General features: G+C 35.0%; 79 protein-coding genes and 1 pseudogene (1 of these 80 only partly in view). 43 read left to right on the top strand and 37 right to left on the bottom strand.

Going from position 1 to position 93,414, the window contains the following annotated elements; genetic code table 11:
* The first annotated feature begins 550 nt into the window (after positions 1-550).
* The 4 genes from AACL20_RS06825 (at position 551) to AACL20_RS06810 (ending at position 4,118) form a co-directional block, all read left to right on the top strand.
* A protein-coding gene (locus AACL20_RS06825) for an IS5 family transposase (protein WP_339051669.1) occupies positions 551-1,371 on the top strand; the annotation gives its coding sequence in 2 pieces (ribosomal slippage) (positions 551-938 and positions 938-1,371; 822 coding nt in all).
* Positions 1,372-2,272: 901 nt separating this feature from the next.
* Positions 2,273-2,980 (top strand): response regulator, encoded by a 708-nt coding sequence (locus AACL20_RS06820; protein WP_339041321.1) that lies wholly within the window; start codon positions 2,273-2,275, stop codon positions 2,978-2,980.
* A gap of 324 nt (positions 2,981-3,304) precedes the next feature.
* Positions 3,305-3,865 carry an elongation factor P gene (efp, locus tag AACL20_RS06815; protein ID WP_339041319.1) on the top strand — a complete coding sequence of 187 codons (561 nt, stop codon included), beginning with the start codon at positions 3,305-3,307 and terminating at the stop codon, positions 3,863-3,865.
* 19 nt (positions 3,866-3,884) lie between these two features.
* The gene (locus AACL20_RS06810; RefSeq protein WP_339041317.1) at positions 3,885-4,118 is read left to right on the top strand and encodes a BolA/IbaG family iron-sulfur metabolism protein; all 234 of its coding nucleotides are present in this window, start codon (positions 3,885-3,887) and stop codon (positions 4,116-4,118) included.
* A 544-nt stretch (positions 4,119-4,662) separates the two neighbouring features.
* Here the strand turns inward: AACL20_RS06810 and AACL20_RS06805 are convergent.
* Positions 4,663-5,334 carry a queuosine precursor transporter gene (locus AACL20_RS06805; protein WP_339052145.1) on the bottom strand — a complete coding sequence of 224 codons (672 nt, stop codon included), beginning with the start codon at positions 5,332-5,334 and terminating at the stop codon, positions 4,663-4,665.
* A 1,176-nt stretch (positions 5,335-6,510) separates the two neighbouring features.
* Here AACL20_RS06805 and thiE point away from each other — a divergent pair.
* From thiE to lgt, 5 genes are all read left to right on the top strand, one after another.
* Entirely contained in the window at positions 6,511-7,152 is a 642-nt protein-coding gene (thiE, locus tag AACL20_RS06800) for a thiamine phosphate synthase (RefSeq protein ID WP_339052144.1), read from the top strand.
* A complete protein-coding gene (thiM, locus tag AACL20_RS06795; protein WP_339052143.1) occupies positions 7,146-7,967 on the top strand; it encodes a hydroxyethylthiazole kinase in 822 nt (273 codons plus the stop codon). Before thiE ends, thiM begins: the two co-directional genes overlap by 7 nt.
* A complete protein-coding gene (gene thiL / locus AACL20_RS06790; protein WP_339052142.1) occupies positions 7,951-8,913 on the top strand; it encodes a thiamine-phosphate kinase in 963 nt (320 codons plus the stop codon). The genes thiM and thiL overlap by 17 nt, the downstream gene beginning before the upstream one ends.
* Positions 8,910-9,794: a bifunctional hydroxymethylpyrimidine kinase/phosphomethylpyrimidine kinase gene (thiD, locus tag AACL20_RS06785; protein ID WP_339052141.1), complete on the top strand. Its 885-nt coding sequence runs from the start codon at positions 8,910-8,912 to the stop codon at positions 9,792-9,794. The genes thiL and thiD overlap by 4 nt, the downstream gene beginning before the upstream one ends.
* Before the next feature lie 628 nt (positions 9,795-10,422).
* Positions 10,423-11,220 (top strand): prolipoprotein diacylglyceryl transferase, encoded by a 798-nt coding sequence (lgt, locus tag AACL20_RS06780; RefSeq protein ID WP_339052702.1) that lies wholly within the window; start codon positions 10,423-10,425, stop codon positions 11,218-11,220.
* Positions 11,221-11,293: 73 nt separating this feature from the next.
* On the opposite strand, the pseudogene AACL20_RS07075 reads toward lgt, so the two are convergent.
* Positions 11,294-11,413: pseudogene (locus AACL20_RS07075) on the bottom strand (hypothetical protein); the annotation flags it as partial.
* A gap of 402 nt (positions 11,414-11,815) precedes the next feature.
* Here AACL20_RS07075 and AACL20_RS06775 point away from each other — a divergent pair.
* Positions 11,816-13,366 (top strand): ankyrin repeat domain-containing protein, encoded by a 1,551-nt coding sequence (locus tag AACL20_RS06775; protein WP_339052140.1) that lies wholly within the window; start codon positions 11,816-11,818, stop codon positions 13,364-13,366.
* A 281-nt stretch (positions 13,367-13,647) separates the two neighbouring features.
* Here the strand turns inward: AACL20_RS06775 and AACL20_RS06770 are convergent, their stop codons facing one another.
* The gene (locus tag AACL20_RS06770; protein ID WP_339052139.1) at positions 13,648-14,172 is read right to left on the bottom strand and encodes a hypothetical protein; all 525 of its coding nucleotides are present in this window, start codon (positions 14,170-14,172) and stop codon (positions 13,648-13,650) included.
* Positions 14,139-14,291, bottom strand: a complete 153-nt coding sequence (locus AACL20_RS06765) for a hypothetical protein (RefSeq protein ID WP_339052138.1) — start codon at positions 14,289-14,291, stop codon at positions 14,139-14,141. The genes AACL20_RS06770 and AACL20_RS06765 overlap by 34 nt, the downstream gene beginning before the upstream one ends.
* On the opposite strand from AACL20_RS06765, the gene AACL20_RS06760 reads away from it, so the two are divergent.
* From AACL20_RS06760 to AACL20_RS07070, 5 genes are all read left to right on the top strand, one after another.
* A protein-coding gene (locus AACL20_RS06760; RefSeq protein ID WP_339051669.1) for an IS5 family transposase occupies positions 14,290-15,110 on the top strand; the annotation gives its coding sequence in 2 pieces (ribosomal slippage) (positions 14,290-14,677 and positions 14,677-15,110; 822 coding nt in all). The two genes, AACL20_RS06765 and AACL20_RS06760, sit on opposite strands and share 2 nt — an antisense overlap.
* A gap of 1,745 nt (positions 15,111-16,855) precedes the next feature.
* Positions 16,856-18,889: an Rne/Rng family ribonuclease gene (locus AACL20_RS06755; protein ID WP_339052137.1), complete on the top strand. Its 2,034-nt coding sequence runs from the start codon at positions 16,856-16,858 to the stop codon at positions 18,887-18,889.
* Between the two features lie 18 nt (positions 18,890-18,907).
* Complete coding sequence (locus AACL20_RS06750) at positions 18,908-20,677, top strand: ABC transporter ATP-binding protein (RefSeq protein ID WP_339052136.1); 1,770 nt, start codon at positions 18,908-18,910, stop codon at positions 20,675-20,677.
* Positions 20,678-21,515: 838 nt separating this feature from the next.
* A complete protein-coding gene (locus tag AACL20_RS06745; RefSeq protein WP_339052701.1) occupies positions 21,516-21,794 on the top strand; it encodes a succinate dehydrogenase assembly factor 2 in 279 nt (92 codons plus the stop codon).
* 193 nt (positions 21,795-21,987) lie between these two features.
* Entirely contained in the window at positions 21,988-22,206 is a 219-nt protein-coding gene (locus AACL20_RS07070; protein WP_410519942.1) for a hypothetical protein, read from the top strand.
* 132 nt (positions 22,207-22,338) lie between these two features.
* Here AACL20_RS07070 and pdxT read toward each other — a convergent pair whose 3' ends face one another.
* The 7 genes from pdxT to AACL20_RS06710 form a co-directional block, all read right to left on the bottom strand.
* On the bottom strand, positions 22,339-22,911 hold the full coding sequence (gene pdxT, locus AACL20_RS06740; RefSeq protein WP_339052135.1) for a pyridoxal 5'-phosphate synthase glutaminase subunit PdxT: 573 nt from the start codon (positions 22,909-22,911) through the stop codon (positions 22,339-22,341).
* 185 nt (positions 22,912-23,096) lie between these two features.
* A complete protein-coding gene (gene tolB / locus AACL20_RS06735) occupies positions 23,097-24,443 on the bottom strand; it encodes a Tol-Pal system beta propeller repeat protein TolB (RefSeq protein WP_339052134.1) in 1,347 nt (448 codons plus the stop codon).
* Between the two features lie 105 nt (positions 24,444-24,548).
* Positions 24,549-25,349, bottom strand: a complete 801-nt coding sequence (locus tag AACL20_RS06730) for a sulfite exporter TauE/SafE family protein (RefSeq protein ID WP_339052700.1) — start codon at positions 25,347-25,349, stop codon at positions 24,549-24,551.
* Positions 25,350-26,350: 1,001 nt separating this feature from the next.
* Entirely contained in the window at positions 26,351-29,332 is a 2,982-nt protein-coding gene (locus AACL20_RS06725; RefSeq protein ID WP_339052133.1) for an AsmA-like C-terminal domain-containing protein, read from the bottom strand.
* Positions 29,333-29,473: 141 nt separating this feature from the next.
* Entirely contained in the window at positions 29,474-30,208 is a 735-nt protein-coding gene (pssA, locus tag AACL20_RS06720; protein WP_339052132.1) for a CDP-diacylglycerol--serine O-phosphatidyltransferase, read from the bottom strand.
* 517 nt (positions 30,209-30,725) lie between these two features.
* On the bottom strand, positions 30,726-31,958 hold the full coding sequence (gene ftsA, locus AACL20_RS06715; RefSeq protein WP_339052131.1) for a cell division protein FtsA: 1,233 nt from the start codon (positions 31,956-31,958) through the stop codon (positions 30,726-30,728).
* A gap of 639 nt (positions 31,959-32,597) precedes the next feature.
* Complete coding sequence (locus tag AACL20_RS06710; protein WP_339052130.1) at positions 32,598-33,683, bottom strand: D-alanyl-D-alanine carboxypeptidase family protein; 1,086 nt, start codon at positions 33,681-33,683, stop codon at positions 32,598-32,600.
* Positions 33,684-34,222: 539 nt separating this feature from the next.
* Between AACL20_RS06710 and AACL20_RS06705 the strand changes: the two genes are divergently transcribed.
* The 7 genes from AACL20_RS06705 (at position 34,223) to obgE (ending at position 40,705) form a co-directional block, all read left to right on the top strand.
* Positions 34,223-34,771, top strand: a complete 549-nt coding sequence (locus tag AACL20_RS06705; RefSeq protein ID WP_339041412.1) for a hypothetical protein — start codon at positions 34,223-34,225, stop codon at positions 34,769-34,771.
* Positions 34,772-34,865: 94 nt separating this feature from the next.
* The gene (metK, locus tag AACL20_RS06700; protein ID WP_339052129.1) at positions 34,866-36,005 is read left to right on the top strand and encodes a methionine adenosyltransferase; all 1,140 of its coding nucleotides are present in this window, start codon (positions 34,866-34,868) and stop codon (positions 36,003-36,005) included.
* Positions 36,006-36,452: 447 nt separating this feature from the next.
* The gene (locus AACL20_RS06695; protein WP_339052128.1) at positions 36,453-37,100 is read left to right on the top strand and encodes an O-methyltransferase; all 648 of its coding nucleotides are present in this window, start codon (positions 36,453-36,455) and stop codon (positions 37,098-37,100) included.
* Between the two features lie 156 nt (positions 37,101-37,256).
* Positions 37,257-37,685 (top strand): cytochrome c-type biogenesis protein CcmH, encoded by a 429-nt coding sequence (locus tag AACL20_RS06690; RefSeq protein ID WP_339052127.1) that lies wholly within the window; start codon positions 37,257-37,259, stop codon positions 37,683-37,685.
* 527 nt (positions 37,686-38,212) lie between these two features.
* Positions 38,213-38,578: an NADH-quinone oxidoreductase subunit A gene (gene ndhC / locus AACL20_RS06685; RefSeq protein WP_339041361.1), complete on the top strand. Its 366-nt coding sequence runs from the start codon at positions 38,213-38,215 to the stop codon at positions 38,576-38,578.
* A gap of 587 nt (positions 38,579-39,165) precedes the next feature.
* Positions 39,166-39,702, top strand: coding sequence for an NADH-quinone oxidoreductase subunit B family protein (locus AACL20_RS06680; protein ID WP_339052126.1), 537 nt, complete (start codon positions 39,166-39,168; stop codon positions 39,700-39,702).
* Positions 39,703-39,715: 13 nt separating this feature from the next.
* Complete coding sequence (gene obgE, locus AACL20_RS06675) at positions 39,716-40,705, top strand: GTPase ObgE (RefSeq protein ID WP_339052125.1); 990 nt, start codon at positions 39,716-39,718, stop codon at positions 40,703-40,705.
* A 486-nt stretch (positions 40,706-41,191) separates the two neighbouring features.
* On the opposite strand, the gene AACL20_RS06670 is transcribed toward obgE, so the two are convergent.
* The 3 genes from AACL20_RS06670 to groES form a co-directional block, all read right to left on the bottom strand.
* Positions 41,192-42,484: a folylpolyglutamate synthase/dihydrofolate synthase family protein gene (locus tag AACL20_RS06670; RefSeq protein ID WP_339052124.1), complete on the bottom strand. Its 1,293-nt coding sequence runs from the start codon at positions 42,482-42,484 to the stop codon at positions 41,192-41,194.
* 775 nt (positions 42,485-43,259) lie between these two features.
* Positions 43,260-44,900, bottom strand: coding sequence for a chaperonin GroEL (gene groL / locus AACL20_RS06665; protein ID WP_339052123.1), 1,641 nt, complete (start codon positions 44,898-44,900; stop codon positions 43,260-43,262).
* 87 nt (positions 44,901-44,987) lie between these two features.
* The gene (groES, locus tag AACL20_RS06660) at positions 44,988-45,284 is read right to left on the bottom strand and encodes a co-chaperone GroES (RefSeq protein WP_410519910.1); all 297 of its coding nucleotides are present in this window, start codon (positions 45,282-45,284) and stop codon (positions 44,988-44,990) included.
* 1,199 nt (positions 45,285-46,483) lie between these two features.
* Here groES and AACL20_RS06655 point away from each other — a divergent pair.
* The 5 genes from AACL20_RS06655 to AACL20_RS06635 all read left to right on the top strand — a co-directional run bounded on the left by AACL20_RS06655 (position 46,484) and on the right by AACL20_RS06635 (position 51,468).
* Positions 46,484-48,145, top strand: a complete 1,662-nt coding sequence (locus AACL20_RS06655) for a cation:proton antiporter (protein ID WP_410519909.1) — start codon at positions 46,484-46,486, stop codon at positions 48,143-48,145.
* Between the two features lie 399 nt (positions 48,146-48,544).
* Positions 48,545-49,006, top strand: coding sequence for a DUF1013 domain-containing protein (locus AACL20_RS06650; protein ID WP_339052122.1), 462 nt, complete (start codon positions 48,545-48,547; stop codon positions 49,004-49,006).
* Positions 49,003-49,827 carry an inositol monophosphatase gene (locus AACL20_RS06645; RefSeq protein ID WP_339052121.1) on the top strand — a complete coding sequence of 275 codons (825 nt, stop codon included), beginning with the start codon at positions 49,003-49,005 and terminating at the stop codon, positions 49,825-49,827. The genes AACL20_RS06650 and AACL20_RS06645 overlap by 4 nt, the downstream gene beginning before the upstream one ends.
* Positions 49,828-49,920: 93 nt before the next feature.
* Positions 49,921-50,355, top strand: a complete 435-nt coding sequence (locus tag AACL20_RS06640) for a transcriptional repressor (RefSeq protein WP_339052120.1) — start codon at positions 49,921-49,923, stop codon at positions 50,353-50,355.
* 120 nt (positions 50,356-50,475) lie between these two features.
* Positions 50,476-51,468: a DMT family transporter gene (locus AACL20_RS06635; protein ID WP_339052119.1), complete on the top strand. Its 993-nt coding sequence runs from the start codon at positions 50,476-50,478 to the stop codon at positions 51,466-51,468.
* 677 nt (positions 51,469-52,145) lie between these two features.
* On the opposite strand, the gene AACL20_RS06630 is transcribed toward AACL20_RS06635, so the two are convergent.
* A protein-coding gene (locus AACL20_RS06630; RefSeq protein WP_339051669.1) for an IS5 family transposase occupies positions 52,146-52,966 on the bottom strand; the annotation gives its coding sequence in 2 pieces (ribosomal slippage) (positions 52,146-52,579 and positions 52,579-52,966; 822 coding nt in all).
* Between the two features lie 610 nt (positions 52,967-53,576).
* Here AACL20_RS06630 and AACL20_RS06625 point away from each other — a divergent pair.
* Positions 53,577-54,809, top strand: coding sequence for an MFS transporter (locus AACL20_RS06625; protein ID WP_339052118.1), 1,233 nt, complete (start codon positions 53,577-53,579; stop codon positions 54,807-54,809).
* Between the two features lie 137 nt (positions 54,810-54,946).
* On the opposite strand, the gene mtaB is transcribed toward AACL20_RS06625, so the two are convergent.
* The 7 genes from mtaB to infA all read right to left on the bottom strand — a co-directional run bounded on the left by mtaB (position 54,947) and on the right by infA (position 59,618).
* Positions 54,947-56,236 carry a tRNA (N(6)-L-threonylcarbamoyladenosine(37)-C(2))-methylthiotransferase MtaB gene (gene mtaB, locus AACL20_RS06620; RefSeq protein WP_410519941.1) on the bottom strand — a complete coding sequence of 430 codons (1,290 nt, stop codon included), beginning with the start codon at positions 56,234-56,236 and terminating at the stop codon, positions 54,947-54,949.
* 16 nt (positions 56,237-56,252) lie between these two features.
* A complete protein-coding gene (locus tag AACL20_RS06615; protein ID WP_339052116.1) occupies positions 56,253-56,681 on the bottom strand; it encodes a DUF2335 domain-containing protein in 429 nt (142 codons plus the stop codon).
* Positions 56,668-56,889, bottom strand: coding sequence for a hypothetical protein (locus AACL20_RS06610; protein WP_339052115.1), 222 nt, complete (start codon positions 56,887-56,889; stop codon positions 56,668-56,670). The genes AACL20_RS06615 and AACL20_RS06610 overlap by 14 nt, the downstream gene beginning before the upstream one ends.
* A 226-nt stretch (positions 56,890-57,115) precedes the next feature.
* Positions 57,116-57,805 (bottom strand): DNA polymerase III subunit epsilon, encoded by a 690-nt coding sequence (gene dnaQ / locus AACL20_RS06605; RefSeq protein WP_339052699.1) that lies wholly within the window; start codon positions 57,803-57,805, stop codon positions 57,116-57,118.
* Entirely contained in the window at positions 57,799-58,485 is a 687-nt protein-coding gene (coaE, locus tag AACL20_RS06600; RefSeq protein WP_339052114.1) for a dephospho-CoA kinase, read from the bottom strand. Before coaE ends, dnaQ begins: the two co-directional genes overlap by 7 nt.
* 303 nt (positions 58,486-58,788) lie before the next feature.
* Positions 58,789-59,103, bottom strand: a complete 315-nt coding sequence (locus AACL20_RS06595; protein ID WP_339052113.1) for a multidrug efflux SMR transporter — start codon at positions 59,101-59,103, stop codon at positions 58,789-58,791.
* 224 nt (positions 59,104-59,327) lie between these two features.
* On the bottom strand, positions 59,328-59,618 hold the full coding sequence (gene infA / locus AACL20_RS06590; protein WP_339042714.1) for a translation initiation factor IF-1: 291 nt from the start codon (positions 59,616-59,618) through the stop codon (positions 59,328-59,330).
* Between the two features lie 280 nt (positions 59,619-59,898).
* On the opposite strand from infA, the gene AACL20_RS06585 reads away from it, so the two are divergent.
* Positions 59,899-61,113: an MFS transporter gene (locus tag AACL20_RS06585; protein WP_339052112.1), complete on the top strand. Its 1,215-nt coding sequence runs from the start codon at positions 59,899-59,901 to the stop codon at positions 61,111-61,113.
* Between the two features lie 474 nt (positions 61,114-61,587).
* Entirely contained in the window at positions 61,588-62,733 is a 1,146-nt protein-coding gene (locus AACL20_RS06580; RefSeq protein WP_339052111.1) for a putative peptidoglycan glycosyltransferase FtsW, read from the top strand.
* Positions 62,734-62,989: 256 nt separating this feature from the next.
* Here the strand turns inward: AACL20_RS06580 and queF are convergent, their stop codons facing one another.
* Positions 62,990-63,805, bottom strand: coding sequence for an NADPH-dependent 7-cyano-7-deazaguanine reductase QueF (queF, locus tag AACL20_RS06575; RefSeq protein ID WP_339052110.1), 816 nt, complete (start codon positions 63,803-63,805; stop codon positions 62,990-62,992).
* A 440-nt stretch (positions 63,806-64,245) separates the two neighbouring features.
* Between queF and dksA the strand changes: the two genes are divergently transcribed.
* From dksA to AACL20_RS06550, 5 genes are all read left to right on the top strand, one after another.
* On the top strand, positions 64,246-64,668 hold the full coding sequence (gene dksA, locus AACL20_RS06570; protein WP_339042718.1) for an RNA polymerase-binding protein DksA: 423 nt from the start codon (positions 64,246-64,248) through the stop codon (positions 64,666-64,668).
* Between the two features lie 238 nt (positions 64,669-64,906).
* The gene (locus AACL20_RS06565) at positions 64,907-66,343 is read left to right on the top strand and encodes an NADP-dependent isocitrate dehydrogenase (protein WP_339052109.1); all 1,437 of its coding nucleotides are present in this window, start codon (positions 64,907-64,909) and stop codon (positions 66,341-66,343) included.
* A gap of 28 nt (positions 66,344-66,371) precedes the next feature.
* Positions 66,372-66,944: an SspB family protein gene (locus AACL20_RS06560; protein ID WP_339052108.1), complete on the top strand. Its 573-nt coding sequence runs from the start codon at positions 66,372-66,374 to the stop codon at positions 66,942-66,944.
* Between the two features lie 32 nt (positions 66,945-66,976).
* Positions 66,977-67,705: an LPS export ABC transporter ATP-binding protein gene (gene lptB, locus AACL20_RS06555; protein WP_339052107.1), complete on the top strand. Its 729-nt coding sequence runs from the start codon at positions 66,977-66,979 to the stop codon at positions 67,703-67,705.
* A gap of 187 nt (positions 67,706-67,892) precedes the next feature.
* Positions 67,893-68,351 (top strand): transposase, encoded by a 459-nt coding sequence (locus AACL20_RS06550; RefSeq protein WP_339052106.1) that lies wholly within the window; start codon positions 67,893-67,895, stop codon positions 68,349-68,351.
* 22 nt (positions 68,352-68,373) lie between these two features.
* Here the strand turns inward: AACL20_RS06550 and AACL20_RS06545 are convergent, their stop codons facing one another.
* The 8 genes from AACL20_RS06545 to rimP all read right to left on the bottom strand — a co-directional run bounded on the left by AACL20_RS06545 (position 68,374) and on the right by rimP (position 75,450).
* A complete protein-coding gene (locus AACL20_RS06545) occupies positions 68,374-68,715 on the bottom strand; it encodes a transposase (RefSeq protein WP_339052105.1) in 342 nt (113 codons plus the stop codon).
* Positions 68,716-68,780: 65 nt separating this feature from the next.
* Positions 68,781-69,892 (bottom strand): IS3 family transposase gene (locus tag AACL20_RS06540; protein WP_339051932.1). Its coding sequence is split into 2 segments (ribosomal slippage): positions 68,781-69,613 and positions 69,613-69,892, totalling 1,113 coding nucleotides; the frame shifts between segments, so codons are not numbered across the junction.
* A gap of 37 nt (positions 69,893-69,929) precedes the next feature.
* Positions 69,930-70,055, bottom strand: coding sequence for a hypothetical protein (locus tag AACL20_RS06535; protein WP_339052104.1), 126 nt, complete (start codon positions 70,053-70,055; stop codon positions 69,930-69,932).
* A 210-nt stretch (positions 70,056-70,265) separates the two neighbouring features.
* Complete coding sequence (locus AACL20_RS06530) at positions 70,266-71,066, bottom strand: transposase (RefSeq protein WP_339051716.1); 801 nt, start codon at positions 71,064-71,066, stop codon at positions 70,266-70,268.
* Between the two features lie 56 nt (positions 71,067-71,122).
* A complete protein-coding gene (locus tag AACL20_RS06525) occupies positions 71,123-71,569 on the bottom strand; it encodes a transposase (protein ID WP_339051717.1) in 447 nt (148 codons plus the stop codon).
* Between the two features lie 321 nt (positions 71,570-71,890).
* The gene (gene der / locus AACL20_RS06520) at positions 71,891-73,390 is read right to left on the bottom strand and encodes a ribosome biogenesis GTPase Der (protein WP_339052103.1); all 1,500 of its coding nucleotides are present in this window, start codon (positions 73,388-73,390) and stop codon (positions 71,891-71,893) included.
* The gene (gene nusA / locus AACL20_RS06515; RefSeq protein ID WP_339052102.1) at positions 73,374-74,933 is read right to left on the bottom strand and encodes a transcription termination factor NusA; all 1,560 of its coding nucleotides are present in this window, start codon (positions 74,931-74,933) and stop codon (positions 73,374-73,376) included. The genes der and nusA overlap by 17 nt, the downstream gene beginning before the upstream one ends.
* Positions 74,920-75,450 carry a ribosome maturation factor RimP gene (gene rimP, locus AACL20_RS06510; RefSeq protein ID WP_339052101.1) on the bottom strand — a complete coding sequence of 177 codons (531 nt, stop codon included), beginning with the start codon at positions 75,448-75,450 and terminating at the stop codon, positions 74,920-74,922. Before rimP ends, nusA begins: the two co-directional genes overlap by 14 nt.
* Positions 75,451-75,868: 418 nt before the next feature.
* Here rimP and AACL20_RS06505 point away from each other — a divergent pair, with 418 nt between their 5' ends.
* From AACL20_RS06505 to AACL20_RS06470, 8 genes are all read left to right on the top strand, one after another.
* Positions 75,869-76,498: a ribonuclease HII gene (locus tag AACL20_RS06505; RefSeq protein ID WP_339041311.1), complete on the top strand. Its 630-nt coding sequence runs from the start codon at positions 75,869-75,871 to the stop codon at positions 76,496-76,498.
* Positions 76,499-76,528: 30 nt separating this feature from the next.
* Complete coding sequence (gene priA / locus AACL20_RS06500) at positions 76,529-78,553, top strand: primosomal protein N' (protein WP_339052100.1); 2,025 nt, start codon at positions 76,529-76,531, stop codon at positions 78,551-78,553.
* A 1,130-nt stretch (positions 78,554-79,683) separates the two neighbouring features.
* A complete protein-coding gene (locus AACL20_RS06495; protein WP_339052099.1) occupies positions 79,684-80,295 on the top strand; it encodes a hypothetical protein in 612 nt (203 codons plus the stop codon).
* A 706-nt stretch (positions 80,296-81,001) separates the two neighbouring features.
* Positions 81,002-81,721 (top strand): VirB8/TrbF family protein, encoded by a 720-nt coding sequence (locus AACL20_RS06490; protein ID WP_339052098.1) that lies wholly within the window; start codon positions 81,002-81,004, stop codon positions 81,719-81,721.
* Between the two features lie 16 nt (positions 81,722-81,737).
* Positions 81,738-82,403, top strand: coding sequence for an amino acid ABC transporter permease (locus tag AACL20_RS06485; RefSeq protein WP_339052097.1), 666 nt, complete (start codon positions 81,738-81,740; stop codon positions 82,401-82,403).
* Positions 82,404-82,497: 94 nt separating this feature from the next.
* Complete coding sequence (locus AACL20_RS06480) at positions 82,498-82,641, top strand: hypothetical protein (RefSeq protein ID WP_339052096.1); 144 nt, start codon at positions 82,498-82,500, stop codon at positions 82,639-82,641.
* Positions 82,642-82,787: 146 nt separating this feature from the next.
* Positions 82,788-83,555 carry a hypothetical protein gene (locus AACL20_RS06475; protein ID WP_339052095.1) on the top strand — a complete coding sequence of 256 codons (768 nt, stop codon included), beginning with the start codon at positions 82,788-82,790 and terminating at the stop codon, positions 83,553-83,555.
* A 308-nt stretch (positions 83,556-83,863) separates the two neighbouring features.
* Positions 83,864-84,730 carry an IS982 family transposase gene (locus tag AACL20_RS06470; RefSeq protein ID WP_339051891.1) on the top strand — a complete coding sequence of 289 codons (867 nt, stop codon included), beginning with the start codon at positions 83,864-83,866 and terminating at the stop codon, positions 84,728-84,730.
* Between the two features lie 191 nt (positions 84,731-84,921).
* Here AACL20_RS06470 and AACL20_RS06465 read toward each other — a convergent pair whose 3' ends face one another.
* From AACL20_RS06465 to rpoD, 6 genes are all read right to left on the bottom strand, one after another.
* Positions 84,922-86,565 (bottom strand): PhoPQ-activated protein PqaA family protein, encoded by a 1,644-nt coding sequence (locus tag AACL20_RS06465; protein WP_339052094.1) that lies wholly within the window; start codon positions 86,563-86,565, stop codon positions 84,922-84,924.
* The gene (gene htpG / locus AACL20_RS06460; protein WP_339042691.1) at positions 86,562-88,433 is read right to left on the bottom strand and encodes a molecular chaperone HtpG; all 1,872 of its coding nucleotides are present in this window, start codon (positions 88,431-88,433) and stop codon (positions 86,562-86,564) included. The genes AACL20_RS06465 and htpG overlap by 4 nt, the downstream gene beginning before the upstream one ends.
* Positions 88,434-89,101: 668 nt before the next feature.
* Positions 89,102-90,199, bottom strand: coding sequence for a tRNA 2-thiouridine(34) synthase MnmA (gene mnmA / locus AACL20_RS06455; RefSeq protein ID WP_339052093.1), 1,098 nt, complete (start codon positions 90,197-90,199; stop codon positions 89,102-89,104).
* 14 nt (positions 90,200-90,213) lie between these two features.
* On the bottom strand, positions 90,214-90,783 hold the full coding sequence (locus AACL20_RS06450; protein ID WP_339052092.1) for a NifU family protein: 570 nt from the start codon (positions 90,781-90,783) through the stop codon (positions 90,214-90,216).
* 755 nt (positions 90,784-91,538) lie between these two features.
* Entirely contained in the window at positions 91,539-92,054 is a 516-nt protein-coding gene (locus AACL20_RS06445; protein WP_339052091.1) for a hypothetical protein, read from the bottom strand.
* A 375-nt stretch (positions 92,055-92,429) separates the two neighbouring features.
* Positions 92,430-93,414, bottom strand: partial view of an RNA polymerase sigma factor RpoD gene (gene rpoD / locus AACL20_RS06440; protein ID WP_339052090.1) — the 3' portion only. Its footprint extends 944 nt past the window's final position; only the last 985 of its 1,929 coding nucleotides appear in the window; the start codon falls outside the window, past its right edge; the stop codon is at positions 92,430-92,432.

Raw genomic sequence — 93,414 nt, 5'->3', positions numbered from 1 at the left:
TATGTTAATTTGTTGATTACTAGTTATTCAGTTTTTATCAACAATAACAATGTATATGTTAATAACTTTTTATATTGAGTTGATAGTTATACTTGAAATAGCAATAAATATATAACATGTGACAGAATGATACGATGTTAATGATATGTTGATAAGCTATTTTTATGAACATTGCTAACATATGTTTATATCTTTTATTAGCAACTAGTAACTATCTGATATAGTTGTTTATAATGGATACAATTTGTGGAAAATTAAAGACGTATTTTGTCCTATTAATATTATAGGTTATTTATTGAACAATTAATTGATAAGTTATCAACATAGTTTCTAACATCTATAGTAAGGCAGAATTTCATGTAGTTACGTTTTGGTGTTGTAATGCTATATCTCTCAATAATTCCAACTGTACAAGTTTGCCATTCATATTATCACAAATAAAAATATGGTTTTATATAGTATACACAACTGTTTTATATAAAATTCTTATATTAGACCTCTTGCATAACCATATAAATTGATTAAAATCCTTGATTTTATCAAGGATAACATGAAGTTTGAAAACATCAAAGATGAATACGCAGAAGAGTTTCGCAGGCTTACTGGCATTAAACGAGGAACGTTTGAAGTTATACTAAGTATATTAAAAGAAGCTGAAGCTATTTTAAAGTCTCAAGGTGGAAAACCCAATAAATTGGCTTTAGAAGATCGATTACTCATGACGCTTGAGTACTTGCGTGAATACAGGACATATTTTCATATTTCCCGCAGTTATGGAATAAGTGAAAGTGCCTGTTATCGTAATATACGTTGGATTGAAGATACTCTAATTAAAGATAAACGATTTTCACTACCTGGACGTAAAGCATTACTAAAAAGCGATTCTGAATACGAACTTGTGTTAATTGATGCTACTGAAACACCGATAGAACGACCTAAAAAAAACAGAAGCACTTTTATTCGGGAAAAAAGAGGCGACATACTCTAAAAACTCAGCTTATTGTGGATAAAAGGAAAAAAGAAATCATTTGCACTAATTTTTCTAATGGCAAGCGTCATGATTTCAGGTTATTTAAAGAATCCGGAGTTCACATCCACCCTGAGATTAAAGTTCTTACAGATACTGGTTATCAAGGCATTGATAAGTTGCATTATAATTCAGAGTTACCAAAGAAAAAGACAAAAAAGCGACCACTAAGCAGGAAAGATAAAAAGAAAAATCGTCAATTGTCTAGTGAACGTGTTTTAAATGAAAACGTCATAGGCATGATCAAACGATTTAAAATTATCGCTGATCGTTATAGGAACAGAAGAAAACGATTCGGTTTAAGGTTTAATTTACTTGCTGGTATCTATAACTTTGAGCTTTAAATAGGTTATGCAAGAGGTCTATTGATAAATTATTTCAATTTCACATTAACCTCTCATTATTGTAGCAACTGATGTTATTAATTAATATTTTATAGAGTAAGAATTTAATATTATATATTGGTTAAATTTTAATATCTATAATAAAATTGTAATATATAAATAACACTATACTTTTTACTATTATAAAATCTTACTATTCTTTTATTTTTTAAATTATTATTTGCATAATATAAAATTGTATGCGAACACATTTAGAAATGCTTATAGCTTGCTTTAGAGATGTATACCTATGATAAATGAAAAATTGGTATTTATTATGTGCACATGAAGTTAGACTTTAAAAGAGCTAGGAAGAATGATGCATTTGTATACAAAATAATATCTATAGTATTTTGACAACGCAAATTTTGAAAAGTGTGATGAGTACACTCAGCATTAGATATGTAAATCTAAACTCTTATGCAGTGTTTATAAAACTAGGAAATCTTTTCTTTATTTATACATAGAGTTTCTGTGTATGAGAAATTTGTAACTTAGTACTTTTAGTTATTTGAATGAAATTGTGTTATAAAATATATAACGGCATGAGGATTCACTATTTTATAAATTGGCATATTTGCAAGTGTTTCGGTATATTTTTGATATACTTGTATATAAGCGCTGAAAAATTTTAATATTTCCGTTATAGCATTGCAAATATATATATAGCGATTATATTTGCAATTGATATAGAGCATGATTATTGATCAGTTACTAAATTTTGGTATGTAATGCTGATATTAATGTGCACAATGCGTCTCATTATAAATTGAGTTTTAATTTGCAATCTAAGTTAGTGATTGTTATTTTAGAAAAATCAATGTGAAGTCGTCGGCAACAACTTAATTAAGAATAAATTGCGATGAATAAAAATTTAAGGCTTTCAATACTGATAGTAGAAGATGAAAAATCATTTGCTACAGTAATAGCGTATAATCTACAGAAGGAGGGATATAACGTAAATATCATAAACGATGGAGAGGAAGCCTTGCAGTGGGTATACTCTTCAAAACCTGATCTAATTTTGTTAGACTGGGTGCTACCTTCTAAGCATGGAATAGAAGTTTGTAGGGCTCTTAGGGCAAATCCGGACACTGCAAATATTCCAATTATCATGATATCTGCAAGGGATCAAGATCTAGATAAAGTGGCAGGACTTGATAGAGGTGCTGATGATTATCTAACAAAACCTTTTTCTCCTATAGAACTAATAGCGAGGATTAAAGCTGTACTAAGAAGGATAAGACCAGCGATTGCAGAAAAAACTTTACAGTTCAACGGCATAGTTATGGATTTGAATACATATGCTGTGACTTGCAATAGTATTGAAGTAAAACTTGCACCAATAGAATTTCAAATATTGCAAATTCTTATGGAAAATCCAGGAAATGTATTCTCTAGAAATGAACTAATAGAAAAAATCTGGGGTATAGAAGTAGTAGTAGATCCAAGAACTGTTGATGTACATATGACAAGATTACGTAAAGCTTTATTTAAAGCGTGCGGGAAAGAATGTATTAAGACTGTAAGACTTGTTGGTTATAAATTGCAACCTCCAGATAAAAAATAACAACTATAAAGTATCTTTTTAAATTAAGAAAATATGTGATCTTGCTTCGCTGCTGAGATTGACATACGCATTTATGTTCAGTTTTGCTTTGCTAAGATTATATTTAGTTGTTATAATCTTCTTAAAATGTAGTGCGGTTTATTAGATTTATAGGTGCTGTGTGCTATATGAGTTTTTCATGTGCTACTTTGTTGTAATTATGTTATGTGAATCGGAGAGATAAGCACAGCCGTTTGCTTTTTCCTAATTTGAACCTAATTGTAGTCATCTTGTATTTTTATACTGCAAATTTTTTATTTAATTGGAGTTGTTAGATTTTATAAAATGAAGATAGATTCAAATAGTATAAGAGTAGGAAATATAATTGAATATAATGGAAAACTTTGGGTTGTAGCAAAGACTATGCATACTCAGCCTGGTAAGGGTGGTGCTTATGTACAAGTTGAGATGAAAGATATAGATGGAAAAATTAAAAACAACGTACGCTTTAGAAGTAGCGAGTTTGTTGAAAAAGTACATCTTGAAACGTATGACTTTCAATATCTCTATATAGATGGTGATTCAATATGGATTATGAGTATTGAAAGCTATGAGCAAATAAATATTCCAATTTCGATGGTTGGTGAACAACTTCCGTTTCTTATAGATGGGTTAATTTTGGCTGTTGATTTTTATCAAGGAAAACCTGTAGTAGTTAGGTTACCAGATACAATAATTGCAGAGATTAGAGAATGTGAGCCTGTTGTTAAAGGACAGACTGCTACATCTTCATATAAACCAGCAGTGCTAGATAACGGGGTAAGAGTTATGGTGCCACAATTTTTGAATCAAGGTGATAAAGTGGTGATAAAAACTGAGAGTAGAGAATATGTTGAAAGAGCATAAATTGGAGGAATAAAATATTATGGCATTTTCTAGAGACTATCTTATAAGATTATTAGTAAAAAACTTTCCTGATGCAGAAATTGAACTTGAAGATGTGGTTGGAGATCAAAATCATTTCGAACTTCGTATAAGATCTGCTCAATTTAATGGAATGCCGAGAGTAGCTCAGCATAAAGCAGTTTATAAAGCTCTGCAAGAACCATTTTCTGAAGGCTTGCATGCTCTAGTATTAAAAACTGAGCCTAAGCTTTAAAAGCTTAAAGCGGGATAATAAAAAAAAATATGTAGCTTGTGTTATAAATTAACTGGTTTATAGATAGTCAGTCCGCCAAAAATTGATTTTGCGCAAGCAAATCAATTTTTATGGAGAAGTGAAATGCGCAAAAATTAGCCCAGGATTAGGCCATGTGCTAATTTTTGGATATATTAATTGGTTCTGTGCCGCGCAAACACTATTTTCACAAAATCCGTAAGGTTTTTGCGTTTATTATAACATTTTTTTACGGATTTAAAGTGCTATTTTGACGCTCGTGGCACCATTTCATACTTGTTTCGAGACTTTTGGGCGTGCGGTGCCTGCTATATAAGCACGTTGCTGGCAGCGCAATAGTAAAGACAATTGAAAGTGTTTTCCATTCTTTCTAGCTCTTTTTGAAATATAGCTTCATATCAAAATCAGAAATGTCAACTCTTCATTTGCAAGCGTAAAGCTCATAAGCATTTTGCAAAGTTTAGCGCGCCTGTTTTATACTGTTTTAGCTATATTTATCCTACTTCCTAAATTAAACAGAATTGTATTATGCAACTATTTCAGATAACTTATCTTTATCATTTCTAATAATCCACTTAATCCAGTAAACTGCTCCACAGAAAGCAGGCATGCTTAGTACTACAAATAATAATTTAAACATATAGCTATGCATTATGACTTTTAGCACTTGTTCTCTTGGCATTACACCAAATAGCATAAAAAATACCATTACAATCATAGTATCTATGAACAATGAAATTCCTGTACTCAAGCAACTTCTCAACCAAACATATTTTCCATCCGTAGTTTTTCGGATCTTTATGTATATCATGACATCCAATATCTGAGATATGTAACATGCCAAAGTTGATCCTATAAATGTCCAGGTATATGCAGCAAATATACTATGAAAAGTAGTAGTATCGATCATGGACCAACTAGTTGCTGGAAGAAGATCTACACCTAGTATGATAAAAGCAACCATAATATTAATACAAATGCCTAGCGTGACACAGAATTTTGCTTTCTGTTTATCAAAAAACTCAGTTATCAAATCAGTTATTAAAAAAGCTGTTGGATACAATATTGCACCAGCAGACAACTCAAATGTGTGATAAGTCCATAAGTTCAATACTACAAATTTTTGATACACTAAATTGCTTAGTACAACAAGTATCGAAAATATTGTACAAAGCGATACATATATTTTATCAATCATGTAATTATCCAGTCTATGCTATATACTCGTCATACTTTGCAAATTAGCGTATTTAAAATGTTTCTTATGACAATGCGTTTCCATTTTTTGAAGTCTAACTTCGTATATGGCACTGTTAACTTAAGTCATTGTGAAACAAATATGTAAAAGTATTAAGCTAAGAAATTAACTTGTACTCTAAAAGATCATGTCCTAAAAATCATCATACAAACACTTTGTTATCAGCACCATACATAATAAAGACCAGCTTTTCATATTTAGTCCTTCAATACTATCTTAATGCATATTGATCAAGTTTTTCATTATAAAAGCTCTAATTATGAATTTGGATAAAAAATCAAAAGCTCAGTATTTATTTAACATTCTTCTTTTATTTGATGTGTAATATTAAGCCATTATTTAGCGATATATAAAATCTTATTCTTTTGCTTGACATATCATCACATTCGAATAAAATCTGATTTAATCAAGCACACTTAAAGCGTGCATTGCGCTATTAATTCATTATAAATAATAATTACAATTTTTGGCTTAGTGTTATAAAACTTCTATAGACTATTTGTTATAACATTTCGTATTAGGCTTAAGCTTGAAGATTTGACATAAGCGTTGAGTTCTATAATCAAATGAGATAGTAGGTGAACAAGAAAACTTAGAGCCTATTTAATTAAATATTCTCAAACTCTTTGCTTCCAAAAATTGCCTCTTCTCTCATAAAAAAGAAATGAAGAGAGATAAGGTAGGGGCATCTTATAAAAATTATTGTGTCGGAATGAATATTGATCAATCCAAGTTATTAAATTTGTAATTTAATCATTATATTCTTAAGTAATTTGAGCATAAATTATATATGCTATTAATTTTAAGACTATTATTAATAAATAGCCAAAGGGTATTGCGTATTAATCATGTTGTAGAGTGAATTGTCAGATGCAAGTGGTTGTGAAGATACCAATGCTGGATGTAGTAAAAACACATAAGCTTTATTAACTAAACTACCATGGTTACATTTGTGAGCTTAAGTATGATGCCCTTGAATTCTAAACAAGTTTATAAAACTCTCATTAAGACTACAGGCAATTTTCACTGCTTACCAAATGTTGCTACCTACCTCATGCACATCATTGGTCAAAAATCATTTAGAGATCACTAAAATCATAACAATGTATAAGAATTATGAAAGACAATTTCCTGAGGTTGGTTCTGGTAACTAATAAAACTGTACAAGGTATAAACGAATACTTACGCTTCATAGAACTATGCATAGAATCAGGAGTATCTTCTATACAATTGAGAGAAAAGAGTTGGGATGATGAGTCATTTAGATTCGCAGAATCAGTACAGGAGATTTTAGAAAGATATAAGATACCGCTTATTATAAATGATAGAGTTGATATAACACAAAGAATAGGAGCATCAGGTGTACACTTAGGACAAACTGATTGCGAACCTAAACTTGCTCGAAACATTTTGGGAGAGGATAAAATCATAGGATTATCTGTAGGTTCAGTAGCAGAGCTAGAAGTTGCGAATAACATGCCTATAGATTATATAGGAGTCGGCGCAATTTTTGAGACAAAAACTAAGCCAGATGTAGCTCATGTCATAGGGATTGAGCAATTGAAAAAATTGAAAGTTGCTTCCAAGCACAAGATAGTTGCAATAGGCGGAATTGCAGAGCATAACGCAGGAGATGTCATCGCAACTGGTGTTGATGGAATTGCTGTGATTAGTGCTATACACTCGTCAGGTAATCCTAAAAAAACTATTGAAAGCTTATTAAATTTAATCAATATGAATCAGCAAAATATATGTTAGAAAAAGTTAAGAATGCAGTAGAGCAAATTAAGAAAAGAAAACCATTGATTTTATGTCTTACAAATTATGTATCAGTAGATTTTGTCGCAAATTCACTGCTAGCACTTGGAGCATCGCCAATAATGTCGTGTGATAGTGGCGAGATTGTGGAATTAGTAAAAATCAGCAGCGCAATTAACATTAACATTGGAACTTTAAATCAAGATTTCATAAAGATGGCAGATGTTGCTGCAGAAGCAAGTAAAGATTATAATAAGCCACTAGTGCTGGATCCAGTAGGAGCGGGAGCAAGTTTAGTTAGAACTAAAAACGCAGTAAAGTTTGCGAAATACTCTGATATAATTCGTGGGAACGCCAGTGAGATAATAGCATTATTTCATGGTATAAAAGACAACTCTAATCAGGACGATCAACAAAATAAAAAAATACTTGGAGTAGATTCAGTCCATCAGGTTTCCGATGCGACTGATATAGCAAAGCATCTTGTAACTTCTCTTAAGTGCTGTGTTGCTATCAGTGGAAAAGAAGATTTTATTATAGATGAAACAAGGTCTGAACTTATAGTATCAGGAGAAGATATAATGCAACTCATAACAGGCATGGGTTGTGCAGTGACAGCTGTCATAGCCGCATTTAAGACAGTTATAGAAGATCGATTCGAAGCAACTAAGATTGCAATGTTATACTTTGGGCTTTGCGCAAATTTAGCGTATGTCAAGTCACAAAAGCCAGGAATTTTTAAAACACATTTTATAGATGAAATATACGGCGGAGATTTTGAAGATATGAGGCGATTTTATGTTGAGCGAAGCTAGTATAATAAAATTTTTCAAAAATGAGTTTCCAGATTATATTGGAGACGATGCGGCAGTAATACAATTTTCAGAAAATGAAAGTTATGTCATTACTAAAGATTTATTCATAGAAGATGTTCATTTCAGGATTAGATATCACGATGCAGCAAACGTAGGTCATAAAGCATTGCACGTTAATTTAAGCGACATAGCAGCAATGGGAGCATCTCCAATGTATGCTATGCTTGGAATAGCTCTTCCTGTACACTATGCACTATACGCAGATACATTCATAATAGGATTTGCAAAAGCATGCAAAGCTTCAAACGTTATTTTAATCGGTGGAGATACGACAAGATCTGCTGAGAGAATGTCTATTAGTGTTACGTTAATTGGTAAAGCTCCAGAATCTAATATTAAACTTCGCAGCACAGCAAAAATAGGTGATGTTATATGCGTTATTGGAAATTTAGGATATGCACATATAGGATTACATTATCTTGAAAAACATGAGCCAGGTTTTGACAATTTTAAAGAGGCATTCTTAAGACCAATTGCTCGTGTTGCAGAAGGAAAGTTTTTAGGACAGATGCAACACATAACAAGTATGATGGATATATCAGATGGTTTATACCTTGATTTAAACAAGCTATGCAAAAGTTCAGGTGTTGGAGCACAAATAGATTTGGATAAATTGCATTATGAAAAGGAGTTTAAGGCTGCTTGTAAGAGCTTAGGAATGGAATGTACTAAAACTCAACTAATAGGTGGAGAAGATTATGGTCTATTATTTACCGTATCTGCCTCTGAATATAAAGAAATGGCGCAAAAATTTTGTTTAAGTTTTGGCTATACTCCTATAATCATAGGGGAAATTATAAAAGATAATTGTGTAAAATTTATACACAAAAATGTTAGTAGATCACTTCAATTACAGCCTTTTTACCACTTTGGGGAAATAGTATGAAGTACAAATGTTTATCAATTGCCGGATTTGATTGTTCTGGAGGAGCGGGGATTCAAGCAGATCTCAAAACCTTTGCTGCATTTGGTTGTTACGGAATGAGTATTCTCACAGCTATGCCTATACAAAATACATGTGGTGTGAATACTTGCTTTAGTATTCCACCACAAAGTATATCTGCACAGCTTGAAGTACTATTTGAAGATATCATCCCAGACAGCATTAAGATAGGTATGTTATTCTCATCGGAAGTAATTGAAATAGTGACTGAGTTTTTAAAACAATTTGCAAAAAATATTCCTATAGTCCTCGACCCTGTAATGGTTGCAAGAAGTGGAGATACCTTGCTTAGAGACACAGCTATAGATATAATGAAGCGTAAGTTAATACCGCTTGTAACAGTAGTTACTCCAAATCTTCAGGAAGCATACGTGCTTGCAGAAAGAGTTGATGATATGGAATCTATTGCAAGAGATGTTTTGATGCTTGGACCACAGGCGGTGCTTCTGAAAGGAGGGCGTTTAGATAGTGATGATTCTAGTGATCTACTATTGGAAAGAAGTGGAAATAAAACTTGGTTAACAGGAGTAAGAGTAAAATCTAACAATATACACGGAGCAGGATGTACGCTCTCATCTGCAATTTGTGCTTGTTTATCTTTGGGGTTTCCAGTACAAGAAGCATGTAGAGTAGCCAAGAAATATCTCTCGGAAGCTATAGAAGCTTCTGCAGAATATAAAATTGGCAAGGGAAACGGTCCAGTTCATCATTTTTATCATATTTGGCCTACTATACACAAAATATATAGCGATAATAAAAGCCAAATAGATAATAATGTAAGTTCAATATATACAAAGAATATAGAAAAATTTAGAAGAGGATGAGTGTTTTTAAATAAAATAGCATTGAGTATGATATCTTTACTATGCTCTTATCATATTAAAATAAATACTATACGTATACTCGTCACACTTTTCAAAATTGACGCGTGAAAGATCGCTCATTATATATTGATGATTATACACGTGCTTCCTTAGTTCTTCTTAGCTCTTTTTGAGATCTAACTTCATATGTGCACAAGTTCAATATCAACTCTTCATGTATTAGAGAGAGATATACTTCTGATCAATGAATAGCTTATATTTATTATGTATTGCACTATTAACTAAGTACTTATGTAAAGGTTTTTGAGCCTGATTTTTTAGAGTACAAGTTAATTCCTGCGTGTAATATACTTTTACAATTTGTAAAGAAATTAACGAAGTAATATGGAAAGTGAAGCAAAAAAGGCTTACGCAATGATTTTGTTAACGGTGCTATATATGAAGTGGGGCTTCAAAAAGAGCTTTATGAATGAAGAATTGGTGTGATATATACAGAATAGATAAGAAGCGTGTTAACGACGCAGTTTTGTGAAATATAACTAAGTATAGTAACCTATAAATATACTTATTTAGGATGCATCTATCGACCAGTAGAATATTGCGTTATAATAAACAGATTTTGTTATATATGCTTCTCTTTCCAAATATAGATCCTATAATGTTTACAGTTGGTCCGCTGGAGATAAGGTGGTACGGCTTTGCATACATGATTAGTTTTATAATCGGATATTATTTTGTAAAAATGCTAAGCCGCAAATATAATTACGAAGATTTAACTACGAGTGTTCTTGATAGCTTAGCTACGTATTGTGTACTGGGTGTTATAATAGGAGGCAGGGTTGGTTATGTTATAATATATATGCCAACTATTATAGTGGAAAATCCAATTAATATATTAAAAACGTGGGATGGCGGTATGTCATTTCATGGTGGTCTTATCGGAATCATTATTGCACTTTATATAATTTCCAAAATACATAAACTAAATTTTTTTCATATAACGGATTTGATAGCTTGCACTGCACCAATTGGTCTTTTTTTTGGTCGTATAGCAAATTTTATCAACGCGGAGTTATATGGCCGAATCTCGGATGTTCCATGGGCGGTAGTTTTTCCAGGAACTAGCGGAGCTCCAAGACACCCTAGCCAGATATACGAAGCGCTTTTGGAAGGAGTGGTATTGTTTTTCCTGTTAAACCTTTGCTTTTCTTATAAAGCTATCAGAGATAGGAGTGGTTTAACATCTGGAATTTTTTTAATATTATATGCTTTAGCGAGAAGTATAGTGGAAAATTATAGAGAGCCAGACTCTCACATAGGATTCATACTAGAAAACTTTACTATGGGGCAGCTAGTTACATTTCCAATGTTTATTATAGGTGGATATATAATTTGGAAGAATCTACTTTTGAAACACAAAATGTAGAACTCGCAAACTAAAGTACTTTTATATGATGAGACTGTTACGTTCTTTCAAGATTAGCTGGTACGCCGAAAGTCTAGCAGAAAAAATTGCAAAAAACAGATATGCTAAATTTTGTATCAAGCCTATCTAAATCGTCAATAATGATTTTTGAGTTTAGATGCAAACAGTGGTCTATGCAATTAAATATATCTGCTAAAAATTCTACTTCTAGTAGATGGTACTGTTAACGGTGCCATAATACTGCCCTCCCATTTTTTCTTGCCATCTTAATATGAACGGCTGGCTCAATTAATTCTTTAAATTTACATTCGCTAATAGAACATTTTCTTATATTAAACATAAGTTCAGCCAAATTTCTTATATCACATGATAACATGCTAGAATACTAAAATTACTTTGCAAATAGCTGAATAGATAAGATATTTTCTCATTGCACGCTTAAGATACGAATGTTAAACTGCACGTTACTCGATATATTTGCTGCCTTATCGCGCACAACTAATAATGCGTTACATATGTTGAATTTATGTAACGTATATGCAACTTAAAAGCATATCTTAAAGTACGTCTTTCAATTCTTGATGGAGTTACATATATGTCTAAGACAAAAATAAGCGTCGGTAATTTAAGTCACGATGACCTGCATCATGCAATTCACGAAGGTAATATTTCGCTAGTAGAAGAAATATTGCAACAGGATAATAAGCTAAACTTATTGTATGCAAAGAAATTAGGTCAAACATCACTTCATATCGCTACTTCGCAAGACAACGCTAATATTGTTAAAATAATACTTGCCGCAGCTGAGGATAAAGCTCAAGAGCTTTTATCAATTAGAGATGAGCATGGATTGACCGCGCTTGAACTTGCAATTTATGATAACATGCAGGAGATTATTAAGGTGATGCTTTCAGCAGAAGGCGTAGATTCAATGAAATTATTACAAACACAACAGACATCGTCATTACAGTCTGGTGTTGCCATACTTTATACGCCACTTCATTTGGCTGCTTCGCAAGGCAGCGCTGATATTGTAAAAGAAATGCTTGCTGTAGCTGGCGATAAAGCTATAGAACTTTTAAAAACACAAGATAAATATGGTTATATGCCGCTTAATATTGCTGTAGCAAAAGGGGATGCTGATGTTGTTAAGGCAATGCTTTCTGTAGCTGGCGATAAAGCTATAGAACTTTTAAAAACACAAGATAAATATGGTTATACGCCGCTTCATATTGCTGCAGCAAAAGGGGATACTGATGTTGTTAAGGCAATGCTTTCTGTAGCTGGCGATATTTTAAAAACACAAGGTAAATATGGTTATACGCCGCTTCATACTGCTGTAGCAAAAGGGGATGCTGATGTTGTTAAGGCAATGCTTTCTGCAGCTGGCGATAAAGCTATAGAACTTTTAAAAACACAAAATAAATATGATGATACGCCGCTTCATACTGCTGTAGCTGGTGATCAAGCTATAGAACTTTTAAAAACACAAAATAAATATGGTTATACGCCGCTTCGTACTGCTGTAGCGAAAGGGAATGCTGAGATTGTTAAGGCAATGCTTTCTACAGCTGGTGATCAAGCTATAGAACTTTTAAAAACACAAAATAAATATGATGATACGCCGCTTCGTACTGCTGTAGCAAAAGGGGATGCTGAGATTGTTAAGGCAATGCTTTCTGCAGCTGGCGATAAAGCTATAGAACTTTTAAAAACACAAAATAAATATGATGATACGCCGCTTCATACTGCTGTAGCTGGTGATCAAGCTATAGAACTTTTAAAAACACAAAATAAATATGGTGATACGCCGCTTCGTACTGCTGTAGCAAAAGAGGATGCTGATGTTGTTAAAGCAATAGTTTCTGCGACTGATGATAAAGCTGCGGCGCTTTTAGAAATAAAGGATAAAGACGGCAAGGCACCGCTTCGTATGGCCATAGAAAAAGGTTACACTAACATTGTTGAAACAACACAGGAGCAAACAGACACTATTAATCTGTTCTACACATCTGATCACAGTGCGCAAATTGAACAAGCAATTTTGTATAACACACAACCACAATCGCAAGATAATGCGCGTTCAATTCTTGATGAACAAGAGCATTATGATGATAGCAACGTGTTGCTTCATTATGATCTGTAACGATGTGCAGATAGTCCCTCTGCCAAACATTGATTTGCGCAGCAAATCAATGTTTGTGGAGAAGTTAAATATACAAAAGTTAGCACGGAACTCGGCTCTACGCTAATTTTTGGATATATTAATTGCTCATGCGCCTAAGCAAACACTACTTTCACAAAATCTGTAAGGTTTTTTGGTCTTTTATAACATTTTCTTACGGATTTAAAGCACCATTTTGATACTATAAACATCATTTTGTGCCCCTTCTGAGACTTTTAGCGCACATACTAACTACTCATTTATCAGGGATATACATCTAACACCATATCTTCATGCTCTACTTTTTCATGTATAAAGTATGACATTACGTTTGACAAAAAACTATCAAAAGCCTCTATTAATGCTCCTGATATACGTGGCCACTTCTCACCAAAATCATATACCTCATAAGCTGCAACATTAATACATCCTTGAGATGCCTTGTATGCTAAGCGCATAGTATCAAAAGCTGTATTGTTGTACACATCGTGTGCTGCATATGCCGCAGCACCACCCAAACAAAAAGTCATTAGATGTCCAGGAGATATTAGGTAACTTGCAATATCTACTGCCTTATATTTTATCACATGTTTTGCCGTGATTATCGCATATATATACAACGCAGCAGAGATAGTTGTCGTTGCATTATCACTTGAATTGTTACTTAAAACTTGAGGAAGTCCCGCTCCCGCTATACCGATTGCAAGACTTTTTTCAACTACGCTGGTAGGGGCGAAAGTCAAGAATGCTTCAGCTAATACAATGCCAGATACCGCGCCGTCTGCCACGGAAGATAGCAGATCGTTCTGCTCTCTGTGCTCTTTTTGATCTCTATGGGCGAAGTCATTAGACCTCTTGCATAACCATATAAATTGATTAAAATCCTTGATTTTATCAAGGATAACATGAAGTTTGAAAACATCAAAGATGAATACGCAGAAGAGTTTCGCAGGCTTACTGGCATTAAACGAGGAACGTTTGAAGTTATACTAAGTATATTAAAAGAAGCTGAAGCTATTTTAAAGTCTCAAGGTGGAAAACCCAATAAATTGGCTTTAGAAGATCGATTACTCATGACGCTTGAGTACTTGCGTGAATACAGGACATATTTTCATATTTCCCGCAGTTATGGAATAAGTGAAAGTGCCTGTTATCGTAATATACGTTGGATTGAAGATACTCTAATTAAAGATAAACGATTTTCACTACCTGGACGTAAAGCATTACTAAAAAGCGATTCTGAATACGAACTTGTGTTAATTGATGCTACTGAAACACCGATAGAACGACCTAAAAAAAACAGAAGCACTTTTATTCGGGAAAAAAGAGGCGACATACTCTAAAAACTCAGCTTATTGTGGATAAAAGGAAAAAAGAAATCATTTGCACTAATTTTTCTAATGGCAAGCGTCATGATTTCAGGTTATTTAAAGAATCCGGAGTTCACATCCACCCTGAGATTAAAGTTCTTACAGATACTGGTTATCAAGGCATTGATAAGTTGCATTATAATTCAGAGTTACCAAAGAAAAAGACAAAAAAGCGACCACTAAGCAGGAAAGATAAAAAGAAAAATCGTCAATTGTCTAGTGAACGTGTTTTAAATGAAAACGTCATAGGCATGATCAAACGATTTAAAATTATCGCTGATCGTTATAGGAACAGAAGAAAACGATTCGGTTTAAGGTTTAATTTACTTGCTGGTATCTATAACTTTGAGCTTTAAATAGGTTATGCAAGAGGTCTATTATTCCCCAACATGTAATCAGCTATATTCTTTAACACAAGATTCAGTAATAACAAATGTGTAGCACGCTGTAAGTATAACAATAACATATAAAGATCTCAAATAATAATATATTCCTGATAGTATAATGAAATTCTAGCGATTGTATAGGAATTGTTAGAAGATATTTTATATTGCTCTCCAGGAAAGCAGGATTAATATTATAAAATATCGAATTTGTAGCGCACATAATGCCTTTTCCTAGAGTAATATATAAACATGCTGCCATTCCTGCGGCGCCATACGCCATATTGTATCAAAAATGATGTAGTTATATGCATGTCAAAAATTTATGTAGCTGCAGGATATTTAGGATGACAGTGTCGTGCAATGTGTACTTGTATGAAATATTTCGTAAAACTATACTGTAATGCGGAATTTCCCGGCTATTCTGCAGTGTGTTCGAAGTTACATTTAATGTCATACTTTGAGTACAAAGGCTATGGAGCAAGAAAGTCGAAAATGCTATCTGTCACATGATCTAGCACATACGGTTAGACTCCAATCAGCTCTAACATTTAGCAATATTTTTTCTATATTTTAGCAAATCATTTTATTTTCACTTGGCTGGAGTGTGAGGCATTTTAGTACTAATTTATTTATTTAGAAAAATTCTTATATATCATTTCGTTAGAACATGTTAAATATGGTCCTATGAGGGTGCTAGGCTGGATGAAATAAATAGTGGCGTTACGGCTGATTGGAACAGGCAAATTGTTGTGATTCTTCGGTGTGTTGCTTTGCTTACATTTTAATATCGATTTATGTGTTGGTATATTTAAGCACTTTTACGTGTTCTGATTCTAGTAGTTTCAGTTAAAAAAATGCTTGAATGAGATATAGGCAAAATTGGTTTTATAAAGAGCTTTATAGCATAAACAATATATATTTTGCTTTTGGTTGTGTATGTGTTGAGCTAGGTCTTATGGTACTCAATATATAAAGCATTTAGCGGATTGGTTGAAATTAACAAGGGGTAAGTGTAATTTGAAAGACTAAGTATGTGCAAAAAAGCATAGCTGATTTTTGTTTACAGCGTTGTGAGTAAGCTAAAACTTGTTTTTGACAATTGCCTTAGTGGTATACTGATATGTTGTCAAGGTGTAATAAAATATTTCTGTTAAATCGATTTGATTTGCATGTAATAATTGGCGCAAATTAGCCTGTGGTCGTTTGTAGAATAATTATAAATCTGGGAATGGCATCGAAAATACCGCAAGAGCAGAATATATGACACTGCTAGTAAAAAGTGGGCGCGCAAAGGCCATAATAAAGGAGATTATAGAGAACATGCTTCTTGGCATATAATATTGTTACTATGGTTGCTTTTTAAAGATCTTATCTTAAAGCCAGTGATTTTAGTTGTTGTTCTGAAATACTTGAGAAGTATGACACTAGCTTTTTATGGTTAAAATCATTTATGAAGTATAAAATATCCAGTTTACAATGTTGTGATGTGAATTATTTAAAGCTTTTCTTACTTTATATTGTCCACTGATATGGCTCTACTGCCGCTTTTATAAAGAGCTGTTTATGTACATATTCGTCTCGCAGAGATTTTGATATCCTTATTCGATATGGTGCAGAAAACGAGCATAATGAGTAGTGTAAAAGCACATCCTTAACTACTCATAAACTGATAGTTCATTTATGAACAAACAAATTATGTAATAATGAAATAAATAATGTCGAGAAAAATACTAATAGATGCATCTTATAAAGATGAAATTAGGCTAGTTGTTGTAGATAATGGTTTGGTGATAGCTTTTGAATACCAAGGCAGAGAAAAGAGATCTATAAAGGGAAATATCTATCTAGCTAAGGTAACCAGAATAGAACCATCTTTACAGGCAGCCTTTGTTGAATACGGAGCAGAGAAGCAAGGGTTTTTACCATTTGAAGATATACATTGTGAGTATTACCAGTTACCGGCTGCAGAAAAAAAAGAGCTTATAGAGTCTACAAATAAAGTTAAAAGTCAACAGGAAGATGCAGCAGGTAGCAAAACAGATATTTTGCTGAAACCAGTTGTGCATCACAAGTATAAGATACAAGATGTAATAAAGAAAGACCAAGTGCTCCTGGTACAGGCATTAAAGGAAGAAAGAGGCAATAAAGGAGCTAGTATGACAACATACATAACGCTATCAGGGCGTTATTGTATTGTAATGCCTAATGCCGCTCAGTCTATTGGTGTCTCTAGGAAAATCTCTGATACGGACGAAAGAGAACGCCTTAAAAGCCTTGCTTATGAATTGCATGAGCAAAACAACAACTTAAGTGTGATTATCAGAACTGCTGGTGAATATAGAGCAAAGATCGATATAAAGAGAGATTTTGGTTACTTAAAAAAACTGTGGAATAGCATCAAAAGCCATGCATCATCTGCTAGTACACCTGCTTTTATTTATGAAGAAAGTAATGTCGTACGTAAGGCAATAAGAGATTTTTACAGCGTTGAGGTAGATGAAATAGTTGTTTCAGGCAATGAAGTATATGAAAATGCGCTTGAATTCATGAGTGGTATACTGCCAAAATACATTGGAAAATTGAAGCAATATCAAGATAATGTGCCGATCTTTACCAAGTATAAAGTTGAAGAGCAACTAGCAAGTCTCTATGATAATAGAGTTTCTCTTCACTCTGGTGGCTATATAGTTATCAACCAAGCTGAAGCTTTAGTTGCAATAGACGTAAATTCAGGCAAATCAACTGCTGAAAGAAGTGTAGAGAATACAGCTTTAAAAACAAATCTTGAGGCTGCCACTGAAATTGCAAGACAGCTAAGACTTAGAGATCTATCAGGCCTGATTGTGATCGACTTCATAGATATGAATGAATTTGATCATAGAAAAGCCGTTGAAAGAGCTATTAAGGATGCGACTGCACACGATAGAGCTAGAGTGCAAATAGGGAAGATAAGCGAATTTGGACTGCTTGAGATGTCAAGACAACATCTAAAACAAAGCTTTACTGAAGCACATCTCCTAGAATGTTCATACTGTAGTGGCAGGGGAAGAATTAGACCGCTGAATGCAACTGCTATTGCGATATTAAGGGCGATAGAGGGAGAAATTACAGAAGAACAATGTCAGACAATTGAAGTAATGACCTCTAGAGATCTTGCTATGCATCTATTAAATACAAAGCGCCGTGAGATATTATCTATTGAGCAAAAATACAATATTAATGTTCACGTTCAGATAGATGAGTCAGCTGGTGCTGATGGCTTTTTCATAGAAAGAAAAGTGAATAACATAAAACAGGCTGGGCCTATGTCTTTCCTTGATTACAGCACTCCACAAATAGAGGCAATAAATGTAGAGGAAACCGAAAGCAAACAAAACTTAGGCGAAAAATCCAAAAAGAAAGGGCCTAAAAGGAGAAAGATCAATCCCAATCAATATGGCAATAATCCACAAAATTCTGATAGTACTGCACGTGCCATAGAAAAAGCACAAGACAAAGTAAACACTGTTGCAGAAATAGAAAACTCTTCAGATAGCTCTAATAATACAGCAGTAGTTGGCAAAATTGTTGATAAACGCAATAGGGATAGAAGACGCAAATTTTTACCTAGACCGCAATATCAAGCCGGCAACAGATATAAGCCGCATGGTATAGTTGAAGCTGATGTTTCGAAAAGATCAACAGGAAACGTTATCACTACGGATGATAGCTCAATACTTAAAAAAATATGGAAGAAAATAACAGAATAAAATGCGGCATTTTAAGCAATGTTACAAAATACAGAGAAAAATTATGAGAGCACTGCCTATCTTCTTAGTAGACTATTTCATGGTTACATAAAACCATACTCATCACAACTTTTGATGGCGATCTTCTGTATGATAGTAGTAGCTTGTACTACAGCTGTACAAGCATGGTTGATACAGCCTATATTAGACAGTATCTTTGTACAAAAAGAAATCAAGATGCTTTATATTATACCAGCTATAGTTTTTCTAAATAGCGTAGTTAAAGGCATTGCCTCTTTTTATGAAGACGTATTTATCAAAAGAACTGAACAGAAGATATTAGCTGATATACAGCTACATCTTTATTCGCACTTGATGTATGCTGATACAAAATTCTTGATAGAATATTCTTCAGGTCATCTAGTTTCTCATATGACTAGTGATATAAATGCAATGAAGCGTAGTGTTGCTGAAGTTTTAACGGGGATATCAAAAGAATTTCTTACTATTATAGGCTTAATATGCATTATGTTTTATCAAAGTGTGAACCTGGCATTAATAGCTTTCTTTATATTTCCAATGGCTTTTTATCCAATAATACAACTTGGAAAAAAAATGCATCAAATTGCATATAGTATGCAAGAAGAAATTGGTCGCTTTATAATAAGGCTTGATGAAACTTTTCAAAATACATCAATTATTAAATCATACTGTAGAGAGGAGTATGAAATTGCAAGAGCAAAGAAGGCAATGCAGAGGTTTTTGGATCTCTATAATAAGGGTGTTTATATAGAGTCAGCATCTTCTCCTATCATGGATACACTTGGTGGCATAGCAATTGTTGTTGTTATATGTTATGGTGGTTCTCAAGTGATAGGTGGCTCTACAACGCCAGGAGCTTTCTTCTCATTTATAGCGGCACTTTTGATGTCATATAGACCTCTGAAAATAGTTTCAAAACTAAATTCAGTATTTCAAAGTGGTCTTGCAGCTTCTAGAAGATTGTTTGTGATTTTGGATGCTAAACAAGAGATAGTAAGTGATCCAAACAAGCAAAATGCGAACTTTAAAAGTTTCAACATCAAATTTCATGATGTACATTTTTCATATAAATCAGAGCAAAAAATTCTTGATGGTTTTTATATGGATATACCAGAAGGGAAAACTGTTGCGCTCGTTGGAGAATCTGGCGTTGGAAAATCTACGGTTCTTAGTCTTCTTCAGAGACTTTATGATGCAGAATCCGGTTTGATCACAATAGATGGAATCGATATACAAAATATAAAAATCTCTTCTTTGCGCAATTCAATCGCGCTTGTTAGCCAAGATGTAGCGTTGTTTGATGATACCATATTAGAAAATATTAGATATGGAAGGCTGAATGCTAGTTACAATGAAATTATTGAAGCTGCGACAGCTGCTGCTGCACATGATTTCATAATAAACACGCAGCTTGGGTATAATACACAGATCGGGCAAAGTGGTATAAAATTATCCGGGGGGCAACGTCAAAGAATTGCTATAGCAAGAGCTATATTGAAGAATGCACCCATCTTAATGTTAGATGAAGCAACTAGTGCTCTGGATGCAATCTCAGAAAAACAGATTAGGTCAGCATTGGATTATCTAAAAAAAGGACGCACCACAATTGTTATAGCTCATAGGTTGTCTACTATAGAAACTGCCGATATAATATATGTGTTTGCAGATGGAAGAGTCGTAGAGCATGGAACTCATAAAGTACTGCTAGAAAAATCTGGAGCATATGCAAGATTGTATAAGCAATATAGAGAAGTACAGGTTATATAGCTAAGCTTTAACCTTTATTTCTTTTTATTTGAAACACAAATTATGGGTTAGCAATATGGTATGTATTAGGCACTGCCGGTAAAGTCACCTGCGCTAACCTTTTTGACTTGATTTTCAAGGTATTACGCGTTAATTTATTTGCAAATATATATAATTATTTGACTCAGAAATTAACTTGCGCTCTAAAAAATCATGCCATTCAAATTCATGCGCCTGCACTTACTTAAGGCAGGCTAGCAATAGAGTGATTTTTAGCCTTTAATTGATAAAGCAATTACAGTAGAAATGATATGAATAAAAGCATTGACTGGTGACTTATGCTTTGAATGTTTGAGCTGAAAAATAAATTTATGATATCTTTTTTCATTAGATCTCTTTCGAAGCTCTACTTCCTTTGTGAGAACTGGTGCGTTGATTTCGTGGCTCGGATCCTCAATGTTATCAAATACACTCTGGTCCTTTCTTACGGCCTAAATCTCCTGCCATTTCTCTGCTAGAAGCTAGTTTCGAAAGAGGTCTATTGGTAGGTTCGATTGTTGTTACAAACTTATCTATATTCTGGCAACCTTGCTTAATCCATAATGCGGGTTTATAGGATTTATAGTCTCATGCTTATTGATTTAGAGCGATAAAGTTTTAAAATATGTTTTTTAACACGCATAAGCAAAGTAGTATAGGAACGTCGTTATTTTGGAAATTATATACTAGTCATACTTTGCAAATTAGCGCATTGTAATACTAAATTACCACACAAATTCTTCCTAGCGCTTTTTGAAGTCTAATTTCGTATGTGTGCAAGTTAAATACCAACTCTTCATTTACAGAGGTATATATACCAATGCATCTTAGTATAGAGCAAAAGGATCTAAGAAAGTTATGCATTTATAGAAGCTTGCATAGAGGATGTAAGGAACTTGACATAATTATGGAAGGCTATATCAAATCTAGATTAAATAACTTTTCAGAAGGAGATCTATTGCTATATTCCAAATTATTGGAAATGGAAGATAGTGTAATATATGACTATATACTTGGGACGACTCAAGTTCCATTTGAACATAATAATGAAGTGATGCAAGATTTCATAGAATTTGCAAGATTTTTTAAATGTGTTTAATTGGCTTGTTTTTTGATACTTGGGTTAGCTAGTCCAGTGTTTAAAAGCATTCAGCAAGTGCTAAAATGATAAAATATCACTACAAATTAAAGCGGATGCAGAAGCTCAAGGTCTTACTCGTACGCTTGCATTCTAAAACGAAGTGCAACAATCCTATTTTCCGATTGCCATGCTATTATAAAGTAGCTACGAGATAGAGATATCATGCAGTGACCATTACGACGTTTATGAAAAATTTAGGATTGCTAAAAAGCACTATTCTACTAAGGCAGAAACGTCTTTAGTGGAATCATTCAACTCATTAATACGGCACTATTTCGCCAGGTTTCATCGTAAAACCAAACGTTACAGCAAGGCCATAGATATGATCTTCAATTCCATCTTAAAAAGACTTGCTGACATCTATCTTTAGTTAGCAATGCCACAATGCCGCCGAATCCTAGGCTAATTTTTGCACATTTCACTTCTCCACAAAAATTGATTTGTTTGCGTATATAAATTTTTGGCGGACTAGCTGTTTGGTCCCTTGAAGTAATGGTTTGGATTAATGATAAAATAGTTCGGTATAATAATTGCTGATTTTTGAATCTATAGGTATTTCTGGATGAAATGTTGCGCCATATATGGTATGTTTTGCGGATCCAGGAATCGCTTGTGAGACGAAAATTGGACTGCCATTATATGTATCTATAACCCTTACTTTCTTTCCTAGAGAAGTTATGCCAGGTGCTCTGATGAATGACACTTGCTGTCCACTGTCAGATAACATCACACCACTTGCGTTTTGTCTGCCATAACAGTTGCGCTCAACTTCAAGATCTAGAAGACCAATTCCATTCACAAGCTGTGACTTATATGATGATAGTAATATTAGGCCTGCACATGTACCAAAAATGATTTTTCCAGCCTTAGCAAAATTCTTTATTTCGTCGAAAATATCATGTTCAATGCAGTATTTATACTGCGCTGAGCTTTCTCCACCTGGCATTATTAAAGCATCAAGATCTTGCCTGAAATCATCTTTGCTTCTGACATAGCAACATTTAAGCCCAAGCGTTTTAAGGGTGGTTATATGCAGATGCCCTGCACCTTGATAACCCATTACTCCTATGTACATCTTTTAATTACTAAAAAATTATGTCAGGTTTCATATGAAAATTGATATACTAGTCATGCTTGTCAAAATTAGCGCCTCTTAAAGACTGCTTGTGATATATTGATAACATGCACTTTCGGGGCAGCGCCTACTAATGCAACACCAACTTATCATTTATCAGAAGTATATAAGCAACTTATGAAAGATTAATGCAGCAAGGAGGACCATGATGGATCCGATGCATACATCGGTGTCGACATCAATCTTTCATTATATCCTGTTAGATCTATTGCATATAGATTAGAAGCTCCATTTGGCTTTTGTCTTGTAAACATTATCACTCTTCCATTTGGTGACCAAGTTGGGCCTTCGTCCATCCAGCTTGTTGTAAGAAGTCTTTCACCACTTCCATCCATTCTCATAACACCTATATAGAAAGTTCCTTCTTCCTTTTTAGTGAAAGCTATAAAATCACCTCTAGGAGACCACACAGGAGTATTATAAGAACCTGCGCCTTGACTGATCTTCATGACATTGCTTCCATCTCTATTCATGACATATATCTGAGGCTTACCGTTCATGTCAGAGCTAAATGTTATATGCTTTCCATCTGGTGAATAGCAAGGGGATGTACTAATTGTTCCTATGTCACCAGTCAATCTGCGTACATAACCTGTATAAAGGTTCATTTCATATATACTAGTTGAACCATTCATTGCAATAGAAAATATAACATGAGAATCATCAGGTGAGAATCTGGGAGCAAATGCAATCCCTGGTAAATGTCCAACTAGCCTCTGTACTCCAGTTGCCAAATTTAGCATGTATATATGTGTTCTTTTTCCGTAATATCCGACGTAAATAGCATGTCTACTCTTAGAATCAAATCTTGGGGTGATAACAATTGACTTTCCATCAGTCAAAACTCTATAATTTGCACCATCTTGGTCCATAATAGATAATTTTTTGACTTTTTTATAAGCGGGGCCAGATTCAGATACGAATAATATCTTGGTGTCAAAATATCCAGATTCTCCTGTTAGTTTGTTATAAACAACATCAGCAATTCTATGAGCATATTTTCTCCACATAGAACGGCCAAACTTATATTCTATTCCTTCAATTTGTTTTTCTGCATATGGATCCCAAACTTTGAACTGCACTTTCGCGTAATCGCCTGTAATACTTACAGAGCCCACTACTAAAACAGTAGCATTTATCTTACGCCAATTTGATAGATTTGGGCGCTGTGACATTGATGGTCTTTCTAGGAAGGCCGCTCTATCTATTGCTCTGAATAGTCCAGATCCTTGCAAGTCATTTACTATCACGTCATGTATTTCTCTGCCAATATCTTTTTCTTCCCAAGTTTGTCCATCAAAGGAATCTATTGCTATTGGCATAGGTTCAGCATTTCCTTCATTGACCCCAACTTTTAGCAGAGCAACTGCTGTAGAATAGTGCAAAACAATGATAAAGAACGCAACAGCTAAGAGTTGCGATTGAATCAGTTTAGCAGCTAAATTGAGCTTCTTCTGTCCACTTATAAGCATATCAAATTATGTTCAAGAATGTTTTATAAAAGCAACTTATGGATTGTACTAAATTTATAATCGTCGATCAAGAGCACTATATGCTCGCATCATAGAGAAATTTTTCTAATTTAATATCCTCATGATGTAAACTACTAGTAAATATGTGTTAAAAAACATAGCGCACATATGCAATAAAGAAAATGCTTTCTTGTATTTTTCGAACATGCTGCTGCCTATATATGAAACAATAAACAGTCCTGGAATTGTTGCCATACCAAAAATGAACATAGCCCATGCTGCAAGTAAAGAATTATCTGTTGCAGATAGAGCAAGGCTTATATTTGCATAAACCAGTCCACAAGGGATGAGGCCAAGTATCATACCAAGAATAAGACCTTTGATATTATAAGGGCTTATGTGTTTTACAGAGATTTTATTAACAAGACTAGCTTCTAGAAATTTTATTGCTCTGCGCATGCTGGAAATTTCCGTACGTCCTATATATTGACTAAGGCCTTTAGAATATACACTTTCTGATATCACAGATAGCGCTGCACTAATTCCAGATTTTATGAAAAAAAACATAGCCAGACAAAGTACTAAAGCTCCAAAGTACTGGAAAAATGGATAAGATCTAAAATGTATAGATATTATTGAAGCGAAAAGTGTGAGGATCGAATAAGTTATGGCTTTACCAATGTAGTAAGGTGCCGCTGCTGCGCTTTTGATTTTATTCAATTCTGACATCTGAGAATTTGGTATAAGCATCATGCGCATACTCATTTGGCTGATTGCTATAGGGCCACACATCCATATACAGTGTGAGAAACTACCTGCTAGCCCGGAGAAAAATAATGTTGTGCAGAGCTGTAGATAAGTGGGATCTAAAGTATTTAAGACTAGCTGACTATCGTGACAGTGCATGGCAAAATCTCCAAACATGAAATGTATAGTAGAAAAACAAAAGTGTGACAGTACAACTAAAATTATTTAGATTGTAGGTATCACTTGGCTTTTGTGACATTATTAATAGTATTTTCATCGTTACTCCTATATTTAAGCAACATACTATGTCGATTTTGCGAATTCAGACATGTAATTCATGTTTCACATTCTGTTGTTATTAAGAAAGCACTAGTTTTCTGATGATATTGACTGAAGGTATCATATATAAGCTTTTTCATTATGATACTTGCTTATTCGAATGGAGTTCCAAGTACACATTACTTCCAGACTTATCACTTTACAGTGCATTAGCACATCTTAAAATTGAGATGTAACACTGAAAGATTGAAAATCCAAGATATTTCAAGTAACTTTTTATTGTTAATACCAATGCTTCATTGACCTGCGATATACTCTAAAAATCATGCCATCAAAGTCTTAACACAACACACAAGCACTTTGTGAGGCTTCTGCTATGCAAAATCGTTGCATTTTATATTTCGAAAATTTTAAGAAAGCTGCTCATGACTTAGTTTTCCAAACAGTTCATGCGAGCTGCCAAGTATTTTATAATTGGTAGCTCGTGCGTGAAATACAAGTAGTGAAACAGTAGTTTCAATATAAGTCTTTCAAAGACTTATCACTAGTACAGCTAAACTCAAATCTCATCTTAAATTTTCTAAAAAATACACAGTATATGCTGTCAAGAAGATATAATATTAGATTTCTTCTTCAAACGTTGTTCCAGTCAAGCAATTGCTTTGTCACTGCCTTTGCTAAAGATGCTCATGTACTTCTTATACACTGCGCTTCCTCGCGCTTTCCTATGTTCTTTGCACTTGTTTGACTAGAAGCAAGTTTTAAGAAGAAGTCTATTATTAACTATACAACTAGTGTGTTTTTTCGATGTGCGGATTATATATGAAATAAAAATATTTTCAAGCAATCAAAATTTATATTTTTTTTAGTGAGTTCGCAAATCATTTGCGCAATATCGAGCTTTCCTGATTAAAAATTTCGCCTAAAAATCCAGGAGTCAACAATGACAATGGGTTAATTGTAATTTGCACTTCTTTATCTAAATTTCCAGAAACGTAAAAATTTGTGGATATTACTCCATTGTCCTTTCCACCAGAAACTAAATTTCCTATTATTGGTATGCTTTGTATTACTGTGTTTACTATGTTAGTTGGAACCAAGACTCCCGCAGCTTTTATGAGTTTTGTTTTGTGATTTATAACGCTTGATCCTTTAACACGTAATATTGGACCGCTCACTCTACATTCTTTGAAGTATATAGCTGGAAATTCATATTCTAAATCACATGATAGTTTATCAAATCCCATACCTTTGCCACTTACAAAGTCACCAAGGCCCTTAAAAGATGCAGAAGTGACCGCTACCATGCTTAAGAATTTAGCGAGCAAAGGGGTGTTGCTAACGTGGAACTTTTCTATAAGAAATTTACCTTGTAGTGACTGATTATTGAGTAATTCAGCTTTAAATTCCAAGCTGCCGTTTGATATACGGTCATATATACCAAAGGCTTTCAGTATACTTCCTGCATCATTAGATATCACCGCAATGGTTGGATATCTATAAAATATATTTACATATCCGGTTTTTGCAAAGCTTCCTCTTACATGGAAATCATTGCACATTTCAAGCGTACAACTCATAGATATTGTAGGTGCAATCAATTCTACTCCAGATTTCAGTATTGCTTTTTTAAAATCAGTTGTTAACTCAAATATTTTCGTTCTGGAATTTTTAGTAACGTTATCTACTTTAGTAAAATTAGCTGTGCTGAGATCTAGTACATTTCCTTTTAGATGTAGCTTTTCAGCTTTTGTCGATGCATCATAATTAAATGACATGCTATGACCATGTAAGAGTGAATTCTGAGATTTTATTAAAATGGAGCTAGTCAGGTCTTCAGAAATAATCCCATCTCCTTCGCTTTGAAGGTCTGGTAAAGTGAGCTGATACTTTATATCAAATAGACTTTTTGTTGTCGGCTGATTTTTGACAGTCACATTCATTTGTCCATAAACACCTATACTTTTGTGCACACCTATAATTCCTAGGTCTATATGTGAATTCTGTAAATCGATACCTATATTATATAATGCATCATTTGCTTTAATAGTGCCTGAAGCGTTAATTTTGACAGTGCCACTTATAAAATCTGGAACGTAAATGTTTGCTTGTCTGAAGGTATGAACGTTTGCACTAGAGGTGCACTGTATTGATATATCTAGATCATCTGTGACTAGATACTTAACATTTACCGCTGCTGGAAGTGCGTTATTGATTATTGCGCTTGGAGAATTTATATCCAAAGCTCCACCGATGAATGATAGATTTACTTCTTTAGCGCTCAAATGATAATTCCCAGCGACTTTCGGTGTGCTGGTATTAAATGATTTGCCCACTATTTGCATATGCATTGTATCAAGACTTACTTCATCATCAAATGGAACAAAGAATTTTAGATTTACTTCAGAATTTCCCTTATATCCGATTAACTTTTCATTCTGCTTCCCCGCGTGTAAAAAGCCTATATTAATTAGATTTTGCAGAGGGCCAGATACTTTTGCTGCAATAGTAAGACCAACCCCATTATATTGTTGATTGGTATCTTTAGTTGGTTGTAAATTCTCTGCTAGTACTTGTTTTGGAAAGTAGTTTATTGTTGCTATTAAATCTTTAACTTTGCTACCAAGGAATGATACTTCTTCTGATTTGACTTCAACATCATTTGCTGAAATTATAACTCTACTATTAGCAAGACTCAGTTCTGGAATTTGCTCCATATACTTAAGCTTAGCATCATTTAAATCAAACGTAGCGATTACAGTATCTTTTGATATGACACCTGATAAAAGCTGAGGCAAATCAAAAAAGCATTCCACTCTAGCATTTTTCACGAGGCCATTTTTTAAGTGTTGTTGTAACCAATCTCGAACTATTCCTGCTGCTGGTTTAGGCCAATATTGATATAACTTGGAAACTTCCAAATCATTGATTTGTATAGATCCAACTATTACGTCATTTGAGCTCTTATTAAAAGTACCATTTAGATTTAAATCTCCAGCTTTAATCATGAATTGATCTATGAGAATATTAGTATAATTGCCTGAGCACCTTGCTGACATTGCAAAATCTTCAACTTTTATGTCTTGCTCGAATATTAGTCCTTTTTTTAGAAACCTTGGGAAATTTACTATGGAAAATTGGATTGTGTCCAATCCATAGTTATCATCTATAATGAAATTAAATATGCCATCGAAATAGTATTTCATCTCCTCCGCTATTTCTTTTGGAAAGATCACATGAGCTATCATATGTGGGGAAATGTTTTTAAATTCGCCGCGTACGTAAAGTGCATTCAATCTACTGGTATCTAAATATGCTGACAATATTACGTGGTCATTTGCTATATGCCCATCTAGATAAAGTTGTAGAGAAGTGAGTCCATTATATGTAATTGGTTCTATAACTATTTTATTTAGTACCAGAGATAATGGTTGTGCGCCTTGTTTTAATGTAAATTTTATTTCAATGCCATTCAAAGCATTAGACACTTCTTCTGAAATGTTGCCAATTTTTTGAAATGCAGCAGATGCATTATGTCCTATCAGATGTTGAAAATTCGTTATGTGCTTAGGGTGTGTGTGAAGCACGTCTTCAAATTTGAATCCGATCTCGCCGCTAATATCTATAGATTTTACAAAATTGTTGGCTGTACCGAAACTGCCTAGAAACCCCAATATATCTAATGAAAGACCAATACTTGGGACAAAGACTTCGCTTTTTTCTCCGAAAGCGCAATGTACCTGCTGAAATTCAGCATATAATTCAGATTCTTGCTTATTCCAAGAAATATTTACACTATTTATGTTAAGCTGTACAAACTCCAGTTGCTTACTGATGTAACTGCTAATATACCTTGAGAGCATAGGTATATTTCTTATTCCTGTATAAATATACAGGAATAATGCAAATGAGAACAATGTACACAGTAAAGGAATATATAATAAAGACTTTAGTATTTTCCTATACGTGTATTGCATAATAATAGTGAGGTCAAATGAGCTGATTTAATTTACTCTAATTTTTTTGTATGAAATGATGCTAAACGGTATGGATATCAAATACGCAGCAGACAATATAGGAAATACTATCCACGGCATTATTAATAGCAAGATTATTAAGATAGTTAACATTAACATTATAGGCAAAATCTTATTGCGTTGTATATGCATATGTTTTAGCACAAACGTTGGAACACGGCTTGCCATTAAGATACCAACAGATATCATATAAATTGCAATAAGCCAGTAATTCTCATGTAAATCTAATATCTGGAATGAAAGAATCATTGGGGTTATACAAAGGCAGGCTGCTGCAGGCATTGGCACTCCTATAGAGAAGTTCTTGGGATCTGAACGAGATATATTAAAGCGTGCTAACCGAAACGCTGCACATGTGATGAAAAGTAGTATTACAGCCCAACCGACGCCTTTATATGGAATTTGGTATAAAGACCAGAGGTAAGTTACAATCGCAGGAGCAACACCAAAACTCACGAGGTCAGCTAGCGAATCTAACTGTGCACCAAATGCTGTGGTCGCATTCAATAATCTGGCGAGCCTGCCGTCAAGGCCATCCATGACAGACGCAACTATTATTAAGATTGCTGCAGTATCAAATTTGTCATCAAGAGCATATCTAACTGCTGTGATACCTAAACAAAGAGCAAGCATCGTTACGATGCTTGGGAAAAGCTGTGATAGCGGAACTGTAGGTATCTTATATTTTTTATTTTTTAGCATTTTAAAATTGTGAATCGATATAAAATAATATAACCGAGTGTTAAAAACTTATGAACAACATGCAGTAAAAATATACTATTTGTTACAAAAAGCAATTATCTATTAAAGAAAATCTGTTACGAGAAAAGAATCCTGATAGCAAGATGATATTACATTACAATACTATAAGGCATATTTCTCTAGTTTGTACGAACATTATTTACTGCAGGTAAATGAAGGGTTGGTATTATGCGCGTACGATGGTTGCAGGCAATTATAGTGTACTGAAAGTTCAGCAAGAAAAGTGGTAAAATTGTCAAAAGCCTTATGGATTTTGTTAAATAGTATTTGCTAGGTACAGGACAAATTATATATCCGAAAATTAGCGCATCAAATAGATTTTTGACAGACAGACAAGTTAGGCTTTAAAAAGAGCTAGGAAGAATGGTGCGCCAAGTGTTAACAAGATACGTAAGGATCGTTCTAAAAGTACCAATTATGAAAAGTGTGACGGAATATACAGAGTTAGCAACGGTGGTTAAGCGTTCTGTCCCCAAAGCTCTTTTAGCCACCGAAGCAGACCAAAGCTGGACTCACTTTTATTAAATGTATTCTTGCTATTTGCCCATTGCTGGGCGCCATAGAGCGCCATTCCTATTGCAGTTGAAAATTCTGTCCCTGTGTTTTGTTCAGGAAGCCCTTCTATAAACTGCGGTTGTCCTAGCCTCACCTTTGTAACGAACATATAGCTAAGCAGTTCTTTTATTCCATTGAGTTTTGCTCCTCCACCAGTTATTACTATCTTATTATTATGTACATCAAACTTATTTTCTGCCAGCTTTGATTTTAGTAACTCAACTATTTCTTCAACTCTGGAGCGAATAATTTCAACCAGTAGAGCTTTATTAATTAGTATGCTTTCTGTCTCGCCGTCTTCTTCGTCAGTGATTTCCATGATGTCTTTATTGTTATCTGTAGTAAGTATAACTGTTCCATACAGATTTTTCACTCTTTCTGCTGTTGTCATGTTTATACAGAGTCCTTTGGCGATGTCGTTTGTTATATGACCCCCACCTATCGGGACGCCATCGGTAAAAACCATTTGTGAATTATAGAATATCGATATAGAGGTGCATCCAGCTCCAAATTCTATTAAAGTAACTCCAAGCCTCATTTCATCTTGAGTTAAGCAAGCGATTCCAGAAGCATATGAAGAAGATACATATCCTTGAGGTTCTAACTGACATTTAGCAAGACAGTTCGTTACATTCATTATTGTAACAGATGGTGCGGCCACAATGTGAAGCTCGGCCCCAAGTTTATTGCCGTACATGCCAAGAGGAGTTGTAATACCACGATTCCCGTCTAGTATGTAATCATATACGAAAGAATGTAAAATCTCTAAATCCTGATTTGAGTAACGTTCTACTGCGTTAATTAGTAATTTATGAATGTCTTTAGAGTTAATTTCATGTCCCATCACTGACAAATCTGAGCTGTTTCTACGGGAAATTAGATTGCTTGGAGATATAGCAACATATACTCTAGTTATACGTTCACCAGCTGCATATTCAGCAGTTTCAATTGCTTGCACTATTCCACTTATTGCAGTCTTAAGGTCTGTGATAACGCCTGCCTTAATTCCACTAGATTTGTTATGCCCAATTCCTATGACTTGCAAATCGTCTTTCAGAACTTTGCATACTAAACATACGATTTTTGAACTCCCTATTTCGAGAACTACTAATGTATTGCTACGTTGTTTTAGCATTATCTATAATTTAATTTATCAATTTAAGTGCTTACTTTTTATTTACAATAATATTACAGAAAAACAAGAGTTTAGAGTTGTTACCGAAATTAAAATTTTGTAAGAACATAATTTATAAGTATTGGTATGTGTATATTAGTCATACTTTTCAAAATTAGCTTAATCACAATGCTCCTTATGTATTTTTTTAACACTTGCGTACCATTCTTTCTAACTCTTTGTGCTGCCCCACTTCGTATCTAGGCACTGCTGGCAAAGCCACTTGCACAGGCCTTTTTTGCCTAATTTTCCATATCATATCAAAGCCCACAAATCTGAGCTTCGTCTTTTTAGAAAATTCAAGCACGCGCATGGTAGTATATGCTGTTATTTGGAGGATTTGGTATTACTTTGTGAATTTCTTTGTAAATATATATTAGACGTAGAAATTCGCTTGCGCTCCAAAAAATCATGCCCTCAAAATCCGCGCGTGCTTATGAAGGCATTGCATACTAGTTAAACGCTAACTATTCATTTATTAGTGGTATATCGGCAGCTAATTTGCATAATCTTCTGCAAAGTGATGGATCTGATGCATCGCGGAAGAAAAATGTAATGATATCTACTTATATTGATGCGTAATAATAGATTACCAGGAGCTTATAGACTACGCCATAATGCGCCAATATTCTGAATAATTATTGTAAAGATTCCTCCAGGTTTCACATCACTTGTAACAACCAGCGGCACTTCACGATCAAGCTTATCATTTAAATAAACCTTAATGACGCCAACTTTCTGGCCACTATGCAATGGAGCCATGAGTGGATCATTATACTGGGCGACTGCTCTGATTTCATCTTTGCTTAACATCTTCGGTATAACAATCTCTAAATCTTTTTCAATAGTAAGAGAAACTTCAGAAAGAGTTCCATGCCATACTGGAGCAGATACAACAGAACTTCCAGCTTTAAATAAGATCAAATTTTCAAAGCTATTAAGTGCGCATAATATCACTTTTGTCGCTTCAGTAGCTCTTTCTTTTTCAGAAGCTAGACCATTGATCACTCCTATAATTCTTCTTTGCCCCTGCTTAGCGCTGAATATCAATCCATAGCCTGCAGCATCTGCATGCCCAGTTTTGAGACCATCAACCCCATGTTTCCCTAATAATAAATTGCGATTCTTTTGTGTTATTTTGTTATGCGTAAACTCAGTTTCTGAGAAGTAATGATAGTATTCAGGAAAGTCTTCTATGATTTTAGAAGCGAGGTGTACAACGTCTGCGGAAGTCATAAAATGCCCATCTGTAGGTAATCCAGTTGCATTTTTGAAATGCGAATTTTTCAGTCCTATCTTTTTAGCCATTTCATTTATCTGATTTGTGAACATAGATTCGCTTCCAGCAATCCACTCGGCAAGTGCTACGCTGGCGTCATTTCCAGACTGCACTATTATTCCACGCAACAAATCCTCAACCGAAACAGAAGAGCCTAGGTTCAAAAACATTTTTGAGCCCTGCATACGCCAAGCTTTTTCACTCACAAGCACTTTATCATCTAGCTTTATCTTTCCATTTTTTAAAAAATGGAAAGCCATGTATAATGTCATCAACTTGCTCATTGAAGAAGGAGCCATACGTTTATAAGCATTGCGCTGCATTAAGACAGACGATGTATTATAATCAACAAGTAAGACATATGGTGCATGCGTTAAGTTTGTGACAGTATCTCTAGCTAAGGACATAGCGCAAGGTATATATGCGCATATAATAAGCCATGCTGTTATGGTAATTGAAAGTATATTCTTCATCTATCTACTTATCTAATGGTCTATTTTTTTTGTTATAGTAATAAAAGACTTGGCTCCAGAATTTATCAATGAGCAACAGTTTACCATATATTAAATAACATTTACAGCAAACCTATAAGAAAAGCGCATGTCAATTCGATATGCTCATAAATGGCGTGCGTATACAGAGATTTTATGCTAGCATAATGTATCAGTTACGCTATTTTGACTATCAAAATGCTTAGAGTATTGGCATTCGTTATACAGCGTGATGCGGTAGTGATTAGGTTCAAAATCATAAGTGCAGTATCCCTCCTGTAAATGAAGAGCTGGTATATACATGATAATATGTTTATCTGCCAAGTAATTCAAATACTGAAGGTGAGGTTGCAAACCGCTCTTCTACTTAAGTCTGATGTGACTTGCAGAGGATAATGCGCAATTTTGTATTTGATAGCTAATTTTTCGAGTTAAAATCGCCATAGCGAGGTTTTATGCAAAAAGCTGCAGGCGTGATTATATTGATTTTATTAACGATTGCAAGCAGTATCAGTTATGCGCTGCGTGTCGAAAAAGTCAGGACTTTTAGTGATTGGGATGTTGTTATTGCAAATAGAAAAGAGAGTTGTCTAAACAACTTATACTTTGCATATGCTGTATCTGCTCCAAAAAGAAGTGTCAGCTTTAAGGATGGTATTGCGACTCATGGAGTGGCTTATGCAGTGGTATCTTATGTTATGAGAGGTGCATGGACATTTAGTATTAGAACAAATTTGTCGCAATCACGGGAAATGCGCTTTGCTCTCACTGCAGGCGGAAGAGCTTATACTCTTTCTGACGCACGTGGAATGCTGGCATTGACCACAAGTAGTAGTCAAGATGTCTCTATTATCAACAATCTTATAGATCACTCAGATTATTTTGAAGTGCATGCACGTTTTAATGATGAACATGTTGCTGTTGATACATACTCCTTGGATGGTCTCATAAATGCTCTGCAGTATATAGAGCAAAATTTTGCAAATATTTCTTGTGCAAATTAAAATTAACTCTCCCATTTCCGTCAATAATCGATTATAATCCACAACCATATATATTGAAAATTGACCAGGATTTATAATCGGATAAGAAGTAATGATGATCAAAAATGGACTATTTACCTCAGAATCAGTATCTGATGGACATCCAGATAAGATATGCGACCAAATTTCAGATGCAATATTAGATACGTGTCTTGCGCAAGATCAAAATAGTCGCGTAGCAGTGGAGGTAGGTATAAAAGGTCATAAGCTATGCATATTTGGTGAGATAACTACAGAAGCTGTGTTTGAATATAAAGACATAGCACTAAGTACACTTGCTTCTATAGGGCATAGCAGTACAAAGTGGGGGCTGAATCTTGATCAATTTGAGATTATAACTGAGGTCAGTAGGCAATCTCCTGAGATTTCCTCGGGAGTCGATTCAGGTCTCAAAATGGGGGCAGGAGATCAGGGTATGATGTTTGGCTTTGCTTGTAGTGAAACAGAGCAGGATATGCCGCTTAGCATTATACTTGCAAATCAACTCATGCAGAAGCATAAGAATATCAGAAGCACAAATGACTTTGCATTTCTTGGCCCAGATGCAAAAGCGCAAATTACTATTAAATATAGGGATTGGGAACCAATTGGGATAGATTCTGTTGTATTTTCAACTCAGCATACGCAAGATGTATCGCATTCTTTATTACAAGAAGCTGTGATAGAGCAAATAGTGCGGCCTGTCGTTGCTGATTATATGTCTGTTGATACAACTATACATGTAAATCCAGCAGGTCCTTTCACTATTGGCGGGCCACTTGCTGATGCAGGAGTCACTGGAAGGAAAATTATAGTTGATACTTATGGTGGGCATGCAAGGCATGGAGGCGGCGCATTTTCTGGCAAAGATCCGACAAAAGTTGATAGATCAGGTGCGTACGCTGCAAGACAACTTGCAAAACAAATAGTAGCTCTTGAGCTTGCCTCTATTTGCGAAGTACGTGTAGCATACGCTATCGGAATTGCAAGGCCCATGGCAATTTCTATAGACACGCTTGGAACAGGCATTGTAGATGATGATCAATTATTGAAAATGTTCTCATGTAATGTTTATGATCTATTTCAGCCATATGTGATAATAGAGAGATTAGATTTGCAAAAGCCGATTTATAAAGATTCCGCAACGTTCGGTCACTTCGGCAGGAAGTGTTTTCCTTGGGAACAACCTATGGATTCATTAATTCAAGATGATTAGATTGTATAGGCGCTAGTGTTATAATTTTGTTAATTCACTATGATAGACTGCTTCTTCAAATTCTCCTCCAATGAGACAAGTGCAAGGAGCGCAAGTATACCAAAGAAGTGCATGAGCATATTGAAAGCCACTGAGTGACAAAGCAATTGGTTGCTTGGAACAAGTGTTTGAAGAAGAAGTCTAGTAAAAATTGGCTATATGTCTTATGACTCTGCCTTCATAAGTGTACATGCGAAGATTTTAAGGGTATGATTTTTTAGAGTGCCAGTTGAATTTCTGCCTCAAATACTTTTATATATTTTTGCGAGGAAATTAACGAATTAATACTTGAAAATCAGGCCAAAAAGGTCTGCGCAGCGTCTATGGAATAACTATTTTTGCAATACTCTTCAACTCAATATAAATAAGCATATCTCTGGTTTATCTTTATTTTTGATCATTTTTTCTATGCAAGCAGATTATCAAAAATTACAGTATATAAACACTCTGTTTGGAACAGAAGACGAGTTGTTAGAAAAAGTTAGACAAAGTGCGCCCAAGCACTTGAGACATATGCAGCTTAGCAAGTCAGAGTTGCAATTGCTTTCTGTGATAATAAAGATTTCTGGGGCAGAGCAAATACTTGAAATAGGTACTTTTGTTGGGGCCTCTACAATAGGGATTGCACAGATATTACCAAGAGGTGGTGTAGTACACACAATAGAGAAGTCAGAGAATTTTTTTGCTATAGCAAAGCAAAATTTTGAAAATACTCAGATGCTTGGGAATAAAATAGTGCCGCAGCGAGCAGATGCACTCGACGCATTGAGAGATATGGATTTGAGAAATATAGACGCTATATTTATAGATGCAGCAAAGGCAGAATATCCAGCTTATCTAAACGCAGTATATCAAAAGCTCAGATCAGGAGTGCTAATAATAGCAGATAATACGCTGCTTTTCGATGCAGTATGGAATGATAAGCAGAATGATAAAAAGTGCAAAAAAATGAGAGCCGCTATGAGAGAGTTTAATACTATGTTGAGTGATAGAAGTTTATTTGAGCCTGCGTTCATTCCAACAGATAGCGGCATGACGATTGGAATTAAAAAATAATTTGTATATGGCGCTATCAGTAATGTTTACAATGGACTTCTTCGAACATCTGTTCCAGCAGCCAATTGCTTTGTAGTTATGTATGTTCCTTGCGATTATTTCACTGGAATCGAGTTTGAAGAAGAAGTTTAATTTATATGAACTTCATGTGAATTTATGATAGCAAAAATCGTATTATCATTGGCTTTATTATATTCCACTACTCCATATTCAGATGTGGAACATAGTAAAATCGCTATATATACATCAAAGGAACAGGAATCAAGTAATACAAACTTAGAAGATACATTCAAAAAGCGTGAAGAAAGGCTGTTTTCGCTAGTCAAATGTATGGTATGTGCTGGAGAATCTATAAAAGAATCTAGAACAGAATTTGCAAGTACTGTGCGCACTTTTATAAAAGCAAAGATAAGGTCTGGTAAAGGTGATGATGAAATAATCGAGTTCTTAAGGAAAAAGTATGGCGAAGAGATAGTGTTTCAGCCATCTTTTTCGATGGCAAATATAATACTTTGGATTGCGCCATATTTGGCATTATCTATTTTAATTTTGTTATTTGCTATCAAGCATAAAAACAAAAAGTAAACAAGCTTATTTCATGTTAGCTAAGGTTAAATAATGAGTTATGATTTAGTCGCCTGTAACTCTAATGAACATGGGATTTATCTTGATCTGCGAGCAATTGTGCTGCACCGAAAGTCCAGCAGAAAAAAATGGCAAAATTGCCAAAAATCTTATGGATTTTGTTAAGTAGTATTTGCTAGGCACAGGACAAATTATATATCCGAAAATTAGCCATGGCGTGGTCTAAAGCTAATTTTTGTACATTTAATTTGCCGCAAAAATTTATTTGCGCAGCAAAGCAATTTTTGACATATAGGCTGTTTAACTTACGCACATATGAAGTGAAACTTCGAGGAGCTGGAAAAAACTAAGATGGTAGGTGCTGCCATAGCTGCAGTAACATGTCCATCCTGCAAAAATCATTGAATTTTCGTACATCTTTATGAAGTGTGTAGCAAAAACATCTCTTTGCAAATAAGAAACAAGAAGCTAAACTGCATGTGACACTATATCTTTGCTTCAACACTAACCAATTTTTGTAACTCTATATGTCTGATTATTTACAAGGGTATCTTTCCATTCTTATATTTATGGCGATTGCTTTTGGTCTTGCGTTTATTTTAGTGGTACTGCCATTTATTACAAATCGCGCAAAGTCGTACTCAGATAAGGTATCTGCTTATGAATGTGGTTTTGAGGCATTTGCAAGTCCGCGTTCCAGATTTGACATCAGATTTTATTTAGTTGCTATTTTATTTGTAATATTTGACCTTGAAATTGCGTTTCTCTTTCCATGGGCAATTAGTTTGAAAGCGATTGGGATGTATGGCTTTATCTCTATGATGATATTTCTTGTTGTGCTTGCTGTTGGCTTTATATATGAATGGAAAAGCGGAGCTCTGGAGTGGGAATAGCTAATTGTTTTTTAGCGCAGCATATAGCCCTGTCCTCAAATAAGGGCGCGTGCGAGAATTTTCATGGCATGATTTTTTAGAGTGCCAGTTAATTTCTGAATCAGATATTTTGATATATTTGTGAAGAAATGTAGGAAGTAATATGGAAAATAGTGCCAAAAGGAGCTGTAAAAGTGGCTTGATGAGCAGTGCCATAGTTTAATACCAACTCCCGCAAATAACAGCACATCTGAATGTAATCTTTTTTGAAAATTTAAGTGCGCCCTTCGCCGCTGGACTTCTAGTATAGATGACTCAGATCTCATGCTAATTTTTCTAAAAAATACTTGCCCATATATTCTGTTATTTGTGGGAATTAGTATAACGTCAGTTTCCGATTAATAACACGAGTGTATAGCAGATTTTTTAGCAATAGCACAGTTAACAGTGCTATATTTAGGCGAATTAAAATAATTGGCAACTAGCATTAGTTTATATTCATTAGCTTTTGAATTTGATGTATAATGACAATAGCGCAGTTTTTATATCATCATGGCTTAGACTGACTGCGCAAAGAAGAATTTTGAAATTTTAGTTCATTACATAGTATGATTTCGCATAACCATTACCCAGTTATTAACCAGAACCAAGATATATTGCTCAGCAATGTTGGGGATGAAATAAAGAATAAGGGGTTTTTAACAGCGAAGCTTGATGATTTAATTAATTGGGCGAGGACTGGTTCACTTTGGCCCATGACATTTGGACTTGCTTGTTGTGCAGTTGAAATGATGCATGCTGCAGCTAGCAGATACGATATGGATAGGTTTGGCATGCTTTTTAGACCGAGTCCGAGGCAGTCTGATGTAATGATAGTAGCTGGGACTCTGACTAACAAAATGGCTGCAGCTTTGCGGAGGGTTTATGATCAGATGCCAGAGCCTAGGTGGGTCTTATCTATGGGAAGCTGTGCAAATGGTGGTGGCTATTACCATTATTCATATTCTGTTGTGAGAGGCTGTGATCGAATAGTCCCTGTTGATGTGTATGTACCAGGGTGTCCGCCTACTGCAGAGGCATTAATGTATGGTCTGCTTGTATTACAACGCAAGATAAAACGTACAGGAAAAGCAATATACAGATAGAAGTTAGATTTAGATGCATTTTATTGATGAAGCGAAGATTTATCTTAAGGCCGGGAAGGGCGGAGATGGAGCAATGAGTTTTCGCAGAGAGAAGTTTATAGAATTTGGTGGGCCCGACGGTGGTAATGGTGGGATAGGCGGTGATATAGTGCTAAGAGCGGTTGATCACTTAAATACACTCATAGATTTTCGTTATAAGCAACACTTCAAAGCTCAAAGTGGTAGCAGTGGAGCTGGGGCAAAATGTACAGGGGCTTCTGGCGAAACTATGTTGATAGATATTCCTGTAGGGACTCAAGTGTTGGATGAGTCAGGTGCCGTTCTGTTGCATGACATGATAGAAGTGGGACAGGAAGTCGTCATAGCTAAAGGAGGAGATGGAGGCCGAGGTAATCACACATTTAAAAGTTCCGTAAATAGAGCGCCGAGAAGAACTACTCTTGGCAAAGATGGGGATGAGCTGTGGGTATGGCTGAAGTTGAAATTACTTTCTGATGTTGGGTTACTAGGCCTGCCAAATGCTGGTAAGTCGACATTTTTATCAGTTGTTACATCTGCAAGGCCAAAAGTGGCAGATTATCCATTTACAACTCTGCGGCCGCAACTTGGTGTTGTCAGAGCGAACCATAGGGAGTTTGTCATCGCTGACCTTCCAGGGCTCATAGAAGGGGCAAGTCAAGGACATGGTCTTGGTCATAGATTTTTAAAGCACATTGAACGTTGCAGAGTTTTGTTACATATGGTAGATGCTACTGGACAGGATGTTTTGCTAAGCTATCAAACCGTACATAATGAGTTAAATTCGTATAAGGAAGAGCTGTGCAATAAGCTCGAAGTTATAGTACTAAGTAAAAGTGATTTAGTTACACCACAAGATCTAGAGGAGAAGACATCTATATTAAGCTCACATACAAACAAACAAGTACTTACTTGTTCTGGAGCAACAAGAGCAGGAGTAGAGCATATAATAATGCAGCTGTTTAAAGTATTGTCTATAAGTTAGTTTGATGGGGTTAAAATTCTAGCTTTTAGATTTAGATGGTCAGTCCCTTGCATTCTAAAACGAAGTGCAACAATCCCAGTCTGTCTATAAGGTAATTTAAACAAATATTTGATCTGATGGCACATGATAATTATATCATCACAAGTATTTCCGAATCCTTCCTTTGCCACAATACTTGATCAACACATCCCTTTCTTGCTCAAATACAAGATAAATATTACCTCTATTTACTAAATTTGTGTTATATTCCGACCAGTTGTGTATCTTGTGTTTATTTGCTATTGAAATACCAGCTTTGTTAGTTTATTTAGCTGATCTATTTAGCGATAAACTAAAGGATATGTATTATGCAACAATGCCGGCCGATCTAAGGGCTAATTTTTGCACATTTCACTTCTCCACAAAAATTGATTTGTTTGCGTATATAAATTTTTGGTGTATAGACCAATGATTGTTGCGATACATGAGATATTGCAACCGCTATTTTCATATAACATTTTCAGCTAAGAGATCAGCTGCTAGGTATAATGACCCACATACAAGTATTCTGAAATTCCTATTTCCTGCATCTTTTGTGATTAAATCAATAGCATGCCTTAAACCTTCACATTCCTTTGCCCTGAAGCCCATCTTTTCTGATACAAGTGCTATGTTTTTAGCTGATTCGCTTAAAGGTTCTGATATAACTTTAACAGCACATAACATTTCAACACATCCTAAAAAGGGTGCTAAAAACCCCTCTATATCCCTTTGCTTAGTTCTGCCATTTATTAGATAGAGTAATTTATCTTGTTCATCTAACTGCGCAATGCTTAGTGCAAGCATTTGAGCACCACCTACATTATGAGCACCGTCAACCCAAAGTTCAGAACCTTGAGGAATAAGAGAATGCAGCACTCCGCTTTGCACGAGCTGCATCCTTGCAGGCCATGAAGTATTTTCTATACCGTTTCTAATATTTTCAATTGAAATAGTGTAAATGTTGCTTAATTGTTGTACAGCGGCAACTGCGCAAGCAGCATTCATTATTTGATGTATTCCCTGAAGAGAGGGATTTGGTAATTCTAGTATATTATCATGCGTAATAAACAAAAAACCATTTGCTGTCTTCTGAAAATTCCAATTTTGTCTGCAAACAAAAGATGGGACTTGACGCAGCATGCAGCAATTATGTAATAGTTCAAGAACATGTTCTTCTTGCCAACCAATTACTGTGCATAATGAACCTTGTTTTATAATCCCAGCTTTTTCGGATGCTATCTGACATAAATCATAACCAAGGTATTCTGTATGATCTATTGATATCGGCGTGATTACAGAGAGAAGCGGAGATTCTATTACATTTGTTGCATCTAACCTTCCACCTAGACCAACTTCTAACAGGACTACGTCAGCTTCAATCTTGGAGAAAGCAAGAAATGCCATTGCAGTCGTGCCTTCAAAAAAGGTCAACTCAAGATCACCAGCGGCAAATCTACATTCTTCTGCGATTTGGTAAAGAAATTCGTCTTCGATTTCTTTGCCAGCTATTACTATACGTTCATTGAACCTTACTAAATGTGGCGATGTATAACGATGCACTGAATATCCAGCAGATTCAAATATTGCCTTTAAATATGCTATAGTTGATCCTTTTCCATTAGTTCCAGCAACATGTATTACATGTGGAATTTTTTTTTGTGGCTCACCAAGTTTTGATAAAAGAGCTTTAATCCTCCATAACTCAAGGTCAATGACGCTTTTTCCATAAGGAATTGGCCAATGCGGCATCTTAACCATAAATCTCCTAATACTTGAGATATGAACAACAAAGACTGATACTTTAACGCGAATTGCTGATTATAAAATATCAGCTAAAGCAGCATAAAAAGTCATGTCAAACTTTGTCTTTTGGATAAATTTGAAGTCAGCTTTTTACCTGAAATAGCAGCTATATTACGGAGTCCAGACGAATAAATTTTTATTCTAAATGCTCGCTTGTCATTCCTACTTTATAGTGTTTTAGCTATAATCAGCAACTTAAGCAGTCTGTCTTTCAAAAATCGATTTACTGCACAAATAAATTTTTGTGGCAAGTTCAATGTACAAAGATTAGCTTTTAAAAATGCCATGCACTGATTTTCTGATATAGACCTGCGACAAACCGGCAAATCCAATTGCGCAGACCTTTTTTGCCTAATTTTTCAATACATTTCGTTAATTTCTTCGCAAATATATATAATCAGGGAAGTTAAAGATGTTATAGACTGATATATGGCTTTTAAGTTTAAAGCTAAAATTTATGTCCTTACTCCATATTTCTACGCTTTCTAGTATACCGTAAATTTTGCTTGAAATATGTAATATCTCCAACTTCCTTGACTATAAAAGTATTCACAGAAATTAACTGGCGCTCTAAAAAATTATGCCTTCAAAATCCTTGAACGTGCATTTTGTTAACAACAATAACATATAGACGCAAAGCTCCCTAGAATAAAGGAAGCCATCGTCTATAGTTGCGTCTTAAATTTATAAAAAACTGAGCTTTTTATGAGTATGTTTCAATTGGCTAAACTTAAAAGCCCATATCATCCATACCACCATGCCCATGCATAGGAGCGGCAGGTTTCTTTTCAGCTTTCTCAAAAATTACAGCTTCTGTTGTAATCAACAAACCTGCAACCGAAACTGCACTTTGCAGAGCACTTCTGACAACTTTTGTTGGGTCGATAATCCCAGCTTGATAAGCATCAACTACCTGCATATTTTGCGCATCAAAGATCTTTTTGTTGTCACTCGCTTCTAAAAGCCTTGCAACTATCAACCCTGAATCAATACCAGCGTTTTCCAAGATCTTGTGTATAGGAGATGAAAGTGCCTTTCTCACAATATCAATACCAGCATCTTCATCAGCATTTTTTCCTTTTATTCCATCTAAAGCTTTTGATGCATAAAGTAAAGTACACCCGCCTCCAGGGACTATTCCTTCTGCGATAGCAGCCTTAGTTGCGTGATACGCATCCTCTACTCTATCTTTTTTCTCTTTAACTTCTACTTCTGTAACTCCGCCTACCTTAAGCACTGCAACACCACCAGAAAGCTTAGCAAGTCTTTCTTGTAGTTTTTCTTTGTCATAGTCAGATTTTGTATCAGCGATTTGAGTTTTAATTTGCTGACGACGTTCATCTATTTGCTCTTTTTTGCCTGAACCATCTACTATAGTCGTATCATCTTTAGTAATGACTACCCTTTTTGCAGAACCAAGATGTGCTAATGAAACATTCTCAAGCTTGATTCCTAGGTCTTCGCTGATCAACTGACCACCTGTCAATAATGCTATATCCTCAAGCATAGATTTTCTTCTGTCCCCAAAGCCAGGAGCTTTTACAGCAGCCACCTTCAAGCCAACACGCAACTTATTGACAATTAACGTTGCAAGTGCTTCTCCTTCCACATCTTCAGCTATAATTAACAGCGGCTTACCTGTTTGCACTACAGATTCAAGTAGTGGAACCATTTGCTGTATATTACTAATTTTTTTCTCAAATGTTAGAATATAAGGATTATCAAGTTCGCATGTCATTTTTTCCGCATTTGTGACAAAGTAAGGAGAGAGATATCCTCTATCGAAGCTCATACCCTCAACAACATCTACTTCAAATTCATCACTTCTGTTTGCTTCTTCAACTGTTACTACGCCGTCTTTGCCAACTTTTTTAAATGCTTCTGCTAACTTTTTGCCAATGTCATGATCTCCATTTGCAGAGATAGTAGCAACTTGTTCAACTTCCTCAGAAGATGCTATAGCTTTTGAAACTTTTTTGATCTCTTCTATGATTACTTTAGATGCTATATCTATACCACGTTTTAAATCCATTGGATTCATACCAGCTGCAACAGCTTTAATACCGTTTTTAGCAATTGACCTAGCTAGTACAACGGTTGTAGTTGTTCCATCTCCAGCATTGTCATTTGCTTTGCTAGCTGCCTCTTTTAAGATCTGAGCTCCCATATTTTCAACTTTATCCAAAAGCTCAATTTCTTTTGCAACACTTACACCATCTTTTGTAATCTTTGGAGCACCAAAAGATTTCTCTATAATGACATCACGTCCTTTCGGACCAAGAGTTGCACCAACAGCCTCATATGCCGTCTCTATTCCTCTTAAAATTTTATCACGAGCCTCAGCTCCTTTCATTATGATTTTTCCAGCCATATTTTATCCTAAATACAAAGTAGTTATTTTTACCATCTAAGTCTTCTACACCACAATTGTGGCAAAATTTAGTCAAAAACTTGTAAATTACTCTTCAATAATAGCAAGCACATCTGACTCTTTGAGTACAAGATACTCAACTCCGTCGATCTTTATCTCTGTTCCGCCCCATTTAGCGAACAAAACTTTATCTCCGACCTTCACATCTAGCGGATGAATTTTACCTGATTCATCTCTAGTACCACTTCCAACAGCACACACCTTCCCTTGCATAGGTTTTTCTTGAGCTGTGTCTGGGATGATTATTCCACCAGCAGTCTTAGTTTCCTGCTCAACTCTTTGCACAAGCAGCTTATCGTGCAATGGTCTCACTTTGATTTTCATATTCTTTTACCTCGCCTGAAATAGTATTGTTTCTTGATATTTTGCTATATAGTAAGATGACATTACGATTTCAAGTCGCATCTGAAACAAATTTATTAATTGTGCTATTTCTATACCAAGATGCGTGGTCAATTTTTTTAATGACTGCTCATAAGAGTAAATGAATTTTCAATCAAATGCATTAAACTCATTAAATATCTTGTAATTGCTTTTCAAATTCAATATTTTGTCTTTCATATTAGTTATAACCAGAGTGTATGATAGATTTTTTAGCAATACAAATGAGTTAGTGTTAGCTACAAACATATCTACTCCCTGCAAAAATAGTATGAATTTTATATTTCAAAAACTTTAGGAAGCTCGCTCTTTACTCAATTTTACACATATTGAAACGAGTGGCTTAATTATAAAATAATTTGTAACTTGCGTTATCATAATAAGAAGAAATTTAAGTCAAATCATGATTTCTAGACTTACGCTCTATTTCGTATATTATTATTTTTTTGTAAGTCAGCCTGCGATATTTTGCAGTCGTCTAATAGAGTCATAAAGATTATTATGTTATACTGAAATAGAATGTAAAATTCTGTTCAAATAAGATGCATAAATGTTTGAGATATGCCGCAGGCAAATGAAGAATTAATGTTTATTAGCCCGTATTCAAAAGAAGCTAAGAAGAATGATAGCATATGTGTATACGTAAATACATAAGAAGCATTTTGACGGCGCAATTTTGAAAAGTATTATAATGTGTATAAAAGCACTTGTGCATTTGTAATAATTATTTCTCATTTTTTGCAAAGAAAATTTTAGATGTAGTAATTCGCCAAACGTAATGTATTCTAGCACTAGGTTCATTACAGGTATTACTTACTTTTTTTTATTAACTAGTCTGTTCGTCAAAAATCAATTTGCTGCGCTAATTTTCGGATATATAATTTATCCTGTACTTAGCAAATACTACTTAACAAAATCCATAAGGTTTTTGGCAGTTTTGCCACTTTTTCTGCTGGATTCATATGCATCATAATTGCTTACAAGCCAAGATAAAGCCTGGACTTCAATAGTTATGATGCAAGCGACTAACTAGATGACATGATTGGTTCTCAGTTTTTTTATTTTTTATTTAAATAGATTTAAATATGCATGATCTCGGATATTTGCCAGATGTATTACGTTTACTGTGCGCATCAATTTTTGTGGTTGTTTTATTGCATAGGTTAAAAATTAGCCCTGTACTTGGTTACCTAATCGTCGGTGCGATGATTGGAGAACACGGATTTAATTTAATAGCAGAGCCTTCCTATGCTGCTGCACTTGCTGAATTTGGAGTTGTATTTCTTTTATTTGTCATTGGTCTTGAGTTGACAGTTGAAAGATTAATTAAGATGCGCTTGCATGTATTCGGTTTTGGAGGGTTACAGCTTATTTTAACGACCACTATATTGATAGCTATATTCCATTTTATATTGAGTAGTTGGGTTAAGATAGATTTCTATGTCGCAATAGTGATCTCCGCTGCGCTTTCGCTATCTTCTACTGCAATCATATTAAAAGTACTGGCAGAAGGTGGAAAACAGGCAACTTCAGTAGGAAGGCTATCTCTTGCTGTGTTACTGATGCAAGATTTTGCAGTTGTGCCTCTGCTTGCCATACTACCAATCCTCGGAAAACAAGAGGGAAATATTCTGTTTACAATAGAGATTGCAGGATTGAAAGCTCTTGGTGCGATACTTGTTATAACGGTTTGTGGCAGACTTTTTCTGCGGCCGTTTTTTTCTTTGATAGCATCTGTAAAAACAGATGAAGTATATGTCACAACTACTCTGTTAATAGTTCTAGGAGCTGCTTGGATTACTAGTGAACTTGGTCTTTCCACAGCTATGGGAGCGTTTATAGCTGGTCTCTTGATTGCAGAAACAGAGTATAGAAATAGGGTTGAGGATAGTATAATGCCGTTTCAAGGCTTATTTATGAGTCTTTTCTTCTTGAGTGTTGGGATGTCTATAGATTGGAGGTTTATTGTAGAACATCTACGTGGCGTTTTATTATTTTCTGGCGCACTGATATCGATAAAATTTATTATTATGCTAATGCTATGCATGCTTTTCAGAATGCGTCTAGGACTTTCGCTACATGCTGCATTATTGCTCTCACAAGGAAGTGAATTTGCTTTCATATTGTTTGGTCTAGCTGTAAAACAAGGATCGATAGATCAAAGTACAGGGCAGTTTCTTCTAATGGCAGTTGCAATCACTATGGCAGTTACACCTCTACTTTCTATAATAGGGAATAAGATTGAGGAACACCTTGATACGCAAGAATCGTTTGATGGGAATCAAGAGTTTAAAGGTGTTAGCGATTTAAGTGAGCATGTAGTGATAGCAGGATTTGGCAGAGTTGGTCGAGTTGTTGCTTATATGCTGCAGCAAGAACAAATTAGCTACATAGCAGTTGACAGTAATGCTATGCTTGCAAGAAGAGCAAGATCCGAAGGCTTTCCAGTATATCACGGTGACTTAAGTGATTCAGATACATTAAAAGCAATAGGGGCAGACAGGGCTGCAGCTGTGATTTTGACAATGAGTGATAAAGTTTCTATTCGCAAATCCACAAAGAATATACATGCGAATTATAAAAATCTCACATTAGTAAGTAGAGTTGAAGATCTCAAGCATAGCAAAGGTATCAAAAAATTAGGGGCTTCTGAGACTGTACCAACTACAATTGAAACTGGTCTACAACTTGGCGGAGTGATACTCAAAAACCTTGGAGTAATAGACCAAGTTGTATTGGCTATAAAAGAAAAAATAAGAAAAAATAATTATGCCTTAACAGAAGAAATAGAATTATTTGAATAAACAGAGCATGTCTTTAAAAGTCAATCAATATAACTAAAGCGCTATATACCGCCTATTTTATTGCTATAACATGCATATTATGAACTGTTATGCTACAAAAGAATGTGCCAATTATGAATTGAAAAGCATTTTTCAAGAGATGAAGCAAAACTATAAGATAGATTTTAGTCATAAAAAGAAAGTAGCACATGCTACATGTGTGATTTTGACAATGCATGACATGCTATGCTATAATTCACACCAAGCACACTTTAATAATTGGTGGCATTTGTTAATAAATAAAAGAATAGTGAAATGATAGCACCTTTAATGCCAAAGGCCACTGCTGTGTGGTTGATACAAAATACTACGCTCACTTTCGAACAAATAGCAGATTTCTGCCACTTGCATGTGGCTGAAGTGACTGGAATAGCCGATGGAGATGTTGCCAAGGGTATAATAGGTGTTGATCCAGTAACAATGGGACAGCTCGAGAAAGACGAGATATTACGTTGTCAAAACGATAGCGCACTAAGACTTAGATTGCTGGCTGATATGCAGAATATTATTTCACAGCAAAAGAGGAAGAGCAAATATACTCCTGTGGCAAAGAGAAATAGCAAACCTGACGCTGTGATGTGGCTGCTGAAGAATTGCCCAGAATTAACCGAAGCTCAAATAGTAAAGCTAATTGGAACAACAAAGTCTACTATACAATCTGTAAAGAATAAAACACACTGGAATTACCAAAATATAAAGGCTAAAGATCCAGTGATACTTGGACTTTGTACGCAGACAGAGCTTAATGCTGTATATGGTGTTGTGAAGCAAAAAGCTGAGTCTAGTAAAAGATCAGGATCTGATGACGTGCCTCTATCATGACTCAAACATATCCACCTATAATATCTGGAATTTTAAAGGCTTGCAGTAAAGCTTCCGTGAGATTGATACGCGACTTTTCAGAATTAGAGAAGTTGCAGATCTCTAAAAAGGGTTTATCTGATTTTGTCACTCAGGCAGATGTCAAAACCGAAGAGTTGCTCGTATCAGAGCTCGGACGTCTAAAGCCAGGTTGCTCTTTTCTGCTCGAGGAAACAGGTGAGAGGCACAGCAATAGTAGTGAAGATAGCGCTGCAGCAGCTTACAGGTGGATAGTCGATCCAATTGATGGAACAGTGAATTTTATGCATGGCAATCCAAATTTTTGCATTTCCATCGCACTTGAAAGAACGGCAGCTGCTTCATCTGCAAAGGAGATAGTTTCTGCTGTGATTCACTGTCCTTTCTTGCATGAGTCTTACTGGGCAGAAAAGGGGAAAGGAGCTTATCATATCAATTATATTGGTCAACAATCTAGAATGCGTGTTGGGATGAGACCAAATTTCTTGGCAACGTTGTGTGGAATTAGCAGCATTACGCAACTGAGATCTGATGATATACAGCTTATTTTAAATAAATTACAAGAAAATCACGTAAAAATGAGGATTTCAGGATCGATTGCACTGGATCTTGCGTATGTTGCTTGTGGTAGACTTGATATGGCTGTATACTCAAAACTGAAGCCTTGGGATATAGCAGCTGGGCTATTATTAATACGTGAAGCTGGAGGAGTGGTGCGCAATATAGTAGGCAATACTCCATTTGATGATGGCGCAAGTATTATAACGTCTAATACAGATCTTTGTGATAAGATTATTAGTTAAGTTGTTGCGTAAGCTGAAGAATAGGATATAGCATCATATTAGTAAATGGTTTATGCTTTTTCTTACTTAGATACATGCATGTAAAAACTTTTTATGAAAAAGAAGAAAATATCCAGCATAGAGCGCATATGTATAGCAAGCGGCATTAAGATGACGCAGCAGAGGAGGGTGGTTGCCAAAGTTTTATTAGAGTCAAAAGACCATCCAGATATAGATGAGATTCACAAAAGGGCCCACAAGATGGATCCTAATATCAGCTTAACGACAGTTTATAGAACGATGAATGTATTTGAAGAATGCGGTGCAGTTCAAAAGCTGGAAATAAAAGATAGCAAGTCAAGGTATGAACCTATTGATAATACAAGCGAAAGAGAACATCATCATCACTTAGTGGATGTAGAGACTGGTGAAATTATAGAGTTTTATGATTGCAATCTTGAAGAATTAAAGGTATCGATAGCAAGAAACCTTGGGTATAAGCTTGTTGATCATAGGCTGGAGTTGTACGGTGTGAAGATTAAAAAATGAAGTTTTTATTTCAAAAAAATTGAAAAAATATTATTTAAATGTGAGTTGCTATTGCAATTCGCATTTAGCGCTGTTATAATTCCGCCGTCCGGGTTACTTAATTCGCGAGCAAATCAAAATATGTATAGTAAAATCCGCAATTTTAAGCTTGGTAACACAATATCAGGCGTTCTTCTGATGGTGTTGCACGCAGCTTCGATGGCTGCATTGTATATTGCTGCGAAGAACCTAATGCATGATATTCCACCTAAGCAAGTAGCTTTCTTATATAAATTCAGCATTTTGATCGCTGTAATACCTTGGTGTATGAAAGGTGGATTTATTAATAATCTTCGTACCACTCGTTTAGGAGTACATATAACTAGGGGCACATTCAGTGTGCTGGGTTCTCTTTGTTTTTTCTATGGGCTTTCAAAGGTTGAAGCAATGGACGCGGCGGCTGTTGCATATCTGGAAAATGCCTTGGTCCTAACTGCTGGCGTATTATATTTCAAAGAAAGGCTTACATTTGCAAAAGTGGTGTTGATTACATTTGGTGTTGTAGGAGTATTGTTTGTAATTAAGCCAGGATTTCAAGAATTCAATAATCACTATATATACCTGTTCTTAGCTCTAGTATTTTGGGCTATAAATAATGTGGCCATCAAGATTTTAGGCAAAACTGAGCGGACAAAACCTCAATTATTTTATACGATGCTTGTAGGCTCCATACTATCATTCCCGCTCGCGCTCAAAGTCTGGCAACCTCTTGAGTTTGCACATCTTAAGTATATAGCTTTTTTATCAATTTTTCATATCATTCATGTTGTCGCACTATTTAAGGCATTTAAATTCGCTGATGTTTCTATTGTGATGCCTTTTGATTATCTAAGATTGATTTTTACTGGTGTACTAGGGTTTATGTTTCTCGGTGAAGTCCCAGATAAATATTCAATCATTGGTTATTGTTTGATAATATTTGGTGGTTTATACCTTATTCAGTCTGAAGCCAAGAAAAAAGGCTTTACACAGGAAAGTGAACGTAAAGCGCTTGCTATTGAAGAAGTGCATAGAAAGAGAAGAGAGCGAATAAAGATGAAAAAAAAGATGGCAAAGATAGAGAAAGACAAATGATATTCTATGGCCCTGCCTTAAATAAGTGCACGCGCATGAATTTGAAGGACATAATTTTTTAGAGAATCAGTTCATTTCTGAGTCATATATTATATATATTTACGAAGAAATTAACGAAGTAATACCAACTCTCACAAATCACAGCATATATTTGCTGTGTATTTTTTTAGAAAATTTAAGATGAGATTTGAGATCTGCAAAATGACTTCACCAGCACTGCCATATTTCTGATAAATGAAGAGTTGGTATTTATTATATGTATAATATACATATGAAGTTAGATTGCAAAAAGAGCTAAGAAGTATTGCATCATAGCTCTAAAAAGCGGAGGATTTATATTGGTTACAAGCCATTATAGTGGACTGAAATCCGGCGGAAAAAATGGCAAAATTCACAAAACCATTATGGATTTTGTGAAATAGTATTTGTAAATATCAGATAAACTATATACGAGAATTAATGCAGGACTCTATAAAAGCTCATTTTTCTACATTTAACTTTCTGCAAAAATTGATTCGTGTAACAAATCGATTTTTGACAGACAAGCTAAGAAGAATATGGATGGATGTGTATACAAAATATATAAGGAACATTCTAAAGGTGCCAATTTTGAAAAGTATGACTAGTATATTTATGCATCAGAAAAATTTGCACACTAGACCTCTTGCATAACCTATTTAAAGCTCAAAGTTATAGATACCAGCAAGTAAATTAAACCTTAAACCGAATCGTTTTCTTCTGTTCCTATAACGATCAGCGATAATTTTAAATCGTTTGATCATGCCTATGACGTTTTCATTTAAAACACGTTCACTAGACAATTGACGATTTTTCTTTTTATCTTTCCTGCTTAGTGGTCGCTTTTTTGTCTTTTTCTTTGGTAACTCTGAATTATAATGCAACTTATCAATGCCTTGATAACCAGTATCTGTAAGAACTTTAATCTCAGGGTGGATGTGAACTCCGGATTCTTTAAATAACCTGAAATCATGACGCTTGCCATTAGAAAAATTAGTGCAAATGATTTCTTTTTTCCTTTTATCCACAATAAGCTGAGTTTTTAGAGTATGTCGCCTCTTTTTTCCCGAATAAAAGTGCTTCTGTTTTTTTTAGGTCGTTCTATCGGTGTTTCAGTAGCATCAATTAACACAAGTTCGTATTCAGAATCGCTTTTTAGTAATGCTTTACGTCCAGGTAGTGAAAATCGTTTATCTTTAATTAGAGTATCTTCAATCCAACGTATATTACGATAACAGGCACTTTCACTTATTCCATAACTGCGGGAAATATGAAAATATGTCCTGTATTCACGCAAGTACTCAAGCGTCATGAGTAATCGATCTTCTAAAGCCAATTTATTGGGTTTTCCACCTTGAGACTTTAAAATAGCTTCAGCTTCTTTTAATATACTTAGTATAACTTCAAACGTTCCTCGTTTAATGCCAGTAAGCCTGCGAAACTCTTCTGCGTATTCATCTTTGATGTTTTCAAACTTCATGTTATCCTTGATAAAATCAAGGATTTTAATCAATTTATATGGTTATGCAAGAGGTCTACTGTAATGTGAAATTTGATTGTATGTCATAATACTTTAGGAAATAGAGCTGAATTAAGTTGAATGATTATTCTGCTCTAGCAGCAGTGTTCCGCTTCACAAGTTGATGATTGAGTTTCTTAAAGCAACTGAAGCAATTTTTGTGTTTCAAAAGAAATGGCTAAAAATATATGAAAAACACTGCATTATACAGCTTCATTAGGTTGATTGCTATGGACAAAATAATTTATGGAGACTAGAATCTCATAGTATTGCTACTAGTGTTAACTTTTTTGATTTTTTACTAGTGCTATAAATTTAAATGCTAAGATTTCATTGTACCTTATCTTAATTGCAATTTTATAATTGATCTCAAGCAAAGTTTGAGGATTTCTATATAAACGACAAAGATAACGCGTATCACATGTGTTCAAATAAGCTATTATACTAATTATTTTATCGGTTTTAGAGCAGGAAAATGATACTACTTTGTGATTTAAGGTTCTAGCATTGTAGATGTTAATTTTGATGAGTAAAGTGAAAGATTATTCACATTAGTGATTATTGGGTTTGGATGCGTAAACATAAGATAGTTGGTTCGGCAATAGTTGGCAACATAATTGAATATTACGATTTTGGTATTTATGCTGTATTTGTGCCAACAATAGGGAGATTATTTTTTCCTGCACATGATCCGTTCATACAATTGCTTTTAGCTTTCGCTATATTCGCATTTGGTTTTTTAATGCGACCGCTTGGTGGAGTCATTTTTGGACATATAGGAGATAAAATCGGCAGAAAGACAGCATTAACAGCCTCTATTCTTGGTATGGCTTTTGCTACTTTTTGTATAGGTTTACTTCCTTCTTATGAAAAAATAGGAATATTTGCGCCGTTCTTGCTTGTGCTAATAAGACTAATACAGGGTGTATGTATTGGTGGTGAAGGTGCAGGCTCTGCTATTTTTATTTTAGAACATCTTGATGGGTATAAACCTGGACTTATTGGAAGTCTTGTTATGGCTTCTAACATGATTGGAACACTCTTCGCAACATTTATTGGCTTAATTGTCACTCATTTCTTTGGCAATGATGACTTTAGCTGGAGGTATTGCTTTCTCTTTGGCGGAGTAATTGGGCTGTCTGGTCTTTATCTAAGGCATAGCATAGATGAAACTCCTGCATTTAGAGCTAGAACTAATAAAAACGCAGTAGTTCCAATAATAGAGGTATTGCGGAAAAAATGGCGTAGAATATGGATAGTAGCTTGCATAGGGGGTGTTGCAACGTCTGTTGCTTATACTATTCGTGGATATCTTGCAGTGTTTTTTGTTGAATATACACATTACACTCATCTTGAAGCTTTATATCTTACTTCTCTTGCAGTGTTAACTTTTATAATTATATTGCCTGTGTTTGGTCTTGCTGCGGACAAAATAGGCTATTCCAGATTTCTGCATATTAGTTGCTATGCTGTGATTTTTACAGCTCTGCCAATATTCTTATTGCTTAGTCATCAAGACGCAGCACATGTGTTGCTTGGAACTTTCGGGATTAGCATACTGGCAGCTGCAGTATCTGCCCCGGCCTATCCATATGCTATACAACATTTTACCCCTTCACTTAGATATTCTGGCGTTGCTTTTAGTTGGAATATAGGCAATGCTTTATTTGGTGGAACAGCGCCTGGTATAGAAACCATTTTTGCTGAGAAATTTGGGCCGCATGCGCCTGCATATTACCTTATAGCGATAGCAGTAATTTTCTTACTTGTTAATTATGCTATTAAATATAGCGCTAAACTATAGCTTTAATAAGGTAGCATGCGCGCCAAAAATCTCGAAAGCGCGCATAAAATAGCGCTTTAAATCTGTAGGAAAATGTTATAATAAACGCAAAAAAACTTACGGATAGACTAAGTATATACTCTTTATCAGAGTGATATTTATACAATATTCCCAAGTAATACTCCGTCAGAACTGAGTTCCGTAAGAGATATTTCGAGTACTTTCCCAATTAAATCACGATTTTTTGATTCCGCGCCAGCAATACGCACCTGAGAGAAGTCTTCAGCTCTTCCAGCTCCATTTTTTTCAATCAATACTTTTGCTCGTTTTCCTACACTGTTTTTATAATGATTGAGCACTTTCGTATTACAAAGCGATCTTAGAGCTTTTGCTCTCTCTCTCCTGACTTCTTTTGCTACCTGTGGCATTCTGCTAGCAGGAGTATTTTGGCGTTCCGAATATGGAAATACATGCATAAAAATAATATCGAGTTCAGATAATAGATCATAAGTATTCTGAAACATCAGATCGCTTTCTGTAGGAAAGCCAGCTATAATATCTGCACCAAATGTTATTTCAGGTCTCAATTCCTTAATTTTGTAGTAGAAGTTTTTTATATCTTCTCTTAAATGGCGTCGTTTCATTCTCTTTAATACCATGTCGTCTCCAGATTGCAAACTCAAATGAATATTTGGCATCATTCTGGAATCTGAAGCAAAGAGTTTGATTAGCTCTTCATCTACTTCAGCTACGTCTATCGAAGATAATCTCAGCCTTTGCAAATTGGGAACTCCATCTAAAAGTGATTTAACTGCAACTCCTAAACTAAGCTTTTCAGGTAAATCATTCCCATAATCAGTAATATCAACCCCTGTTAATACTATCTCATTGTATCCCCTATCAACCAAGATCTTAGCCTGATCAATTATATCTGTTACTGGTACACTTCTACTATTTCCTCTTGCATATGGTATAATACAAAATGTACATCTGTGGTTGCAACCATTTTGAATTTGTAAAAAGCCTCTAACATTATTTTCGAAACCATCTATTAGATGCAAAGCAGTATCACTAACTGACATTATATCATTAACAGAAATTTTTTGTGCTTGTGCTATAGTATCATTGCTATCAGAACTAAGATTCTTATAAGATTCTACGCTTAACTTCTCCTGGTTCCCTATAACACGTAAAACACCGGGCATCGCTGCGTATTTAAGAGGGTCAAGCTGTGCAGCACAGCCTGTTACAACGATCTTTAAATCAGGGTTTTCTTTATGAGCTTTTCTGATAGCTTGTCGTAGTTGCCTCTCAGCTTCAGCTGTGATAGCACAGCTATTCATAACCAAGACATCATCTCCAGCTTTTAGACTAGATAAATGTTTCCTGATTAGTTCACTTTCGTAGATATTAAGGCGACACCCAAAGGTTAATACTTTTTCATTCATAAAAACTACTTGCGGTTTAAGCCGTTTTCCGTTCACTAGAACTATTTTTAATATGCTTACGTCTCTCTGAGTCAGAAGGGTAGTACTTCATAGCTTTTATATGCACAAGTAGCAAAAAGCTAAACCCAGCTATAACAACAAGCGCAGCAAGATAGAGATTAAATTTGCTAAGCACAACAGTGGTAATAAGTATCATCATTGCGACAATCAAATGACAAAACTGACCAAATCTGATTACATTGCTCTTGTTTTTAAAGTAGAGCTCTTGCCTTTTATGCCTATTTGCTTGTTCGCTCTGCATCATATCCATAAGCTTTTGCGTAATTCCTGGAGCCATTTCTTCGTAATTTTCTAGCAAAGCTAGTGGTGGTAATATAGAGAAATCTTGGTGATTCTGCTTATAACTCTGACCAAACCTACTTCTGTGGTAGTTACCTTTTTTCATGCTTCCCCATTAATTTTGTAAGCGCTCCCTCAAGTTCCCTGCGCACCATTCTGCAATCAGATATGAATGGATTAAAATCGTTTCTGTATATACCATAACATGAAATAAATTTATAGTAGAACGCCTGCGCAAAAGCAAAGCCTTTAAGTAGGACTTTCATTTTAAAAGCACATACATCATTACACTCACTAGGCGGCTTAGATCGCATAAACCCCTACTGCCTTCTGCAAAGTATTACTTGCACTGTATAAAACGCTTACCATTTTTATCTAAAATAAATATATCTTCTGAAGAAATATAATAATGATTTTATAAATTATGTATATTATGGCATCTTGAATACAAAGCTCCTCTTCTAAAATCCCGCTTCTAAGAATAGAGCATCTTCTTTTTGCCTCAGGCTTATAATCAAGCGGTGATGTTAAGTAGTCATATTAATCACTGCCATATATATGGTTTTTAATCTTACTAAGTAATTCTCTATGCTCGCTAAGTTCTAAGTCACTAACTTTAAATTGTCTCTTATGACGAGTACCAGTACGACCAGTATTCTGCTCATGAGCAGAATAATCACTTCTCGCGCGCAGCTGCATTATAGACTGCTCAGGAGCAAGCATTCTAAGATAAACCATAGCAAGGAGCTCAGAATCTACAAGTGCGCTATGCTTCTCTCGCGTATGCAAACTAATGTTGAATCTGCGGCAAAGTGCATCAAGACTATACTGAGAACCAGGAAATTTCTTCTTTGCTATTACCAGCGTATCAATAGCTCTATGCATAGGTAGAGTTGGAAATGCCATAATTGCCAGTTCATTATTCAAAAATTGCATATCAAACAACGCATTATGGATGATAAGTGAGCTATTCCCTATAAAGTTCAAAAAAGAACTCACGACAGATTTAAACAAAGGTTTATCAGCTAAAAATTCATCTGATATTCCATGCACTTCAAAAGCATTTGGCGCAACAGGTCTTTGTGGATTTATATACGCATGGAAGGTTTTACCAGTCTTCACTCTGTTTATTAATTCAACACAGCCAATTTCTATAATCCTATGCCCATCCTTTGCGCTAAGCCCTGTAGTCTCAGTGTCTAGCACCACTTCTCTCAAATTGTTCACAATTGTACAATGCCTCTAATTGATAGTTGAGTTCCAGATACAGTACCCACAGTAGACACTAAATAATCCGAGAAATTTGCTCTGTAATCATCTGACACTTGCATCATGACTGTAGCATGAAATTTTTCTTTTGTCATATTCTTTCGCTGCATGACTCTTTCGTATCTTGCCTCCATGCTTGAGATGGTAGATACTATAAAACAGCGTTCTGCAAATGCAAAAATTGGATAAAATTGTTCAGGAGCAATCTTCAGTTTTTCAAACAGCATCGGAATCTCTATAACTATGGATTTAGAAACGCCGTACTCCTGTTTTACCTTTCTAATAAAGTCCGCCCTTGCAGATCTGATATACTTATAGACTATATTCTCAAGTTGCTGTCTTTTGGCTGAATTCGCAAACACCACATCAGAAAGCTTTGCTCTATCTATTATAAAATGCTTGCACTGTGATTTATTATCTCCCGGCATTTTACATTCCGGAAAGTTCTCCAGCACCTCTTCAATAGCGCGCGCATCAGACTGTGTAATGCTTTTTGTTGCAGCGTCTGTATTGAAAGTAGCAAACCCGCAGTTTTTAAGAAAATTTAGAGTGAAAGTTTTTCCTGATGCAATACCGCCTGTGAGCAATATCATCTGTCCTTTATTTGGAGCGAGCTTGTCTATATTTGAGAACTTCTTCAATATAAGCTCACCATTCTTGATCAAAAGCATCCCAGAGTGCCATCAAATATACCGCAAAACTACACAACAAAAGTTTCCTCTGCTTTCTCAAAAATCACATACAACTATGGCACTGCCGGCAAAGTCGCTTTCGCAGACTCCTTTGGCCTGATTTTCAAGTATTACTTCGTTAATTTCTTCGCAAATAATATATAAGTATTTGACTCAGAAATTAACTGGCACTCTAAAAAATCATGCACTTCAAATCCCTTGCGCGGCTAATTACTTGAGCGCAAGTGCTATAACAATAAAAGATGCGCTAATTTAAGACGCAAGTTTTAATCCTATTATTGAAACAACCAATAGAACTAAACAAGCGACTCTTGCTATAGCAAATGGCTCCCCTAAAAAACAGATGCCAACAGCTGCAACACCAGCCGTTCCTATACCTGTCCATATAGCATACGCTGTGCCTACAGGAATGCTGCGCATAGCAAAAGAAAGGAAGACAAAGCTCAGAACCATTGAGATATAAAAAAGAGCAGACCATAAAAGATTTTTATGCCCATCCATCAACTTTAACGAGACAGCAAAGACAATCTCTAACATTCCAGCGATTATCAAATATACCCAAGACATTTATTATACTCCGTCTTATATTCTCTTTGATTCTTTAGCACAAGTGCATGCGATTAAAAGAGCATTTGTTGATTCCTTATACTAGGCACTGCCTGCATCTATATCGATCACTAACATTATGAATAAGGTTCTTGTACACGAGCTTGTTGTATTAGGTATAGCCTAAGTTGTTAGCAAAAAACAAGCATTGCTTAAATATTAATTTAAATTATTGCTATAATCACTTAGCTGCTAGTGTTGTTACTGCTTGCATAGTTGGTTGAATGATTGCTGCTGTCAGGACTTGTGAAACTGTGTTCTGTTTTTCTATGCATTATCCGCCCCTTAGTCAGGTCATAAAGGTTCATTTCAACTGTTACTTCATCACCAACAAGAACTTTTATTCGATTTTTTCTCATCTTCCCAGAAGTATAAGCGACTATTTGGTGCCCATTTTCCAACTCAACGCGAAATGTTGCGTTTGGAAGCATCTGCATAACTCTTCCCTTTAGCTCTATAAGTGATTCCTTGGACATATTAAACATTGATTAAATAAAATACCACTACGCTTCAAAAGTGAAGTCATGTAGTTTAGTAAATATCAGATTGTGAATTATTTTCTCTATTTTGTCAAGATAAGCATTGTGCAAACCTAAATTTGCTTGATGTTTGAAAAATAAAGTAATATGATTGAATTCCTATTTTCATGATGAGTTTATAAGTAACATTCTTCAAGGAATAGTAATTTTTGAGAAGAGTGTATTTTTTCTGGTTAGCTCATCTGATAAACATTTTAGCATTATGTAATAAAAAAATATGTGCACTCCACTTGTAGCATGGATGATGTGGTTCTTTTTAACTGCATTCTACGCTTATCAATATGTACTGCGAGTTTTAACTGCGACTGCTCTAGATGATTTAACGGCAAAGTTTAATGTTGGCGCGCTTGAAATAGGTAATTTTTCCGGGATCTACTACATAGGGTATGTACTTGCGCATCTCCCAATTGGTGTCGTAATTGATAGAATGGGACCAAAAAAAGTCCTTCCTGTATTTATAATTCTTACTTTTGCAGGATTGCTACCTCTGGTATATGTTGATAATTGGACTTATTCAGTAATCGGCAGATTGATAACTGGCATTGCATCATCTGCTTCCGTGCTTGGGCTGTTTAAAGTCGTAAATATAGGATTTGGTGAAAAAAAGTTCAGCAGAATGATAGGGATGTCAGTCACTATAGGGTTGATAGGAGCAATCAATGGAGGCACGCCAATTTCATATCTTTTACAAAAATTTGGATTTGAAAATGTAATCAATGCACTCTGCATATTTGGAGCGGTACTTGCGATTTTTACATATTTTAGCATCCCTAAGAATGTTGATATAAACTCCAGAGTTCATTCAAATGTATTGTCAGAGCTTAAATCAGTGCTCTTAAATCCTAGAGTTCTATACTTAAGCTTCCTTGGTGGTTTGATGATAGGTCCTCTAGAAGGATTTGCTGATGCTTGGGGGCCAAAATTTTTACAAGAGCTGTATGGATTATCTAAAGAGAATGCTGGTACCGCTGTTTCATTTATGTTCTTAGGCATGTGTTTTGGCTGCCCTATGCTTACTTACATAGCTGAAAAGTTAGATGCTTTCTATGGAATAATACTAATTTCTGCCTGTGTTATGCTTGTATGTTTTATTCTGATATTCATGGGAGTTGGAAATGTGGCATTCATGCATATACTGCTATTTGTGGCAGGGTTCTTCTCAGCATATCAAATTCTAATAGTCGGCAAAGTGCGAAACTTTACCTTACAAAACCTTGGTACCATAACTTCTGCAGTAGCAAATATGGTTATAATGATTTTTGGTTATGTTTTTCATAGTGCAATAGGAATCATAATACATAAGCTAAGCGGCAGTGGAATGGAAGAAGTAACCATCATGCTGTACGGACTATCTACCATACCAATGGCTCTTATGATATCAATACTTGGCATGTTGATATTGTTGCTGCGTAAAAAACAGTGGGGATACTAAATGTACAACTTTTATTTCCAAACAAATTTCAAATATTGTATCAAAATCTTTCTCAAGAATGCTGTTTATACGCGCATCATTTCATAATTAGTCAAGGCTATAAGGAAAGATAGTAATATTTTATCACAAGCAAGAAATGCTAAAGTTTCTTGAAATGCACGAAAATAATTATACAATCTTATGTATAGTGATGTTGCAATTAAGGTATTGAATTCATGCACTTATTTATTGTGCATTTTCTATTGATAAAAACGCTGTTTTTCTCTTAGGTTCATGTAGCTATCCTTAGAAAACCTCACTGCCTTCGTAAGGCTTAGAACAACGATTAATGAGTTGTAAACTGTTAATGCGGGTTGTATTGATTAGAGCAGAAAATTAGATCTAATTTTCTATTTCTTTCGAGTTTTTGGAATTAATCTTGATCTATGCTAGATATTAATCATTTAGTTGAAGTGGTTATAAGGAATATAGAGGATGTATAGTAGAAGAGAAGCTCAAGTAGGTAAATGGTGGCGTCAGATAGATGGCCTATCCCTAATAATCACTTTTGTTATTATCAGTGTTGGCTTGGTGCTAGTAATAACTGCAAGCCCTTCAGTTGCAGAAAGAGTTGGTCTTCCTCCGTTTTACTTTGTATATAGACATATATTCTATGTTATACTCTCAAGCATTGTGATTCTTATTATTTCAACGCTGGACGAAGTCGTAATAAAGCGTCTGTGTCTACTTGGTTTTTTTGCTTCCTTGATTTTGCTATTTGCCGTGTTATTTCTTGGTGATGAAGCAAAGGGAGCAAGACGGTGGATTAGTCTATTTGGTGTATCTACACAACCGTCAGAGTTATTAAAACCGTTCTATAGTGTATTTATTGCCATATTACTTTCAGAAATGTGCAATGTTTCACAGAAGAAGAAATTCCTGCTCTGCATCGCGATTCACCTTATAATAGCAAGCCTTATATTAATGCAACCTGATTTTGGTATGGCAATGACAATATCGCTTGTAACTGCGGGCCAGTTTTTTGTCGCTGGGCTTTCACTTGTGTTACTGATTTCAAGTGCAATACTCCTATGTTTAATGGCAACAGGTGCATATTTGTTTTTGCCGCATGTGCGCAAGAGAATTGAAAGCTTTTTATCTGATGACATTGGAACAAATTATCAGATTGGAAAATCACTTGAGTCTTATATACAAGGAGGATTTTTAGGCAAAGGTCCAGGTGAAGGAACTGTTAAGCTAGTATTGCCGGATGCCCATACAGACTTCATTTTTGCAGTTGTGGGAGAAGAATTCGGTTCTTTCTCTTGTTTTTTAGTCTTAGCGTTATTCGCAATTTTAGTTTTGCATGGCATTATGCGTCTTACACTTAGCAATAATCTATTTCGTATATACTCTGCTACTGGAATATTAATGTACTTTGCAATTCAGTCTATTTTTAATATAGGCGTGACACTACATTTATTTCCAACGAAAGGCATGACGCTGCCATTTATTAGTTATGGTGGTTCTTCTATGCTGTCATTCGCATTTGCGATAGGGATATATCTTGGAATCACAAAGCATCATAACAAGCTTTATCACTCTATAACAACTAGAACTCAACATGCATTACCACTTTAATAAATCTGTCTGTTAAAAATCGATTTGCTGCACGAATACAAATAAATTTTTGCGGAGAGTGAAATGCACAAAAATTAGCTTTTAAACTGCCATGCGCTAATTTTCAGATGTATAATTCGTTCGACACTTGCAAATACTACTTTCACAAAATCCATAAGGTTTTTGGCACTTTACAACTTTTTCTGCTATATCATCATTGCTTGCGCCCAACATGAATTCTGCGCTTCTTAGAGTTATGAGACAAAGACAATATAGCCTACTGTCTGATTAGCCTTAAATTGCTAATGTTAGTATTAGATTCTGTGCTTCTAAATGGGTTAATATCTATTCCGCCTCGTCGCGTATAACGTGCATATATTGTCAGAGATTTTGGTTTGCAATACTTCATTATATCCATAAATATTCGCTCTATGCACTGCTCATGAAATTCACTGTGATTCCTGTAAGAAATTAAATACTGCAGCAATCCTTTATGATTTATTTTTTTTCCATTATAAGCAATTTGAATAGATCCAAAATCTGGTTGATTTGTTATATAACAGTTAGACTTCAGTAAATGAGAGTATATAGTTTCCATACATTGCTCTTCTTCGGAAATGCTTAGATAGTCTGGAGTAACACATTTTGCATTGCAAGCAACATCAATATCATCCAAGCAAGTGCCACAAAAATTTGAAAAAGCAATATTGGTATTAAGTTTAGAAAGAGAGACTACTATATCCACACAAAGTGCTAAACTTAAATCATTTTTTATTATCGAAATTACTTCATCTTGATCTTTGAAATTCGTACAATGAAAAGAATTTAGGTATAACTTCAAAGACTTTGACTCTAGTATAAATTCAGAAGAAGCAGGATATCTAAATTCAAGTATCCTGACCTCAGGTTTTCCTTTCATATTCAACCATGAAAGTTCATATGCGTTCCAAATATCTATCCCATGAAATGGAAGAACAGTGCTTTCTATACCAAGCGCCACACGTCTCGGGGCTCTTGGTATTCTATAGAGCAAATCCCTATTATATGAAGATAGGTATACAGGTTTTTCTATGAGTGGATTTTTTAAAAACATCACCAAGGAACTCAAATTAGTATATATTATGTGTTGTTTTAGTGATCTAAAATAAGACGCGCATCCATTATATCAAAATAGTTTTGTATTGCAAAGTAAAACAGGAAATTAGAATATGCACTCACAGCCTTCCGCCATTTCGCATTGCGAATGCAAATAGTTGGGCACTTTGCCGGCACTGCCTAATACTGTTAATACCATTTGTTGCTTAGTTTGCATCTTAACCTCTTGCAAAAATAGTAAGGCTTGTTATAGATTAGATGTGGTAGATTTCTGTTCGGACAGAGTTTTGCCATTGCCTATGTTGTGTGAATTAGACTGTTACCTATAGTTTCATGTCTGGTATTACTATATCTAGCAGAACTTTTATGGTAAATATTGTCACTAACTTTCTTGTTTATGGCTAATTTCTTATTATATCCTTAATGTGAAGAAAAATGTTGAAGCAAATCGTGGAATTACCACAAAATTACAAACCGTCCGAGGACGAAGAGTATATGAATCCCTTTCAGCTAGAATATTTCAGGCAGAAGCTTTTAGGATGGAAGGATGCTCTACAGAAAGAGTTGATGAATGCGGCTTCATATCTCAAGGAAGAGAATTGGAACAATCCAGATTTTAATGATCGAGCCGCTGTTGAAGCTGATGCTGGTCTTGAGCTCCGTACTAAAGACAGATATAGGAAGCTTATAGCAAAGATAGATGATGCACTTCTCAGAATAGAAAACATGGAATATGGGTACTGCGAAGAAACAGATAAGCCAATAGGACTAAAACGTCTTGAAGCAAGGCCAGTCGCAACACTTTCGATAGAAGCGCAAGAAAAACACGAGAAATTTGAGCGTACGCATAGTGAGGAATAATTTGTTTCTCAATTTATCGCTTGATTTCTCATTCTAGAGCATATTTTAAGCAGGATGCTTTGCGAATTTGCTGTTCATTCTTTAAATATGCATTGATTGTGATGTTGAGATCAGCTACCATCGTGATAGTCTTGTGCTTCTTTTGTGGGCTTGTGTCTTACTTATATACCACGACAGCCGTAGTTTGAAGTACGCATTTTACTACTGGTGCAAAAGTCTGTGAGGTCTTTAGTCTATTATGTCTAATCTTACTATTACTGTCGCAAGGGGTGATGGAGTCGGCCCTGAAATTACAGAAGCGGTGTTGCAAATTTTGGAGGCAGCAGGAGCACCTCTAGATTTTGAATATGTAGAAATCGGAGAGAATGTTTATAATAGTGGCATCTCTTCTGGTATTTCAAAAGATGCTTGGAATAAGATCAAGAAAAACAAAATATTATTAAAAGCTCCAATCACAACTCCTCAAGGAAAAGGTTACAAAAGTTTGAACGTAACTTTTCGTAAATCCTTGGGGTTGTTTGCAAATGTAAGACCCGTAGTTTCTTATCATCCATTCGTACGTAGTTTACATCCCAAAATGGATATTGTGATTGTTAGAGAAAATGAAGAAGATTTATATGCTGGCATAGAATATAGATCAACACAAAGTAGCTTACTAAGCTTAAAGCTGATTTCAACACAAGGTTGCCAGAAGATTATTCGATATGCATTCGAATATGCTAGAAGTGCAGGAAGAAAGAAAGTAACATGCATGAGTAAGGATAATATAATGAAGATGACAGATGGGACGTTTCATCTTCTCTTCAAATCTATAGCTCAGGAATATCCAGAGATCCAGGCAGATCATTACATAATAGATATAGGTTCGGCGAGAATTGCTGCTAAGCCTGAGATTTTTGATGTGATAGTAACATTAAATCTTTATGGTGATATTATATCAGATATTGCATCTGAGGTTTCTGGTTCTGTTGGCATGGCAGGAAGTGCAAATATAGGAACAAACTATGCGATGTTTGAGGCTGTACATGGCTCTGCACCTGATATAGCGGGGCGTAATGTCGCAAACCCTTCTGGTCTTTTGAATGCGTCTATTTTAATGCTAGAGTACTTAGGGCAGATGGATGTTGGGACAAAAATACGAAATGCCTGGCTAAATGTTATAGAAAGTGGTATACACACCGCCGATATATATGATTCAGAGACTAGTGCTGAGAAAGTATCTACTAGCGAGTTTGCAGCAGCTGTAGTACGCTGTCTTGGCAGGGAACCAAAGCAGCTAAGTGCAGCAGTTTCCAGCAACAGTGCTAAGGTGAACATTGTGACTCAAATGCCACCTAATGAAACACAGGAACTAATTGGAATTGACGTATATATTCAAGATACAGATCTTGGAGTAAATAAGATGGCGGATATAGCAAAAGCTGCAAGTAGTGTGCTTAGCCTTCAGACAATCTCACAAAGAGGTCTGATAGTTTGGCCCGAAGCAGAAGTTGAAGATACTGGCAGCTATATGATGAGGTTAAGATTCTTTGCAAGTGATAACGTTCAGCTAACAGAGCTTGATTTAATAGAATTGCAAAGATATTTATTAGAAAGCAAAATTAGAATTGCTATGACGCACACTTTATATGAGTATTCTGGAGCTCCTGGCTTTACAAAATCTCAAGGTGAGTAATTTAAATAGCTATCAAGAGGAGGGGGATATGTCTATAAATGATAAAGTAATAGATTACAGCCAGCTGGTTGACGAAGCAATGTACTTCATAGTTTACAAAGCGCTGAAAATAGTGGAGCAGCATGGCTTAATAGGAGATCATCATTTTATGATATCTTTCTTAACGAAACATCCAGGTGTTATGATTTCAGAAGGGTTGCGCAATCAGTACCCTAATGAAATGATGATAGTGCTTCAATATCAATTTCGTGGTTTAACTGTTCATAGAGGATATTTTGAGGTAATCCTTAGTTTTGGAGGAGTGCCAGAAAAGATAGTTGTTCCATTTGCGGCTGTGACAACTTTTGCTGATCCAAGCGTACAGTTTTGTTTAGAATTTTCTGCACAAACTGGATTTGACCAAACATTATATCCAACGTTTAAAGCAAACAATGGAGTGGAAAATGAAGATGATATAAATGTTGCGCTTGCAGTTCAACATCTACATTACCCTGATGACCATAAGGTGCCTCATTCAAATTTGAGCGTGAATAATAATGGTGGGAATATGGATAATGTTGTATCGCTGGATGAGTTTAGACGTAAAAGAAATAAAAAATAAAAAAATTAAGTATATATCCGTATCAACATTAAATGTTATCAGCTCAGCATATATCCAAAAGTTATGATGGAAAGAAAATAGTAAGGAATGTAAATATCAATATTGGTAAGTCGGAGGTAGTTGGGTTGCTGGGACCAAATGGAGCTGGCAAGACCACTTCTTTCTTGACTATAGCAGGCTTTATACTCCCAGATTCAGGGGATGTATTCATAGATGGGCAAAATGTTACACAAGCCCCTATTTATCGTAGAGCACAGCTTGGTCTTGGTTACCTTCCACAAGAATCGTCAGTGTTTGTAGGCCTTACAGTCGCAGAAAACATCATGGCAATTTTGGAATTTGCTGAGCCCAGCATAGTTCAGAGAGAGAAGATTTTAGAGTCATTGCTTACTGAATTTTCACTCGAACATATAAGAAACGTTAGAGGCGCTGTACTCTCAGGTGGAGAACGTAGAAGAGTCGAAATTGCACGTTGTCTTGCTTCCAATCCAAAATATATACTGTTGGATGAGCCGCTAGCTGGTGTTGATCCATTGGCTGTTGAGGAAATTAAACAAATAATTGCAAAGCTGAAAGACAAAGGCATCGGCATACTTATTACAGATCACAATGTACACGAAATGCTGCAATTAGTGGGGCGATGCTATGTTATATATGACGGCTCTGTGCTAGCACATGGCACGCCAAAAGAAATAATAAGTGATATTCGTGTGCAAAAGCTATATCTTGGACAATCTGCAACTCGCAGCGGAATGATGTAATCTGTCCGAGCGTGTTGCTGGTCGCCTGCGTCATAACTAGTCCATCTGCCAAAAATTTATAACAAATCAAATTTTGACGCAGAGACTTGCTATTATCACTTGCCCTTAGATGAGAGTCTTTATCAAAGATTGTGTAAATTATAGTAGAGCCTATATTTGGAATTAATAAAGAATATAGGTAATTAGAATGAAGACAGAAAAGAATAAGAAAATAAATGAAGCGATAGATTTACTGATAGAAGGAGGAGCGGATTTAAAGACAGTACTGAAGCAGGATGGATTGATTAAGGAATTAACGAAGAGTATTTTGGAGAGAGCCTTGCAGGCAGAAATGTCTGAACACTTAGGTTATAACAAATATGATAGGTCTGAAACTGAGAATTGCAGGAATGGTCATTATAATAAGAATTTGATTACTGAGAATGGCAGTATCGAGTTAAATATTCCGCGAGATAGAGAAGGTAAATTTGCACCTGTAATTGTCTCCAAGAATCAAACAAGAATAGATGGTTTAGATCAAAAGATAATATCTCTGTATGCCAAGGGGATGAGTTTGGTACAGCTTTATATTGTGTATTTTTATTGGCATTGCTACCAAAGAATAGATTTTGCTTTTAAATTCACGTATATGTTACAACCTCGATAGTAAGTTATATTATAGTATTTTCCTACATATCTAATAAACAATTATGAAGAGTTTTCAAAAGATTATCAGCGATATCATTTGTAGCAGTTCTAATTTTTGCCTTTAAGGTATGCCAGCAATTCTCTATTGGATTCATATCAGGTGAATATGCCGGTAAGAAGAGAATATGACATCCAGAATCCATAATAATCTGCTTTGTCTTGGCCGATTTATGGAATGCAGCGTTATCCATTATTATAGTGCTAGCAGTTGGTACTAAAGGTATCAAAACATGCTCTAACCAAGCATTGAACACATCACTATTACAAGATCCTTCAAAGGTGGATGGCGCAATGAAAGTACGATTCATCAATCCACCAATCACACTGAATATACTGCACCCTTAATTCAAACCATTTGTTTTAAATGCTCCGATTTTTTAGCAAAAAATTAGCTTAAATATATAGAAGCTGGTGTTCTATATTTTAAAGCTTGATGTAACCTTGTGTTGTTATACCAAGGTACAAATTCTTCTATCCTTTTTTCCAAGCTGCCTATATCATCAGGTCTATAATAATAGATCACTTCTTGCTTTAAAGTTCTCCAAAGTCTTTCTACATATATATTATCAAAACACCTGCCAACATGATCCATACTGATGCTTACATTTTTTAGTTGTAATTTTTGTATAAATTCACTACTGGTATATTGCGAACCTTGATCAGTATTAAATATCTCTGGAACTCTTGTTGCCAATGCCCTTTCTAATAATGCTATGCAAAATCCTGCTTCCAGAGAATATGATAAATCATAGCCTATAATATATCTACTGTGTAAATCAATAATAGCCGTGAAATACATGAACTTGCCATTAATTTTTATATATGTAATATCACTTGCCCATACTTGATTTATCCTATTGATTTCAATTCCTGATAGTAAATAAGGATAAATTTTATGTTCAGGATTCTTTATAGTAGTATTTCTATAGCTCTTAGGATATAAGCCTTCTATCTCCATTTCTTGCATTATTCTCAGTACCTTTTTAGCATTGATGATCTTACCTTGGTTATGCAAATCAGCTGTTATCTTGCGATACCCGTATCTACAATCTGATAATAAATAAATTTCCCTAATGAGATTTGCAATCTCACTTTCATCACTTATCACTGGCTTGTAATACAACTTAGTTCTAGGAATATTCAGCAACTCAGCTTGTCTTCTTATAGAAATATCAGCACAAATTTCTAACATATTTTTTCTCTCTTCATAATTTATTTCTGCAATTTTTTTTTGAGAAAATTATTTTCAATGCTTATCTCGCCAATAATTTTATGCAATTTTTCTATTTCTTGCTCAGAGAGTTTTTGCTTTTTTGTATACTCACTTTCTGGAATAAAAAGCTGATACAAATCCCTGATAGCCTTATCTTTCCAGTCATATAAATTAGTTGCAGGAATTTTGTATTCACTACATATTTCAGCTTTCCCCTTTTGACTTTGTATGGCATCTAGAGCCACTTTTGCCTTAAATTCAGCCGTATAATTTTTCTTTTTACTCATACTACTAACTTAATCCTATTTTTGATTCATTTTACTATCAAAAAATCGGTTGTTTTATTTTTTCTGGTTCGTTTCTTGGGGCCATTATAGAACCTTCTTTTTCTGGAACCATTAATATTTCCATATACTTTCTCTCCTCTTGGTGCTCTAGTCCATCCGCCAAAAGTATGGATTTTAGCTTTTGAAATGCCTTGTTACAACTTTATATTGTGTGTTTTGCTGCTCATGTAATGGTACCTGTGTCAATTTATTGTGATTTTTTATGGCAGAACGGGAAAAATGTCTGTAAGGCGTTCAAAATGCTGCGTTTTAAGCATGCGTCCTCTATTGCCACTTTGTAGCATTTGATTTTGATATGTTTAAATTCAGGTGATTAGCCAGATAAGGTGCGCTCTATCGCCTTCAGATTCATGCCTATGGCTGATATGAATGGATTTATTATATCTCCTATTATACCTCGCAGATAATTACGTCCAAGACGACCAAAATGCTTCAAATGTCCGATTATAGGCTCAATTGCACTTCTTCGCTTCATCATCTTTTTATCAGCAAAACTAAGGCTTTTCTTGGTATATGGCGTATATACTTTGCTTTTGGACTTTAAATTATTACCTCGGTAACCAAGGTCCACAAATATCTTTTTGGGATCTTCTGCAACCTTTTTCACCTCATCAACCATCTCAGATAGTGTATGTCCATCGTATGGATTTCCATGAAATGACTTTATTCCAACTATGAAATTACCTCTGCCACTCACCGCTATACCAACCTTGTTGCCGAATTCGTATGGTTTGTGCAATTTGCCTTTGCCTATGCACTCAACAGCAGGTTCATGGAAACTATATAGTACCTTATTTTCTTTTTTGTAATCCTCTTTGGCACGTTTGCAAAGTACAGATTGATTATAGATCATATTAGCTTTTTCTAGAATTGCTGCGGCTTCTGGTGAAATAGTCAATGACAGTTTTGCAATACCACGATGGCAAAATCTTATTAGACGGCCAAGCCTGCTTTTCAGCTTCTTCATCTGATTAATCCGCTTTTTGGACTTGCTATCATCACGATATTTCCAAACCTTCATTATTCCACGCTTGTAGTACTTTGCATATGTATCATTTAGCGATATACCTTGATCCTTGCAAAGCTCAACTATCTGAAAACGCGCCTTTTCCATTAGATGACAATCATGTGGATGTTTTATATGCTTTGGCTGAACTGTCGTATCAATAATCACGGCTGCCAAATCTTTTTTTTAACTGTGCCAATCTTACAGCCTATTCTGACAAGCTCCTTTAATATCTCACGACACCCAGATTCTCCTAAAGCTTGACGAAATCTTCTTATGCAACTTTCAGATACAATTATGTCATTTTTGAAATAGTCATATCCACAAAAATACTGCCAATAGGAATTTTCCTGAAGCTCCTCCTCAGTATAACAATCAGAGGCACTTGAAATGGCTTGCAACATAAACAAACCAAGCATAACACGACGGTCTTTACGGCTTCTACCATATCGTTTCACAGAAACTTTACCAAAAATTCGCTCATCAAGACCACACCAATCAACTATCGATCTTAATTTATATAACTTGTGTTTGGGATTCAAACTATTAGATAATCTCTCCTCAAATATTCTACTTTGAGTATTATTAATTTGCACTTCTTCTGATGGCATATAATACAAATCCGTAAGTTTTTTGGGATATTATAACATTTTCTTACGGATTAAAAACACTATTTTGATACTCTAAACATTATTTTATGCCTCTTCCAAGACTTTTGGTGCGTGTACTAAAAAATCACAACAGATTGACACAGATGCCATCAGCTGAGTAATAAAATGCACAATATATAAGCTGTATCAAGGCATTTCAAAAGCTAAAATACATACTTTTGGCGGATGGACGTGCTAGCTTTTTAATTGCAAAGTTTTCAATTTCCTTGACTATCAATATCACTTCTTCATTTTTTAAAAGTATATACACTTTTGCCATACTTAATGACTATTTTTCACATATGGATTGCTAGTTTTCTTGAACAATAATTTTATCGGAGTGCCAGATAAATGGAAGTGTTTGGCAAAAGAATTAGATAAATAGCGCACATACTGCCCATCGATATCATTTGGATAGTTAGTAAAAAGTGCGAAAGTTGGAGGGCATGTTCTTGTTTGTGTTATGTATTTTAACCTAATGGATCTTCCAGATGAAGCGCGGCTCGGAGTGTGGATTTGAATTGCTTGCTTAAGCCATTTATTTAATTGCCATGTAGAAAAGCGTGAATTCCACTTAGAGAAAGTCTCCAGAACCTTTTGCAATATCTCATTACAAATAGGTTTTGAGCTATTCAGCCCTGATGTAAATATTATTGGAATATCATGCACAGATGAAATATATTTTTTTACATGAAATTGTGTTTCCTCTCTCAAGCTATTCAAATCTTTTATCAAATCACACTTATTAACAATTAAAACTAATCCCTTCCCGGCATCAATGATTAGCTGTGCTATTGCAATATCTTGACTTTCAAACATCTGTGGTGCGCTAACTACAAGGCAGAGTACACAACTTTTTGATATGGCTTCTTTTGTTTTTTCTATGGATAACTCTTCTACAGTCTCATCAATTTTATTTTGTTTTCTAAGGCCGGCAGTATCAAGTAACGTGATAATCTTTCCATCAAAGGCTATATCATGACTCACGATATCACGTGTTGTGCCAGCTACTTCAGATACTATACTACGCCTGGCGCCAATAATTTTATTAAATAATGTGGACTTCCCAACATTTGGCCTTCCAACTAGTGCAAAGCGTGGCATTTTTTTATCATAGCTCCACTGCTGTTCTTTGCTATATTCTGCCTTGGGTTTTTCTGGCTCACTTGACTGAAGCAGTTTGTCCTCGCTAGATACTGCTTTAGCACTTAATAGAAGTTCATCCTGCTCTATGCATTCTTCCTGCATCTCATTACTAATATTGATACCATGCAGACTATGAAATTGTTCTATTTTTTCAATTAATCCCAGGTATAATTCTTGGAAACCTAATTTATGTTCTGCTGATATAAAGATAGGTTCTCCAAAGCCAAGCTTATATAACTCATTTGTGTCAAGCTTAAAACCAGCTTCGCTTTTGTTCACAATAAGTAGTGCCTTTTTAGAAGATCTCAGTACAACTCCAGCAAGTTCAGTATCGGCAGCAGAGAGCTCGCATCTCCCGTCGACAACAAACATGACTATGTCTGCATCTCCAAGAGCTTGTTCAGTACTGCTTCGCATCTGGCTTTTTATTACATCTCCACGCAAAAGCTCCCAACCAGCAGTGTCAATAACAGTAAAATGATAATCTGCAAAAGTTACGTTGCAGGAATTAAAATCTCTTGTAGTCCCTGGAACATCTGTGACTATAGCAGCTTTCTTTTGTACCATTCTATTAAACAGGGTGGACTTTCCTACGTTTGGGTTTCCAACGATTACAACCTTAGGAAAAATAGACATGCTTCCTTGCGGACATAATTATATCATCTATTTGCTCAATCGAAAGATTATGATCAGGAATCAACTCCACTAGCTCATCACGTGATAGGTCAGCAAGCTCTGTCATATTCCCCACACCAGAGGCGATCAATCTAGCTGCAAACTCAGGAGTAATACCAATATCTGTAAATATACTGGTGTCTGGCAAAGATTCTTTCTCTTCTGGAATATCTACTTGAGACTCTTTCGACTCTGCATTTAATTTGATATATTCTCTGGCACGTGCAACTAGTTCCGTGACAATTTCTTCATTCAACCCCTGTATGCTTGAAAGATATCCTATATCTGCCTCTGCAACATCTTCAATAGACACAAAACCTTCCGAAGCAAGAAGCTGTGCAAGCAGATTATCTAAATATAGGGCCTCAACAAACAAGTCTGTAGCGCCGTTGAACTCATCCTGTCTACGCTTAATTTCATTTGCTTCGGTTAATATATCAATCTTCCAACCTATCAGTTCTGAAGCTAGTCTTACATTCTGTCCTTGCCTACCTATTGCTATGCTTTGTTGATCAGTCGGGACAACAACTTCTAATTTCCTATTATCCTCATCAATTATCACTTTTGTTGCAGAAGCAGGAGCAAGAGCTCTGATCGCTAACGTTGCAGGATCGGATGACCATTCGATAACATCTATCTTTTCTCCTTTTAACTCTGCGGTAATAGCTTGCACCCTTGCTCCACGCATGCCGACGCAAGAACCTATAGGATCTATTGCAGATTCTGGACTGAATACAGCAACCTTTGCACGTGACCCTGGATCGCGAGCAACAGACTTCACTTGTATTATGCCTTCATAAATCTCAGGCACTTCATGGGCAAACAATTTAACTATAAACTGCTTATCTGTTCTAGACAAAATTATCTGTGGACCTTTACCATAACGATCTAACTCAAGCAAGTATGCTTTTATTCTCTCACCTTGTTTGTAATGATCAGCCTTCAGCATTTGATCACGTCTCAGCACAGCATCTGCATTCCCAATTTTTACTACAATCCTATTATGTTCAACTTTATCAACAATACCGTGTAATATATCACCTACTCTGTTTTGGAAATCCTCATATTGTTGTTCTCTTTCTATCTCTTTAATCTTGGATATTATTACTTGCTTCGCAGATTGAGCGGCAAGCCTAGCAAGGTCAAGAGGTGGAAGAGAATCTTTTAAAATATCGCCTGGTAGAGCATCAGGATTTTTATACCTTGCATTCTGCAAGGTAATCATCTGCATTTGCGCTGCCCCATCTTCTGTTTGTTCAGGCATATTACTATTTAACTCATCTCTATCATCTACTACAAGTAGCTCTCTATATAGATGTATAGCTCCTGTTTTGCGGTCTATGGATGCACAGATCTTATGTTCTCTACCATACTTTCTATAGGCAGCAACTCTCATTGCCTCTTCAAGAGCATCTATAATTTTTTCTTTCGGGATAGACTTTTCTCTAGCTACAGCCTCGGCAACTTGTATAATCTCGTTATTTGCAAAGCTACTTGGTTGCATTTCTCCCCCGTGATCTATTTAATCTAACTTTTCTTAGCATATTACTTTCTATATTGGCTTCCGATATATTGGATACTGGAATTTCTATTAATTCTACACTAACACTTTGCTGTTGCAACAGAACATTATCTCCTTTGAGACCGCATAGTTTTCCAAGAAACTTTCTCTGATTATCAATAGGATGATTTAAAATGATTTTAACATTATTTCCTTCATATGTAGAGAAATCTTCGTATCTTGTAAGCGGCCTATCAATACCAGGAGAGCTTACCTCAAGGTAATATCTATCTCTCATAGGTTCATGCAAATCAAGCAATACAGAAGCTTGTTTACTCACCTTTTCGCAATCCTCAACCGACACCTGGGTAGAGTCCATTCTTTCAATCATCAACTGTAATGTTTTACTCTTTTTTCCCTGATTAATTCTAACGCGCAGCGCACAGTACCCCATGGCTTTTATGGAACTTTCCAAAAGCTCTAGTACTTCTCTCTCCAGCTGAGTTTTAAAAACCAACATTTTCTTAACTAACCTATGCTTGCTACAAAAAAATAAGGCTGGTGAAAACACCAGCCTTATGACCTGTAAAGCGAATGATACTCTAATCACTATATGGCGTCAACAGAAAATTAGAAAATTATTGAAAAGTCACATCGAACAAACAGCAGGTCATCTATTATTTGTGGGGAGTTGGTATTACTAATGAATTTTATATTTACACATCATAAACTTTCCTTATATACCTCGAGTAAATGAAAAGGTATACTCGCCATACATTTCAAAATTTGTGTCGTTAGATCGCTCGTTAAGTATTGATCCATACACATGCCACCTTATTTCTTCCTAACTCTTTTTGAAGTTTAACTTCATATGTACATATTATTTACCTGCGGTATATATAAGGAAAGAAACGCATATTACGTTGATGAACCAATCTATGAAATCCATAAAGCGAACTAAAGAAGTGGTAGAATTAAACAAACAATCTATCGATAATCAGTTTGAAAGTGGCGTCATAGGAATCGACGAAGTAGGAAGAGGTGCACTTGCAGGCCCTATTGTCGCTGCAGCTGTTTTTTTCGAAAAAAATCCAGATATTTACGGAATAAAAGATTCAAAAAAACTTTCTGAGAAGCAAAGGCAGTGCTTATTTGAACGTATTATAAAAGTATCGAAATGGGCAGCTTGTCTTAGCAGTGTTGAAGAAATAAATAAGCTAAATATCCGAGAAGCAACGCATCTTGCTATGTTGAGAGCCGTTTTAAAACTTGATTACTCTGACAAAGTGATTTTGGTGGATGGTAATGCCAATCCATTTAATCAACCTCAGCTTTCTGATAAAACTAGATGTATTGTAGGCGGAGACATGAAATCATTAGCGATTGCCTCAGCATCTATAGTTGCGAAAGTAATAAGAGATGAGATAATGCTATTACTTGGCAAAGAATTTCCTCACTATTCTTGGCTTAAGAATAAGGGGTATGGAACTTTCGAGCACATCAATGCGATTAAAAAATTCGGCAGTGTGAAATACCACCGCTCTTTATTCTTGCGCAAAATCATTTAGAACTAATTATCTTACACAATAATTTATCATATGCGATTAGTTTCTGTATTAGTACCTCTGCCATTTAATAAGCTATTTGATTATACAATAAGTGAGGAAATACTCCTGAATGACTCGGATCTAGTTGGGTGTTTTGTATTAGTTCCGTTTAAAAGTAAGGAAATATTAGGCATAATATGGGCTATCAAAACAACCAAGTCGGAAGAAAATAGCGATAAAAGGCTGATTAAACAAGTGATCAAGGTATACCTTGCTTGTAAGGTAACACAAACATTTATGAAGTTCATAGAACGTGTTGCTGAGTATAATATGATGCCACTTGGAATGGCTTTGAAGTTATCTATGCCAAAGTCCCAGAAATTTCTGGATTTAGATGTAAAAGAGCAGGAAAGTGCGCCTGATCACAGTGACATGGATGAATATCAAAAAACTATTGCTCTTTCCAGCGCCCAAAAAACTGCTGCGGATCAAATACTGTTTAATTCCAAGGAGTTTTGTGCAACACTCCTGGATGGCGTCACAGGATCTGGAAAGACTGAAGTTTATTGTGCTGTAATAGACCGTATGGTTGTTCTGAAAAAGCAGATCTTAGTATTGCTGCCAGAAATAGTACTCAGCACTAGTCTTTTTGAAAAATTAAAATACAGATTTAAAACGCAGCAAGTTTCACAATGGCATTCTTCTGTTACTGCAAAGAATAAAAAACTCACTTGGCAAGCTGCACTTCGTGGCGAGAGTATCATCGTCATTGGTGCAAGAAGCGCCTTATTTTTGCCATTCTCAAATCTAGGATTGATCGTAGTTGACGAAGAACACGACTCATCATTCAAACAAGAAGAAGGGCAGATATACCACGCAAGAGATATGGCTGTATTCAGAGCAAAGCTTGAGTCAATTCCTATAGTATTAGCCTCAGCAACTCCATCAATAGAGACATATTGCAACGCAAAAAACGGAAAGTATAAGCATACTCATCTACCAGAAAGATTTTCGCGTGTAGAAATGCCTGAGGTAAAGATTATCGATATGAATAGTGAAATTTTGCCAAAAGGTAGTTGGATTTCATCGGCTTTAAAGCGGCAAATATTAAATACTTTAGAAGCAAAGAAACAAAGCATAATATTTTTAAATAGAAGGGGCTACGCACCTCTCAGCATCTGTAAAATATGTGGTAGCAAAGCAGAATGCAAAAATTGTAATTTTTATCTTGTGCTACATAAACAAAAGAACATATTACAATGCCATTATTGTGGATATAACATACTTAATACAAATTCCTGTCAAAGCTGTGGTGGACACAAACAAATCTTGGTCTATGGCCCTGGAATAGAAAGAGTAGAGGAGGAATTAAAATCTTTATTTCCAGGTGCGAGAATAGCTGTTTTCACCAGCGATACTGCAACGAATCACAAGACTGCATCTGCAATGATTAATGCAATACATAATAGAGATATTGACATTATAATAGGCACGCAGATTATTGCAAAAGGATTGCATTTTAAGGACTTGCATTTAGTTGGTGTTATTGACGCAGACGCAGGAAGCTTCAGCTGCGATCCACGAAGTCTTGAAAAGACATATCAATTGATACATCAAGTGTCAGGAAGAGCTGGGAGAGAAAGTACGAAAGGCGTAGTTTGCCTGCAAGCATATATGCCAAATAGTGTAGTACTACAGAATATAGCTTTGTATGATAGAGAAGGATTTTTAAGGTCTGAACTAAATGATAGGGAATTAGCTATGATGCCTCCTTTTGCGAGGCTTGCGCTTATAACTTTTTCATGCGCTAATGAATCAAAACTTCTTGAGTTTATACGTAGCGTTAGAATAGATACTGAATATATGCTAGGTCCCACTCCCGCTCCAATATTTAAGCTAAGATCAATGTATAGATATAGAGTAATAGCAAGAGTTCCAACGCATCACTCTAAAAATAGAGTAGGAACTCCAAAACCGATAAACATACAAAATATGGTACAAAAGTTTATCGGCTCACTTCCGCAACAAAATTGTATTAAGATTAAAATAGATATAGATCCATATACTTTTATATAATACCAACTCTCCCTAAATAACAGGACGCTTTAGTTCGTCTTTTTAGAAAATTTAAGTGCGCTCCTAGTCGTTGTACTTCTAGTATGCCTCAATCAAATTACATCTTAAATTTTCTAAAGAATACGTAGCGACTATATGTTGTTATTTGTAGGATTTGGTGTAAATAAGCTGCATAAAATTTATCCTATGTATCAATTTCTTGTGAGGTATAAAAAAATGTAATAATGATTGCTGCTATTTAAAAAAACTTAACAAAATAAATAAATCAATATAAGATAAATTATATACAGACTGTGGCATCTCTTGCTGCGCTGTTATATTCGATGCGTGGAATTGCCAAGCAATTGCTAGGTTTTCTGTGTGTTAAAATTATTATACAGGTGCTTGTGGAGCAGCATGACAAATACTATTCGATGCGCCAAGACAGTTAGTGTTGGCCAAAGCGCTTTTTATGCACTGCAATATCAACATAAAGCCGTTGGTGCATCGCAGTCATGAGCTTTTATAGTCATTTCAGTAAAAATCCGATATCTAAGACGAATGCTAAACAGTAAAATGAAAGAGATTTTCGACTGTAGTTGTTATTTAAGTTAAAATATTTTGAATCTGACTTTTGATAACACACTTCTTTAGAAGTTGTTAGTATGCTAAGATCGTGCAATTTTAAGCTCAGTAGAAAACAGGAACAATTGATCTATGCAAAGTGGTTCCTGCAGTATGTGCATATTGTTCACATGCATTTGCAGCCTTGCTATGTAAGGTTTTCATAAACGCATACCTTGGTTTTCCTGCACTTGATAAATTTTGTGCTCTATACTTGAGATTAACCTGTGAACGATGACTTGCTTCTATACCTCTGATAAATGAAGAGTTGCTATTTAACTTGCGTGCATACGAAGTTAGAAATCAAAAAGAGCTATGAAGAATGGTGCGCCAAGTGTTTGTTTGAAACAAAAGACATAAGGAGCATTCTAAAGGCCCCAATTTTGAAGCATAACGAGTATATACACAATTGTTACAGCTTGTGTTATAAGGACTAATTTATGTGTCTTATCATTAAAATGCTACTACTCGTTTGATTTTACTGTCTGCAGAAGGCTGATGTATTGGATAAAAGCAAGGAGGTAGTTATGATTTTGTTAAAACAACCAGTTGTTGATTTGTTACAACGTTTTAAAGATGCATTTTGGAACTGTTTAAAAAAATTTTATACTTTGCGAAATCAAGACAACACAAATCAGGAGAATAGTGTTACAATAGAGTCCGGCACTCAAGTTGTTCAGACTGATCTTGAGCATGGCCAAGTTAACACAGCAGCTTTGGGAGCAGCGCTAGCAGAAATCGATCTAAATGATGAAACTAGTGCCGTTGGGAGTGCTTCTACTTGCAGCACTATAAATGAAGGAGGTAACCAAGACATGGATAAAGAAACTAGCGACTCAAAATATCAGCAAGCTAACAAGATTTCAGAAGAAATATGTAATGCTTTACGTAATATTATACAGCAGCCTACTAATCAAACAGTATCGCAAGTAGAAGTTAATAATATTCCAAATGCTCAATTGACGAGTGCTGCGGTTATTGCAAACCATGTGGCACTAAATCCTACTAACCAAGAACAAAGTTCTAGCTCTGGGCAAACTTCTGGTGCAACACTAGAACATGCACTAGAACTAGATCCTAATCCAGAACATCACGCAGAAGTACAACATCACGTAAAAGCTTCCTGTGCTATATCATAAATGACCGATGTGACCTAATGCTATAAGTTATAGCATTAGGTCAATGTTTGTTATCATGCTTCAATTAAATTAAGATTTAATTGAGACTCAGGAAAATATGTGGCAGATTTATCATATAGCTTATTATCTATGCTTCCAAATGCAGATGCTAGGTCTGGCATGTAGAATTTTTATTGGATTTCTTCTTCAAACGTTTGTTACAGCTTGACAATTGCTTTGTTGCATCCTGAGCATACATAGTATGCTCATGTGCTTCTTGTACACTTGCGCTTTCGTATGCTCCTTGCACTTGCCTCGCAACCGAGTGTGAAGAAGAAGTCTATTGTAATGCAAGTAATTTATATAAATGGCAAACTCTGCATTAAACTATATAGTAGGCCCTGCCAGTCAAGTCATTTGCGCAGACTCCTTTGGCCTGATTTTCAAGTATTACTTCGTTAATTTTTTTGTAAATATATAATATTTGATTCAGAAATTAACTACTACTCTAAAAAATCATGCCATTAAAATTCTTACACAAGCACTTTGTTTGCAGGCACTGCAATAAAGATACACAAAGCAATTAGAAGAAAGCAGTTAAATAGTATTGCAATAGAGTATTTGGTTTTTTAGAATAATGCATATTACCATATATATCACAGGTAAATGAAGACTTGGTATTTCGGATTTTGATACGAAGCTATATTTATATTACTTAAGCCTAGGAATGGAAAAGACTGAGCTCAACATTGATGATGAGATAGAAACAGGGCGCTATTTTAAAGCTGCCTTGGATTGGCATACATCCAGATATCTTTCTTATTACACACAATTCACATATATGTTTATAGTAACACTGTTAGCACTTGTTGCTGCTATTGTTGCTATACACCTGGCAAGAGCACGTTATTCTATTGAACAATATCCATTAGTTTCTTATACAGACGATCAAGTTAATTATGTCACTAGGATTCACTCTATATCACACTTAGGAGATAGTATAGATAAATCCGTTGCAAGATATATGATAACTGCGTATATTCAATCTAGAGAAAGCTATAAATACGAAGAATATTCAAATAAAGAAAGTTGGGATCAGAAAATAGCATTTTTACAGAGTAATTCTTCAAAAAAAGTGCTTTCTGAGTTTTTGAATTATATGGATACAAGACAAAATCCTGATAGCCCTGTATTAAAGTACAAAACACAAACAAGAAAAGACGTAAGTGTTAAGGATGTAAAGTTCTTTGAATACTATAATCGCCCCTTTAGAGCCACGGTGGACTTTCTCATTACTGAGCTTTCATATAACAGCACAGTGGTTTCAAAATGTACTGCAGAATTAATATTTAGTTTGACAGATATAGAAAAAGTGATAGATAAAAGTGTTGCTTTAAAGTTTATGGTAACGTCTTACAGCTCATCTTGCAATTTGCATTCATCTTGATAATCTGTCATTACTTATGCAGTATATAGAATCTATAAAAAGTTATTTTTGGGATATTGGCTCTCAGTTTCTCTTGATAGGCGTTGGTGCAGTTGTAACTTTGCAAATCCTTTTCTCCGCTGCATTTGTAGGTATACTACTAGGAACGCTACTGGCCGTCATGAGACATAAAAATATTTGCATAAGAAGTATAAGTGCGGTTATTTCTGTGATAAGAGGTACGCCTGTAATTTTACAGTTAAGCTTTGTTTACTTTGCAATTCCTTCATTCCTAGGAATAAAAATGAGCGTTGTGCTTGCTGGAATATTAACATTTGGTTTTAATAGCGCAGCTTACGTCGCAGAGATTCTAAGAGCTGGAATAGAATATCTTCCCAAAGGGCAGTTTGAAGCCGCCCAAACCTTGCGAATACCGAATTTCTATATGTGGCGTGACATAATACTCCCGCAAGTTATACGTAATATTTTGCCTTCTATGATAAATGAAATTATCGCGTTGCTTAAGGAAACTGCTCTAATAGGAACAATAGGAGCAATGGATATAATGAGAAGGTCACAAGCTATCGCAGCAGAACAATTTACCTTTTTTACACCTCTATTGATCGCAGGTGTTTACTATTATATATTCGTCCTAATCATAGAGTATATAGGAAAACAAATTGAAAAGAAATTAAGTTACTAGATATTGAATTGCATTATTTGCAGCAAAAGTAATGATTTAACTATACTGCTGTATGTATTTTATTATAGCATGAATATGCGAGTATCAGACTTGGATGAAGTTTTTGCTAAAAAGCTCATTTGGTCAGTACACTCGTTTTCAAATGAGTCTGTTTGTCAAAAATCAGTTTGCTACGCAAATAAATTTTTGTGGAGAATTAAATATACAAAAATTAGCTTTTAGAATTACCATGCGCTAATTTTCGGATATATAATTTATCCTGTACCTTGCAACGACTACTTAACCAAATCCATAAGGTTTTTGGCAATTTTGCCATTTTTTGCTGGGTTTTCGGTGCGCCATGATGACTTGCAGGTCAAGATAAATCCCATATTCCTTAGAGTTATGACACAAGGCGTAACTAGTATATTGGCCATGCCTTTAATATCTATAAATCTAAGTAGAGTAGTTGTCAAAAAGATGGAATATACACAGCAAGTTTTACCTCTGGTCTATAAATCTAATTATAATCCATATGATTTCGTTGTATCGCTTTGCAATTTAGAAGCGTACAATGCTGTGACACGGGATAATATTTGGCCGCATAATAGGTTAATTATAGTAGGAGAAAAAGGTAGTGGAAAAAGCCATTTAGCGAACATTTGGGGCACACGAAAAAATGCCGTGTATGTAGGTCAACAAACTAATTTACTAAGCTTAGAATATAGTAAGAACCTCATTTTCGAAAATGTGGAAACATGTAGTGACGAAAGAGCCCTACTTTACTTGATAAACTTTGCACTTGAAAATGAGATATCATTATTGATGACGACAGCCTCGCCATTACAGTGCTTAATTCCAGATCTGAAATCAAGAATAAACTCGACATATCATATTTTTATTAAAACTCCTTGTTTAGATCTGATCAAAGCGCTATTGATAAAACATTTTTCAGATAAACAGATTTCTGTCTCATTAAATGTGATAGAATATATAAGTTGTAGAATTGAAGGCAGTTTTTCCAGCATATTGGATATAGTAGAATATTTTGATAGAATTGCTCTTGAAAAAAGAAGAGAAATCACCATTGCATTTGCAAGAGATATGCTAGGTGAATATATAAATGGCAGAGAAATTACAACTTCACTTCAAAATTCTATGCAAGGAATATAATGGGTTAGCTATAGTTATTTGAGTTAGATTAGCACGCTTGAGAAGAAGCCATCTAATGTGTCGAGATGCAACAGACTTGGCGTTACCCGATTCTATGAAGCTTATTACTTTCTCTCTTAAATCTATACCATAGTGACTTGTGCGCATTTTAGCTTTCCTTATAACTTAATGCATAGGCTAATGCAACTCAAATAACTATAACGCCAATTCTGGATAAGGCTATATTTTTTGGAAGTTATATAAGGTAGGTATACAATAGATAATACCTGTGCTACATAATTTTTTTATAGAAGAAGCATGGCACAGGTATGAAGAAAGATATAACAGAATTATATTGTTTTGTAGATGATTTTTGCAAAATTTATTCTGCGCATGAGAAGAGCAAGTTATTGCCGTCTTTTGCTCAGAGGAATCGTTTATGCTCAATGAGCCTTAGTGAAATGCTGACAATTGTGATAATGTATCACACATCGCATTCAAAGAATTTTAAGTATTTTTATAAAACATATGTGGAATATCTTCATAAGAATGATTTCCCAAAAGCTGTAAGCTATAATCGCTTTATTGCGCTGATGACAAGACTTTTTATGCCATTAAATATACTCCTGCACTTATTATTCGGCGAGAAAACAGGTGTGTATTTTATGGATTCTACGCCGATTAAAGTTTGTCACGCAAAAAGACAATCTAGTAATAAAGTTTTTAAAGGCATCGCCAAATATAGCAAGTCCACCATGGGTTATTTTTATGGATTTAAATTACATTTAATTATCAATGAAAAAGGCGAATTTGTTGCTTTGCAGATCACAAAAGGAAATGTAGATGATAGAGTCCCAGTTCCCAAATTAACAAAAGATTTGCTTGGTACAGTTTACGTAGATAAAGGCTATATAAAGCAAAATCTGTTTCTCAATTTGTATGAAAGAGGTCTTAAAATGGTGCATAGCATAAGAAAAAACATGCAAAACAAATTAATGACCCTCAGAGATAAAATTTTACTCCGAAAACAAACTATAATAGAAACTGTATTCGATTATTTAAAAAATAAAATGAATATCGAGCATACAAGGCACAGATCTCCTATTAACGCATTTGTTAATATTCTTGCTGCTCTTGTTGCTTATGCCTTCAAGAAAAACAAACCATCTTTAAATTTTAACTTTCATCCCTTGTAAAATATAGCCTTATCCAGAATTGGCGTTATAGTTTCATAAAATCCATAAGGTTTTTGGCAATTTTGTCAATTTTTCTGCAGATCAAGATAAATCCTATATTCCTTAGAGTGATGATGCAAGGACTTTAAAAAGTCCTTGTTTATTATTTTATCCTTCTAAAATTGCAAGCAAAATATAAACAATTTTAAAGGTTAGTCAATAGTGACTTTGTAAGGAGTGTCAGTTACTCCAGCAATATTCACTTCTGTAGTAATAGTAAATGGATTCATATCATCTAAAAAATAATCTATTTCTAAAAATGCAGCTTGAAATCCTCTTGTTATTTTAGGTAACTCTGCTGTTATAACACATTGTGAAATGCCGTCACATTGATAATCAATATTTATAGAAGAATATTGTGCGTCACAAAGTTTCTCTGTAAACCATGAAGCAATATATTTCTTGGCGAAAAAATACCAAAGGCTAAGCTTTTGATAAGGAGAATGATTAATCTGAAGACATCTAAAATCTCTAGACTCTTCATTATAAGCTCTCCAGAGTTTTACATTTTGTGGAGCTGCAGAAGAGTGTAACACAATTTGTGAAGGGAAAAACTCCCAAGAAACTTGCGGCAATGCAACTTTATTTAATTGCAAAGATAGGTATCTCTCAACAGCATCTTGTACGACCACATCTGTTTTTAACAGTGTACCTATTTTCCCTCCAAGCAAGTAGTGAGCAGCGTTTGGAATATACCTAATATAATTTTCTTTCCCCGGTAGTATGTTAAAGTAGAAGCGCGAAGAATCAGGCGTAAAAAAATCATCTCCACTTGCATTTATTATATATTTTGCTATTCCAAGCCTATTTAAATATTTCGTATCATATTCAGGTTTAAGGTAGCTTAATGGATCTTCTATATCCATTAAATACTCGCCGTTTTTCGATTGCAGAGCCTCTATTACTCCTTCATTTATATAATCTTTAAGAGCGATAGGACATGTGCCACCATATACAGAACAAATATGGTGTATATTTTTTCTTACGTTTAGAATATCTATTACAACTGGCATCAATGCAGAAACACGTTCATCCTCAAGTGCGGCAAGCCACGCAGCCCACCCTCTTTTTGAAGCTCCAGATAATATAAAATTTTTGATTTCTATACGAAACTCTAATGATACTATGTCTTCTACAGCATCCATTCCTTTCACTATAGATTTAGCCATTGGCAGGTGACCAGCGAGATATGCATTTTGTGCAGGATCTTCCATTACTTTTCTATATGTGTACGCCAGTATTTGATCCTCACGTTTAGGAAGAGGAGAAGCTTGATCTCCGAAAAAAATATATTGGTTTGGAACATTGAGTAAATTAACAACAATTATGTTATTTCTCTTTGCAAGCCCTATAAAATCTAGCTGTTCAGGAGAATCTTGAAATGTCTCATTTCCTTTTTCATCTATGTTGTTACCACCGTTTACATACATAAAGGCAGTGTTGTGTAAAACATTATCAGGCTTGTAAATAATTAACCTATGATTCCATAAAAATGCAGGATCATTTTGATTTTCTATTGGCCAAAATTGCGATGAAAGAGTGTAGGTGTGTATTTCTACACCATCTGCGATGCTTGTGCTTATGCGTTTGAAGTTGTAAGCACCATCTTCTCTTTTTATAAAAGAGCTAAGTATGTTTTGAAATTCTGAGTTTGTACTTAACTTGTTTTTCTTTTCTGCAGAAGAGAAAAATGCGTTTTGAGATTTTGTAAAATCAGATTTTATACAACGCTCTTCTACTATGAAATTCTGATTATGTACACCAAGTTTTCCAATATCTGGCGAAGAATCTATCATGTAATTAATAATTTATTTAATTTTGTCACAAAATCTACTGGATTACTTATTGGTTCCCCTGCTATTAAACATGCCTGCCCAAAAATTATTTCCACCATTTCAGATTCTCTTTCTCCAGCTAAACCTTCCGATACACTTTTCATAATCTTTATAAGCAATGGATGCAGTGCATTTACCTCTAAAATTTTAGCAGAGCGTTTGTTTAATTGTTTTTGTTCAATTAATAAATTTTCCATCTTGATATTCATGCTTCCTTCAGAAATAGCAAGACAAGCTGGACTTTCTACAAGCTTAGTAGAAAGTCTGACATCTTTTATTCTATCGCCTAATACATTTTTGATATATGCCTTTAGTGCTTCCTGCTCAGCGTCATTATGATTGCTAGCTGTGCTTTTACTGTCTTCTGGTAATTTTTGTATTTCGTCTAAATTAATATCGGAAACCAAAATAGATTTCATAAACTTGTTTTTATATTGAGAAATAACATTTACCCAGAATTCATCTACATGATCAGTCAAAAGTAAGACTTCTATGTTACGTTTTGCAAATCCTTCAAGTTGCGGATTTTGACGAAGTACATCCAAGTTTTGTCCTGTAATATAATAAATTTCGCTCTGTTCCGAATGCATTCTATCTACATATGTACTTAGGTCAATGAACTCATCACCAGATTTAGTTGAATAAAATCTACATGCATCAAGCAAATCCTCTTTTTCTTCCAACGCAGGTTCACATAAGCCTTCTTTCATAACTTCACCAAAGCTCATCCAAAATTCCTTATATAATTCCGGATTTTCTTTTGATGCTTGCTTTAATGTGCTTAGTACTCTTTTTACAACTGATTTGCGAATTTTATGTACAGTTGCGTTTTGTTGCAAAGTTTCTCTGCTAATGTTGAGAGGTAGGTCGCTGGAATCTATGATACCTCTCAAAAACCTCATATATCTTGGGATTACATCAACGTCATCTGTGATGAAAACTTTCTTTACATAAAGTTTCACTCGTGCACTTCTATCTGGATGAAATAAATCAAATGGAGCCTGTTTTGGGATAAAAAGTAGATTAATATATTCAAGATTTCCTTCCACTTTATTATGAATTGTAAATAATGGTTCACCAGGCATATGTGCCACTTTGTGGTAGAAATTTACATACTGTTCGTCTGAAATCTCTGATTTAGGTCTAGTCCAGATTGGGGAAGAAGAATTAATTACTTCTGGCTCTCCATCATTTTCTATAAGCTCTATTGGAAAGTCTATATGATCAGAGTATGTGTTGATTATATATTTGATTCTATATGATTCTAGGAACTCGACATCTGAAGGTTTGATATGTAATTCTATAGATGTTCCATGTGGCATTTGTTCTTCTAAAGTTGTAATTTTATATCCTTCTTTGCCGTCAGATTCCCATAGATAAGTTTTTTGCTCAGAGAATTTAGTGGAATACACTTTTACTGTGTCTGCTACCATGAATATAGAATAAAACCCTACGCCGAACTGCCCTATTAAGCTGAGATCATTACCGTTTTTACCAAGTTGCTCTAAAAATCTCTGAGTGCCAGAACTTGCAATTCTGCCCAAATTTTCTATCAAATCAATCTCATTCATTCCGATGCCATTATCAGAAATGGTTAGAGTTTGTTTGGATTGATCTATTTTTATAGTGATTTTTAATACTTCTTCAGAGCCGAGTTGTGAGTTTTGTGTCATCTCATAGCGAAATTTATCACATGCATCTGAAGCATTTGATATCAATTCACGTAAGAAAATTTCTTTATTTGTATATAAAGAATGTATCATTAAGTGCAGTACTTTCCCTATCTCTGCATCAAACTTTTTATTTTGTATATGGTTGGTAGTACTCATAGAGATATTCATTGTTTATTTAATTAACTACGGTATGTATCACAATGTTCCACGTGGAACATGATAAAAGTACTTTAGAAACTCACTTGTACTTTAAAAAAATCGTGCTATTAAAATCCTCATGCGTGTGCTTTATAGGAAGTTTTATATTAGAAAGAATATTTTGATTACAAACTATTTATGTCTAAAGCTAATTTTATCAGTTGAGCATAATAAAAAGTTTGTAAAATTGACACCCTAATAAAATTGGTGCATTTAAAATGTTTTGCTCCTTATGTATTTTATATACATATACGTCTATATTATTTCTAGTTCCTGCTGAAGCCTAACTTTATATAATTAATAATAAATTGTAAAATTCAATTATGTATAATGCTTTGCAATATATGGCTAAAGCACCGTAAAAAAGTCATGCTAAATTTTTATCTTTTTGATAAATTTGAAGTCAGCTTTTTGCCTGAAATAACAGTTATATTACAGATTACAAGCAAATAAAAATTTATTCTAAATACTCGCTTGCCATCCCTATTTTATAGTGCTTTAGCTATATACGTTTAAATATCAAAAATATGTTCCACGTGGAACATATTAATGCATTACACTTTTTACAAGTTACTTTATATAATACTAAACATCGCTATATTCAAGAGGAATAGTGCTAAAATCTATTACCTAAAATTATCACGACTCATTATCCAACCACCACCTAGTAGTCTTGAATCATTATACATTACACAGGCTTGACCTGGTGCGATTGCAATATAGTCATCACATAATAACACCACACGATTTTTGCCATCATACTCTCTATAAACTCGAGCAGGACTTCCCAAATGTCCAGAGCGTATCTTGACTACACACTCAATGCCTTCATCTGGAATACTACCTTCATATAGACAATTCAAATCCTTTATAAAAAATTCTGGTGATCTTAAATCTGACCTAAACCCTACCCATATTTGCCTTTTTTCGGGCTTTATTTCTAGTACATATAGTGGTTCAGAATGACCACCTATATTCATTCCTTTCCTTTGTCCAACAGTGTAATGAAAAATTCCTTTATGAGTTCCGATAATAGTGCCATCTTTAAAAAGTATATCTCCAGGTATAAATGCGTCAGGGCGCATCCTCTGTATTAAATCTCCATAACCACCACTCGGCACAAAACATATATCCTGACTATCAGGCTTCTCTGCAATATCAAGCCCAAATTTCTTAGCAAGAGCTCTTGTCTCAGATTTATACATACCACCAATCGGAAACATTAGATAATTTAGTTGCTCTTGAGTAGTGGTAAATAGAAAATAACTTTGATCTTTTGCGCTATCTATACCTTTATGCATCTGTGCATTATCCGCACCGCTGATTTTGCGTACATAATGTCCTGTAGCCAAAGCATCAGCATCAAGATTTTTAGCAACATTGAACAAATCATTAAATTTTACTTTCTGATTACAACGCACACATGGAATAGGTGTTTCACCTCTTAAGTAACTTTCTGCAAAATCATCAATGACTCTTTGCTTAAATATGCTTTCATAATTTAATACGTAATGTGGAATGTTGATTTTTTCTGCTACCATCTGTGCATCATAGATATCAACACCTGCACAACATGCTCCCTTTTTTTGTAAAGCAACTCCATGATCATAAAGTTGTAATGTAATACCTATGACCTCATGTCCTTCATTTTTCAACATTGCAGCAACAGTAGAGCTATCAACTCCGCCGGACATTGCAACAACTATTTTCTGTTTTCTAATCATTCAACAAAAACTAATTAGTAATATACTTGTTCCACAGACTTTACCTCTGGTATATAATGTTTCAACATATTTTCAACACCACTCTTTAGCGTAAACGCAGAGCTTGGACATCCTGAGCAAGCTCCATATAACTTGAGATATACAACACCATCTATAAAGTCATGATACAAAATATCACCACCGTCTTGAGCAACAGCTGGACGCACCATAGTCTCTATAAGATCTTTTATCTTTTGTACAACTTCAGAATCAGATGAATCGCCATTAGATACAGCATGCTCATCCAAAATATATCGCTTCAAAATAACAGGATGTCCAGCAACCAAATGATCAGTAATAGCACTTACAATTAGTGTCTGCAAAGTATTCCATTCAATATCAGCTGCTTTTGTTACTGATATAAAGCTATCAGTGATAAATAAATTATTAATACCACTTAAAGAAAATAACCTCTCTGCAAGTGGCGAAATAGCTACTTCATCACCTATAGAGAAATTGAAAGTTTGGCCTGGTTCTAAAATCTCTGCATCTGGAATGAATTTCAATGTGCTAGGATTAGGTGTAGCCTCTATTTGTATAAACATAAAAATACTCAACTATAGTTATAAACACATCTATTTGTTAGCATAAGTTTTTGTAGGCATAAAAATTTAGTTTAGCTATCATAAACAAATATATCGAAATAATCAAAATTTTCTATTATTACTAAATGCAGTTGTTATCCCAACTCTCCAACTCCAAAAATAACAGAACACTGTAGCTTGATCTTTTTTGAATTTAAGCACACTCCTGATTGCTTTGCTTCTAGTATAGCTAAACTCAAATCTCAAAATATGCAGCAAATATATACTGTTACTTGGGGAATTGCTATCATTTGAAAATATTTTAGAGTACGCCGCACCAAAAGTCTCAGAAGCAGCATAAAATGATGCCCCGAGTGTCAAAATAGTGTTTTAAATCAGTAAGAAAATGTTGTAAAAGACCCAAAAAAACTTATGGATTTTATGAAAGTAGCATTTGCAGCATAGGGCCAATTAATATATCTGAAAATTAGCGCAGGGCAGATCTAAAAGCTAATTTTTGTATATTTAACTTCTCCGCAAAAATTTATTTGCGCAATAAATCAATTTTGGGTAGATAGACTTTAGAGATTCTAGATAGAACATAGAAGTTGAAGATATTAATATATTGTGAAAGCAAAATCGGCAGCGTGCTGAAGCATTTGGAATTTATGAACTCAAGGTATAACTTTAGATTTGAAATTTAAAGCTTTGTCGGCAGTGTCATATTAATCAGCGACTCTGGCTTAAGAAATTAGAAAGAGTCAATTGCATATTCTTTATAGTACATTAATGTGATTGAGGAAGTATTTAGGGATTTGTCTACGAAACTCATCTTCTAGTAGTGATAACAATTCTATACCTTGATTTTCGATAATTAATCTTTTTTCAGCAAGAGAAAGTTTCCCAGAAATATGCCTGAAGTTTTCCACGTGTACAGCAAGTTCTATTGTTCTATGATTCTTCTCATCAGAGTGATCAAGTCTAAATCTTACATCATAGACACCATAATAACTCTCGACATGTGTACTCTGTATTTCATCTTTTATCTCATTTATTGCAGCATTATCTATCACAACTTTTAATTCTCTAGAGCCGCCTACAGCTTTGAACTTCTTCCTTACCATGTCGACCAATCTAGATTGAGGCAATACATCCAACAATGCATTCTCTGAAGAATTCTGAGACATATTCACAATCTTAATTTTATCAACTTTACAAACATAGAAATTATTTATCAATTTTTGAGAGTCTATAGTTGTTTTATTTGTATCTTTGTTACATCCAAGCAGCATAAGACTTACGAGCAATAATGATACAAAAAATCTACACATAGCCATTTAAAAATATTGCATAAATAAGATATAAATAAAAAGATCGCTTAGATATATAATCAAGAAAGTTGAAAAGTGTTATAGAGTGTATATGTAGCTTGAAATTTAAAACATCAAGTTAAACTTGAGTGCCATATTTCTAATAAATCCCAACTCTTCATTTATTAGAAGTATATAACTCTCGACATAAAACTAGTGCAGCTAAATAACTAGCATAACTAAATTTCATTTAACTGCATTGTTGCAACGACTATAGCAATCAAGCTACGCAATAATAAGATAAAAGTTTAAAAACATAACAAGCAAATTATCAGATTCTAGCTTTTTATTTGTATTTTAAACAAATCCTTTAAATTGCTTCGCTCTATATGGTCTTCCTAATTTTTTCAGGGCTTTTGCTTCAATCTGTCTCACACGTTCTCTGGTAACAGAGAACTGGTGTCCAACTTCTTCCAGAGTATGATCTTGAATAGAAAGCCCTATACCAAACCTCATTCTCAGGACTCTTTCTTCTCTTGGTGTTAGAGATGCTAAGACTTTAGTGGTAACGTCACGCAAATTAGAGCGTACAGCGACATCTAGAGGCTGCAATGCATTTTTATCTTCAATGAAATCACCAAGGACACTACCTTCATCATCACCAACAGGATTTTCAAGACTCATAGGTTCTTTAGCTATCTTTAGCACCTTTCTAGATTTGTCTACATCTATATCTAATTTTACTGCTATTTCCTCAGGTGTAGGCTCTCTTCCCAAATCATGTGTCATTTGTCTTGCAGTGCGCAGTATCTTATTGATTGTTTCTATCATGTGCACAGGAATCCTAATTACCCTTGCTTGGTCGGCTATAGACCTAGTAATAGCTTGTCTAATCCACCAAGTTGCATATGTAGAAAACTTATATCCTCTGCGGTATTCAAATTTATCTACAGCTTTCATCAACCCTATATTTCCTTCTTGTATCAGATCTAAGAACTGCAAGCCGCGATTTGCATATTTTTTAGCTATAGAAATTACAAGCCTTAAGTTTGCTTCTATCATCTCTTTTTTAGATTTAGCAACCATCCTTTCAGCCTTTTGTACTTCCGCAACAAGCTCCTTAAAGCTTGCTACATCAATTGACCAAACTATTGCCATCTGCTTAATTTCATTTCTAATCTCATCAATTTTGCTTTCATTTTCAGAAATGAACTTGCTGTATTTAGGATCTTTTTTCAAGCTAGAAATCCAATTCGGATTTAGCTCTTCTTTTGTATATTTATTCAAAAAGTCTGCTCTATCTATCCCATAAGATACAGCTAATTTTAACAACTCTGTTTCA

Source organism: Candidatus Lariskella endosymbiont of Epinotia ramella (genome assembly GCF_964019805.1).
In the GTDB taxonomy this organism is placed as follows: domain Bacteria; phylum Pseudomonadota; class Alphaproteobacteria; order Rickettsiales; family Midichloriaceae; genus Lariskella.
The sequence above is the reverse complement of the archived record's forward strand: the minus strand, read 5'-3'. Positions and strand labels throughout refer to the sequence as shown.

Coding starts and splice junctions, on each gene's coding strand:
- AACL20_RS06820 (WP_339041321.1), top strand. CDS start 2,273: ATGAATAAAAATTTAAGGCTTTCAATACTGATAGTAGAAGATGAAAAA.
- efp (WP_339041319.1), top strand. CDS start 3,305: ATGAAGATAGATTCAAATAGTATAAGAGTAGGAAATATAATTGAATAT.
- AACL20_RS06810 (WP_339041317.1), top strand. CDS start 3,885: ATGGCATTTTCTAGAGACTATCTTATAAGATTATTAGTAAAAAACTTT.
- AACL20_RS06805 (WP_339052145.1), bottom strand. CDS start 5,334: ATGATTGATAAAATATATGTATCGCTTTGTACAATATTTTCGATACTT.
- thiE (WP_339052144.1), top strand. CDS start 6,511: ATGAAAGACAATTTCCTGAGGTTGGTTCTGGTAACTAATAAAACTGTA.
- thiM (WP_339052143.1), top strand. CDS start 7,146: ATGTTAGAAAAAGTTAAGAATGCAGTAGAGCAAATTAAGAAAAGAAAA.
- thiL (WP_339052142.1), top strand. CDS start 7,951: ATGTTGAGCGAAGCTAGTATAATAAAATTTTTCAAAAATGAGTTTCCA.
- thiD (WP_339052141.1), top strand. CDS start 8,910: ATGAAGTACAAATGTTTATCAATTGCCGGATTTGATTGTTCTGGAGGA.
- lgt (WP_339052702.1), top strand. CDS start 10,423: ATGCTTCTCTTTCCAAATATAGATCCTATAATGTTTACAGTTGGTCCG.
- AACL20_RS06775 (WP_339052140.1), top strand. CDS start 11,816: ATGTCTAAGACAAAAATAAGCGTCGGTAATTTAAGTCACGATGACCTG.
- AACL20_RS06765 (WP_339052138.1), bottom strand. CDS start 14,291: ATGTTATCCTTGATAAAATCAAGGATTTTAATCAATTTATATGGTTAT.
- AACL20_RS06755 (WP_339052137.1), top strand. CDS start 16,856: ATGTCGAGAAAAATACTAATAGATGCATCTTATAAAGATGAAATTAGG.
- AACL20_RS06750 (WP_339052136.1), top strand. CDS start 18,908: ATGTTACAAAATACAGAGAAAAATTATGAGAGCACTGCCTATCTTCTT.
- AACL20_RS06745 (WP_339052701.1), top strand. CDS start 21,516: ATGCATCTTAGTATAGAGCAAAAGGATCTAAGAAAGTTATGCATTTAT.
- pdxT (WP_339052135.1), bottom strand. CDS start 22,911: ATGTACATAGGAGTAATGGGTTATCAAGGTGCAGGGCATCTGCATATA.
- tolB (WP_339052134.1), bottom strand. CDS start 24,443: ATGCTTATAAGTGGACAGAAGAAGCTCAATTTAGCTGCTAAACTGATT.
- AACL20_RS06730 (WP_339052700.1), bottom strand. CDS start 25,349: ATGCACTGTCACGATAGTCAGCTAGTCTTAAATACTTTAGATCCCACT.
- AACL20_RS06725 (WP_339052133.1), bottom strand. CDS start 29,332: ATGCTCTCAAGGTATATTAGCAGTTACATCAGTAAGCAACTGGAGTTT.
- pssA (WP_339052132.1), bottom strand. CDS start 30,208: ATGCTAAAAAATAAAAAATATAAGATACCTACAGTTCCGCTATCACAG.
- ftsA (WP_339052131.1), bottom strand. CDS start 31,958: ATGCTAAAACAACGTAGCAATACATTAGTAGTTCTCGAAATAGGGAGT.
- AACL20_RS06710 (WP_339052130.1), bottom strand. CDS start 33,683: ATGTCCTTAGCTAGAGATACTGTCACAAACTTAACGCATGCACCATAT.
- AACL20_RS06705 (WP_339041412.1), top strand. CDS start 34,223: ATGCAAAAAGCTGCAGGCGTGATTATATTGATTTTATTAACGATTGCA.
- metK (WP_339052129.1), top strand. CDS start 34,866: ATGATCAAAAATGGACTATTTACCTCAGAATCAGTATCTGATGGACAT.
- AACL20_RS06695 (WP_339052128.1), top strand. CDS start 36,453: ATGCAAGCAGATTATCAAAAATTACAGTATATAAACACTCTGTTTGGA.
- AACL20_RS06690 (WP_339052127.1), top strand. CDS start 37,257: ATGATAGCAAAAATCGTATTATCATTGGCTTTATTATATTCCACTACT.
- ndhC (WP_339041361.1), top strand. CDS start 38,213: ATGTCTGATTATTTACAAGGGTATCTTTCCATTCTTATATTTATGGCG.
- AACL20_RS06680 (WP_339052126.1), top strand. CDS start 39,166: ATGATTTCGCATAACCATTACCCAGTTATTAACCAGAACCAAGATATA.
- obgE (WP_339052125.1), top strand. CDS start 39,716: ATGCATTTTATTGATGAAGCGAAGATTTATCTTAAGGCCGGGAAGGGC.
- AACL20_RS06670 (WP_339052124.1), bottom strand. CDS start 42,484: ATGGTTAAGATGCCGCATTGGCCAATTCCTTATGGAAAAAGCGTCATT.
- groL (WP_339052123.1), bottom strand. CDS start 44,900: ATGGCTGGAAAAATCATAATGAAAGGAGCTGAGGCTCGTGATAAAATT.
- groES (WP_410519910.1), bottom strand. CDS start 45,284: ATGAAAATCAAAGTGAGACCATTGCACGATAAGCTGCTTGTGCAAAGA.
- AACL20_RS06645 (WP_339052121.1), top strand. CDS start 49,003: ATGACTCAAACATATCCACCTATAATATCTGGAATTTTAAAGGCTTGC.
- AACL20_RS06640 (WP_339052120.1), top strand. CDS start 49,921: ATGAAAAAGAAGAAAATATCCAGCATAGAGCGCATATGTATAGCAAGC.
- AACL20_RS06635 (WP_339052119.1), top strand. CDS start 50,476: ATGTATAGTAAAATCCGCAATTTTAAGCTTGGTAACACAATATCAGGC.
- AACL20_RS06625 (WP_339052118.1), top strand. CDS start 53,577: ATGCGTAAACATAAGATAGTTGGTTCGGCAATAGTTGGCAACATAATT.
- mtaB (WP_410519941.1), bottom strand. CDS start 56,236: ATGAATGAAAAAGTATTAACCTTTGGGTGTCGCCTTAATATCTACGAA.
- AACL20_RS06615 (WP_339052116.1), bottom strand. CDS start 56,681: ATGAAAAAAGGTAACTACCACAGAAGTAGGTTTGGTCAGAGTTATAAG.
- AACL20_RS06610 (WP_339052115.1), bottom strand. CDS start 56,889: ATGCGATCTAAGCCGCCTAGTGAGTGTAATGATGTATGTGCTTTTAAA.
- AACL20_RS06595 (WP_339052113.1), bottom strand. CDS start 59,103: ATGTCTTGGGTATATTTGATAATCGCTGGAATGTTAGAGATTGTCTTT.
- infA (WP_339042714.1), bottom strand. CDS start 59,618: ATGTCCAAGGAATCACTTATAGAGCTAAAGGGAAGAGTTATGCAGATG.
- AACL20_RS06585 (WP_339052112.1), top strand. CDS start 59,899: ATGTGCACTCCACTTGTAGCATGGATGATGTGGTTCTTTTTAACTGCA.
- AACL20_RS06580 (WP_339052111.1), top strand. CDS start 61,588: ATGTATAGTAGAAGAGAAGCTCAAGTAGGTAAATGGTGGCGTCAGATA.
- queF (WP_339052110.1), bottom strand. CDS start 63,805: ATGTTTTTAAAAAATCCACTCATAGAAAAACCTGTATACCTATCTTCA.
- AACL20_RS06565 (WP_339052109.1), top strand. CDS start 64,907: ATGTCTAATCTTACTATTACTGTCGCAAGGGGTGATGGAGTCGGCCCT.
- AACL20_RS06560 (WP_339052108.1), top strand. CDS start 66,372: ATGTCTATAAATGATAAAGTAATAGATTACAGCCAGCTGGTTGACGAA.
- lptB (WP_339052107.1), top strand. CDS start 66,977: ATGTTATCAGCTCAGCATATATCCAAAAGTTATGATGGAAAGAAAATA.
- AACL20_RS06550 (WP_339052106.1), top strand. CDS start 67,893: ATGAAGACAGAAAAGAATAAGAAAATAAATGAAGCGATAGATTTACTG.
- AACL20_RS06530 (WP_339051716.1), bottom strand. CDS start 71,066: ATGGAAAAGGCGCGTTTTCAGATAGTTGAGCTTTGCAAGGATCAAGGT.
- AACL20_RS06525 (WP_339051717.1), bottom strand. CDS start 71,569: ATGCCATCAGAAGAAGTGCAAATTAATAATACTCAAAGTAGAATATTT.
- der (WP_339052103.1), bottom strand. CDS start 73,390: ATGTCTATTTTTCCTAAGGTTGTAATCGTTGGAAACCCAAACGTAGGA.
- nusA (WP_339052102.1), bottom strand. CDS start 74,933: ATGCAACCAAGTAGCTTTGCAAATAACGAGATTATACAAGTTGCCGAG.
- rimP (WP_339052101.1), bottom strand. CDS start 75,450: ATGTTGGTTTTTAAAACTCAGCTGGAGAGAGAAGTACTAGAGCTTTTG.
- AACL20_RS06505 (WP_339041311.1), top strand. CDS start 75,869: ATGAAATCCATAAAGCGAACTAAAGAAGTGGTAGAATTAAACAAACAA.
- priA (WP_339052100.1), top strand. CDS start 76,529: ATGCGATTAGTTTCTGTATTAGTACCTCTGCCATTTAATAAGCTATTT.
- AACL20_RS06495 (WP_339052099.1), top strand. CDS start 79,684: ATGATTTTGTTAAAACAACCAGTTGTTGATTTGTTACAACGTTTTAAA.
- AACL20_RS06490 (WP_339052098.1), top strand. CDS start 81,002: ATGGAAAAGACTGAGCTCAACATTGATGATGAGATAGAAACAGGGCGC.
- AACL20_RS06485 (WP_339052097.1), top strand. CDS start 81,738: ATGCAGTATATAGAATCTATAAAAAGTTATTTTTGGGATATTGGCTCT.
- AACL20_RS06480 (WP_339052096.1), top strand. CDS start 82,498: ATGAAGTTTTTGCTAAAAAGCTCATTTGGTCAGTACACTCGTTTTCAA.
- AACL20_RS06475 (WP_339052095.1), top strand. CDS start 82,788: ATGACACAAGGCGTAACTAGTATATTGGCCATGCCTTTAATATCTATA.
- AACL20_RS06470 (WP_339051891.1), top strand. CDS start 83,864: ATGAAGAAAGATATAACAGAATTATATTGTTTTGTAGATGATTTTTGC.
- AACL20_RS06465 (WP_339052094.1), bottom strand. CDS start 86,565: ATGATAGATTCTTCGCCAGATATTGGAAAACTTGGTGTACATAATCAG.
- htpG (WP_339042691.1), bottom strand. CDS start 88,433: ATGAGTACTACCAACCATATACAAAATAAAAAGTTTGATGCAGAGATA.
- mnmA (WP_339052093.1), bottom strand. CDS start 90,199: ATGATTAGAAAACAGAAAATAGTTGTTGCAATGTCCGGCGGAGTTGAT.
- AACL20_RS06450 (WP_339052092.1), bottom strand. CDS start 90,783: ATGTTTATACAAATAGAGGCTACACCTAATCCTAGCACATTGAAATTC.
- AACL20_RS06445 (WP_339052091.1), bottom strand. CDS start 92,054: ATGCTGCTTGGATGTAACAAAGATACAAATAAAACAACTATAGACTCT.